At 70.6% G+C, this 112,433-nt stretch carries 111 protein-coding genes and 1 tRNA gene (1 of these 112 running past the window's edge); 70 read left to right on the forward strand and 42 right to left on the reverse strand.

The genetic code is table 11. The features are described 5' to 3' along the window. The 3 genes from HHX40_RS04185 to HHX40_RS36255 form a co-directional block, all read right to left on the reverse strand. Positions 1–751, reverse strand: a 751-nt coding sequence (locus HHX40_RS04185) for a cellulose-binding domain-containing protein (RefSeq protein WP_220498711.1), incomplete at its 3' end; no start/stop codon positions are given. A 36-nt stretch (positions 752–787) separates the two neighbouring features. After that, positions 788–2,173, reverse strand: coding sequence for a PHB depolymerase family esterase (locus HHX40_RS04190; protein WP_310737944.1), 1,386 nt, complete (start codon positions 2,171–2,173; stop codon positions 788–790). Between the two features lie 69 nt (positions 2,174–2,242). Next, on the reverse strand, positions 2,243–3,424 hold the full coding sequence (locus HHX40_RS36255) for a cellulose binding domain-containing protein (protein WP_259403289.1): 1,182 nt from the start codon (positions 3,422–3,424) through the stop codon (positions 2,243–2,245). A gap of 719 nt (positions 3,425–4,143) precedes the next feature. On the opposite strand from HHX40_RS36255, the gene HHX40_RS04200 reads away from it, so the two are divergent. Continuing rightward, entirely contained in the window at positions 4,144–5,625 is a 1,482-nt protein-coding gene (locus HHX40_RS04200) for an endo-1,4-beta-xylanase (RefSeq protein ID WP_182879513.1), read from the forward strand. A gap of 14 nt (positions 5,626–5,639) precedes the next feature. Here the strand turns inward: HHX40_RS04200 and HHX40_RS04205 are convergent, their stop codons facing one another. Continuing rightward, on the reverse strand, positions 5,640–6,884 hold the full coding sequence (locus HHX40_RS04205) for a CoA transferase (protein WP_310737945.1): 1,245 nt from the start codon (positions 6,882–6,884) through the stop codon (positions 5,640–5,642). 206 nt (positions 6,885–7,090) lie between these two features. On the opposite strand from HHX40_RS04205, the gene HHX40_RS04210 reads away from it, so the two are divergent. Beyond that, entirely contained in the window at positions 7,091–7,717 is a 627-nt protein-coding gene (locus HHX40_RS04210; protein ID WP_182879515.1) for a class I SAM-dependent methyltransferase, read from the forward strand. Between the two features lie 75 nt (positions 7,718–7,792). Continuing rightward, positions 7,793–8,293: an FBP domain-containing protein gene (locus tag HHX40_RS04215; protein WP_138460588.1), complete on the forward strand. Its 501-nt coding sequence runs from the start codon at positions 7,793–7,795 to the stop codon at positions 8,291–8,293. Between the two features lie 219 nt (positions 8,294–8,512). Here the strand turns inward: HHX40_RS04215 and HHX40_RS04220 are convergent, their stop codons facing one another. Genes HHX40_RS04220 through HHX40_RS04260 form a run of 9 tightly spaced genes read right to left on the reverse strand, consistent with a single transcriptional unit; the run spans position 8,513 to position 19,309 of the window. After that, complete coding sequence (locus HHX40_RS04220; RefSeq protein ID WP_182879516.1) at positions 8,513–9,769, reverse strand: MFS transporter; 1,257 nt, start codon at positions 9,767–9,769, stop codon at positions 8,513–8,515. Next, on the reverse strand, positions 9,769–10,992 hold the full coding sequence (locus HHX40_RS04225) for an ATP-grasp domain-containing protein (protein WP_182879517.1): 1,224 nt from the start codon (positions 10,990–10,992) through the stop codon (positions 9,769–9,771). Before HHX40_RS04225 ends, HHX40_RS04220 begins: the two co-directional genes overlap by 1 nt. Before the next feature lie 55 nt (positions 10,993–11,047). Further along, positions 11,048–12,688: a class I tRNA ligase family protein gene (locus HHX40_RS04230; RefSeq protein WP_182879518.1), complete on the reverse strand. Its 1,641-nt coding sequence runs from the start codon at positions 12,686–12,688 to the stop codon at positions 11,048–11,050. Next, entirely contained in the window at positions 12,685–13,833 is a 1,149-nt protein-coding gene (locus HHX40_RS04235) for an NAD(P)/FAD-dependent oxidoreductase (protein ID WP_182879519.1), read from the reverse strand. The genes HHX40_RS04230 and HHX40_RS04235 overlap by 4 nt, the downstream gene beginning before the upstream one ends. After that, the gene (locus tag HHX40_RS04240; RefSeq protein ID WP_182877830.1) at positions 13,815–14,150 is read right to left on the reverse strand and encodes a cupin domain-containing protein; all 336 of its coding nucleotides are present in this window, start codon (positions 14,148–14,150) and stop codon (positions 13,815–13,817) included. The genes HHX40_RS04235 and HHX40_RS04240 overlap by 19 nt, the downstream gene beginning before the upstream one ends. Then, entirely contained in the window at positions 14,147–15,367 is a 1,221-nt protein-coding gene (locus HHX40_RS04245) for a lysine N(6)-hydroxylase/L-ornithine N(5)-oxygenase family protein (protein WP_182879520.1), read from the reverse strand. Before HHX40_RS04245 ends, HHX40_RS04240 begins: the two co-directional genes overlap by 4 nt. Further along, positions 15,364–16,611: an ATP-grasp domain-containing protein gene (locus HHX40_RS04250; protein WP_182879521.1), complete on the reverse strand. Its 1,248-nt coding sequence runs from the start codon at positions 16,609–16,611 to the stop codon at positions 15,364–15,366. Before HHX40_RS04250 ends, HHX40_RS04245 begins: the two co-directional genes overlap by 4 nt. 22 nt (positions 16,612–16,633) lie before the next feature. After that, positions 16,634–17,521, reverse strand: coding sequence for a metal-dependent hydrolase (locus HHX40_RS04255; protein ID WP_182879522.1), 888 nt, complete (start codon positions 17,519–17,521; stop codon positions 16,634–16,636). 30 nt (positions 17,522–17,551) lie between these two features. Beyond that, a complete protein-coding gene (locus HHX40_RS04260) occupies positions 17,552–19,309 on the reverse strand; it encodes a TauD/TfdA family dioxygenase (protein ID WP_182879523.1) in 1,758 nt (585 codons plus the stop codon). 221 nt (positions 19,310–19,530) lie between these two features. On the opposite strand from HHX40_RS04260, the gene HHX40_RS04265 reads away from it, so the two are divergent. From HHX40_RS04265 to HHX40_RS04300, 8 genes are all read left to right on the forward strand, one after another. Then, on the forward strand, positions 19,531–20,643 hold the full coding sequence (locus tag HHX40_RS04265) for a DMT family transporter (RefSeq protein WP_182879524.1): 1,113 nt from the start codon (positions 19,531–19,533) through the stop codon (positions 20,641–20,643). Further along, the gene (locus HHX40_RS37545) at positions 20,588–23,404 is read left to right on the forward strand and encodes an AfsR/SARP family transcriptional regulator (protein WP_182879525.1); all 2,817 of its coding nucleotides are present in this window, start codon (positions 20,588–20,590) and stop codon (positions 23,402–23,404) included. The genes HHX40_RS04265 and HHX40_RS37545 overlap by 56 nt, the downstream gene beginning before the upstream one ends. Before the next feature lie 169 nt (positions 23,405–23,573). Further along, the gene (locus HHX40_RS04275; protein WP_220498712.1) at positions 23,574–25,925 is read left to right on the forward strand and encodes a glycoside hydrolase family 3 N-terminal domain-containing protein; all 2,352 of its coding nucleotides are present in this window, start codon (positions 23,574–23,576) and stop codon (positions 25,923–25,925) included. 243 nt (positions 25,926–26,168) lie between these two features. Then, complete coding sequence (locus HHX40_RS04280) at positions 26,169–27,164, forward strand: LacI family DNA-binding transcriptional regulator (RefSeq protein WP_259403314.1); 996 nt, start codon at positions 26,169–26,171, stop codon at positions 27,162–27,164. A gap of 159 nt (positions 27,165–27,323) precedes the next feature. Further along, positions 27,324–29,504, forward strand: coding sequence for an alpha/beta hydrolase-fold protein (locus HHX40_RS04285; protein ID WP_182879528.1), 2,181 nt, complete (start codon positions 27,324–27,326; stop codon positions 29,502–29,504). Between the two features lie 110 nt (positions 29,505–29,614). Continuing rightward, the gene (locus HHX40_RS04290; protein ID WP_220498714.1) at positions 29,615–31,006 is read left to right on the forward strand and encodes an extracellular solute-binding protein; all 1,392 of its coding nucleotides are present in this window, start codon (positions 29,615–29,617) and stop codon (positions 31,004–31,006) included. 76 nt (positions 31,007–31,082) lie between these two features. Continuing rightward, positions 31,083–32,024 carry a carbohydrate ABC transporter permease gene (locus tag HHX40_RS04295; RefSeq protein ID WP_182879529.1) on the forward strand — a complete coding sequence of 314 codons (942 nt, stop codon included), beginning with the start codon at positions 31,083–31,085 and terminating at the stop codon, positions 32,022–32,024. Then, positions 32,024–32,899, forward strand: a complete 876-nt coding sequence (locus HHX40_RS04300) for a carbohydrate ABC transporter permease (RefSeq protein ID WP_111697769.1) — start codon at positions 32,024–32,026, stop codon at positions 32,897–32,899. Before HHX40_RS04295 ends, HHX40_RS04300 begins: the two co-directional genes overlap by 1 nt. A gap of 11 nt (positions 32,900–32,910) precedes the next feature. Here HHX40_RS04300 and HHX40_RS04305 read toward each other — a convergent pair whose 3' ends face one another. Both HHX40_RS04305 and HHX40_RS04310 read right to left on the reverse strand, forming a co-directional pair. Next, a complete protein-coding gene (locus HHX40_RS04305; RefSeq protein ID WP_182879530.1) occupies positions 32,911–33,876 on the reverse strand; it encodes an aminoglycoside phosphotransferase family protein in 966 nt (321 codons plus the stop codon). After that, positions 33,873–34,559 carry a TetR/AcrR family transcriptional regulator gene (locus tag HHX40_RS04310; RefSeq protein WP_182879531.1) on the reverse strand — a complete coding sequence of 229 codons (687 nt, stop codon included), beginning with the start codon at positions 34,557–34,559 and terminating at the stop codon, positions 33,873–33,875. Before HHX40_RS04310 ends, HHX40_RS04305 begins: the two co-directional genes overlap by 4 nt. A 113-nt stretch (positions 34,560–34,672) precedes the next feature. Here HHX40_RS04310 and HHX40_RS04315 point away from each other — a divergent pair, with 113 nt between their 5' ends. From HHX40_RS04315 to HHX40_RS04330, 4 genes are all read left to right on the forward strand, one after another. Then, entirely contained in the window at positions 34,673–35,560 is an 888-nt protein-coding gene (locus tag HHX40_RS04315; RefSeq protein ID WP_220498715.1) for an NAD(P)H-binding protein, read from the forward strand. A gap of 336 nt (positions 35,561–35,896) precedes the next feature. Beyond that, positions 35,897–36,307 carry an STAS domain-containing protein gene (locus tag HHX40_RS04320; protein WP_182879532.1) on the forward strand — a complete coding sequence of 137 codons (411 nt, stop codon included), beginning with the start codon at positions 35,897–35,899 and terminating at the stop codon, positions 36,305–36,307. A 176-nt stretch (positions 36,308–36,483) separates the two neighbouring features. Next, entirely contained in the window at positions 36,484–38,664 is a 2,181-nt protein-coding gene (locus HHX40_RS04325; protein ID WP_220498716.1) for an ATP-binding SpoIIE family protein phosphatase, read from the forward strand. Positions 38,665–38,795: 131 nt separating this feature from the next. Beyond that, positions 38,796–39,221 (forward strand): hypothetical protein, encoded by a 426-nt coding sequence (locus HHX40_RS04330; protein WP_182879534.1) that lies wholly within the window; start codon positions 38,796–38,798, stop codon positions 39,219–39,221. A 34-nt stretch (positions 39,222–39,255) separates the two neighbouring features. On the opposite strand, the gene HHX40_RS04335 is transcribed toward HHX40_RS04330, so the two are convergent. Next, complete coding sequence (locus HHX40_RS04335) at positions 39,256–40,191, reverse strand: aminoglycoside phosphotransferase family protein (RefSeq protein ID WP_182879935.1); 936 nt, start codon at positions 40,189–40,191, stop codon at positions 39,256–39,258. A gap of 172 nt (positions 40,192–40,363) precedes the next feature. Further along, positions 40,364–40,630 carry a hypothetical protein gene (locus tag HHX40_RS04340; RefSeq protein WP_133305873.1) on the reverse strand — a complete coding sequence of 89 codons (267 nt, stop codon included), beginning with the start codon at positions 40,628–40,630 and terminating at the stop codon, positions 40,364–40,366. 453 nt (positions 40,631–41,083) lie between these two features. Here HHX40_RS04340 and HHX40_RS36275 point away from each other — a divergent pair, with 453 nt between their 5' ends. From HHX40_RS36275 to HHX40_RS04370, 7 genes are all read left to right on the forward strand, one after another. Next, positions 41,084–41,212 carry a hypothetical protein gene (locus tag HHX40_RS36275; protein WP_259403290.1) on the forward strand — a complete coding sequence of 43 codons (129 nt, stop codon included), beginning with the start codon at positions 41,084–41,086 and terminating at the stop codon, positions 41,210–41,212. Between the two features lie 87 nt (positions 41,213–41,299). Continuing rightward, a complete protein-coding gene (locus tag HHX40_RS04345) occupies positions 41,300–42,472 on the forward strand; it encodes a radical SAM protein (protein ID WP_182879535.1) in 1,173 nt (390 codons plus the stop codon). A gap of 2 nt (positions 42,473–42,474) precedes the next feature. Continuing rightward, entirely contained in the window at positions 42,475–44,550 is a 2,076-nt protein-coding gene (locus HHX40_RS04350; protein WP_182879536.1) for a prolyl oligopeptidase family serine peptidase, read from the forward strand. Then, positions 44,547–45,785, forward strand: a complete 1,239-nt coding sequence (locus HHX40_RS04355) for a glycosyltransferase (protein WP_182879537.1) — start codon at positions 44,547–44,549, stop codon at positions 45,783–45,785. The genes HHX40_RS04350 and HHX40_RS04355 overlap by 4 nt, the downstream gene beginning before the upstream one ends. Then, the gene (locus HHX40_RS04360; RefSeq protein WP_182877812.1) at positions 45,782–46,717 is read left to right on the forward strand and encodes a DUF6895 family protein; all 936 of its coding nucleotides are present in this window, start codon (positions 45,782–45,784) and stop codon (positions 46,715–46,717) included. Before HHX40_RS04355 ends, HHX40_RS04360 begins: the two co-directional genes overlap by 4 nt. A gap of 13 nt (positions 46,718–46,730) precedes the next feature. After that, positions 46,731–48,062, forward strand: coding sequence for an MFS transporter (locus HHX40_RS04365; RefSeq protein ID WP_182879538.1), 1,332 nt, complete (start codon positions 46,731–46,733; stop codon positions 48,060–48,062). A gap of 70 nt (positions 48,063–48,132) precedes the next feature. Beyond that, positions 48,133–48,561 carry a response regulator transcription factor gene (locus tag HHX40_RS04370; protein ID WP_182879539.1) on the forward strand — a complete coding sequence of 143 codons (429 nt, stop codon included), beginning with the start codon at positions 48,133–48,135 and terminating at the stop codon, positions 48,559–48,561. Between the two features lie 127 nt (positions 48,562–48,688). Here HHX40_RS04370 and HHX40_RS04375 read toward each other — a convergent pair whose 3' ends face one another. Continuing rightward, complete coding sequence (locus tag HHX40_RS04375; protein ID WP_182879540.1) at positions 48,689–49,312, reverse strand: DUF6461 domain-containing protein; 624 nt, start codon at positions 49,310–49,312, stop codon at positions 48,689–48,691. A 106-nt stretch (positions 49,313–49,418) separates the two neighbouring features. On the opposite strand from HHX40_RS04375, the gene HHX40_RS36280 reads away from it, so the two are divergent. After that, the gene (locus tag HHX40_RS36280) at positions 49,419–49,574 is read left to right on the forward strand and encodes a hypothetical protein (RefSeq protein ID WP_259403291.1); all 156 of its coding nucleotides are present in this window, start codon (positions 49,419–49,421) and stop codon (positions 49,572–49,574) included. A gap of 60 nt (positions 49,575–49,634) precedes the next feature. Here HHX40_RS36280 and HHX40_RS04385 read toward each other — a convergent pair whose 3' ends face one another. Then, positions 49,635–50,111 carry a hypothetical protein gene (locus tag HHX40_RS04385; protein WP_182879541.1) on the reverse strand — a complete coding sequence of 159 codons (477 nt, stop codon included), beginning with the start codon at positions 50,109–50,111 and terminating at the stop codon, positions 49,635–49,637. Positions 50,112–51,163: 1,052 nt separating this feature from the next. Here HHX40_RS04385 and HHX40_RS04390 point away from each other — a divergent pair. From HHX40_RS04390 to HHX40_RS04400, 3 genes are all read left to right on the forward strand, one after another. Continuing rightward, positions 51,164–51,343 carry a hypothetical protein gene (locus HHX40_RS04390; protein ID WP_182879542.1) on the forward strand — a complete coding sequence of 60 codons (180 nt, stop codon included), beginning with the start codon at positions 51,164–51,166 and terminating at the stop codon, positions 51,341–51,343. A gap of 48 nt (positions 51,344–51,391) precedes the next feature. Then, positions 51,392–51,703 carry an SCO4225 family membrane protein gene (locus HHX40_RS04395; protein WP_182879543.1) on the forward strand — a complete coding sequence of 104 codons (312 nt, stop codon included), beginning with the start codon at positions 51,392–51,394 and terminating at the stop codon, positions 51,701–51,703. 383 nt (positions 51,704–52,086) lie between these two features. Beyond that, positions 52,087–52,635, forward strand: a complete 549-nt coding sequence (locus HHX40_RS04400; protein WP_182879544.1) for an SMI1/KNR4 family protein — start codon at positions 52,087–52,089, stop codon at positions 52,633–52,635. 193 nt (positions 52,636–52,828) lie between these two features. On the opposite strand, the gene HHX40_RS04405 is transcribed toward HHX40_RS04400, so the two are convergent. Continuing rightward, entirely contained in the window at positions 52,829–53,293 is a 465-nt protein-coding gene (locus tag HHX40_RS04405; RefSeq protein WP_182879545.1) for a hypothetical protein, read from the reverse strand. A 311-nt stretch (positions 53,294–53,604) separates the two neighbouring features. Here HHX40_RS04405 and HHX40_RS04410 point away from each other — a divergent pair, with 311 nt between their 5' ends. Beyond that, positions 53,605–54,198 carry a DUF6461 domain-containing protein gene (locus HHX40_RS04410; protein WP_182879546.1) on the forward strand — a complete coding sequence of 198 codons (594 nt, stop codon included), beginning with the start codon at positions 53,605–53,607 and terminating at the stop codon, positions 54,196–54,198. 703 nt (positions 54,199–54,901) lie between these two features. Here the strand turns inward: HHX40_RS04410 and HHX40_RS04415 are convergent. Then, positions 54,902–55,381, reverse strand: coding sequence for an adenylate kinase (locus HHX40_RS04415; protein WP_182879547.1), 480 nt, complete (start codon positions 55,379–55,381; stop codon positions 54,902–54,904). Positions 55,382–55,779: 398 nt separating this feature from the next. Here HHX40_RS04415 and HHX40_RS04420 point away from each other — a divergent pair, with 398 nt between their 5' ends. After that, positions 55,780–56,025 (forward strand): hypothetical protein, encoded by a 246-nt coding sequence (locus HHX40_RS04420; protein ID WP_169953045.1) that lies wholly within the window; start codon positions 55,780–55,782, stop codon positions 56,023–56,025. Beyond that, positions 56,022–56,447, forward strand: a complete 426-nt coding sequence (locus tag HHX40_RS04425; RefSeq protein ID WP_182877805.1) for a type II toxin-antitoxin system VapC family toxin — start codon at positions 56,022–56,024, stop codon at positions 56,445–56,447. The genes HHX40_RS04420 and HHX40_RS04425 overlap by 4 nt, the downstream gene beginning before the upstream one ends. A 4-nt stretch (positions 56,448–56,451) precedes the next feature. Here the strand turns inward: HHX40_RS04425 and HHX40_RS04430 are convergent. Next, a tRNA-Gly gene (locus HHX40_RS04430) sits at positions 56,452–56,525 on the reverse strand. A gap of 117 nt (positions 56,526–56,642) precedes the next feature. Between HHX40_RS04430 and dcd the strand changes: the two genes are divergently transcribed. The 3 genes from dcd to HHX40_RS04445 all read left to right on the forward strand — a co-directional run bounded on the left by dcd (position 56,643) and on the right by HHX40_RS04445 (position 58,990). Then, entirely contained in the window at positions 56,643–57,218 is a 576-nt protein-coding gene (dcd, locus tag HHX40_RS04435) for a dCTP deaminase (protein ID WP_182879548.1), read from the forward strand. A 155-nt stretch (positions 57,219–57,373) separates the two neighbouring features. Then, a complete protein-coding gene (locus HHX40_RS04440) occupies positions 57,374–57,991 on the forward strand; it encodes a DUF47 domain-containing protein (protein ID WP_036328787.1) in 618 nt (205 codons plus the stop codon). Next, on the forward strand, positions 57,992–58,990 hold the full coding sequence (locus tag HHX40_RS04445; RefSeq protein WP_182877803.1) for an inorganic phosphate transporter: 999 nt from the start codon (positions 57,992–57,994) through the stop codon (positions 58,988–58,990). A 42-nt stretch (positions 58,991–59,032) separates the two neighbouring features. Here HHX40_RS04445 and mshD read toward each other — a convergent pair whose 3' ends face one another. Beyond that, a complete protein-coding gene (gene mshD / locus HHX40_RS04450; protein WP_182879549.1) occupies positions 59,033–59,944 on the reverse strand; it encodes a mycothiol synthase in 912 nt (303 codons plus the stop codon). A 131-nt stretch (positions 59,945–60,075) separates the two neighbouring features. Between mshD and HHX40_RS04455 the strand changes: the two genes are divergently transcribed. Further along, positions 60,076–61,911: a bifunctional metallophosphatase/5'-nucleotidase gene (locus tag HHX40_RS04455; RefSeq protein ID WP_182879550.1), complete on the forward strand. Its 1,836-nt coding sequence runs from the start codon at positions 60,076–60,078 to the stop codon at positions 61,909–61,911. 59 nt (positions 61,912–61,970) lie between these two features. Here HHX40_RS04455 and HHX40_RS04460 read toward each other — a convergent pair whose 3' ends face one another. Then, positions 61,971–62,684, reverse strand: a complete 714-nt coding sequence (locus HHX40_RS04460) for a winged helix-turn-helix transcriptional regulator (RefSeq protein WP_182879551.1) — start codon at positions 62,682–62,684, stop codon at positions 61,971–61,973. 273 nt (positions 62,685–62,957) lie between these two features. Between HHX40_RS04460 and HHX40_RS04465 the strand changes: the two genes are divergently transcribed. The 10 genes from HHX40_RS04465 (at position 62,958) to HHX40_RS04505 (ending at position 69,290) form a co-directional block, all read left to right on the forward strand. Continuing rightward, positions 62,958–63,206: a MoaD/ThiS family protein gene (locus HHX40_RS04465; protein ID WP_138460561.1), complete on the forward strand. Its 249-nt coding sequence runs from the start codon at positions 62,958–62,960 to the stop codon at positions 63,204–63,206. A gap of 144 nt (positions 63,207–63,350) precedes the next feature. Next, entirely contained in the window at positions 63,351–64,031 is a 681-nt protein-coding gene (locus tag HHX40_RS04470; RefSeq protein WP_182874165.1) for a DUF2993 domain-containing protein, read from the forward strand. Positions 64,032–64,092: 61 nt separating this feature from the next. Continuing rightward, entirely contained in the window at positions 64,093–64,605 is a 513-nt protein-coding gene (locus tag HHX40_RS04475; protein ID WP_244301829.1) for a sigma-70 family RNA polymerase sigma factor, read from the forward strand. Beyond that, positions 64,602–65,495 (forward strand): anti-sigma factor family protein, encoded by an 894-nt coding sequence (locus tag HHX40_RS04480; RefSeq protein ID WP_182879552.1) that lies wholly within the window; start codon positions 64,602–64,604, stop codon positions 65,493–65,495. Before HHX40_RS04475 ends, HHX40_RS04480 begins: the two co-directional genes overlap by 4 nt. A 68-nt stretch (positions 65,496–65,563) precedes the next feature. Next, positions 65,564–66,046, forward strand: coding sequence for a thioredoxin family protein (locus HHX40_RS04485; RefSeq protein WP_182879553.1), 483 nt, complete (start codon positions 65,564–65,566; stop codon positions 66,044–66,046). 32 nt (positions 66,047–66,078) lie between these two features. After that, entirely contained in the window at positions 66,079–66,162 is an 84-nt protein-coding gene (locus tag HHX40_RS38110; RefSeq protein ID WP_396777579.1) for a putative leader peptide, read from the forward strand. A 56-nt stretch (positions 66,163–66,218) separates the two neighbouring features. Beyond that, complete coding sequence (locus HHX40_RS04490; protein ID WP_182879554.1) at positions 66,219–66,629, forward strand: DUF4395 domain-containing protein; 411 nt, start codon at positions 66,219–66,221, stop codon at positions 66,627–66,629. Next, a complete protein-coding gene (locus tag HHX40_RS04495) occupies positions 66,626–67,465 on the forward strand; it encodes a sulfurtransferase (RefSeq protein ID WP_111697715.1) in 840 nt (279 codons plus the stop codon). The genes HHX40_RS04490 and HHX40_RS04495 overlap by 4 nt, the downstream gene beginning before the upstream one ends. Then, positions 67,465–67,767: a DUF1416 domain-containing protein gene (locus HHX40_RS04500; RefSeq protein ID WP_111697714.1), complete on the forward strand. Its 303-nt coding sequence runs from the start codon at positions 67,465–67,467 to the stop codon at positions 67,765–67,767. The genes HHX40_RS04495 and HHX40_RS04500 overlap by 1 nt, the downstream gene beginning before the upstream one ends. Before the next feature lie 176 nt (positions 67,768–67,943). Further along, complete coding sequence (locus HHX40_RS04505) at positions 67,944–69,290, forward strand: hypothetical protein (RefSeq protein ID WP_182879555.1); 1,347 nt, start codon at positions 67,944–67,946, stop codon at positions 69,288–69,290. Here HHX40_RS04505 and HHX40_RS04510 read toward each other — a convergent pair. From HHX40_RS04510 to HHX40_RS04520, 3 genes are read right to left on the reverse strand one after another with little or no spacing between them, the layout of a single operon-like run. Next, positions 69,244–70,245: a hypothetical protein gene (locus tag HHX40_RS04510; RefSeq protein ID WP_182879556.1), complete on the reverse strand. Its 1,002-nt coding sequence runs from the start codon at positions 70,243–70,245 to the stop codon at positions 69,244–69,246. The two genes, HHX40_RS04505 and HHX40_RS04510, sit on opposite strands and share 47 nt — an antisense overlap. Then, positions 70,242–70,919 (reverse strand): DUF4352 domain-containing protein, encoded by a 678-nt coding sequence (locus HHX40_RS04515; RefSeq protein WP_182879557.1) that lies wholly within the window; start codon positions 70,917–70,919, stop codon positions 70,242–70,244. Before HHX40_RS04515 ends, HHX40_RS04510 begins: the two co-directional genes overlap by 4 nt. Continuing rightward, positions 70,919–71,578, reverse strand: a complete 660-nt coding sequence (locus HHX40_RS04520) for a hypothetical protein (RefSeq protein WP_182879558.1) — start codon at positions 71,576–71,578, stop codon at positions 70,919–70,921. The genes HHX40_RS04515 and HHX40_RS04520 overlap by 1 nt, the downstream gene beginning before the upstream one ends. Before the next feature lie 146 nt (positions 71,579–71,724). On the opposite strand from HHX40_RS04520, the gene HHX40_RS04525 reads away from it, so the two are divergent. From HHX40_RS04525 to HHX40_RS04540, 4 genes are all read left to right on the forward strand, one after another. Then, positions 71,725–73,656, forward strand: a complete 1,932-nt coding sequence (locus HHX40_RS04525) for a hypothetical protein (protein ID WP_182879559.1) — start codon at positions 71,725–71,727, stop codon at positions 73,654–73,656. Between the two features lie 97 nt (positions 73,657–73,753). Further along, positions 73,754–76,840, forward strand: a complete 3,087-nt coding sequence (locus tag HHX40_RS04530) for an ATP-binding protein (RefSeq protein ID WP_182879560.1) — start codon at positions 73,754–73,756, stop codon at positions 76,838–76,840. A 28-nt stretch (positions 76,841–76,868) separates the two neighbouring features. Then, positions 76,869–78,143 carry a MurT ligase domain-containing protein gene (locus HHX40_RS04535; RefSeq protein WP_182879561.1) on the forward strand — a complete coding sequence of 425 codons (1,275 nt, stop codon included), beginning with the start codon at positions 76,869–76,871 and terminating at the stop codon, positions 78,141–78,143. Then, the gene (locus HHX40_RS04540) at positions 78,133–78,840 is read left to right on the forward strand and encodes a type 1 glutamine amidotransferase (RefSeq protein WP_111697706.1); all 708 of its coding nucleotides are present in this window, start codon (positions 78,133–78,135) and stop codon (positions 78,838–78,840) included. Before HHX40_RS04535 ends, HHX40_RS04540 begins: the two co-directional genes overlap by 11 nt. A gap of 70 nt (positions 78,841–78,910) precedes the next feature. Here HHX40_RS04540 and HHX40_RS04545 read toward each other — a convergent pair whose 3' ends face one another. Both HHX40_RS04545 and HHX40_RS04550 read right to left on the reverse strand, forming a co-directional pair. After that, positions 78,911–79,273, reverse strand: a complete 363-nt coding sequence (locus HHX40_RS04545; protein ID WP_182879562.1) for a DsrE family protein — start codon at positions 79,271–79,273, stop codon at positions 78,911–78,913. A gap of 43 nt (positions 79,274–79,316) precedes the next feature. Continuing rightward, entirely contained in the window at positions 79,317–79,958 is a 642-nt protein-coding gene (locus HHX40_RS04550) for a hypothetical protein (protein ID WP_182879563.1), read from the reverse strand. Between the two features lie 213 nt (positions 79,959–80,171). Here HHX40_RS04550 and HHX40_RS04555 point away from each other — a divergent pair, with 213 nt between their 5' ends. The 11 genes from HHX40_RS04555 to HHX40_RS04605 all read left to right on the forward strand — a co-directional run bounded on the left by HHX40_RS04555 (position 80,172) and on the right by HHX40_RS04605 (position 91,384). Continuing rightward, positions 80,172–82,277: a histidine kinase gene (locus HHX40_RS04555; RefSeq protein WP_182879564.1), complete on the forward strand. Its 2,106-nt coding sequence runs from the start codon at positions 80,172–80,174 to the stop codon at positions 82,275–82,277. After that, positions 82,274–82,930: a response regulator gene (locus HHX40_RS04560; RefSeq protein WP_182879565.1), complete on the forward strand. Its 657-nt coding sequence runs from the start codon at positions 82,274–82,276 to the stop codon at positions 82,928–82,930. Before HHX40_RS04555 ends, HHX40_RS04560 begins: the two co-directional genes overlap by 4 nt. A 64-nt stretch (positions 82,931–82,994) precedes the next feature. Then, on the forward strand, positions 82,995–83,492 hold the full coding sequence (locus HHX40_RS04565) for an FABP family protein (RefSeq protein WP_182879566.1): 498 nt from the start codon (positions 82,995–82,997) through the stop codon (positions 83,490–83,492). A gap of 355 nt (positions 83,493–83,847) precedes the next feature. Then, on the forward strand, positions 83,848–84,258 hold the full coding sequence (locus HHX40_RS04570) for a Fur family transcriptional regulator (protein WP_111697701.1): 411 nt from the start codon (positions 83,848–83,850) through the stop codon (positions 84,256–84,258). A 97-nt stretch (positions 84,259–84,355) separates the two neighbouring features. Beyond that, a complete protein-coding gene (locus HHX40_RS04575; RefSeq protein ID WP_182879567.1) occupies positions 84,356–85,189 on the forward strand; it encodes an STAS domain-containing protein in 834 nt (277 codons plus the stop codon). After that, a complete protein-coding gene (locus tag HHX40_RS04580) occupies positions 85,189–85,554 on the forward strand; it encodes an STAS domain-containing protein (protein WP_208758908.1) in 366 nt (121 codons plus the stop codon). The genes HHX40_RS04575 and HHX40_RS04580 overlap by 1 nt, the downstream gene beginning before the upstream one ends. Then, entirely contained in the window at positions 85,551–85,952 is a 402-nt protein-coding gene (locus tag HHX40_RS04585; protein ID WP_182879568.1) for an anti-sigma regulatory factor, read from the forward strand. The genes HHX40_RS04580 and HHX40_RS04585 overlap by 4 nt, the downstream gene beginning before the upstream one ends. Positions 85,953–85,984: 32 nt before the next feature. Further along, positions 85,985–86,980, forward strand: coding sequence for an ATP-binding SpoIIE family protein phosphatase (locus HHX40_RS04590; protein WP_182879569.1), 996 nt, complete (start codon positions 85,985–85,987; stop codon positions 86,978–86,980). After that, complete coding sequence (locus tag HHX40_RS04595) at positions 86,977–88,662, forward strand: ATP-binding protein (protein WP_182879570.1); 1,686 nt, start codon at positions 86,977–86,979, stop codon at positions 88,660–88,662. The genes HHX40_RS04590 and HHX40_RS04595 overlap by 4 nt, the downstream gene beginning before the upstream one ends. After that, the gene (locus HHX40_RS04600; RefSeq protein WP_182879571.1) at positions 88,655–90,271 is read left to right on the forward strand and encodes a fused response regulator/phosphatase; all 1,617 of its coding nucleotides are present in this window, start codon (positions 88,655–88,657) and stop codon (positions 90,269–90,271) included. The genes HHX40_RS04595 and HHX40_RS04600 overlap by 8 nt, the downstream gene beginning before the upstream one ends. Before the next feature lie 9 nt (positions 90,272–90,280). Beyond that, positions 90,281–91,384 carry a YgfZ/GcvT domain-containing protein gene (locus HHX40_RS04605; protein WP_182879572.1) on the forward strand — a complete coding sequence of 368 codons (1,104 nt, stop codon included), beginning with the start codon at positions 90,281–90,283 and terminating at the stop codon, positions 91,382–91,384. 123 nt (positions 91,385–91,507) lie between these two features. Here HHX40_RS04605 and dtd read toward each other — a convergent pair whose 3' ends face one another. Next, complete coding sequence (dtd, locus tag HHX40_RS04610; RefSeq protein ID WP_111697694.1) at positions 91,508–91,933, reverse strand: D-aminoacyl-tRNA deacylase; 426 nt, start codon at positions 91,931–91,933, stop codon at positions 91,508–91,510. A gap of 45 nt (positions 91,934–91,978) precedes the next feature. Between dtd and HHX40_RS04615 the strand changes: the two genes are divergently transcribed. After that, positions 91,979–92,920 carry an asparaginase gene (locus HHX40_RS04615; protein WP_182879573.1) on the forward strand — a complete coding sequence of 314 codons (942 nt, stop codon included), beginning with the start codon at positions 91,979–91,981 and terminating at the stop codon, positions 92,918–92,920. Between the two features lie 111 nt (positions 92,921–93,031). On the opposite strand, the gene HHX40_RS04620 is transcribed toward HHX40_RS04615, so the two are convergent. Beyond that, positions 93,032–94,711 carry a DUF2207 domain-containing protein gene (locus tag HHX40_RS04620; protein ID WP_182879574.1) on the reverse strand — a complete coding sequence of 560 codons (1,680 nt, stop codon included), beginning with the start codon at positions 94,709–94,711 and terminating at the stop codon, positions 93,032–93,034. A gap of 60 nt (positions 94,712–94,771) precedes the next feature. Here HHX40_RS04620 and HHX40_RS04625 point away from each other — a divergent pair, with 60 nt between their 5' ends. Beyond that, positions 94,772–95,743 carry a magnesium transporter CorA family protein gene (locus HHX40_RS04625; RefSeq protein WP_182879575.1) on the forward strand — a complete coding sequence of 324 codons (972 nt, stop codon included), beginning with the start codon at positions 94,772–94,774 and terminating at the stop codon, positions 95,741–95,743. 13 nt (positions 95,744–95,756) lie between these two features. Here the strand turns inward: HHX40_RS04625 and HHX40_RS04630 are convergent, their stop codons facing one another. The 5 genes from HHX40_RS04630 to HHX40_RS04650 all read right to left on the reverse strand — a co-directional run bounded on the left by HHX40_RS04630 (position 95,757) and on the right by HHX40_RS04650 (position 98,423). Then, positions 95,757–96,086 carry a DUF2516 family protein gene (locus tag HHX40_RS04630; RefSeq protein ID WP_182874142.1) on the reverse strand — a complete coding sequence of 110 codons (330 nt, stop codon included), beginning with the start codon at positions 96,084–96,086 and terminating at the stop codon, positions 95,757–95,759. A 131-nt stretch (positions 96,087–96,217) separates the two neighbouring features. After that, positions 96,218–96,604 (reverse strand): hypothetical protein, encoded by a 387-nt coding sequence (locus HHX40_RS04635; RefSeq protein WP_182879576.1) that lies wholly within the window; start codon positions 96,602–96,604, stop codon positions 96,218–96,220. A gap of 3 nt (positions 96,605–96,607) precedes the next feature. Then, positions 96,608–97,042, reverse strand: coding sequence for a helix-turn-helix domain-containing protein (locus HHX40_RS04640; protein WP_111697690.1), 435 nt, complete (start codon positions 97,040–97,042; stop codon positions 96,608–96,610). A gap of 101 nt (positions 97,043–97,143) precedes the next feature. Beyond that, positions 97,144–98,070, reverse strand: a complete 927-nt coding sequence (locus HHX40_RS04645; protein WP_182874139.1) for a M56 family metallopeptidase — start codon at positions 98,068–98,070, stop codon at positions 97,144–97,146. Next, entirely contained in the window at positions 98,067–98,423 is a 357-nt protein-coding gene (locus HHX40_RS04650) for a BlaI/MecI/CopY family transcriptional regulator (protein ID WP_150931004.1), read from the reverse strand. Before HHX40_RS04650 ends, HHX40_RS04645 begins: the two co-directional genes overlap by 4 nt. A gap of 51 nt (positions 98,424–98,474) precedes the next feature. Here HHX40_RS04650 and HHX40_RS04655 point away from each other — a divergent pair, with 51 nt between their 5' ends. Further along, positions 98,475–99,005 (forward strand): O-acetyl-ADP-ribose deacetylase, encoded by a 531-nt coding sequence (locus HHX40_RS04655; protein WP_182879577.1) that lies wholly within the window; start codon positions 98,475–98,477, stop codon positions 99,003–99,005. Positions 99,006–99,021: 16 nt separating this feature from the next. Here HHX40_RS04655 and HHX40_RS04660 read toward each other — a convergent pair whose 3' ends face one another. Genes HHX40_RS04660 through HHX40_RS04670 form a run of 3 tightly spaced genes read right to left on the reverse strand, consistent with a single transcriptional unit; the run spans position 99,022 to position 101,169 of the window. Continuing rightward, positions 99,022–99,549, reverse strand: coding sequence for a GNAT family N-acetyltransferase (locus tag HHX40_RS04660; protein WP_182879578.1), 528 nt, complete (start codon positions 99,547–99,549; stop codon positions 99,022–99,024). Positions 99,550–99,559: 10 nt separating this feature from the next. Next, the gene (locus tag HHX40_RS04665) at positions 99,560–100,396 is read right to left on the reverse strand and encodes a class I SAM-dependent methyltransferase (RefSeq protein ID WP_182879579.1); all 837 of its coding nucleotides are present in this window, start codon (positions 100,394–100,396) and stop codon (positions 99,560–99,562) included. Then, on the reverse strand, positions 100,393–101,169 hold the full coding sequence (locus HHX40_RS04670; RefSeq protein WP_182879936.1) for an SDR family NAD(P)-dependent oxidoreductase: 777 nt from the start codon (positions 101,167–101,169) through the stop codon (positions 100,393–100,395). Before HHX40_RS04670 ends, HHX40_RS04665 begins: the two co-directional genes overlap by 4 nt. A gap of 115 nt (positions 101,170–101,284) precedes the next feature. On the opposite strand from HHX40_RS04670, the gene mshA reads away from it, so the two are divergent. From mshA to HHX40_RS04685, 3 genes are read left to right on the forward strand one after another with little or no spacing between them, the layout of a single operon-like run. Beyond that, a complete protein-coding gene (gene mshA / locus HHX40_RS04675; RefSeq protein WP_182879580.1) occupies positions 101,285–102,607 on the forward strand; it encodes a D-inositol-3-phosphate glycosyltransferase in 1,323 nt (440 codons plus the stop codon). 9 nt (positions 102,608–102,616) lie between these two features. Beyond that, positions 102,617–103,102: a YbjN domain-containing protein gene (locus HHX40_RS04680; RefSeq protein WP_111697683.1), complete on the forward strand. Its 486-nt coding sequence runs from the start codon at positions 102,617–102,619 to the stop codon at positions 103,100–103,102. Between the two features lie 39 nt (positions 103,103–103,141). After that, complete coding sequence (locus HHX40_RS04685) at positions 103,142–103,885, forward strand: phosphoglyceromutase (RefSeq protein ID WP_138460544.1); 744 nt, start codon at positions 103,142–103,144, stop codon at positions 103,883–103,885. Positions 103,886–104,302: 417 nt separating this feature from the next. On the opposite strand, the gene phoU is transcribed toward HHX40_RS04685, so the two are convergent. Beyond that, on the reverse strand, positions 104,303–104,962 hold the full coding sequence (gene phoU, locus HHX40_RS04690; RefSeq protein WP_111697758.1) for a phosphate signaling complex protein PhoU: 660 nt from the start codon (positions 104,960–104,962) through the stop codon (positions 104,303–104,305). Positions 104,963–105,066: 104 nt separating this feature from the next. Here phoU and HHX40_RS04695 point away from each other — a divergent pair, with 104 nt between their 5' ends. Continuing rightward, positions 105,067–106,257, forward strand: coding sequence for a sensor histidine kinase (locus HHX40_RS04695; protein WP_182874133.1), 1,191 nt, complete (start codon positions 105,067–105,069; stop codon positions 106,255–106,257). After that, the gene (locus HHX40_RS04700) at positions 106,254–106,943 is read left to right on the forward strand and encodes a response regulator transcription factor (RefSeq protein WP_111697679.1); all 690 of its coding nucleotides are present in this window, start codon (positions 106,254–106,256) and stop codon (positions 106,941–106,943) included. The genes HHX40_RS04695 and HHX40_RS04700 overlap by 4 nt, the downstream gene beginning before the upstream one ends. A gap of 105 nt (positions 106,944–107,048) precedes the next feature. Here HHX40_RS04700 and HHX40_RS04705 read toward each other — a convergent pair whose 3' ends face one another. Beyond that, positions 107,049–107,705: a copper chaperone PCu(A)C gene (locus HHX40_RS04705; protein WP_182874132.1), complete on the reverse strand. Its 657-nt coding sequence runs from the start codon at positions 107,703–107,705 to the stop codon at positions 107,049–107,051. A 256-nt stretch (positions 107,706–107,961) separates the two neighbouring features. Here HHX40_RS04705 and HHX40_RS04710 point away from each other — a divergent pair, with 256 nt between their 5' ends. From HHX40_RS04710 to HHX40_RS04720, 3 genes are all read left to right on the forward strand, one after another. Then, positions 107,962–108,444: a CarD family transcriptional regulator gene (locus tag HHX40_RS04710; RefSeq protein ID WP_030510364.1), complete on the forward strand. Its 483-nt coding sequence runs from the start codon at positions 107,962–107,964 to the stop codon at positions 108,442–108,444. A 17-nt stretch (positions 108,445–108,461) separates the two neighbouring features. After that, positions 108,462–108,920 (forward strand): 2-C-methyl-D-erythritol 2,4-cyclodiphosphate synthase, encoded by a 459-nt coding sequence (ispF, locus tag HHX40_RS04715; RefSeq protein WP_138460542.1) that lies wholly within the window; start codon positions 108,462–108,464, stop codon positions 108,918–108,920. 191 nt (positions 108,921–109,111) lie between these two features. Continuing rightward, on the forward strand, positions 109,112–109,381 hold the full coding sequence (locus tag HHX40_RS04720) for a GlsB/YeaQ/YmgE family stress response membrane protein (RefSeq protein WP_182874130.1): 270 nt from the start codon (positions 109,112–109,114) through the stop codon (positions 109,379–109,381). 116 nt (positions 109,382–109,497) lie between these two features. On the opposite strand, the gene HHX40_RS04725 is transcribed toward HHX40_RS04720, so the two are convergent. Next, positions 109,498–111,147 carry a DUF2637 domain-containing protein gene (locus HHX40_RS04725; RefSeq protein WP_182879581.1) on the reverse strand — a complete coding sequence of 550 codons (1,650 nt, stop codon included), beginning with the start codon at positions 111,145–111,147 and terminating at the stop codon, positions 109,498–109,500. 295 nt (positions 111,148–111,442) lie between these two features. Here HHX40_RS04725 and cysS point away from each other — a divergent pair, with 295 nt between their 5' ends. Next, positions 111,443–112,433 carry the 5' portion of a cysteine--tRNA ligase gene (cysS, locus tag HHX40_RS04730; RefSeq protein ID WP_182874128.1) on the forward strand. Its footprint extends 404 nt past the window's final position, so only the first 991 of its 1,395 coding nucleotides appear in the window; the start codon lies at positions 111,443–111,445; the stop codon falls past the right edge of the window.

Below are 112,433 nucleotides of genomic sequence, written 5' to 3' on the forward strand. Positions count from 1 at the left end.
GGCCGGCGTACTCCCAGTGCACCAGGTCGTAGGAGCGCAGGACCGGCGCGCCGGGCGAGTAGTGCATCGTGGAGGCGGAGTAGTAGTAGGTGTCACCGACCCGGATGATGTCGATGTCGGCCAGGTCGTCCCACAGCACCGGGTTGGAGTACGTCGACGATGGCGGCCACGGCCCGCTCGGAGTGGCCGACGGACTCGGCGACGGGCTGGGCGAGGCACTCGGCGACGGGCTGGGGGACGGGCTGGGTGACGGACTGGGGGACGGGCTCTGTGAAGGGCTCTGCGACGGGCTGGCGCTGGGGCTCGGCGACGGGCTGGGCGAGGGGCTGCTGGTCACGGTGCCGGTGCAGGCGGTGCCGTTGACGGCGAAGTTCGTCGGCACCGGGTTGGCCGAGCCGCTCAGCCCGCCGTTGAAGCCGAAGCTCGTGCTGCCGCCGGTGGGAATCGACGCGTTGTAGCCCGCGTCGCTCACCGTGACCTGCGCGCCCGACTGGGTGTGGGTGCCGTTCCAGAGCTGGGTGATGGTCTGCCCGGCGGTGAACGTCCAGGTCAGCTTCCAGCCGTTGATCGGGTCGCCCAGGTTGGACACCTTCACGTCGGCGCCGAAGCCGCCCGGCCACGAACTGGTCACCGTGTAGGTGACCTCGCAGCCCGCGGCGGCCTGGGCCGTGCCTGCGGTCGTGACTCCGAGAGCGCCGAGCGCGGCGGCCATCGCGGCCGCGAGCCAGCGCCGATGTCGAATGGGGGGCACTGAAGTCCTCCAGAGTATGGGTCTTGGGCTGTGTCGTCAGGACACGGTGCAGGTGGCGCCGTTCAGCGTGAACGAGGTGGGCTTGCCGGCGTTGCCGGTGTGCGTGGCCTGGAAGCCGATCTGGACGGAGCCGCCGGGCGGGATCGAGCCGTTGTAGCTCACGTTGGTCGCCGTGACCTGGCCGCTGGTGGGCGAGTAGGTGGCGTTCCAGCCGTTGGTGATGGTCTGCCCGCCGGGCAGGGTGAAGGCCAGCGACCAGCCGTTGACGGCGGACGAGCCGGTGTTGGTGACGGTGATGTCCTCGGTCAGGCCGTTGGCCCAGCTGTTGACGGTCGCGCTGACGCGGCAGGCGCCCGGCTGACCGGACGGCGAGGTGCTCGGGGAGGCGCTCGGCGACGGCGACGGGGAGGCCGACGGGGAGGGCGACGGCGAGGGCGACGGAGACCGCGTGGGAGACGCGGACGGAGACGGCGACGGCGACATGGAGGTGCTCGGCGCGTCGAGGCCGAGGAAGGAGATGGCGTAGGCGAGCTGGCCGCTCATGGGGAGCTGGTGGCCGACGCCGGAGATGCTGATGCCCTCGACGGTGGCCTGGGTGCCGGTGTTGCCGTACCGGGTCCGGGTCCAGGAGGACTGGGGGTGGTCGGTGAAGGCGGGGGTCTGGCTCAACCCGTTGAGGTTGGTCCACTGCTTGATCTCTTCACCGAAGTTGTTGTAGTGCAGGGTGGTGTCGGTGGTGCCGTGCCACAGCTGCATGCGGGGGTAGCGGCCGGTGTATCCGGGGTACATGGCGCGGGCCTGGTCGCCCCACTGCTGGGCGGTTTTGATGATCTGGCCGCCGGAGCACTGGCTGTTCCAGAGCGACCCGTTGGTGGTGGCGAAGCAGCCGGCCGGGACGCCGGAGAAGGCGGAGGCGGCGGAGAACACGTCGGGGTATTCGGCGGCCAGGACGTTGGTCATCATGGCGCCGGAGGAGAAGCCGCTGACCACGATGCGGCCGGGGTCGACGTTGTAGCGCTGGCGGGTGTAGTTGACCATGGCCATGATGCCGGTGGAGTCGCTGCCGCCGTCGCGGCGCAGTGCTGCGGGGGTGGACACGTCGAAGCACTTCTCGCTGCGGGTGGCCTCGGGGACCACGATGATGTAGCCGTAGCGGTCGGCGGCGGTGACGTAGTCGTGGCCGTTGCCGTTGAAGATCGCGCTGGCCGAGCCGCCGCAGTAGTGGACCAGGACCAGCAGACCGGGGCGGGCGGCGACCCGGTCGGGGACGTAGAGGTACATGTTGAGGTTGGTCGGGTTGGTGCCGAACCCGGTGATGCGGGTGAGCGAGGCGGCCGCGGCGGGGTGGGCGGCCAGCAGCATGCCGACGAGTACCAGGGGCAACGAGGCGGCGGCCAGTATGGATCTGAGCCTTCGTTTCACAGGAGGTCCTTTCGTGCGCGGAGGCTCCCGGGCCTCACCGGCCCGGGAGCCGCCCGGCTGCCAAGTTCGTCAGATCGCGGTGCAGGTCACGGACGGCACGCTGTTGGCGCCGTTCGAGCTGCCGAGGAAGCCGAACTGCGTGCTCGCGCCGGCGCCGAGCGCGCCGTTGTAGCTCACGTTCCGGGCGGTGACCTCTGATCCACTTGAGGTGATCGTGGCGTTCCACGACTGGGTGACCGTCTGGCCGTCGCTGAACCGCCAGGCGACGGTCCAGGAGGAAATGGGCGATCCGCCCGCGGTGACGGTCACGTCGGCCTGGAAACCGCCCTGCCACTGCCCGGTCAGCGTGTACCTGGCCAAGCACGACCTGTTGCCCGGCGTCGGGCCCGTCGAAGGGCTCGTCGAGGGGCTCGCCGACGGGCTGGCGCTGGGACTCGCGCTGGGGCTCGCCGACGGGCTGGGGCTCGGGCTGGGCGCCTGGCCGAGGCTGCCCGGGACCGACTGGAGGGCGGCGTACCAGGCGGCGGCCATCTTGTCGTAGCCGTTCGCGGTGGGGTGGATGCCGTCGATGAGGTCGCCGGTGGTGAGCTTGCTGTGCATGTCGACCAGGTGGACGTGCTTGCCGCTGTTGACCTTCGACTGCACGATCCCGGGGACGGCGGCGTTGAAGGTGCGGGCGGCCGACTCCTGGCCGGAGTTCGACAGCGGGATGATCGTGGCGACGAACACCTCGGCGTTGGGCGCGGCCGAGGTGATGTGGTCGATCAGGGTGGACAGCCGCTGGGGGGCGGAGGAGACGTTGTAGTTCTGCAGCACGTCGTTGGTGCCGATGTGCAGCAGCACGGTGCGGGGGGTGTAGCTGCGCAGCCAGCCGGTGATGTTGGCGTCGATCTGGTCGATCCGCCAGCCGGGGTGGCCCTCGTGGTCGTGGTCGCCCAGGTTGCCCGGCCCGTTGTACTGCGAGCCGACGAAGTCCACGGTGTAGCGGCCGGCGGCCAGGCGCTGCCACAGCCCGATCCGGTACCCGCCCGGCACCTGGGTGCCCTCGGTGATCGAGTCGCCCAGCGGCATCACCCGAACCCCGCCGTTGGACTCCGCGCTCGCGGCGCCCGCCCCCAGCACCGTACCGAGCACCGGCAGGGCGAGAGCCAGGAGGATCGCGGCCAACCGCCTCGTCCGCACGAGCATGGTGGTGCCGGCCGTGGCGTCGACGCCGACGGTGGGCCAGAGCCGAACGCGAGGGATCTTCATCAGTACTCCCGAAGAATGTGATCTATTAGGAGAAATCTTCTGTTAACGCTCACACTGGCTGTCGTGGCCGCGGATGGTGCTTGGGGCTTGCGGGAACCGAGCACGGGTGCGAGGCGGGCGGCGCGTCGGCGCGCCGACCGGAGCCTCGGCGGCCCTCTGCGGCGGGGGATCACCCCGCCTCCGTGCGCGAAGGCGAGTCAAGGCTTGTTAACGCTCACACGTACGCTGCCGGGCCCGCCCTTCTCATAGGCGTCGATGTCGGTGGTGGTGCGGCGGAGCCAATACGACGGGGTCAGGTCCCGTCAAGCGAGCCGGATCCGCCCGCCCGGGCGCCGTGCCGCCGGGCGGGCCTCAACTGCTCCGATGGGCGGGCGGCGCACATGCCGAGGTGGGCGGGGTGCTGAAACATTCATCAAGCCGGCACCGTCCCGAAACGGATGACGAGGCGGCGGGAAAGCGCGGTGGCGGTGCGTGCCACGCGCCCGGCGCGTGCGGCTGCGGCAGGGAGACGGCTCCAGCCTCTCCGACGCAGTCTTGACACGTTTCGTGGAGATTTCCAGACTGACTTTCCGAAGCGGCCTCTTTCTGCCGGACCTGGTGGTGGACGGCGGAGGCCGCCGTTCGTGACGCCGATCGTCGTGCGTCCCGGGCGTGGCGTCTTCCCGCGGGGGCGCGTCCTCGCGTTTCCCTTTCAGTGATGCAGCAGTGGAGGCTCAGGCATGAGCGATTTCCCCCTATCCGCCGGTGGCGCCAGGCGACCGCTCAGCGGTTCCCGCCGGGTGCTGGCCGCCGGGGCTCTCGGCGTACTCGGGGTGGTGACGGCCCTGTCCGCCACCCTCCCGGCCAATGCCGCGGCGAGCACCCTCGGGGCGGCCGCCGCGCAGAGCGGCCGCTACTTCGGCACCGCGATCGCGGCCGGCCACCTGAACGACTCGACCTACGTGGCGACGTGGGACCGGGAGTTCAACGGGGTCACCGCGGAGAACGAGATGAAGTGGGGGCCGATCGAGCCGTCCCGCAACTCGTTCAACTGGGGCTCGGCCGACCAGATCGTCAACCACGCGGTCAGCAAGGGCATGAAGGTCCGCGGTCACACCCTGGTGTGGCACGCCCAGCTGCCCAGCTGGATCAACAACAACATGTCGGCCAGTGACCTGCGCTCGGCGATGACCAACCACATCACCCAGGTCATGAACCACTACAAGGGCAAGGTCTTCGCCTGGGACGTGGTCAACGAGGCGTTCGCCGACGGCGGCGCGGTCGGCACGCTGCGCGACTCGATCTTCACCCAGAAACTGGGCAAGGGCTTCATCGAGGAGGCCTTCCGCGCCGCGCGGGCCGCCGACCCGAACGTGAAGCTCTGCTACAACGACTACAACATCGACAGCGCCACCGCCGCCAAGACGCAGGGCGTCTACAACATGGTGAAGGACTTCAAGGCGCGTGGCGTGCCGATCGACTGCGTGGGCCTGCAGTCGCACTTCGGCAACCCGCCGTCGAACTACCAGCAGAACATCGCGCAGTTCGCCGCGCTCGGCGTCGACGTGCAGATCACCGAGCTCGACGTCGGCGGTTCGGGCTCCACCCAGGCCGACGCCTACCGCCGCGTCGTCCAGGCCTGCACGGCCGTGCCGCGTTGCACCGGCATAACCGTGTGGGGCATCACCGACAAGTGGTCATGGCGCAGCGGCGACACCCCGCTGCTGTTCGACGGGAACTTCAACAAGAAGCAGGCCTACACCTCGGTCCTGAACGCGCTCAACGCGGCGACCCCCAGCACGAGCCCGTCACCCAGTGCTTCGCCGTCCCAAAGCCCCAGCGCCAGTCCCAGTGCGAGCCCGAGCGCCAGTCCGAGCGCGAGTCCCAGCGCGAGCCCGTCGGCCTCGCCGTCGACGTCCCCGGCTCCCGGCGGATGCTCGGCGACGATCAAGACGATCAACAGCTGGGGCGGCGGGTTCCAGTCCGAGGTGACGGTGCAGGCGGGCAGCTCGGCGGTCAACGGCTGGACCGTGAAGTGGACCTGGCCGGGCGGCCAGACCATCAGCAGCCTGTGGAACGGCCGGCAGAGTTCGTCCGGTTCCTCGGTGACGGTCACCAACGAGTCCTACAACGGCTCGATCGCGGCGGGCGCGTCCACGACGTTCGGCTTCACCGCCAACGGCACCGCGGCCACCCCCACCGCCACCTGCACCAGCCCCTGATCCACAACTCCTGATCAGCCACCCCTGACGCCTCCGGTGCGCGGGACCTCCCCCCGAGCACCGGAGACGTCGACGGGAGGCGGCGTGGCCGGATCGACCGGATCGAGATCCGCGAGCGACCCGCCGGCCGAGGCGAGCCAGGCGCGTACGGCGGCGTCGTGCTCGCCGAGCGCCGGAGGCGGCTCCGCCGGGCGGACCAGGTCCTCGGAGTAGCTCACGGGGTGGCGCACCTGCGGCGCGCGGTCCGGCCGGGGGCGTACGGCCGGCGTCAGGCCGAGGCGCTCCGCCAGGCCGAACGCCTCGGCGATGTCGGCGACGCAGCCCGCCGGCACCTGCTCGGCGGTCAGCCGTTCCTGCCATTCGGCCGCGTCGGCGGCGGCGAGGAGGCCTTCCAGCGCCGCGACGAGTTCCTCGCGGTTGGCCACTCTGGCGGCGTTCGTCGCGAAGCGTTCGTCGGTGGCCAGGCCGGGATCGCCGAGCACGCGGGTCAGCCGGGCGAACTGCCCGTCGTTGCCGCAGGCCACGGCGAGCAGGCCGTCCCGGCAGCGCAGGGTCTCGTACGGCGCGATGGAGGGGTGGCGGTTGCCCATCCGCCCCGGCGGCACGCCGGTCTCCAGGTAGCCCTGGGCCTGGTTGACCAGCGCGGCCAGCAGGCTGGACAGCAGGTTCACCTCGACGTGGCATCCCCTGCCGGTGTTCGCCCGGGCGGTCAGCGCGGCCAGGATCCCGATGGCCGCGTCCTTGCCGGTCAGCACGTCGACCAGGGCCACGCCGGCCTTCGCCGGCTCCCCGTCGGCCGCGCCGGTGACCGACATGAGCCCGCCCACGGCCTGGACGATGAAGTCGTAACCCAGCAGCCCGGCTCCGGCGCCCGGGCCGAAGCCGCTGATCGTGCAGTAGACGACGCCCGGGTTCGCGGCCGCCACCTGCGCGTAACCCAGCCCGCGCCGGTCGAGCGCGCCCGGCCTGAAGTTCTCCACGAGCACGTCGGCGCGCCGGGCCAGCTCGCGGGCGAGCGTCAGGTCGGCCGGATCGTCCAGGTCCAGCGTGACGCTCCGCTTGGTGCGGTTCACGCTCTCGAAGTACGTCGAGGACGTGGCGGACCACGGCGGTCCCCACGAACGGGTGTCGTCTCCGGTGCCGGGGCGCTCGACCTTGATCACGGTCGCGCCCAGGTCGGCCAGGGTCATCGTGCAGGACGGGCCGGCCAGCACACGGCTGAAGTCGGCGACGAGCACGCCGTGGAGCGGACGGGTCACGACCGCGCCTCCGGCTCGGGGTCGCACATCAGGTCTCCTCGTTCGGGGCTCCATGGGTACCGGGACGTTCACCACGCTAAGGCCGGGTGAGGCCGGTGGTGGCTTCCGATCGGTCTTGCGGCCGAGTTTCCGGCATTCCGGTCACCTCCGGCAGCGTGGCCTAGCCTGAAGTGATTCGCGAAGTTTCCACGCGGAAGGGTCGCTTCATGCGGGTTACCACCGACGCCGACGTACGACGGGTGTTCGACCGGATCGCGGATCGGTACGACGACCAGATGCGGGCCTGGGAGAGGCGTCTGTTCCCCGGCAGCCGGGAGTGGGCCGTCGGGCAGGCGCGCGGACACGTCGTGGAGATCGCGGTCGGCACCGGGCTGAACCTGCCGCTGTACGACGCCGGGACCACCGTGATCGGGATCGAGTTGTCCGAGCGCATGCTGGACCTGGCGCGGCGGCGGGTGGCGCAGGCCGGTCTCGGCGCCCGGGTGGAACTGCGGCAGGGCGACGTGCAGCGCCTCGACCTGCCTGACGGCATCGCCGACACCGTCCTGTCCACGTTCACGATGTGCACGATTCCCGATCCCGCCGCCGCGGCGCGTGAGGCCTACCGGGTGCTCAGGCCGGGCGGGCGGTTCGTGCTGGCCGAGCACGGGCCGGCCCGCAACCCGATCCTCCGGGCCGGAATGCGGCTGGTGGAGCCGCTGTTCGTACGGTTCGAGGCCGACCACCTCACCCGTGACCCCCGGCCGTACCTGGAGCGGGCGGGGTTCCGGATCGAGCCGGTGACCCGGACGGCGCGCGGCGTCGGCTTCCGGGTGCTGGCCGTACGGCCCTGACACGGGTGCGGCGTGATCGCCTATGGGTTTTAACCATTTGCCTAGTGTCATTAGGAATGACTAGCCTCGCCGCTCATGAGGCCGGTCACCGAGCACGAAGTGCGTACGTCGTTCATCAACTGTTCCAAGGGCGAGGCCAAGCGTCTCGGGCTGCCCAGGGACCTCCCGGATCGTCCGTGGGAGGACCTCGACTTCCTCGGCTGGCGGGACCCAGGCGCACCGGAGCGGGCGTACCTGGTGGCCGAACGCGACGGCTCCCTCGTCGGCATCGCGCTCCGGGTGACCTCCGGCGCCTCGCGCGCCTTCACCTCCCGCAGCATGTGCTCGCTGTGCCTGACCACCCACACCAGCGGCGGCGTGGCGCTGATGACCGCGCGCCGGACCGGCGAGGCGGGCCGTCAGGGGAACACCGTCGGGCAGTACCTGTGCACCGACCTCGACTGCTCCCTCTACCTGCGCGGGAAGAAGGAGGCCCCCGGGGCGGGGATCGTCGACGAGTCCCTGACCGTGGAGGAGAAGGCCGCCCGCACCCGGGCCAACCTCGACTCCTTCCTCGACAAGGTCGCGAACGGCTGACCGACATGACCGACGAGGATTTCGCCCGCGACGCGAGCCTCGTACAGGCCGACCTCGCCCGGTTGAAGCACCTGCTCGAAAGCGGCGGGCGGCCGGAGAGAATCGGTGGCATGAACACGAAGCCCGTCAACCTGACCGAGGCGCTGGCGTCGTTCGACGACGTCTACAGTCCGCGCATCGTGGCGCCCGCCGTGCGCTTGTCGTGGGCCGGTGCGGGCTTCAGCCTGGTGTGCCGGAGGTGGCCGGCTGCTCCTGCGGTTCGTTGCGGACCAGTGCGCGGGTGCCGCGGTCGAGCAGGCTCGCGGTCACGGCCAGGACGATGAGCGCGGCGCCCGCGGTCAACGTCACCTGGGTGTTGAAAGCCGAGGCGGCGAGGGCCGTGACGGCGAGCCCGGCCGGTCTCAGGATGAAGGATCCCGCGTAGTCGAAGGACGAGACCCGCGACAGCGACGAGTTGGGGATGTGCTGCTGGAGCGCCGTCTCCCACAGGGTGTTCGGGAAGGTGGTCGCGATCCCGGCCAGCAGCCCGCAGACGATGAGCGGGATCGGTTCCGGCGCGGTTCCGAGGACGACGATCAGCGGGGCCGCCGGCAGCATCATGAGCCGCCCGGTGAACAGGAGGCGGCGCGGCCGGAACCGTACGGCGAGCGCGTTGCCCAGCACGTCGCCGATTCCGAGGCTCGCGGTCACGGCCCCCCAGAGCAGGCCGCCGTTGTCCGAGCCGGACAGCGACACCGGGCCCAGCACGTAGAGGAAGGAGTAGACGAAGTTGAAGATCATGAACATGGCGATGCCCGTCCAGACCCACGATCGCTTCGCGACCTCCTGCCATCCGCCGCGGAAGTCACGGAGGAAACCGCCGCCCACGGCCGCGGGCCGGGCGGGGACCGCCAGCCGGCGGAGGAACAGCAGGCTGCCCAGGAAGGTCAGCCCGTCGGCGACGAGCACCCAGCCGGCGCCGGCCAGGACCACCGCCATCCCCGCGATCATCGGCCCGACGCTCACCGAGACGTTGCGGGTGAGCGACAGCAGGGCGTTGGCCTCCTGCAGCAGCCGCGGCGGCACGGTCTCGGCGACCAGGCCGACCGACGCGGGCATGAACAGGGCGCTCGCCGCACCGGCGAGGCCGTGCAGCGCGATCATCGCCCACAGCGGCGGATGCCCGGTGAGCAGGAGCAGGCCGAACGTGATCTGTGAGGCCGCGCTGATGCCGTCGGACAGCACCATCAGGCGCTTGCGCGGCAGGCGATCGGCCCACACACCGCCGCCCAGCATGAACACGATCTGAGCCGCCGAGTACGCCGCCAGCACCAGGCCGAGGTCGGCCGCGGAGCCGGTGGCGTCGAGCACGCCGAAGGAGAGCGCGACGGGTGTCATGGCGCTGCCGGCCGCGGAGAGGGCGCTCGCGAGGAACTGGTTGCGGAACTGCGTGAATCTGGCCAGTTCCGCGAGGTTGCGCCAGTGGACCGCGGCCATCAGGGTGTGTGGCCCGCCGGCTCGAACTCGACCGCGTACTCCCGCATGACCCTCCGGGCGGCGGCGCGGACGCTGCGCTCGTCCGGCCCGGTCAGCCTGAAGCGCCCGGGTACGTGGAAGTAGCCGCCGGTCCCGTCGAAGACGTCCCCCGGCTCCGGCAGCACCTCGGCGTACACCTGGGGGACGGTGCCCGTCATCGCCGTACGGCGGACCACCCGGCCGGGGCGGAGGCCGGGTTCGGGCATCACCACCCAGCCCGCCGGGGCGTCGCCGAAGCGGGCGCCCGCCGACTCCAGCGGGATGCCCAGGACCGTGCGGAAGCTCTCCGTCACCAGGTCGATGCCGTGGAGTTCCCGGTGGACGTAGGGCACCTCCGCCCCGCCGGCGCGCATCCCCGCCTCGAGGAACACCAGACCGCCGTCGGGCCGGCGGATGACTTCGAGGTGGAAGCAGCCGGTCTCCAGGCCGAGAGCCCTGAGACACGCGACGGCGAACTCCCGGATCTCGTCCCGGAGCGGGCCCGGGTCCAGCGTCGCCGAGCCGAGCGGCCTGCCCCGCAGGAAGTCCAGGGGCGTGTTGACGTAGCCGGACACGCTCAGGAAGTGCGGCAGCCCCTCGGAGAGGACTCCGTCCGCGTGGTAGATCTCGGTGGAGACGAACTCCTCGCACTCGAACGCCGTGACGTCGAGGCCGTCGAGTTCGGCCGCGAGCTCCTCCTCGTCACGGATGATCCGGACGCCGACGGAGCCGGCCTCGGCCCGTGGCTTGAGGACAAGCGGGAAACCGATCCCGGCGGTGATCTCGGCGATCGTGGTGGAGGCGCCCAGTTCCATGAACCGCGGCACCGGCAGGCCGCGCTTGGCGAGCCGCTCCTTCATCACGATCTTGTCCTTGAACGCCCGCACCAGGTCCGCGCCCGGGCCCGGCGCGCCGAACTCCTCGCGCAGCAGCGCCGCCGTCAGCACGTCGAACTCGGAGAGCGCGGCGACGCCCTCGAACCGCCCGTACCGCTCGGCGAGGTCCCGCGCGGCCGGCACCAACGTGGCGAGCCGCAGATCGGGGACCGTGCCGACCCGGCCCGGCTCGACCGGGCCCAGCGCCGTCGTCCGCATGGGCAGGGTCAGGTACGACAGGTCGCACGGCTGGTCGGCGCAGTAGCGGAAGTACTCCGCGTCGCTGTCGTCGTAGCGGTTGACGACGAGGTAGTGCGGGCGGTCCGGCATCGTCGTTTCCGTGGGTCGGAGTCAACAGGGCGGTCGAAGTGACAGGGGGCAGGGGTCAGGCCAGGGCGTACCGCGAGGTGGCGGGCAGGACCGGCACGAGGTCGCCGATGCTGATCGCGCCGAACCCCAGAGGGGCCGTGGCCTCGCGCGGTGGCGTCGGGGCCAGGAACTCCTCCAGCCGGGGTTCTCCCACCCCGCCGAGATCCTCCCAGATACGGCGGCCCATCCGGGGCATGATCGGGAATCCGAGGACGCTCACGCCCTTCAGCCACCAGTAGGCGCTCTCTTCGAGGTCGGCGACGCTCCGCCACCAGGCGTCGAAGGCCTCCAGCGCCTGGGAGGTCGAGACGACCGGGCCGTCCAGCGCCGACTGCTGCCGCTCCAGCAGCGCCTCCAGCCGCGCGAGCTGCCCGTCCGAGATCGCCTCCGGAACGGAGACCCCGGCGAGCGTACGGCGGGCTCTTTCCAGCAGGGGCGTCAGGCCGTCCGCCAGGCGCCGGTTGACCGTCTCGACGAACGACTCCGGCTCCATGCTCTCCCGGCGCTCCTCCAGCCGGGTCCCGGCGAGGAAGTACCGCACGGCGTCGACGTCGACGTTCGGGGTGCCGGCGATGTCGGCGGCCCCGATGACGTGGCCCCTGCTGGTGGAGAACTTCTCCCCTTCGAGCCCGTAGAACTCGTTGATCAGCGTGCGGTCGTAGGTCTTCATGTCCCCGTGGAGCAGCGACGTGCCGACGATGCAGACGAGTGTGGGGACCACGTTGTCGACGCCGAGGCTGGTGACCGTGACGACGTCCGAGCCCGGGTCGAACGCGTTCACGCCGGTGCCGCTCAGCGAGCCGTGGACGGCGCCGGTCAGCCGGGCGAACATGAAGATCCCGGCGTACGGGAAGAGCGTCCGCGGCACGCCGGGGTCCACCTGGTCCAGCGGGATCCCCCAGCTCTCCGGGGCGCTGACGCGGACCATCCCGCCCTCGCGGCTCAGGTAGCGCTTCACCGTCTCCTGGTAACGCGCCGGGACCCCGATGCCGGCCATCCGCGCCCCCAGGTCGTGCGGGTCCGCCGGGCGCAGGAACAGCGAGGTGATCTCCCGCCACTGGAGCGGGCCCACCCCGTTCGTGCCCTCGGGGTCGCGCAGGTTCTCGGGGCGGAAGTGGCCTCCGCAGGACTCGCAGAAGTAGCTGCCCGCGTCGGCGCCGCAGTCCGGGCACCGGCCGGAGAGCCAGGGGCCCACGGCGAACCGCCCCGCCGCGGGGCTGTAGGGGACCCGCTCGCGCAGCGTCGTCACCGCGCCCCGCTCCCGCAGCCGCCGGAGGCAGCCCGCCACCTCGTCCTCGAACGCCGCACGCCACGGCTCCTCGGCCGGGTTGATGAACGCGTCGAGGCCGATGTCCATCGCGGCGAGGTCCTCGGCGATGAGCGCGTGGTACTCGGCGGCGATCTCACCTTCGGGGCGGCCGTCGACGGCCGACTTGAGCGTCATGTACGGCTCGTAGACGTCGATCCCGGTGATCGTGAGGGGCAGGTCGCCCCTCATGCGGGCGAACCGGCTGAGCATGTCCGACCGCAGGTAGGGCCCGGCGATGTGCCCCAGGTGGAGCCGTCCGTTGGGGGTCGGCTCGGGCGGGACCAGCAGGTAGCGGCGCGGGGGGAGGGTGCCCGCGTTCCGGATGAGGCCCGTGGAGCGAGTGCTCATGAGCGACCACTTCCAAGTGACTGGGTTCCAAGTGACGGGGGGTTCAGGTGACCGGGGGTGAGAAGACCGAGGGCTCGTTCCGCGATCGCGGGCGCCAGGCGGAAGCCGGAACCGTTGCCGCCGGCCGCGATCACGACGCCGGGGTGATCGGGCACCGGCTCGACCAGCGGCAGCCGGTCGCGGGTGTAGCCGTCGTAGAAGGCACGCCCGCCGGAGATCGCCCCGGCCAGCGACGGAGCGTACCGGCGCAGGACGCGCACCGCCTCGCTGTAGTCCCCGCCGCTCAGGGCGGCCGGCCTCAGGACCGGAGAGCCGCCCCACTCCTGGGAGGTGAAGCTGAAGAGCCAGCGGCCGCTCTCCGGCTGCGGCAGCAGGAACGCGTCGTCGTCCTCGAAGATCAGCACGGGCGCGTCGTCGGCGGGCCGGAGGTCCAGGTGGAACGCGGCGACCTTCTTGATCCGCAGGCCGGCCGCCCGCATCCGCTCGCCGAACGGTCCGTGCAGGGCCCACGGACCGGTGGCGACGACCGCCGTACGGCACCGCGCGAGCGGCCGTCCGCCCTCGCCGGCCAGGAGGAACCCGTCCCCGTACGGCCGCAGGGAGGTGACCTCCTCGTCCTCCCGGACGGCGCAGCCGGAGCGGCCCCGCTGTTCGTCGAGGAGAGCGCGGGTCAGCCCGGCGACGTCGGCGCGCCAGGAGCCGCCGGAACGGAGCAGGACCCGGTCGCCGGACGGGCGCAGCCCGGGGAAGACGCCGTCGAGGGCGTCCGGGTCGGCCTCCTCCAGGACAGGGCCGGCCATCGTCTCGCGGAGACGGCCGACGTTGCCGCGCGCCAGCAGCCAGAAGGTGTCGAGGGAACGGACGGGCAGGCCGGGCCGCGTGGCCAGGAGCCGCCGGTAGAGGGCGGTGCTCCGCGCCGCGAGCTCGCGCTGCCGCACGTCCCGCCCCGTCGGCACGTCGAGCCCCGCCGACAGGCCCGTCGCGTTGAGGCCGCCCTGGTTCAGGGGGAGCTGGTCCACCGTGAGTACGCGCAGGCCCGGTTCCCGCTCCAGGGCGAGGTGACCCGTCATGGCGCCGACGACGCCGGCTCCGACGACCGCGAGGTCGAAGTCCGGGATCGCGCCGGTCATCCGGTCGTGCCCCACCAGATCGACAGCACGGAGAGCGGGACGCCGCGGTCCGCCATCGCCACGTGCTCGGCGAAGGGCGCGAAACCCAGCAGATCGCCCTTGCCGACCTCGTACGGCCGGTCCTCGTAGCGGACGGTTCCCGCGCCGTCGAGGATCAGCCAGATCTCCTTCACGGCGTGGCTGTCGGGCGGCGTCGCGCCGCCGGCGGCCACCGTGAAGCGCGCCATGGAGAAGGGACGGTCGCCGTCGAACGGCCCGAGGAGCGCGGCCCATTCGTCCAGCTCCTCGAACTCGCGCGGCAGCGCCTCGAAGCCGAGCCGGGGGAGGCTCATGTGTTGTACCTCCGGTAACCGAGAATCGCGTTGAGGATGACCGCGCTGCGCCAGGCCAGCAGGCTGAGGTTGGGGTCGGCGATGCCCCAGGTGTGCCGGGCGCCGTTCTGCAGGAAGACGCGGCCCGAGGTCCGCAGGTCCAGCGACAGCGCGTAGTCGTCGCCGACCACCAGCCCTTCGGGGGACCTGGCCAGGTGGGGGGCGAGCTCGCTCATGCAGTCCGGAAGGCGGTACTCGTACCCGGTCGCGAGGACCACGACGTCGGACCGGACGACCGAGGCGTGCGGGCCACTCACCTCCAGCTCCCAGCCGTCGGAGAGCCGGGCGCAGCCGGTGACCTCCGACCGGGGCATCAGGCGGAGCCAGTCCTTGCGGCCCAGCAGGCACTCGTGCCGGTAGCGCTCGCGGTAGACGTCCTGGAGCGTCGCGAGGTCGATCCCGTCGCTCGCGAGCTTCTGCTCGGCCAGCAGCTCCTGCTTGTGGGTCTGGGGCAGCCCATGGAACTCCCGCGCGTACGCCGGGAAGAAGTACTCGTTGGTGAAGGGGGAGTCGTCCATCGGCAGGAAGCCGGGCCTGCGGGTGATCCAGGTGATGCTGCGCGGGGGCACGTCGAGACGCATGAGGTGGCGGACGATCTCCGCCCCCGACTGCCCGCCGCCGATCACCGTCACGGCGCGGTCGGGCAGCTCCCGCGGCCGTGACAGGAACTCCTCGGCGTGGAACACGTCGGCGCACAGGTGGGGGCGCAGGAAGCCGGGGACGAACGGCGCCTGGCCGGTCCCGAGCACCACGTTCCGCGCGGTGACCTCGCCGTGTCCCGTGTCGAGGACGAAGTGCCCGTCACGCACCCGGACGCCGCGCACCTCGGTGCCGAACTCGATGGACGGGATGCTCCGGGAGGCCCACTGGAGATACTGGTCGAACTCGGCGCGCAGGACGGCCGGGAACTTCGCGGTGAGGAACTGGTACAACCTGCCCTCGTTGGCGAGGAAGGCGAGGAACGAGTAACGGCTCGTCGGGTCGACCAGCGTGACCAGGTCCTTGAGCGGCGAGACCTGGAGGGTCGCCTCGGGCAGCAGCAGGCCGGGGTGCCAGGAGAAGTCGGGGCGCGCCTCGAAGTGCACGCTCCGCAGGTCGTCCACGTCGGCGCCGAGGGCCGCCAGGCTCAGGTTGGCGGGGCCGACCCCCACCGCCGCGTAGTCCAGGACGTCGCTCACGGGAGCACCGCCAGGTCGTCCAGGCTCTTCCAGAACGCCTGGACGGCCTCGTACGACTCCGCGGTGTAGCGCACGCAGGCGAGCCGCGAACGGCAGTCGCCGGTCTGGGGAATAGGCGTGCCGGGCGGGATGAACAGCTGCTTGCCGATGACGTCCGGCCGGCCGTCGAGCTCGTCCCAGCCGAGGATCCTGCTGTAGGAGTGCAGGCCGTCGGCCGTGAGGAACCGTACGGCGGCGTACGGCGCGGCGGGCGGGCCGAACGCCGGCAGCTCCGCGGCGCCGACGCCCAGCCCCGCCGCGAGCATGACCGCGGCGAGGTCGGTTCCGGTGGCGAGCCGGATCAGCTCGGGGATCCCGTCGCCCGGCAACCGGGCGCCGAGCTCCATCAGGACCGGGCCCTCGTCGCTCAGCCGCACCTCGCAGTGGAACGGCCCGGCGGTCACGTTCAGCGCCCGGACCACCTGTTCCGTGTACGCGACGACCTCCTTCGTCACGTCGTCCGGGAGGTCGGCCGGCGTCAGGTGCCCCAGCTCGACGAACCGCGGCTCGGCGCCGAGGACCGTCCTGGTGATCGCGACGACGGTGGCCCGGCCGTTCTCGACGTAGCCGTCGGCGCTGACCTCCTCACCCGCGACGTACTGCTCGACGACGACGGTGTGCCCCATCGGGCGGCCGAGGTCGAGCTCCCGGTCGCCGGTCAGGGCGGCGTAGGCGGCGGCGAGCTGCGCCCAGTCGTCGGCCCTGCTCACGTGGATGCTGCCGGAGGACTCGACCGGCTTCATGACGTTCGGGAAGCCGACGATCTCCGCCGCCGTACGGAGGGCCTCCGGGGAGGACGCCTCGGCGAAGCGCGGCGTGCGCAGCCCGGCGGCGGCGACCCGCTCGCGCATGCGCGCCTTGTTGCGTACGGCGTCCACGGTCTCGACCGGCAGGCCGGGCAGGCCCAGACGCGCCGCGAGCCTGGCCGTCGTGGCCACGTAGAAATCGCATCCCGGGAGCACCGCGGCGAGCGGTTCGCGCTCGTGGTGCTCGGCGACCACGTCGAACAACGTCTGCTCGTCGTTGGTGTCGACGGTGAGCACCACTGAGGCGATCTTCCTCAGCTCCGCCGGGATCTCGCAGTCGCCCACGTCCTGCGAGGCGATCACAACTGTCATGCCGAGGTGGTGCGCGAGCCGGGCGACGTCTGCGCCGCCGGAGACCGGTTCTACGACGAGGACGGACGAGCCGACCGGATCGAACACGGACTGACCTCCACTTCCGGGTTCATGACTGCTTGGCCGTAGTGTTGACTACCAGCTCCCCCTCTCCGATCACTATCCGCACGTCGATCGAGGCCAGCTCGCCGAGATTCCCCAGGTGCGTGCCACCGCAGGGGAGTCGTGCGGGACCCGGGGGCAGCTCGCAACCCCACCAGCGGCGGGAGTTGATCCAGGGCCCCTCGGTGTCGATCGTGATCCGCCCGCCGGCGGCGATCCACTCCGACAGCCGGGCCGTGACGCCCTCGCGTACTGCGTCGAGCCGTCCGGGGAGGGCCTCGGCGTCGAAGCCCGCCTTGCGGAGCGACTTGCCGAGGCGGTAGCGGTCGACGCTCTCCCACGGGGTGATGCTCGACCGCGTGATCGCCGCCTGGTCGAAGTCGGGGCTGCCGAGGCAGTCCGTACGCGGGACCTTGCGCCACAGGTCGCGCAGCTCCATGTTCAGGGCGAGGGACATCAGGTGGCAGGCGGTGTGCGCGGCGCTCAGGCTCGATCGCCGCGCCACGTCCACCGCGAGGCCCACCTGTTCGCCGACGAGATCCGCCGGGCTCCCGTCCGGCGGCGTCTCGAGGACGTGACCGACCAGGAAGGACCAGCCCGGGTCCGTACGGCGGGCGGGGATCTCCTCCGCCCGGTGCAGCGTGCCGTCGGGCCCGACCGCCATCGTGACGGCGTCCACGACGGCGTGCTCCCGACGCCCGAGCGTGATGGTGCCCCGGTCGCCCGGCTGGTCGGGCCAGGTGTGGTCGAGCGGGTGGAACGGCGTCCGGTCGGTGACGATCACGACCGGGCCCTCGTCGCCGGCGGCCTCCGCGAGGACGACGGTGGCCTCACAGACGCTCACGCCCTGCGGGAACAGGACGACGGTGCTCGGGGCCGAAGTGGTTTCGCCCATGGCGCGGTCCTTGTCCTTACATAAAAGGGATCAGACGGCGAACGCGGTGTCGATGATACGGCCGCGCAGTCTCCGGTGTCCGGCGGAAGGAACGAGGTCCCGGACCACGCAGACGCGCTGGAGCCATCGGTCCCGGCCGTCGTATCTGGGAGTGAACTCCGAGCGGCCGTGGACCGCCCTGCGGTTGTCGACGATCAGCAGGTCTCCCGTGTCGAGGCACACCCACCGCCTGACCTCGTGGAGCACCGCGTGCAGCCGCTTCAGGGCGGCGTCCGCCTCGGGCACGATCCCCATCATGAGGTCGGGGTCCACGGTGAGATAGGGATCGAAGGGGTCGCCGTAGAGCACGCGCAGCAGCGGCCCGTTGCCCTTCGTGCCGTGCGAGCTGCCGAACGAGTAGTCGATCCCGGTCCGGTAGAGGGGCTCGCTGAGGATCGCCCGCTCGCGGAGACTCAACCGGGGCAGGGCCATCCGCAGGCTGGCGCTGATCGTCTTGGCCGCCCCGTCGTGGTCGGGCCGCAGGCAGTGCAGCAGCACGTAGTCGGGCATGAAGGGGTGGAACGCCGTCTCGGTGTGGTAGTCGAGCAGGATGGCCGAGCTCTCGGAGGAGAGCTTCGCGGCGTTGTGGGGCGTCGGCACCACGTTCTGGAACAGCAGACCGTTCTTCTCCTGGCGGTAGCCGATGGGCTCGCCCAGCGCCTGCGCGAAGGCCGCCAGCCACAGCTCGCTGAGCGGACTGGCGAAGCGGACCCGCGCCTTCGGGTCGGCGGGGGTGGGGGGAAGCGCGGGGTCCACGGGCAGGCCCTTCACCAGCAGGACGCCCGAGTCGGTGCCGTGCTGACGGAACCGGCTCACCGCCTGCCTGACGACGCGCGGCATCTCGTGGAACCGCAGTTCGGCCTCGCGGAGGAACGCCTCCTCGTCGGTCTCCGAGTCGCGGAGGAACCCGTCGGCGAGCCCGGTGAACAGGTGGGCGTAGACACCGGCGTCGACGACGTGCGGCCCGGGCTCGTTCTTCAGGTTCTCCGTGGGGGAGAAGTCCCGGCCGGAGAACCGGTAGGCGCCGGTCACCTCGGCCGCCAGGTCGGCGGCCGACCCCTGGTGCCGGCCGTCCAGCAGCCAGGAGAGCAGGTTGAGCAGGAGCCGCGCGTTGTCCTCGCGGCCGAGGAAGGGGCGCGCGAACATCTCGGCGTTGCCCACCACGGCGACCCTGCCCGCCCCGTGACGCGCGACCCCCAGGAAGATCTGGCCGTCCTTCTCCACCAGGCCGGTCAGCGGGAAGCGGGCGCTGACGGGCTTGGGCCGGTAGAGGTACGCCCGGGTGACGCCTTCCAGCGCGGGGTGCGCACCGGTGACCTCGGCCGGGAACTGGTAGGGCCGCACGTGGGGCTGCGCCGGATCCGCGGGGTCGCCGATCGCGAGATCACCCGAGGCGAACCCGAACGGGGCGGGGCCCTGGGGCGGCTGCGGCCACTCCCCGTCCCCGAGGATCAGCACCGCGCCCCCCTCCTGGACGTATCGGTCGAGGGCCTCGCACTCCCCGGGAGTGAAGACCGTTCCGTCGACGCCCGGAGCGGGAACGAGCACGAGGCCCAGGTCCTTGAGCGCGTCCCCTTCGAACCCGTTCTCGAGAGCGGCCACCGTTCCCCCGAGAAGGTCGACGGCCAATTCCCCGAGGTCGGCGACGACGCTGACTTCGGAGAAGTCGGCGGCCCGGCCGGCTCCCGATTTCCGCTGAATGTCGAACCTCCACACCGCAGCGTGCACCAGATCGATACCGATCACCATGTCGGATCCTCCAGGTGAGACTTCGCGAGGTGAGACTTCGCGTCCATCGGAGAGGCTAGAGGACGAAGTTCGAATTTCTGTACATTCCTCGTATAACGGCAGAGGCTTTCCGGGCCTGTGCCGGGCGACCGGGCATCGCGACCGTGCGCGCCGCATATACGGCGCTTATACAACGGCCGCTTAGCCTCGTGTCCCAGCACGTCGCCCGGAGGAAACCGTTGATGTCGATCGAAGAGCCCGCCGCGCGGAAGACGGACGCGCCGGCCGCATGGATGGCGGAGTCGGGTCTCGTCGTGGTCGCCGCCGTTTTCGGGCTTACTTTCGTCGTAATTCAGGACGCCATCGAAAACGTGCCGCCGTGGTCGTTCGTGGCTCTCCGCTTTCTGCTGGCGGCCGGTGTGGTGGCCGTGCCGTACGCCGCGCAGATCGGCCGGCTCTCACGTACGGGATGGGGCGTCGGGGCGGGTCTGGGCCTGCTGCTGGTCGGCGGGTACGCGTTCCAGACGATCGGTCTCACGTACACGACCGCGTCCAACTCGGGCTTCATCACGGGTCTCTACATCGTGTTCACCCCGCTCATGGCCGCGTTGCTCCTTCGTCAGCGGGTCACCCGCTGGAGCGCCCTGTGCATCGCGACCGCCGCCCTGGGCCTGCTGCTCCTCTCGGGTTACGGCGGGGCCTTCCACCCGCTGGGCGACGCGCTCACCCTGGCATCGAGCCTCTGCTTCGCGCTGCACATCATCGCCATGGACCGGGCGGTCCGCCGTTTCCCCACGGGAGCCCTGGTCGCGGTGCAACTGGGGACGTGCGGAACGGTCGCCCTGTGCATCGCGCTGATCAAGGAGGATTTCCGCCTGCCCGGCGAATGGGACGCCTGGGGCGCGATCGCGTTCACCGGGCTGGCCGCCAGCGCCTTCGCCTATTTCGTTCAGGCGTACGCGCAACGGCGCACCTCGCCGACCCGGGTGTCCGTCATCCTCGGGATGGAACCCGTCTTCGCCGGCGTCTTCGGATATTGGCTCGCGGGAGATCGTTTGACGCCGCTGGGCTGGGCGGGCGCCGCGACCATGGTGCTCGGCGTGCTTCTCATGGACGTCAAGCCGTCCCGCGTGTCGCTGAAGTGGGGGCGAAGCATATTCACCGGCCGGCCGCAGGGTTTTGACATAGTATTTACCCGCCATGGCCGGGGGAGAGCAGCACCCAGATCTGCGGTTCCGCATACTCGGACCGCTGGAGCTGACGGCGAATGGCTCCCCGGTCCCCTTGAAGGGCCAGAAGGTGCGAACGCTCCTGGCCCTCCTGCTCTGTTGTCCGAACACCGCCGTACCGGATGACCGGCTGATCGACGGGCTGTGGCCGTCGGACCCGCCGGCGTCCGCGGCCGCGAACCTGCGCGCCTACATCCGCGGCCTCCGGACGACGTTGGGCGACCCGCACCGCATCACCCGCGTCGACCGCGGTTACCTCCTCCACGTACGGCCGGCCGAGGTGGACGCCCTGCGGTTCTCCGCGCTGGTCGCCAGGAGCGAGGAGTCGGCCGCCGGCGGCGATGTCGCGCGGGCGGCGGAGATCCTCCGCGGGGCGCTGGACGAGTGGACCGGCGTGCCCTTCGCGGGGCTCGACGACTGCCCCGCGCTGCGTACGGAGGCCGCGGTGCTGGAGGAGCAGCGGTTCACCGCCGTCGGTCAGTGGGTGGAGCACGAACTCGCGCTCGGCCGGCACGCGGACATGATCCCCGTCCTGGTCCAGCTCGTCGAGGAGTTCCCGCTGCGTGAGTCGCTGCGCGGCCGGTTGATGGAGGCGCTGCACCGGTCGGGCCGCCAGGCGGAGGCGCTGCAGCTCTATCGGGACACGCGCGCCCTCCTCGTCGAGTCGCTCGGCATCGAGCCCGGCCCGCAGCTGCGGGAACAGGAACAGGCGATCCTGCGGGAGGCCGTGTCGCCGGGCGAGGAACCCGCCGCCGCCTCGCCGCGCCCGTGCAACCTCCCGGCCGACACCCCCGACTTCACCGGCCGGGCCGAGGAGATCGCGCGGATCACCCGCTGGCTGACCTCCGGTGACCGGGTCGGCCCGTCGATCGTGGCGGTGTCCGCCCGGGGAGGCGCGGGCAAGACCACCCTGGCCGTACACGTCGCCCACCGGTTGCGGGAGGACTTTCCGGACGGGCAGATCTTCGTGCCGCTCCGCGGGGCCGAGGCGGCGCGCCGCATCCCGCCGGGCGTCGCGCTGGCCGGCTCGCTGCGCACCCTGGGAGTGCCCGACCACCGGCTGCCCGAGCACATCGAGGAACGCAGCGCGATGCTCCGGGAGGTGCTCTCGGAGCGACGTGCGCTGCTGATCCTCGACGACGCCGCGGACGAGAGCCAGGTGATGCCGCTCATCCCGGGCACGAGCGGCTGCGCCGTCCTGATCACGAGCCGGCACCGCCTCACCGCCGTTCCGGGCATACGGCGGCTGGAGCTCGAGTCCTTCACCGAGGAGCAGGCGATCGACTTCCTGCAGCGGATGCTCGGCGACGACCGCATGAGGAGCAGCCCGGAGGCCGGCGCGCGGCTCGTCCGCCTGTGCGGGCGGCACCCGCTCGCGCTGCGCATCGCGGGCGCGCGGCTCGCCGCCCGGCCGCACTGGCCCGTACGCCGCATGGTCGACCGGCTGGCCGGAGAGCACCATCGGCTCGACGAACTCGTGCACGGCGAACTGGACGTGCGCGCCAACCTGATGCTCTCCTACGCGGCCCTGGGGCCGCGGGCCAGGCTCCTTCTCATGCTGCTCGGCAGTCTCGACCTCGTCGAATACGAGGAATGGGCGGCGTCGGCGCTGCTGGACTGCCCGCTCAGGGAGGCCGAGGACCTCCTGGACCAGCTCGCCCACAGCCACCTGGTCACCGTGGCGGCCGGAGACCACGGCCAGCCCCGGTACGGCCTGCACGACCTGGTCCGCATCTTCGCCCGGCAGCAGGCGCAGGCGCAGCTCCCCTGCGCCGAGGTGCGCGCCGCGCTGGAGCGGGCCATCGGAGCCCTGCTGACGGTGACCGAGTACGCCCACACCCAGCTCGCGGGCCACGACCACCTGGTGCTGCACGGCATGGCCCGGCGGCGGCCGATGACGGAGGAGCACCTCAGGGAGATCGTCGTCGATCCCGTCACCTGGTGCGAGGCCGAACTGCCGAACATCCAGGGAGCGGTCCGCCAGGCGGCGCACCTGGACTTCGACGACCTCTGCTGGGATCTCGCGGTGACCGCCGCACCTCTCCTGGAGGTCCGCAAACACCACGACGAGTGGGAGCAGACGCACGAGATCGCCCTCGACGCCACCAGGGCCGCCGGCAACCGCCGCGGCGAGGCGGTCATCCTCGCCGAGCTCGGCGAGCTCAGCCTGCACAGACACGACTACGGTGCGGCGGCGAACTTCATCGGGCAGGCCGCCACCATCTTCACGGCGCTGCGCGACCGGCACGCCGAGGCCATCACCGAGCACAAGCTGGCCGTACTCGACCGTCTCGGGGGCCGGCTCCAGGACGCCCTCTCCCGCGCCCGGCGCAGCGCCGCCGCCCTCAGCGCGCTCGGCGACGTCGGCAACGAAGCACTCGTGCTCCGTCAGATCGGGCAGATCCATCTCCAGCTCGGCAACCACGAAGAGGCCCGGATCAATCTGGAGCAGGCCCTGCAGATGGCGCAGAAGGCGCAGGGCGCCCGCCTGGCCCAGCAGGTGAACTACCGGCTCGGCGAGCTCAGCCTGGAGTGCGGCGAACCGGCCGAGGCCCTGCCCCGGTTCGAGCGCGTCCACGAGTTCTGCCAGGCCATCGACGACCAGGTCGGCATGGCCCACGCCCTGTACGGCATGGGCCGGGCGTGGGCCGCCCTGACGCGATGGGACACCGCGCACCGCATTCTCACCCTCGCCCTGGCGCACGCGAGGGCGGCGGGGGAGCGGATCGTCGAGGCCGACGTGCTTCACCACCTCGGACGGGTCGCCGGCAGCCGGGGGAGGACGGAGGAGGCGGCCGAGTCCTTCGCCCTCGCCGAGGCCATCTGCCGGAATCTCGGCATCACCCCCACCTGGCTCGGCGAACCCGAGACCGCGGCCCACCCGTGACCGGCCCGGCCGGGGTGCCGGGTCTCGGATGCGGACTCTGGACATCGCGAAGCCGATCAGCGATCTTTGTATTGCAAACGTTATCGATCACGTTTGCGGTAGGCACGGGATCCACTTGATCAAGGCGTGATTGGGGTACCGGATGACCGCTGTGAGTCCGGAGCCGGCAGTGACCTACACCGATCCGGCCGCTGCCGTCGGGGAGCGCGTGACGGATCTGCTGGCCCGGATGACCCGGGAGGAGAAGCTCGCACAGCTGGGGAGCGCCTGGGCGTTCTCGCTGATGGAGGGCGGGCGGTTTTCGGCCGAGCGGGCGCGGCCGGTCCTCCGGCACGGCTTGGGGCACGTGACCCGTGTCGCGGGAGCCACAAGTCTCAGGGCGGAGCAGGTGGCGCGGGTGACAAATGAGATCCAGCGCTTCCTGGTGACGGAGACCCGGCTGGGGATCCCGGCGATCGTCCACGAGGAGGTGTGCTCCGGGTTGATGGCGCGGGAGGCGACCATCTTCCCTCAGGCGATCGGTGTCGCGAGCACCTGGGAGCCGGAGCTCAACCGGCTGCTGGCGGATGCCGTCCGTGCGCGGATGCGCGCGACGGGAAGCCATCAGGGGCTCTCGCCGGTGCTGGACGTGGTGCGGGATCCGCGCTGGGGCCGGACGGAGGAGACCTATGGGGAGGATCCGTACCTGGTGGCCCGCATGGGCGTGGCGTTCATCCGGGGCCTGCAGGGTGCTTCTCTCGCGGAGGGCGTCGTCGCGACGGCCAAGCACTTCGTCGGTTACGGGGCGTCCGAGGGCGGGCTGAACTGGGCGCCGGCGCACCTGCCGCCTCGTCTGCTGCGGGAGGTGTATCTCCATCCGTTCGAGGCGGCGGTCCGCGAGGCGGGCCTTCAGTCGGTGATGGCCGGCTACCACGAGCTGGACGGGATTCCCTGCCATGCCAACCGTGAGCTCCTCGGCGATGTCCTCCGAGGAGAGTGGGGCTTCGCGGGGACCGTCGTGTCGGACTACTTCGCCGTCGACGATCTCCACTCGTATCACCACTTCGCCGAGGACAAGCGGCGAGCGGCGGCTCTGGCACTCACCGCGGGCACCGACGTCGAGCTTCCGGCCACGGACGCGTACGCGGAGGCGCTGGCTGGCGCCCTGGACGCCGGCGAGATCAGTGAAGGGCGACTGGACGAAGCGGTCTCGCGGGTGCTCCGGCACAAGTTCGAGCTCGGCCTGTTCGAGAACCCTTACGTGGACGAGGCCGCGGTGGCGGTGAACGCCGAGCGGCACCGGGAGGTGGCGCTAGAGGTGGCTCGCCGCAGCCTCGTCCTGCTCAAGAACGACGGCGTCCTGCCGCTCCGGCCGGGCACCGGAACGGTCGCCCTCATCGGGCCGAACGCCGACAGCGCCCGGCATCTGCTCGGTGACTACTCCTTCGCGGCGCATGTCGAGTCGCTGCTGGAGGCGCGCGAGCGGAAGGGTCTGCTCGGCCAGACGATGACCGTGCCGGACGACCTCGAGGTCGAGGAGAGTACCGACGGGGTCCCCACGGTGCGCGACGAGCTCACGGCCCGCCTGGGTGACCGGGTGCGCTACGCGCGCGGGTGCGACGTGATCGACACGTCGAGGGACGGTTTCGACAAGGCGGTCGCGGCCGCCGCGGCCGCCGACGTCGCGGTGCTGGTCCTGGGTGATCGTTCGGGGTTGACGACCCAAGCCACCACGGGAGAGTCGCGGGACCGGTCGAGCCTGGAGCTTCCCGGCGTCCAGGAGGATCTGGTCCGAGCCGTCGTCGCCACCGGAACACCCGTGGTGGCGGTGCTCGTCGCCGGTCGGCCGGTCGGCGGCGACTTCCTGCACGAGAAGTGCGCCGCGGTGCTGCTGGCCTGGCTGCCGGGGCAGACCGGGGCGCAGGCGATCACCGAGGTGCTGCTCGGCGAGGTCAACCCGAGCGGGAAGCTGCCCATCTCCTACCCGAGGACCGTGGGCCAGATCCCCGTCTTCTACGGACACAAGGTGTCCGGCGGGCGGTCGCACTGGCACGGCGACTACGTCGACTCGCCCGTCAGCCCGCGATACCGCTTCGGTCACGGCCTGGGGTACGCCCCGTTCGTCATCGAGCAGGTCACTCTGGACCGCACCGAAGTGATCGCCGGGGACAGCGTCGCCGTGGAGGCCACCGTGGCCAACATCGGTGATCGAGCCGGAGAGGAAGTCGTCCAGCTCTACGTTCGCGACCCGCAGGCGACGGTCACCCGGCCGGTGCTGGAGTTGAAGAGCTTCGCCCGTGTCGCCGCCGGTCCCGGGCAGCGAAGGGCCGTACGCTTCGACCTGCCCACGGGCCAGCTCGGCTTTTACGACAGGGACATGAACTACTCGGTGGAAACCGGGCTCATCGAGGTGTACGTCGGCTTCTCCTCCGATATTCGTACGCTCGCGGGCACGTTCACCATCACCGGCGACTCCGGCCGGCCGGAGGTCCGGAAGGCCTACTCGGGCACGGTCACCGTCGGCGAACCGCTGCCGGGATGACGGCCTGCCGATGCGCGACGGACAGCCGTGGCGGCGCACGGCGGACGCCCGCCCGGTCGTCCGCCCCGGCCTGCCTGCGCATTCTGGTCATGTCCTTATAGGACGTACGGTCGGCGCGGCGAGTGGCCGAAAAGGGTCTTGTCTTCGCAATCGTTGTCGCTTACGTTAAAAAAACCGCAAACGTAACCGATAACGATTGCAAACAGAGAGGGCCGCATGGCCGATGGCGGAGCTCCGGTGACCATGAGCGATGTCGCGCGACTGGCGGGCGTCTCCGTGGCAACCGTGTCGCGGGTGGTCAACGGGCGCTACGGCGTCAGCACCGGCACCACCGCGCAGGTCCGTTCGGCCATCGAGCGGCTGGGCTACGAGTCGAGTCTGGTGGCGACGAGTCTGCGGCGCAGTCGTACCAATGTCCTGGGTCTGGTGACCCACAGCTTCCAGTCCTATACGGCCGAGGTGCTCAAGGGCGTGATGGAGGCGTTGGCCCGGTCGAGCTTCGATCTGATCGTCTACGCCAACAGCGCCGTCTACGGGACGTACTCGGAGGGCTGGGAGCAACGGCACCTCACCCGCCTGTCGGGCACGCTCACGGACGGGTGCATCGTGGTCACGCCCTGGGGCGAGGTGCGGAGCAGCACTCCGGTCGTGGTCATCGATCCGGTGCGGGATTCGACGGTGCCGTCGGTGACGGCGGACAACCTCTCGGGCGCCGTCACAGTGGTCGAGCATCTGCTGGGCCTGGGGCACCGCCGGATCGGATTCATCGCGGGCCGTTCCAGCCTCGCGGCCGCGTGGTCGCGCGAGGAGGGTTACCGGAGGGCGCTGACCGAAGCCGGCGTGCCGGTCGACCCCACCCTGATCGGCAGGGGCGACTTCAATCCCGAGTCCACGGTCCCGTTGGCGCGCGAGCTGCTGGGAAGGGCGGACCGTCCGACGGCGATCTTCGCAGCGAGCGACGGGATGGCCCTGAAGGTGCTGGAGGTCGCGAAGGAGCTGGGGCTCAGCGTCCCCGGCGACCTGTCGGTGGTCGGATTCGACAACATTCCGGAGGCCGCGCTGGCGGAGCCGGGGCTGACCACGGTGGACCAGTCGATGTACCGGCTCGGACACGAGGCCGCGCGCATGCTGCGATCACTGGTGACCGATGAGTGGGAGGGGCCCCGCCAGATACTGCTTCCGACGCGCCTGGTGGTCCGCGGCAGCACCGCACCGCCGAGGACCACGACAAGACCCTGACAACCCACAGGTGCGGTATGCGGCCGTACCTGACGTCAGGTCAATCGAAAACGAACTCGCGACGGACGGAGGTGCAGGAACAGGGTCCACACCACATCCACCGATGAATCAGGTCGGTCAGTCGGGCCCAATCCGCTGCCGACCACAAAGGAGATCGGTATGTCACTGTCATTATATCACGGCAGAGTGCGTCCGATGGGCGTACGCCGGCTCTCGGCGGCTGTCGTCGCCGGAGTCATGGCACTCGCGGCGGTGTTGCTCCCGCCGCGATCCGCGGTGGCGGACACGCCCTGGCTGAGCGTCTCCGAGGACGGCTACGCGTCGTTCACCGTCCCGGCGGCCTATGTGCAGACCAACGTGGGCCAGGTGTCCCAGGTCGTCGTAGAGGGGAACTTCGGTCCCTCCTCCGCCTGGGCGGAGTTCGGCCTGACCCGCCGGGGCGACGTCTGGTCGGGGATCCTCGGCCCGCTCAAGCCGGGGCTGTACTCCTACCAGGTCACGGGCGACGACACCAAGGGTCTCAAGGACCCGACGAACGCCACCACCGTGGCGTCCAAGCCTCTGTGGAGCACCTTCCTCGTCGCGGGCGGCTCGGCGCGCCTGCTGGCGGACGCGCCCGAAGGGCAGGGCGGCAAGGTCGAGACCCTGACCTACCGGGCCGGGACGCAGGAGCGGACGGCTCTGGTCTGGACCCCGCCGGGCTACCCGGCCAAGGGCGGCAAGCCGCTTCCGGTGCTCTACCTGCTGTCCGGCCCGGACACGAGCGCCACCGACTGGCTCGACCTCGGCCGTGCCAAGCAGATCCTCGACAACCTGTCGGCCGGCGGTTCCATCGAGCCGATGGTGGTCGTGATCACCGACGGTCGCGGACCGGACGACGACAAGGACCTCAAGGACCTCCGCACGGCCGTCGGGGACGCCTACCGCGTCCGTCACGACCGGGAGCACCAGGCAATCGCCGGTGTGTCCGAGGGCGGGACGCAGGCGTTGCGCGCCGCTCTGACCGGTGCCGGCCAGTTCGCCTACGCCGGCTCGTTCTCGGGTCTCCTCACGGAGATCGCCGGAGGCAGGCCCGGTCCCGGGCCGAACCCCGGTGCCAAGCTGCTGCGCCTGTACACCGGGAACGTGACCGACCCCGCCTACAACGCCACCGTCCGCCTGACGAAGGCGCTGGACCGCGCCCGTGTCAGGTACGAGTTCGACGGGGTCAACCCCGACGCCGGGGCGAACTGGACCGCCTGGCAGGAGAACCTGATCGATTTCGTCCCGCGGCTGTTCCGCAAGGCGCCGGACCATGGTCCGAACGCCGGTCACGAGCCGCTGAAGGGCGAGTTCAACCCACCGGCGCCCGGCACCACCCCGACGCCGTTCGTGCGGGACCGCTTCGTCACCTTCGAGACCACGACGGACTTCAAGAACGCCCAGCACGTCACCGTGTGGGCGAACATCGCTCCCGGCGGGAGCTGGCTGCGCGTCCCGATGTCCCGCGACGGCGACCGGTGGCGGGCGACCGTGGGACCGCTGGACCCGTGGTTCTACTACTACCGGATCATCGTGGATCGGGTCGCGTTCAAGGACGTGTCGAACCCGACGAAGGTGACCACCGAGCCAACCTGGAGCACCTTCTTCATCTCCGGAGAGAGGTCACGCCTGCTCTCGGACGTTCCCGCCGGTCAGGGCGGAAAGGTGGAGAGCCTGACGTACCGGAGCAACGTGGCGAACGCCGACCGGACCGCGTTGGTGTGGACCCCGCCCGGATACGACCCGAGCCGCGCGCAGCCGTATCCCGTCTTCTACCTCCAGCACGGTGGCGGCCAGAACTACACCGACTGGGTGGAGATGGGACGCGCCAAGCAGATCCTCGACCACCACTTCCTCGACGGGAAGCTGGTGCCGATGGTGGTCGTGATGGGCAACGGCAACACGTCCGACTTCAACAAGGAGCTGCTGGACAACATCGTTCCGGCGGCCCGCGCCCGCTACAACATCTCCGGCGACCCGTCGCAGCAGGCCCTGGCCGGCCTCTCGATGGGCGGTGGACAGACGATCGGGGTGCTCAAGGCGTACCCGGGCCGGTTCGCCTACATCGCGGCGTTCTCGGCCGGGTTCGGCGGCGGCAGCGGCGTCGACGTGGCGGCGATCAACAGCGGGACCAAGCTGCTGCGCATGTACGTCGGCGATGTGACCGACTTCGTGTACCCGTCGTTCATGGCGGGCCTGACCACGATGAACGACCTCGGCGTCCGCTACGAGTTCGACGGGGTCACCCCTGGACCGCACGGCTGGGACGTGTGGCAGAAGAACCTCATCGACCTGGCGCCGCGACTGTTCAAGCGCTAGGTAGGCCCGACGAGGCGGTGCCGCCGGGGCATGGGCGTTCCTGCCCCGGCGGTGCCCGCAGCGTACGGGAGCCGGCACGAAGGACAGGACGCGGACCCGGAGGGGAAAACATGTCAACGAAGACGAAGAGAATATTCGCCACCACAGCCATGCTCGCCGCGGCGTGCGTGCTTGCCGCCTGCTCCTCCACCGCGGGAAGCGAAAGCAGCGCGAGGGCGAGCAACAGCGGAAACGACACGACCGGAAACAAGGCGAGCAACTGCACGAACACGATCAGCAAGAAGGACCTGCCGGTCGTGACCTTCTGGGGCTGGTACCCCAACATGCAGCTCGTCGTCGACAACTTCAACAAGCAGAACAACGAGGTGCAGGTCTGCTGGACCAACGTCGGCCAGGGCGGCGACGAGTACGACAAGTTCCAGACGGCCATCTCGGCGGGCACCGGCGCGCCCGATGTGATCATGATCGAGGCGGACCGGATCCCGACCTTCCAGATCCAGAAGGCGCTCGTCGACATCAAGCAGTACGGCTTCGACGCCGTCAAGGCGAACTACGGCGACGGCGCGTGGAAGGACGTCTCGATCGGCGGCGCGGTCTACGGCGTGCCGGTCGACGGCGGCCCGATGGCGATGATCTACCGGAAGGACATCTTCGACAAGTACAAGATCACGCCGCCGAAGACGTGGGCCGAGTACGAGCAGGCGGCGCAGAAGGTGAAGGACGCGGGAGGCCCGCTGTTCGGCGACCTGGGCGCGAACGTGCCGGCCGTCATGATGGCGCTGCAGATCCAGAAGGGCGCCACTCCCATCACCTACGACCCGGCGAAGCCCGAGTCGATCGGTATCGCGCTGAACGACCAGGCGTCCAAGGACGTCCTGGACTACTGGGGGAACCTCGCGCGGAAGGGCCTGGTCGGGACACAGGACCAGTTCACGCCGGAGTACATCTCCGGCGTCATCAACGGTAAGTACGCGACGTACATCTCGGCGGCCTGGGCGCCCGGGTACCTCACCGGCGCCGGCGTCGGCAAGGGCAAGGACACCGGCAAGTTCGCGGTGGCGCCGCTCCCGCAGTGGGATCCCGCCAACCCGGTGCAGGTGAACTGGGGCGGGTCGGCCTTCTCCGTGACAAGTCAGGCGAAGAACCCCGAACTCGCGGCGAAGGTGGCGTACGGCCTCTACGCCGACGACGAGTCGCTCACCGACGGCTGGACCAACCAGATCATCTTCCCGCTGAACCTCAAGGCGCTCAACGATCCGAAGTTCGTGGATCTGAAGGTGTCGTTCTTCGACGGCCAGCAGGCGAACAAGGAGGTCTACGTCCCCGCGGCGAACGCCTACAAGGGCATGACCTACAGCCCGTTCGGCCAGTACTACTTCGATGCCATGACGAAGCAGATCGGCGCGGTCATCGAGGGCTCCATCACCGGTGCGCAGGCGGCCGACCGCGTCCAGGAGGACGTGGTCGGCTACGCCAAGGAGCAAGGCTTCACCGTCCAGTGACACCACGGGTGGGCCCGCCGTCCTCGACCGGCCGGCCCACCCGCCACTCCCCAGCATCGACCTCCCGGAGCCCAAGATGACCCTCCTGATCGAGGAGAGTGCGTCGAGCACTCAAGAGAAAGCGCACAAGGTCCGCGGCACGGTGCGTCTCCGCGAGCACCTGATGGGGTGGCTCTTCGTCGGGCCGTTCGGGCTCGTCTTCCTGGCACTTCTCATCGCGCCGCTCGCGTACGCGCTGTACCTCAGCCTCTTCCGGAAGAAGCTGATCGGCGGCACCAGCTTCGTCCTGTTCGACAACTACGTGAAGGCGTTCACCGACCCGAGTTTCCTCTCCGGGGCGTGGTTCGTCGTCCGCTTCTCCCTGGTCGCCATCCCGCTGCAGATCGTCATCGCGCTCGCGATGGCCCTCATCCTGGATGCCGTCACCTCCGCGTTCGCCCGGTTCTCGCGGTTGATGATCTTCCTTCCGTACGCGATTCCCACGGTCATCGGTGCGGTGATGTGGGGGTTTCTGTACAGCAGGAGCTTCGGGCCGCTCTCCGACATCTTCGGATTGTTCGGCGCCACCGCGCCCGACTTCCTCAGCAGCAACCTGGTCTTCTACGGCCTGGTCAACGTCGTCACCTGGCAGTGGGCCGGTTACTACATGATCATCCTGTACGCGGCGCTGCAGGGCATCGACCCGGCACTCTACGAGGCGGCCCGCATGGACGGCGCCGGCAAGTGGCAGATCGCGCTGCGGATCAAAATCCCGCTCATCGCCCCCGCGCTGCTCCTGATCCTGGTCTTCGCGCTCATCGGCACGCTGCAGTTCTTCAACGAACCACAGTTCCTGCGGTTCCTCGCGGCCGGCACGATCGGGCCGGACTTCACCCCCAACATGTACGCCTACCAGCAGGCGTTCGCACTCGCGAACTTCAACTACGGGTCGGCGATCTCCTTCGCCCTCGGCGGGATCGTGTTCGCCGGCGTCTACGCCTTCCTGTTCTTCACCCGCAAGCGGAGGAGCTTTCTGTGATGACCGGCCGCTCCGGCGCACGCCGCCCGCCACAACGCCACCTGCCCCTGCAGGTGCTCCTCGGCTTCCTGGTCGTCTACTTCCTCGTGCCGTTCTGGTGGGTCATCGTCAACAGTTCCAAGGACGCCCCCGGCCTCTTCGGCGGCGGCAACACCCTGTGGTTCACCGACCGGATCGACTACTTCGAGAACCTCAGGCAGCTGTTCACCTACGACGGCGGCATCTACGGCAGGTGGATCCTCAACTCCACGCTGTACGCGTTCGCGGGCGGGATCGGCGCCACGATCCTGGCCGTCATGGCCGGTTACGGATTCGCCAAGTACCGGTTCGCCGGCAGGCGCTTCGGCTTCTCCGTCCTGCTGGGCGCGTTGATGGTGCCCGCGACCGCCCTGGTGATTCCCACCTTCGTGATGTTCTCCGGGCTCGGCCTGACGAACACGATATGGGCGGTGATCCTTCCGTCACTGCTCAACCCGTTCGGCGTCTACCTGATGCACGTGTACGCGCGCGACGCGGTCCCCGACGAGATCCTGGACGCGGCGCGGGCCGACGGCGCGGGTGAAGTGCGGACGTTCCTGCAGGTCGCGCTCCCGCTGATGCGGCCCGCGGTGGTCACGGTGCTGCTCCTGTCCGCGGTGGCGTCCTGGAACAACTACTTCCTGCCCGTCGCCATGCTCTCCGACAACCGCCTTTTCCCCGTCACCGTCGGACTCGGCCTCTGGCAGGGAATCGCCTCCGCGAACAACGCGGGCAGCACCTCCCTCTGGAGCCTGATCATCCTGGGCGCGCTCGTGTCGGTGATCCCGCTCATCGTCGCCTTCTTCACCCTCCAGCGGCACTGGCGCGGCGGACTGTCCGTCGGGGGCCTGCGCTGACGCGGCCGACGTCACTTCCAGCCGGTCCGCTGTCGCAGCCATGCCAGCGCCACCCTGCCCTGCGCGAGCTGGAAGGCACGCAGGGTGGGGAGGCCGGGCGGCGGGGGCAGGAGCCCTCGCTGCAGGAAGTATCCGGTCATCGCGGCGAGAACGGCGGTGACGGCTCCGGGATCGGCGTTCCTCGCGGCCGGGTGGCCGTCGAAGATCTGGGCCGGTGGCGGCCCCCCTTGCATGGTCACGCTGGGCAGCATCCCGAGCAGGTCGAACCACGGCGCGGCCAGGCACGCGTGGGGCCAGTCCACCACGAGTACCCGGCCGTCGGCCGTGAGCAGCAGGTTGTCCGCCCGTAGGTCGGCGTGGGCGAGGCAGTCGCCCTCGGCCGCCTGCCCCCATCGCTCCTCCAGGTCCGCCAGCCGCGGCAGGTGCCGTACGGCCCAGGGGTCGAGGACGGCGGCCAGGTCCGCGCCGTCCGCGGCCAGGCGCCGCCAGCCCCGGAACTCGTCGTCGAGCTTCTCGGCGGCGGCCGGCACCTCGATCGGGGCGGGGGTGAGCGCCTCGGCCATGCGGGCCACCGCGTCGAGCACGAGGGCCAGCTCGTCCGGCGCCCACGGCTGGGCGGGCAGGCGCCCCTCCACGTCCTCGAACAGCAGCACCACCCAGCCGTCCTGGTCGAAGGAGGCGAGCAGCCGGGGCGCGGGCACGCCGGCCGGCAGCGCGGCGGCCACCCTGGCCTCGGCGCGGTGGAAGGCGGGGCTGTCCGGGTTGGGCTGTGGGCCGACCGCCTTGACGAACGCCCTGCCGCCGCCCGCGAGCCGCAGCCGGGCGGCCACACCCGGTGAGAAGCCCCCGGGCTGCGTGACCGCCTCGGCCACCCGATCGCCGAGACGACCTTCCACCGCGAGCCGCAGGTCCTCGGGCACCGCCGACCACGGGATCCGTACGCCCTCTGCCGGCGGTGGAAGCTGCTCCTGACTCATCCCGGCATGATCTGGCTCTCCGTACGCCCAGGGCAATCGAGTTTCCCGGAGCGTGCGGGTGCGGCGGGCCAGGAGTCGCCGGCCGCGTGACACAGCCGGGCGAAGGCGTGGTCCGCGTCGGCGACCGCCTCGGGTCGCACGTCGTGTGCGGTCCGCCCGTCGGCGATCTTCTGCCAGTTGGTCCGGGCCAGTACGCGTTGGACCGCGATCACCTGGGCGGCTTGCAGTCGGCCCCGGACACCCGGATCGAGGACGGCGGCCAGCGCGTCCTCATCGTCGAGCATGTACTGCAGGAGCCGTCCCGCCAGGCTCGGGGTGGTGAACACCAGCCGATGGAACGCCACCACCTCGGGGTGATCGTTGAGGCCGGTGACCGGCTCGAAGCGATCGAGACCGGCCCGGAAATGCCGGTGCAGCGCCGTGATCGGCGCGATATCCGGGTGCCGGTCACGGACCACGCGTGCGGCCTCACCGTTGTGGTCCGCGAAGCGGTACAGGATCAGGTCTTCCTTGGTGGCGAAGTAGCGGAACAGCGTCGGTTTCGACACCTCGGCCATCGCGGCGATGTCGGACACCGACACCTGGTCGAACCCGCGCGCCAGGAACAGCGAGATCGCCGCGTCAGCGATCGCGTCCCGGGTCCGTACCTTCTTGCGGGCCCGCAGCCCGACCGGCTCGCTCACCGTGTCAGATTAACATTTGTAACCGAGTTGCTTTTTTAACTGGGTAACGAAAAGATGGCGGCCATGGAACAGACGGACACCCGCCGCGCTTCGTCGACGACGGCGAGGCTGCCATGACACCCGCAGGAGAGCCTCCGGTGCTCGTCACCGGGGCGACCGGACGCATCGGCCGTGCCGTGGTCGACCAGCTGACCGATGCGGGCGTGCCGGTCCGTGCCCTCGTGCGCCGCTCCGAGGCCGCGGTGACGCTGCCCCCCGACGTCGAGATCGTCAACGGCGATCTCACGGTGCCCGAATCGCTCGACGCCGCGCTGCGCGCCGTCAGTACGGTCTTCCTGGTCTGGACCGCCCCGCCGCAGGCCGCGGCGGCCGTCGTCGACCGGCTGGCCGCCCACGCGCAGCGGGTCGTCTACCTGTCCGCACCGCACCGGACCCCGCACCCGTTCTTCCGGCAACCGAACCCGATGGCGGCGCTGCACGCCGAGATCGAGCGGCTCATCGCGGCCACCGGACTCGACTCGACGATCGTCCGGCCGGGGATGTTCGCGTCGAACGCCCTGTTCTGGTGGTCCGCCGCGATCCGTGGCGACGGCCTGGTCCGGTGGCCGTACGGTGCGGCCGAGACGGCTCCGGTCGACGATCGAGACGTGGCCGCGGTCGTCGCGCTGACCCTGCGCGGGGGCGGACACGCGGGCGGCGACTACGTCCTGACCGGTCCCGAGTCACTCACCCAGGCCGAACAGATACGCATCGTCGGAGACGCGCTGGGCCGCCCGCTGACGTTCGAGGAAATGCCACCCGACGAGTTCCGGCACGAGACCCCAGAAGCCTCGCGCCCGGCCGCGGACATGCTCCTGGCGGCGTGGAACGCCGCGACGGGACGCCCGGCATACGTCACCTCGACGGTGTCCGACCTCCTCGGGAGGCCGGCGCGAACCTTCCGCCAGTGGGTCACCGACCACGCCACGTCGTTCACCGGGAACCCCGCCCCGATGAATTGAGGCTTCCACGCCGATTCGCCAGCGAAAGAAATGCCTCACAAGAAGTCCTTTCTTGTGAGGCAGGCGCTCTCAGTTCTCACCCCTGCTGCTGTTGCTGCTGGCCGTCGCCGCCCTGCTGTACGACCGGGGACGCGTGGGCCGGTGCGGCCTGTAACGTCACCGGGTCGCAGACGGAAGCGGAGGACATCGCAGGGGCCCCGCCGGAGGCATGATGGGGCGAGAGGTGGGTAGTGGGCCCTTCCGTACCACGGTGACGAGCGCCTCGTGTGGCCGATGTTGCCGTACCTTGGTCGGGGACTGGGTTGTACGGCGGTGACGCTTCGCGGGTAGGAGGCGATGATCACGGTGCCTCCGAAGGGGATCGTGTTCGACGTGGATCATGGTGCCTACGGGAGGTGGGCGGTCGTTCACGTCACGGGGGACCTCGATTGGACGAGGTCTGCCAGCTTGCTCGACACGGTTGAGCGCCTGTGGGATCACCTCCGCGACGGCTGTCTGGTTCTGGACCTCGGCCCGATGCGCTTCTGCGACTCCTCCGGCATCTCCCAGTTGATCAGGGTGTTCCGGGGCTGCCAGGAGCACGGCATCCGGATGGCTTTGGCTGCTCCACCGGCCTTTTTCCGGCGCATGCTCAACACGACCGGTCTGATCCAGTTGTTCGAGATGCACGAGACGTTGGAGCAGGCTCTGAGCGGTCTGGACGGCTGGGGGCCGGACGCGAACGCGGCCCCCGCTTCGTCGATCTGAGCTGCGAGCGGATGCCGTCCGGCGCTGCCGGGCGGCTGACTCCGGCTTGCCAAGGGGCGCACACGAAGCGGAGGAGTGTGGCGGACCCCGAAAGTGCCGTGTATGGCATTGAAAGCTAGTGTTGATGCACATAAGTGGTGACTTGCCCCATTGCCGCGCTTATGCCGGGAGGTGAGGTGGCGACCGCGAAAGTCAGGTCCGAGAGCCACGCTGAACAGCCGCAGGCGGAGCAGCTCGGCGTTGTGTGGGCCTCGGACGAAGGGCACTGGAGCGCGCAGACGCTGACGCTGGCTCTCCAGCAGGCGGTGACGAGCCTGGGCGGCCTGGGCGCCCTCGTGCACAGGTGCGATTCCGCTACCGGTCGCCTGCACCTGGCGGCGGCCAGCGGGCTTCTCCCGGAGACCGCCGAGGTGTGGGCGGATCTTTGCACCGCGCAGGACGTGGCGCCCACACGCGCCCTGGGGCGTGGTGGCTTCGTCTGGGTGTGCGGGGACAGCTTGGGGATCGGGGCAGCCGGCACGGCGGCACTGCCCCTCCCGGGTGCCGACGGGCCGGTCGGGGTGTTGTCCGTGCTCACGGCAGGGCCCGCCGAGCCGGACGACGAGCAGCGTTCCTTTCTCGGTGCGGTAGCGGCATGGGCCGCTGCGCGCCTGGAAGGCTTGCCCGGCACGGCGCCGGGCCTTACTTCGGCGGCAGGGTCCGAGAAGACGGTCCAGATGGGCGAGCTGACCGCGGCGCTCGCCGAGGCCGTCACCAGCCGGGACGTCGTGCAGGCCGTCGCGGACCATGTCCTGCCTCCGTTCTGTGCCGACGGGCTCGTGGTCTGGCTGATCGAAGGCGACCGAGTGGATGTGGTCGGCGCCGCCGGGTACCCACCGGAATTCCTCAGTCTTCTCGACCGGGTCCCGCTCACCGAGACCGCATCGGTGATGGATGTGCTGACGAGCGGTACTCCCCGGTTCATCGGATCGCGCGCGGAGTATCGCCGGCGCTATCCGACGATGAAGATCGTGGCGGAGGCGTCACCGAAGAACGCCTGGGCGCTCCTGCCCGTGATCGCCTCCGGACGGGCCATCGGCGTATGTGTGGTGTCGTTCGCCCGGGAGCGTGTCTTCAGCGACGAGGAGCGCACCCTGCTGACGGCGTTGAGCGGTCTGGTCGGCCAGGCGCTGGAACGGGCCCGGTTGTACGACGTGGAACACGCCCGCGCACAGGAACTGCAGCGCGGCCTGCTTCCCCGGGAGCTTCCCCGTCTCCCCGTGGCCTGCGCCGCTGCGCGCTACCTGCCCGCGGGCCGGGGCGAGGAGGTGGGCGGCGACTGGTACGACCTGATCCCGCTGTCCGGCAGCCGGGTCGCCATCGTGATCGGCGACGTCATGGGACACGGCATCACCGAAGCGGTCACCATGGGTCGCCTGCGCACCGCTGTGAGCACCCTCGCCGACCTCGACCTGCCGCCCGACGAACTGATCGGCCACCTCAACGACCTGGTCAGCGACCTCGGTGACGACTTCTACGCCACCTGCCTGTACGCCGTCTTCGATCCCACCACCCGGACCTGTACGCTCTGCCTGGCCGGCCATCCCCCACCGGTCATCGTCTACCCCGACGGCACCGTGGTGTGCCCCTACCTGGCCGCCGATCCGCCGCTGGGCGCCGCGGAACCGCCCTTCGAGGTCCACGAATTGCATCTGGCCGAGGAGAGCCTGCTGGTGCTCTGCACCGACGGCCTGGTCGAATCCGCCACCCGCGACGTCGACCAGGGACTGGCTCAGCTCTGCCGGATCCTGGCCCAGGCCGTGCCCCGCATTCCTCACCTCTGGTCAGGAGACCAGTGCGACGACGTCGGTTGCCTGGAAAATCTCTGCGACACGGTCGTTTCGGCGCTGCTGCCCGCCCGTGAAGAGACCGACGACGACGCCGCCCTGTTCATCGCTCACACCCGTGGTACCGCCGCCGACGATGTCGCCACCTGCAGCCTCCCCGACGATCCCAGGGCAGCCGGACAGGCCCGCAGATATGTCCGCAAACAATTGGCCACCTGGGGACTGGACGAACTGACGGTCACCACCGAACTTCTGGTCAGCGAGCTCGTCGGCAACGTGATCCGGCACGCGAAGGGCCCCGTATGCCTGCGCCTGCTGCGCAGCCGCTCTCTGATCTGCGAGGTCTACGACGGCAGCCTCAGTACCCCGCGCATCCGCCACTCCTCCTACACCGACGAAGGCGGCCGGGGCCTGCAGTTGGTGGCCGCCCTCTCCCGGCGCTGGGGCGCCCGCTACCTCTATGACGGCAAATGCATCTGGACCGAGCAATCCCTCCCTACTGACGACCACGCGAAACAGCCCTTCGGGTGAGATGGACTCTCCTGGTGGCTGGTGGTCGAGGCCGAACATAGAAGATTCCCACGCCTCCGGCGCCCTGAAGACAAGCTGATCGCTGACGGAATGGGCATCCTCGCTTGCGTATGCGGCGATAGCGTGCGGCTGTGACTCACGGGCACCGTTTGTTTGACAACCCTCCTGTAGAGGAGCACGACCCTGCCTCCACGGTGTTGGAAGGGGTGCTGCACAACGCGGCATTGCAGGCCGAGGCTGCTGACGTGCTGGTAGGCCTGGCACTTCAGGATGAGAATCAGGCGTTCGTGGAAGGCTGGTGCATCAAGCTCGGCCGACAGCTTGCCCCTGGAAGTCCTCTACTCGGTCTCGTGGGACTCTGCGTCGGCCACCTGGCTCGACGTTTCGGTTACGTGAGCGATGAAGCCGCCTCTCTTGTCGTTGACCTCGCGCACCGCTCGAAGGCCGACCCCGCTGATGTAGACGCCCGCGCGCAGGATGGCCTGGATGACGTCATCCTCTTCGGAGGACGGAATGTCCGGCCGGACCTTTCGGGCGCGAACGGGGAAACACAGTGATCGATCGTCTGGCGCATGTCGCGACCTGGCCAAGTCAGGGAGAACCGAGCAAGCCTGCGGCCTCCTCGCCTCTCCTGGCAGAGGGGGTGTCTGCCGAGATGCGTTCCAGGGTGCGTTGGCCCATCAGGCTCATGGCCGGGTTGGTTTCCAGGTAGTACCAGACGAGCCCCATCGCCTGTTCGAAGGCCCACGCTTTGCCTCGTTCCCATTCAAGGTCTTCGCACTCGAGGTCGCGGCGGAGCACCTGCCGCGGCCCGGCCTCAAGCAGGTGCCAGGCACTCACGAGATCTAAAGCAGGGTCGGCCGGTCCGAAGCCGCCGACGTCGAGAATCCCGGCCAGCCGACCAGCGGACACGAGGACGTTGCCGGGAATGAGATCACTGTGGGTCATCACGTCGGCTGCTTCGCGAGGGAGACTTCGAAGGTCTTCCCATATCCGGCGAAGTCGGCGAACGTCCAGGAGTTGTTCGCTGTGCCTGAAACAGGTCTCCATCCACGCGTCGTGGGCTTGAAGGTCGCCTCCCCGGCCTCTGCCGGCGAACGTGCGGCCACGTGTGTCGATCGCGCGCAGGTCATTGATGAGATCGGCCAGGTCGTGGGCGAACGCGACCGATTCGGCCGGGTCCTCGTCGGTGGCCACGACGCCGGGGAGCCACGTCTGCACCGACCACGGAAGCGGGTATCCCGCGCCGGGTTCACCGAGCGCGACCGGCTCGGGCGTGGGAAACCGCGTTCGACCTGCCAGCTCGCGCGCTGCTTCCGCTTCGGACTCCAGTCGGCGCCGCGTCGGGTCGATGTCTCCGGGTAACAGGGGGAACCGAGCTGTGAAGCGGTCGCCGACGCGAAAGACGGCGTTGACCGTCCCATGGGCGGCGATGCGGGTGATGGGCAGGCTCTGCCACTCGGGGAACTGCTCATCGACCAATATGCGCACCGTCTCCAGGGTCACCGTCAGCTGGTTGGCGTGCATCTTCACGCCGGCAGCCTTCCTCGCCCCGGTCGTCTTCTGCAACGTGTTTTCGGCTCCGCAGGGTGGCGGCGTCGGGCCATGCCCGCGGCGTGCCCGGTGTTTGTCTCGCGCTACCCGGCAGCAGGGATGAATCCTGTGCGCACCAGTATCGAGACCGCGTAAGTGCTGACCGTCAATATCCAGGGCATGGGTTGTTTTTCGTGTTCTCGCCGAGATTGTCCAGGCGTTCGCCCCACTTCTCGCGGCCTTCGGAGGTCTTCAGGCTGTTGATCTCATCCCGGACCTTCTTGCCCGCGTAGGCGCCCCCGAGCGCTCCGGCCACTGGTTGCCCGGTGACAACGCCGAGAGCGGTGACCTTCACCGTGACCGCTGACCCGGCAACCGTGGCTACAGCGTCGATGATGTCGTGAGCCAAGGGGGTCTTCTTCTTCTTTCCCATATCGCCCCTCTTTCGCGACCGCTATGTTCGGTTGAACATGTCTGCACTGTAAAACATAAAAACGTTTATTGCGGCGGCAAGCCATATGGTTGTCGCTTCCCGGATAGCAGGCTGAATACTGACATGGATCGTGTAATCTGCTGACAGTTGCGCGCTACTAGTCAAGCAGCTCGGGTCGGCGGATTGTCAGGGCGCGTCGAGCCACTATGTGGCGATCGTTGTCTTCCAGTCAGGTCAGGCGGCACCCGGTGTCCGATCCGGAGGGCCGCCGTACCTCTCCATGACGCGCAGCCGTTCTCGGACGCGACGACGGGCATCTCCGGATCGACGGCCGACGAGCCGCCGCGCTGAGCGCGATGGCCCAAAAGTGCAATTCCTGCGCTGGGGTGGCGCGGTGACACTGTGCGTGTCAGGAATTTCCGTCAGTCAAACCTTGAGTCAAGGAGAGGCGCTATGTCCGAGGACAAGGCCCCCGAGGCCATCGACGCCACCGAGACGGACGACGTCGAGGTCGTGGCGCACAGCACCGAAGAGGAAGAGGAGCCGGGCACCTGCCTCACCAACAACAGCAACGCGCTGTGAGCTTTGCCGGCTGGGTGAAGGCTTCCGGCTTCGCAACGGGGCCGGAAGCCTTCCCGATCTCGCCACCATGACGTCACGGAGGCCACAGTGAACGTGAGCAGCGGGGAGCGGATCCTCAAAGGGGCGAAGAACTGGTGGTTCGTCGGTCCCGGCGGCGTGGCTCGGCTACGCGCCCGGCACCTGACCCCCGGGGGTGCGCTCCAGCCGGGCACAGAGCGCCGACTGCGCGAGAGCGGGCTGCTCACCACCGCCCCGGTGACCGCCTATTCGCTCACCGTTCTGACCAGCACCGACTGCAACCTGGGATGCGGGTACTGCTTCCAGAACACCAGCCAGGACACCGCCGGTGGCAGCCGCCCGCCGCGGATCGCCCATGCCCGGCTGACGCCGGAGACCGTCACGTCCATTCTCCGCTTCACCGACCGGCAGATGGCCGCGGCCGGGCTGGACCAGCTCAAGATCCTGCTGTTCGGCGGAGAGCCCCTGCTCAACCCCAGAGGCTGCGTGGAACTGCTGTCGCGGGCGGTCGGTCATGGGCTGACCTCCGCGTCGATGATCTCCAACCTCACGCTGCTCACACCGTCGCTGGCCAGACGACTCGAAGAGCTCCGGCTCAAGTCCGTCCAGGTGACCTTCGACGGTGATCGGGAGGACCACGACCGGATCCGGGTCCGCCGGTCGCACGGCGGGACCTTCGACACCATCGTCCGCAACATCGCCAGGGCTTCGGAGGTCACCTCGATCCGGTGGACGCTGAGGGTGAACGTCTCCCACCACACGTTCCGGGGGGTCGACGCCCTCGTCGACCGGCTCGCCGCCGCCCTAGATCCCTCGCGATGCGGCATCTACTTCGCCCAGGTGGGGGACGTGGGCATCGGGTACGCGAACGACCTGACGCCGACCGGCGAGCTGGCGGCCGGATTCGCCCGATGGCAGCGCTCGGCGCTCGATCGCGGCTTCTCCGTGAGCAGGCCGCGTGCTCACCTGCCATGCGCCACCTGCGGGTACGGCGACGGCCGCTACGGCGCGGTGGCGAACGCGGACGGCACCCTGTCCAGCTGCTGGGAGACCGCGGGGAAACCCGGCTGGGAGGTCGGCTCGGTCGCCGAGGGTTACCTTCCCGGCGCGCAGACCCGCGGACGCTGGATCTCCTGCGCGGACCTGTACCGCAACCAGCAGGACGAGCGTGCGCTCGCGGCCTTCCGCGACGCCGTCGACGCCGCCCTGCTCGACCACCTCGACGAGACGGGACGCCTCTAGCGATGCCATCGTCCCGCCGGTACCCGGACGCGCCCCGCGACGACGTCGTCCAAGAGCTGCACGGGCGGCGCGTGCCTGATCCCTACCGCTGGCTCGAGGACTCCGAGGACCCCAGGACACTGCGGTGGACCGCGGAGCAGGAGGTTCTCTACCAAGCGGAACGGGCGACGTGGCCGGACGCGGACCGGTGGCGGGCGGAGCTGGCGGCGCTCAACGCCACCGACCTCGTCATCACCCCGAAGGCGCGCGGTTCCCGGATCTTCGTGGAGCGGCGGGACGCGGGACAGGACCACCCGGTGCTCTACGTCCGCGAGGGGGAGGCCGAGCGGCCCCTGCTGGATGTGCGTGGGCTGGATCCGGCCGGCCGTACCGTGCTCGAGTCCTGGGAGCCGTCCGTGGAGGGCGACCGGCTCGCCTGTCTGATCTCCCGCGACGGCACCGAGGACGCGACGCTGTGGGTGCTCGACGTCGCCACCGGGGCGGTCGCCGACGGGCCCATCGACCGGGTGCGCCGGACGTCGATCGGATGGCTACCGGGTGGCGAGGCCTTCTACTACGTGGGCCGCCTGGCATCGGAGGCGCTCTACCAGCGCCGAATCTACCTGCACAAGGTCGGCTCCGAGCCGGATACCGACGTCCTCGTGTTCGGCGAGGGCCGGGAGAGAACCCAGTTCTACACCGTGGCCGTCACACCGGACGGCCGATGGCTCACCGTCACCGCCGCGACCGGCACCGACCGCGGTGCGGCGGTCTACCTGGCCGACCTGTCCACGAGCCCGCCCGGATGCCCGGACCTGCGGCCGGTCCAGGAAGCCGGACAGGGCCGCACCCGGGTACGCATCGCCCCGGGCACCGGTCCGCACGACCCCATGTGGCTGCGCACCGACAGGGACGCCGCTCGCGGACGCGTCGTCGTGTGCACCCCGGCGGACCCGGCTCCCGGCGCCTGGCGTGAGCTGATCGCCGAACGCCCCGACGCGGTGCTGGACGACCTCACCGTCCTCAGCGGCCCGGAGCTCGCGCGGCCGATCGGGCTGGTCTCCTGGATCCGCCACGCGGCCGCGGAGATCACCGTCCACGACCTGACCGACGGCCGTGAGCTGGGGACCGTCCCGCTGCCCGGCGTCGGTTCCATCGGGCGGATCTCGGTACGGCCGGAAGCGGGACACGAAGCCTGGTTCCCCTACACCGACTACGCCACGCCTCCCTTGGTGCTCCACTACGACGCGCGAACGGGCCAGGTCGGGCCGTGGTCGCCGGTGCCGGGGATCGGCGCCCCTCGCGTGAAGGCCGGCCTGGAGACCTGCCGGTCCGCGGACGGCACGACGGTACGGATGTTCGTGGCGTCCCCGTCGGGTGCCCCCGATCGTCCGCGCCCCGCCATCCTCATGGGATACGGCGGCTTCGGCGTGTCGATGTCGCCGCGCTACTCGCCTCTGATCGTCGCCTGGGTCGAGGCGGGCGGGATCTTCGCCACCGCGTGCCTGCGCGGGGGCGGCGAGGAGGGCGAGGAGTGGCACCGTGCCGGCCGCGGGCCGAGGAAGCAGAACACCTTCGACGACTTCGACGCCGCTGCCGACCATCTGGTCGAGGCGGGCTGGACCAGGCCCGGCCAGCTCGCGATCATAGGCGGCTCCAACGGCGGCCTCCTCGTGGGCGTGGCGCTCACGCAGCACCCCGAAAAGTACTCGGCCGCCGTGTGCATGTCTCCGCTCCTGGACATGGCCCGTTACGAGCTCCACGGGCTCGGGCCGAGCTGGGTCCCGGAGTACGGCAGCGCCGCCGACCCCGGCCAGTCGCGGACGCTGCTGTCGTACTCCCCCTACCATCACGTCGTCCCGGACGTCGCGTACCCCCCGGTCCTGTTCACCGCGTCCGACGGTGACACCAGGGTGGATCCGCTGCACGCGCGGAAGATGTGCGCCGCGCTCCAGCACGCCACGTCGGGGAAGGGCCCGGCGCTGTTCCGGTTCGAGCGGGGGGTGGGCCACGGGGTTCGCGCCGCGTCCAGCGGGGTGGCGCTGTTCGCCGACTGCCTGGCCTTCCTCGCCGCCCACCTCGGGGTGAGTCCGGCATGAACGTCCTGCTCTGCCCGCTGAGCGACGGGGGGTATCTGTATCCGGCGATCGCGGCCGGACGCGAGCTCGAACGGCGGGGGAACACCGTCTGCGTGCTGGGCAGGACCTCGGCCGGGCAGATCGTGGCCGAATCCGGCCTGCCGTACCTGACGGCGGAGCGGTACGGCGGGCAGCGGGGGTTCTCGGTCGCCAGGTGGCGCGACGGGGGGCCGGCGCAGTTCCGGGCCGCCCTCCGAGCCGCCCGGCAGGTCCGGGCCGACGTGCTCGTCACCTCGGTCCTGTGCCACGGAGCACTGCTCGCCGCCGAGGCGCTGGACATCCCGGCGGTGGTGCTGGGGCTGTCGGCCCACCTGTTGAACTACGCGGCCGGAGGCCACGACGAGCCGCAGCCCGGCATGAGCAGGCAAGCGCGGTCACGCGAGATCCTTCAGTACTACCGCGAGCTGCGCGCGGAGGTCGGCCTGGCCGCACGGAGCGACCCGTGGCCGGAGAGCCCGCTGTTCGGCGCGGCGTTGCTGCTGCGGGGTGATCCCGTCTTCGAGTACCCGGGCGCGGTGCTGCCCGAGCGCGTGCACCACGTCGGACCGCTGGCGTGGGAGCCGACGGCGGACGGGGCCGACGTCGACACCGTGATGGACCATCTCGACCGGGTGGGCAAGCCCGTTGTCTACGTGCATCTCGGTCGCTTCTTCGGAGGGAAGGTCCAGTGGCCGCGGCTCAACTCGGCCTTCACCGGCGGCCCGTTCCAGGCCCTGGTCGAGCAGGGCCGGACGCTGGATCCGCGACCTGACCCCGGCGCGGACATGCTGCTCGTGCGCAGGCCGTACATGGGGCCGTTCGTCGAACGGGCCGGACTGGTGCTGACCAGCGGCACGTCGGCGCCGGTGCTGGCCGCGCTACTGCAGGAACGGCCGCTCGGAGTGACGCCCAACGGGTCCGAGCAGCCGCTGCTGGCCGCGGCGTGCGTCCGGGCCGGGGTCGCGGTGTACGCACTGGAGGACATGGACTCCGATCCGTGGAAGATGCTCCACCTGGCCTGGGAGGACCCGGGGCTGCGGAAACGCGCGGCGGATCTCGGCCGCAGGCTGGCCTCGGCCGACAGCGCCTCACGCGCGGCCGACGTCGTCGAACTCTCCTGCGCCCGGGTGGCCCGAAAGCCGCACCGACCCGCGGACCGGGCCGTGGACACGATGCCTCTCGATACACGATGGCTCTCGAAAGGGGCAGATGGATGACCGAACCTGCGACGACCTACGCGGACGAGAGGGCGACCGGCGACCTGGAGCGGCTGTCGGCCGGGGCCAGGCGCTGGATCAGCGACAACCTGGAGTACCTCGATCCGTCGTATTCGGGGCTGCCCGTCACACCCAAGGTGAAGGCGTGCCTGGAACTGGCGCAGCTCTGTGCGATCTGGACGAGGTTGCGGCCCGACGACGAGGATCTGGCGAAGGTTGCCGCGACCGTCCGGAAGATCTGGCATGACCCGGACTTCCCACGGCAGCTGACGGCCATGCCCAGGTATTACCGGGCGTACGGCCTGGCCTTCGGCGCGCTGGCACCCCCCGGGCTCACCGACGGGCGCCACTGGGCCGTCCTCGAGGAGCTGGCTCCCGGCGGCTTTTTCCCGCTCTACGGCAGGTCGCCGCACGTGCGCCTCGAAACCCGTTACTACGCGGAACGCGCCGGCCTCCGCCACGACTTCCCTTCGTACCGGGAGCTGTACGAGAGCACCCTCCTCGCCGACTGGACCACGACGTATCCGGTCGACATTGAGGACGCCTACGTCATCACGCACATCCTGTTCCACCTGAGCGACTTCGGCGCCCGGGACCCCGGCTTCACCGACGACGAGCGGCGGCGGATCTTCCAGGTCCTCGACGAACTGACGACCCACTTCGTGGAGATCGACTACTGGGATCTCGTCGGGGAGTTCCTGCTCTCGCAGTCCCTCGTCGGCGAGGATCCGACCCGCACCCGGTCCGGTCTGGCCGCGATACGGAACCTCCTGGAGGCCCAGCTGCCCAGCGGGGCCATTCCCGGACGGTACGCCGCCCAGCGGCCACCGGAGTCGGCGTCGGCGGTCGAGGTCTTCCGGAAGGCCTATCACACGACTCTCGTGACCGCCATGGCTACGATGATCACCTTGTCCGCGTCGCGCCGCCGGTAGCCCTGGTCCTCTCGTGCCGGCCACTGTCAAGCACCGGTTCCTGATCAATCGCGACTATGCCCGCCTGTGGTACGGGCAGGCCGTCTCGTCCACGGGAGACGTCGTCTTCAGCACCACCCTCGTCCTGTGGGTGGCCGATGTCCTGGCCAAGGACCAGTCGTGGGCGCCCGCGGCGGTGAGCGGCATCCTGCTGGCGGTGGGCGGCGCGGTGCTGTTCGTGGGTCCGATCGCCGGGGTGTTCGTCGACCGGTGGGACAAGATGCGCACCATGCTCGGCACCGAGGTGATCCGCGGCGTTCTGGTGGCGTTCCTGACGGTGGTGGCGCTCCTGCCCGCCGATGCGATCCCGGTCTGGGCCTGGCTCGCACTGATCTACACGTCCGTCCTCGTGCTGAACGCCACGGGTCAGTTCTTCGGGCCCGCGCGCCTGTCCATCATCAGGGACATCGTGACAGGCGAGGCCGACCGGGCCCGGGCGGCGGGCATCGCCCAGGGCACGGCCGGAGCCATCGCCATCGTCGGCCCGCCGCTCGCCGCGCCGCTGATGTTCAGCGTCGGGCTGCAATGGGCGCTGCTCCTCAACGCGGCGTCCTATGCCGTGTCCTACGCCGTCATCCGCTCGGTCCGCCGCGACTCCGCCCCCGACCCGGGCAGATCGGAGGGCTCGCAGCCGGGGCTGCGCAAGGAGTTCGTCGTCGGCCTGCGCTTCTTCGCGGGCAGCAGGTTTCTGGTCGCCCTGCTGACCCTCGCGGTGATCGGTCAGTGTGGCCTGGGCGCCCTGAACACGTTGAACGTGTTCTTCCTCACCGACAACCTGCACTCGCCATCTCATCTGTTCGGCTACCTCGGCACGGCGGAGGGCGTCGGCGGGATCATCGGCGCGCTGTGCGCCGGGAGGGTCGTGCAGTGGATCGGCGCCCGGAGGACCGCGTGGATCGGCCTGATCGTGAGCGGCGCGTTGCTGCTCACCTATACACGGCAGACCGAGTTCCTCGGCGGTCTCATCGTGCTCTCCCTGTTCGTGGTTCCCATCACCATGCTCAACACGGCGATGACGCCACTGCTGCTCGCCGCCGCGCCGAAGGAGTATCTGGGCCGGGTCATGGCCGTGTTCTATCCGGTCACGCAACTCGCCTCGATGCTGGCCGCGTCGGCTGCCGGTTGGCTGGCCAGCACCGACCTGCGCAACCTCGACGGCTCGCTGGCCGGGGTGCGGTTCGGGCCGATCGACTCGATCCTCGCTTTCTCAGGCCTACTCATCCTGATCGCCGGTGTCTACGCGAGGGCCGCCCTGGCCGCCGCGGAACGGTCGACGTCGGCGGCCCCGGCTGCCGAACACGGATGATGACGACGGGACTACCGGAACTACACCGGGAGCAAACCGCATCGATACTGCGATCCCACAGCATTACGTCATGTTCGCTCCTCCTGATCGGAGTCCGGGGTCCGCGATCGACAGCGGGACGGCCAGGCGTCGGCACGCCAGGCTCGGGCCGCGGCGGGCGGCGGGTCCTGCGCTGAGCGGCTGCACGACGTGCGGATCCCAGGACGTCCGGGGATGCGTCAGCATCGGGAATGACGCCCTTCCTTCGCCGATCGCCGCGGCGCTGTCGCTCGCCCCGTCGTTGACGGCCCGGGAGGCGTCGGTCTTCGAACTGCTCGGCCTCGGCTACGACAACCGGTCCATCGCCAGAATGCTGTCGATCAGCGAACGTACGGCCAAACGGCACATCACCGCGATTCTCGCCAAGCTGCGGTTGGAGTCGCGGCTCCAGGCAGGACTCACCGCGATGCTCGTGAGCCTGACCACCCAGACGGACCTGGCACGCCAGACGCGCGCGTGACGGTCACGTGGCGTGCCTTCGGACCGCCAGGCGGTCGTCGCCGGCGAGGGTGGTGAGCAGGCGCCGCCTCACCCGGTGACCGACGTCAACGAAGCGGAGCCTCTGATCATCTGAGGCTCGGCTTTCGCTACTGATCGGAGTATCCGGCCAATTCCGGGAACGTGCCTTCGGGTGCTTCGTAGTAGCGGGCGATCGATGCGCGGTAGGGCAGGGCGCCGGGCTGAAGGTGGCGGCGTTCTAGACGTACGCCGGTGCATCGTTCGGCGAGCGCCAGCGCGGCCTCGATGTATTGAGGGAAGAAGTCGTCGTCATCGGGGTCGAACTCTGGAAGCATGCCGAGCTCTTCGAGGTCTTGGCGTAGCCGTCCAGGATCGGCGCTCAGGGTCCAGTGCGGGGACATCGGATCGAGGTAGGCGACGGTCCGGCCGTCGATGGCATGGACGAAGTGGGAGTGATGGTTGACGTTGCGGGAGATACTGGCCATCGACGTACCAGCTGACAGGTCCCGCACCACGTTCCGCAGGATTCCGGCAGAGCCACCCCATTCCACCATGACCGATCCACCTTCGGCGCGGCCCACTTCGACCGTAGGGAAGCCTTCCTGATCGGGGTCCTCCGTCAACCCCAGCCGACGTAGCACGTCTTCCGGTGTGAGCCCGGCTATGAAGCTGAAACAGAACTCCGGCCGGCGAGACTGGCCCCACCACGCGTACTCGCCCGTCGTGGCCTTGCTTTTGCCGGCAGCGCTCAAGGTGCTCGCGTCTCCTCGCACTGGGGAAGTCCTGATCATCCTGACAAGGGACACCGACGTTTTGGTGCGCTCGAAGTAACTCTGCTCAGGCACTTGGCCTGGCAGGTTGGGTCCGATCACCGTCAGCTTCGACATGGTCTTCCCGCACGGCTGCTACCTCGTCAGCGAGGTGGAGGCGGTCAAGGACTTCGACGCCTCGGCCGACGGCCACTTCGTGCAGGCGCGGGACAAGCCACTGAGCTGGGCATTGAGCTGGTCATAGATGACCGTGGTTGCCCCTCGTTACCCTCCTTAATGGCCCGCTGGTGGCCCGGCGAACTGCCTACGGGCTGGGCTCCTCGACAATCCATCCTCGGTCGAGGCTGCGGAGCAGTTCTCGGACTAGCCCTCGCGCCTGCGTGTCGTGCTCTGCGATGACGCGCATGGTGTCGGCTGCTTGCTCTAACCGCTGCATGATTGTGGGGATGATTTCGACTCGATGTCCGTCCTGATCTGTGTACGCTTCGAAACCCGGTTCGGGCTGGAAGCACCCCCACCAATCCAACAGGATGTGCAGGGCGGCGTTCCTCGGTGCGCCCGGACAGGTGGAAATGATGTGCAGCAACACATCTGTGCCTACGACAGCAGCCGGGTAGAGCGTGCCCGCGTGATCATTACCGACGGCTGAGCGAATACCGGCGCCCGGATCCTGGTCAGCCCATGTCGTCCGCATCAAGGCCCTGAACGCCTCCGCCACGCATTGGGGCGAGTACCACTTCGGGCCGGGAATTGCAGCCCAGTCCACCGATCGGGGGTCCACGCAGGCCAGCGTACGAGGAGGAGCCCTCCCGTGGCCCTACATGCGCGGCGCGTACTGTCCGCGCTCCTGATCACCCCGTGTGCCGTCGACCCGCCCGAAGGGAAAGCGGCCTTGGTCTGCTCGGCTTGTCCCGGGTCGATGGGGGGCGGCGTGATCAGGCCCCTACCTCAGCCACTTATGGTCAGTCAGGCTGAGCAGGCCCTGGGAGATCACCCGGAGCCGGAGTGCCCCCGCCGGAGGCGAGGTCTTGTCCGGAGTCCAGCGCGTGACAAGATGGTGCCCATGTCGATCAAGCGAAAGGACCGTGGCGCGTAGACGCCCGGCGCAGGTTCGGGCCGGTGCTCCGCGCCCCAAGCAGGTAACCGGCGCTTAGCCCGAGGTCATCTCCGGTTTGTCCCGGCGGGGTGATCTCGCAGTCGCTCATCTGGAGCGTAAGCGCTACTGGCCAGGCGCCGCGGCAGAAGCATTGCGCGCCTGGTTGTTGTTCTTACAGGACCCCTGGGATCACCGCTTTGATCCAGCGCAGTCGTGCGGGGAGATGCTCTGCTGTCCAGATCCTCTGGAGCTTTACGAGTTCTTGGACGCCGTCATCCAAGTCTGCCCAACGAGGGATGCGCGCGTGCTACGCAAGAAGATCGGCGAACTCGACGATCGCTGGCAAACGTACCTTTTGACTCGAACACGGTGAACCGGTCGCGATGATGCGGTGCTGGCATATGCAGGCGGAATATGGCGGGCGGCCCGAGCTGCCGGCGGCGGGATCGTTCCCCAGTCCGCACGCCCGGCCGCCGAGCGAGCGACAGGCCGCGAGGCGGCGCGCAGCGCCGCCGACTTGAAGGCAGGACGGCGGAGCGTGGGCATTCCGCAAGCGATCATCTCCGCGCTGCGTGAGCAGCTTACAAGCTACGTCCAGGACGATCCCGACACGCTCCTCTTCCCCGGCGCTAAGGGTGGCCCGTTGCGGCGGAGCGGCTTCAACACCCGTACGCGCTGGGTGGACGTGGTCAAGCCTTCCCGATCTTCACTTCCATGATCCCCGTTACACCGGCAACATGCTCGCCGCCGAGTCGGGCGCGGGGCTCAAGGACCTCACGGCCCGGATGGGTCACGACAATGTCCGGGCCGCGATGATCTACCAGCACGCCGTACGGGGCGCTGACAAGACGATCACTCACGCGATCGATCGGCATATCAGTGAGCAATCACGTGATCGGGAGGATCGGACAAGTTGACCCTGAGTACACTCGGCGCTCTTGCCAAGATCAGAGCACGGAGCCGTCATGACGAAGCCTCGTAAGGTCGGTCCTGTTGGGTGCCTCGCTCTCGCCTACTCCGGCCTTGTGCTAGCCCTGGGCGTCTACTCGATCGTGGTCCTGCTGACGGTCCGGGATCCGATCCTGCTGTCCGGGGTAGCGCTCATGTTCCTCACGTTCCCCCTCGGCTGGTTGATCTGGCAGGCATGGGACCTTCTGCCGGGCGAGCTGACGAATCCGATCGTGCTCACCCTGCTCCTCATGGGCGCGGGCTGGTTCCAGGCATGGCTGGCCTCGCGCTTCCTGCGCTGGCTGGCTGGCCGGAGCGGATCCTCCTAATTGCACGGAAGATCGAACAGGTGGCAAAAATGATCAAGGCCCGGGTGGGGATCTATTCCCTGACCTGGGCCTTCGCTCGTGGAGCGGGTGACGGGAATCGAACCCGCGCTGTCAGCTTGGGAAGCCTTTCAAGATCACGCCATCTGAGCTGGGCAAACGGTGACCTGGACCTACGGCGGTCGAGTCTCCATGAATTCCCCTTGCTTCCCGCTGATCACCGACCGTACGGGCACGCAACGGGCACGCGGCGCGGCTGGTGTCTCTGGAGGATGGGTGGAGGGCGAGGGCTATGTCCTGTGGATGGACTGATCTGCTGCCTCAGCCAGTGAACTCCCTAGAAAGAGTCGGGGGAAGTGTCGTAGGCGAATGACAGGATTCTCGTTGTGGCAGATGTAGACGATCTCATGCGGCGGGTATCGGCGAAGGCTCTGTGGGTCGAAGGGCAGTTGGCCCCTACCGTGGAGGCGGAGGAACTGGTTCAGGCGGAAAAGCAGCTGGGCTTCCCGCTGCCTCCGGTGCTTGCCAGGCTTTACTGCGAGGTGGCCAACGGCGGGTTCGGTCCCGATTACCAGTTCTTCCCGCTTGTGGGAGCGGGGCGTACCGCGGTGAGTGTCTACCTTGAAGAACGCTCGATGTCGCTTTCCTGTGATGCAGCCTCCTGGCCTGCGGGAGTCCTGCCGATCCTCGACTGGGGCTGTGGCATGTACGCCGCCGTGGACTGCCAGAGTTCCGAGGGTGCCGTGTTGCTCTTCGAGCCGAACGCGATCGTCGGCGACGATCGGCACCTCGCCTGGTTCGTCGACTCCGAGTGCCTGATCGATTGGCTGGAAACCTGGCTATCAGGCGGGGGTTGGTATGAGGAAGACGCCGACGGCGGCGATCACATGCAGCCGTGGGAGCTGGCTAGGGCTCGCTTGTCGCAAGGTGGCTAAGATACCGCTCTGCGCTTGGTGACAAAGGAATCGGACTCGCGCCGTCAGCTTGGAAATTGCATGGATCATGCCTCGTGGGGCGGCCGACCTGGGCTTCGGGCGCGTCATGAGTTACCGTGATTGACCCCTCGTCGCCCTGTCTAATGCACGCTAGTTGCACGACGATCAAGTGCATCCGTTGCTGTTCGATCAGCTAGGGAAGTTGCTCTCGGAGCCTCAGCCACTGGTCAAGCCTTCTCGCCGTCGGCGTCGTCGACAAATAGTCCCGGATATATTGGGCTGGCCCCAGCAGGTTCTTGCACCGGCGGAGGGCCAGGATCTCTGTCCGGGGCCGCTGTTGCCAGTTGATGGCCCACTCTGTGGCTTGCTCCAGTTGCAGAGGGAGGGCCGCCAGGATGTCCGCGGCGAGTGCGTCGGGGTTCCACAGGGATGAGCCCATGGGGCCGAGATCGTTAATCAGGCCTGCGCGCAGGTAGAAGCGGCTTGCATTGGCGCTAGTCGTATCTAGACCTGCGGCCTCGGCTCTGCCAAGCGCGTATATGGCTGTCTCTGCCCACATTCGCTGTCCTTCGCCCTGCTCGGGTTGACGGGCGTAGAAGCTGGTCAGCTCCCAGGCGCTGAGCCAGTAGTTGATGAGGGTGGAAGGATCGTCGACCACGAGGTCACTTTCTCATGCGCGGCGCGCACACTCCGCCTGGCTGATCACCCCGTCTGCCGTCGACCCGCCCGAAGGGGAAGCGGCCTTGGTCTGCTCGGCTTGTCCCGGGTCGATGGCGGGCGGGGTGATCAGGCCCCTACCTCAGCCAACTACGGCCGGCCATGATGAGCGCAGCCTTGGTGATCAGCCGGAGCCGGAGCGCTCTGCCGGAGGCATTGACGTTCGGCTGAAGGGGGCGAGAGGGAGCGAATGTCGGGTCGAGTCGCTACCTTGTCGGGACCTGGAGGCAGATGGACTAGGGAGTGCTGACTATGGACATCTCGCGGGCTGATATCGCGTGGTTGTACCCCGAGTGGGGCTTGGGTGATCTCTGGTGTCTGACCTTCGTTCGGGACGTTGATGAGGTTGAGGCTCTTCGCCGGATGGGTGCCAGGGAGGAGAGCATTGAGCCGCTCACGTACGAGCAGTTGATTGATGGGGGGCTGTTTCCCGACACGGTTCTGGCTGGACGCCTGGGCGATTGGACCGCGCTTATCGAGGTGTACGGGTGGCACGCCACAGAGATCGACACCCTACGGGCACTGTCGAGCGGGACAGAGTCCGTATCTGTCTTACGGCACGACTACGCAAGTGATGACTTCGCGTATGCAGTTGACGGGGAACTGATCACTTGCTTCAACCCTGGCATTCCCGCCTGGCGCTCCGGTAGTGAGCCGGATCGTCTGGTGAATGTGATGCGGGATGCGGGCTTCGATCCCGGCTACACGCCAGGAGACAGCCACGACGGTGCGAGCCGCAGACGTCCAAACGTGGCTTCGGCACTGCTGCTCATGGCAAGGCTTACCGGGGTGATGCTGACGGAGGAGATCCTGAACGGACCGTGGCTGGGTGGCACCGTCGCCTAAAGCCTGTGGTGGGGTGCCGATGGTCGGTGCGTGGATGGCTACGGCGGGATGGGTGCGCGGTGGGCGGCCCGAGCTGCTGGCGGCCGGGACCGGCCCCCAGGCCGCATGCCCGGCCGCCGCCCTTGATTTCTAAGCCGGAGGCATGAGGACGAGGGCGATCCGATCAAAAATTCTCAGGCGCTCCCAAGTGGGATGGGAGCGCAACCATTCGGCGCTCCAGGGCTCAGGGCCTTCCTCGGTAAGATCGTTAGTGAGACGGTCGATCGCGTCCAGGTAGCTCGCCACCTCGTCACTGATCCATCCGGCCTCCCTTGATTGCCAAGAAGCTTGAAACGCGTCGCAGAAATCAAGGGCCAACTCGTCCGGTCACATCACCGACCTGAGCCACTCGATCTGATCCGGGGCCGACAGCGCTAGATGTGCCAGTGCCTCACGCAGGAGCTTCCAGTTAGCCAGGGCGAGTGCCTCTCGCTTGTCTGCGTGTCGCACAGTTTCATCCTGCCGTACGGGCATCCCGCCAGATTGATCACCTAGTCTGTCGCTAACCTGGGAATCAAGAATCTCGTGGCCCGGACACGACATTGTCCGAGTCGCGATGATCTACCAGTGCGCCGTACGGGGTGCCGACCAGGCGATCAGGGACGCCATCGACCGGCAGATCATCCGGCGCGATGACGACGAGGGCGACCACCCGGCCGGGCTGCTAGGGCCGGAGCGTGGCCCCATTCGCCCTGGCCAGGAACCGTTCGACTCCGTCGGGGTTCTTCAGCACATGGAGTTCGGCGGTGCCCGCGTGTTCGGCGATCGCGTCCATCACAAGGGGCAGAGCGCGACACCGGTAGGTGAGGACCCAGCGCCAGAAGGTCAGACCCTCGCGGGATCGGCGCAGCGCACGCCAGGCGCAGCGCCAGAGCGGAAAGTCCAGGACGACCACCGTGTCAGCGGCTCGTAGACGGACGTCGAGGACGTCGTAGGGGCCCAGGTCACCATCGAGGACCCATTGGGGCGCATCGACGAGCCGCCGCTGAACGACCTCCCACTCCTCCTTGGGGGTGGGAGAGAGCCCGGTGCTCCAGAAGCGCTTGTCCAGTTCGACGACCGGCAGCGACAGCACCTCACCGAGCCGGACCGCGAGCGTGGACTTGCCCGCGCCACCCCGTCCGAGGACCACGACCCTGTTCATCCCGCCTCCTCAGCCTGTTCCTGAACCAGTTACTCATGAACCGAAGATCTGGACTGCGAACAGAGCCTGGCTCCGGTGGGCTGACCAAGGGCTAACCGCACGCTAATGGCACGCGAAGATCGAAGACCGTCAGAAACAATCAAGGCCTGAGTGTGGAAACTATCCCTGACCTGGGCCTTCGTACGTGGAGCGGGTGACGGGAATCGGACCCGCGCTGTCAGCTTGGGAAGTCTTTCAAGATCAAGCCAGCTGAGCTGGGAAAACTACAACCTGGGCCTACGGCGGTCGCGTGACCGTAGGCCCCGTGGCTTCCCGCTGATAGCCATCCGATCGGGCACGTAACGGGCACGGCCACCGTGTCCCTGACGCTAGCGAGATCGCGAGCGTAGACTCTGAGCATGAGCGCTGGGCATGCGCATGAGGAGCTTCATCACCTGGTGGATCGGCTGTCGCCGGACCAGGCGGGCCGGCTGCTGCGGTTGGTCAAGACGGACCCGGAACTCGCTGAGGCCGCGAACGAAGATCTGTCGGAGCCGGTACGGCGTCGTCGGCTGTCGATCGCGGGGATCGGCGCATCCGGAGAGGGCGATCTGTCAGAACGGGTCGAAGATCTGCTGGCGGAGCGATTCAATCGGTCGGTGTGACCGCTACGCTCCTGGACACAGGGCCGCTGATCGCCGTTGTCGATCGCGATGACAAGCACCATGCCTCGTGTGTGCGACTCCTTGAGCAGTTGGAAGGGCCGTTGCTTCTGCCCTCAACCGTCCTTATCGAGGCCGGTTGGACGATCAACAGGCACATGGGACCGGCCGTACACGCGCAGTTTCTTGATCTCGTCACGGCAGAGTTCGAGCTGGTCGATCTGCTTGCCGCTGACGTACGACGTATGGCCGAACTCGTCCGGCTCTACAAAGATGCTCGCCTCGACCCTGCCGATGTGTCCGTGGTCGCAATCGCCGAGCGTCTGGGAATCACACAGATCGCGACGATCGACCGGCGCGATTTCGGACTGATCCGGCCGCGGCATGTGGCGGCGTTCAGGCTACTGCCGGAGGTGCTCGCTTAGATCTTGGAGCGGGTGACGGGAATCGAACCCGCGCTGTCAGCTTGGGAAGCTGATGTTCTGCCATTGAACTACACCCGCGTGACGGGCAGTGGAGCCCGTCGCTGCCCCTACTGTAGCGGATTCAAGGGGTGCTCCTGCAGTCCCGACGCGAAGATCCCTGACACCGGCGCTCAACGGGCCTACTAGCCTGGCACCGTGCTGCTTTCCGATCGTGACCTTCGCGCCGAGATCGAGTCGGGCAGGGTGAAGCTCGACCCGTACGACCCGGTGATGATCCAGCCGTCCAGTGTCGACGTACGCCTGGACCGCTACTTCCGGGTGTTCGAGAACCACCGGTACCCGCACATCGACCCGGCGATGGAGCAGCCCGACCTGACCCGGCAGGTGGAGCCGGAGGGCGACGAGCCGTTCATCCTGCATCCGGGGGAGTTCGTGCTGGCCAGCACGTACGAGGTGATCAGCCTTCCGGACGACATCGCCTCACGGCTCGAAGGCAAGTCGAGCCTGGGCCGGCTGGGACTGCTCACGCACTCCACGGCCGGGTTCATCGACCCCGGTTTCCAGGGGCATGTGACGCTCGAACTGTCGAACGTCGCCACACTGCCGATCAAGCTGTGGCCCGGCATGAAGATCGGCCAGCTCTGCATGTTCCGGCTCAGCTCGCCCGCCGAGTTCCCTTACGGCTCGGACCGGTACGGTTCGCGCTATCAGGGGCAGCGGGGGCCGACTCCCAGCCGGTCGTTCCTCAACTTCCACCGGACGAGTATCTGAGCGGAACCTGGCAACAAGTGTGTCACGGGAGCCCTTCCGGGCAGCTGGGAGGGGAAGAGTAGGTTACAAGTGGGCCTGCATGGCCTGAACTTCGCATTTCAACTGGTAACCCGTACCCTTCTCTGCGGACCGTCCCCGCACACTGGAGAAACGACGTGCGCCTGCGTCTCACGCCCCGTGAGGACAGCTACTACGACTTGTTCGCCGACTCGGCGAACAACCTCGTCACCGCATCGCGTCTGCTGGTCGAGATCATCAGCGACGGTTCGGACCGTGACGCCCTGGCCGAGAAGATGCGCGCCTGCGAACACGCGGGTGACGAGCGCACTCACGCCATCATGAACCGGCTCAACGAGAGCTTCATCACGCCCTTCGACCGTGAGGACATCTACCGCCTCGCGTCGAACCTCGACGACGTGATGGACTTCATGGAGGCCGCCGCCGACCTGATCGTCCTCTACCAGATCGACCACCTGCCCAAGGAGGTCGTACGCCAGGTGGAGGTCCTGGAGAGGGCGGCGGAGCTCACCGCGGACGCGATGCCGCGCCTGCGCTCTATGCAGCACCTCAACGAGTACTGGATCGAGATCAACCGGCTGGAGAACCAGGCCGACCAGATCTACCGCCGGCTGCTGGCCAAGCTCTTCAGCGGTGAGTACGACGCGCTGACCGTGATGAAGATGCGCGAGGTCATCGAGCAGCTCGAACTCGCCGCGGACGCCTTCGAGCACGTCGCGAACACGGTCGAGACGATCGCGGTCAAGGAAAGCTAAGTGGAGCTCGCGCTTGTCATCAGCGTGGTCGTCATCGCACTGGTGTTCGACTACACGAACGGCTTCCACGACGCCGCCAACGCGATCGCCACGTCGGTCTCCACCCGGGCGCTGACCCCCCGGGTGGCGCTGCTCATGGCGGCGGTCATGAACTTCATCGGCGCCCATCTCGGCACCTCGGTCGCCTCGACCGTGGGGAAGGGGATCATCGACGCTCCGGACGGCAGGCACGGCCTGATCATCGTCGGCGGGGCGCTGTTCGGCGCCATCGTGTGGAACCTCATCACCTGGTACTTCGGCCTGCCGTCGTCGAGCAGCCACGCCCTGATCGGCGGGCTCGTCGGCTCGGCACTGGCGGCGAGCGCGTCCGTGCACTGGAGCGGGGTGATCGAGAAGGTCGTCATCCCGATGGTGCTGTCCCCCGTCGTGGGGCTCCTCCTGGGCGCGGTCATCATGATCGCGATCTTGTGGATCTTCCGCAGGGCCAACCCCCACCGGGCCAGCAAGGGGTTCCGGTACGCCCAGACGCTGTCGGCGGCCGCGATGGCCCTCGGTCACGGCCTGCAGGACGCGCAGAAGACGATGGGTGTGATCTTCCTCGCCCTGGTCGTCGGCGGCTACGTCTCTCCCGACTCGCACATCCCCGAATGGGTCATCACCTCATCGGCGCTCGCGATCTCCCTCGGCACGTACGCCGGCGGTTGGCGGATCATGCGCACCCTCGGCCGCCGGATCATCCACCTCGACCCGCCGCAGGGCTTCGCGGCCGAGGCCGCCGCGGCGAGCGTGCTCTACACGGCGGCCCTCGGGTTCGGCGCGCCCATCTCGACCACCCACACCATCACCAGCGCCATCATGGGCGTCGGCGCGACCAAGCGGCTGTCGGCCGTACGGTGGGGCATCGCGGGCAGCATCGTGACCGCGTGGGTCCTGACGATCCCGGCGGCGGCCGTCGTGGCCGCGATCGGCTACTTCATCCTCAACCTCGTCCTCGGCTGACCCGGCGGGCCGGCGCCCTCTCCCGGGACCGGCCCGCCGTCGTCACCGGCGGTACATCACGTCCGTGATCCACCGGGTGAACCCGAGCGACTCGTAGAGCCGGACCGCCGCGGCGTTCTCCTCGTCCACGTAGAGCATCACCCGGGCCAGGCCGAGGCCGCGCAGGTGCGCGAGCCCGGCGATCGTCAGCGCCCGGCCGAGGCCCGTGCCGCGTTCGCCGGGCCCGACCCCCACGACGTACACCTCCCCGATCGGCTCGCCGTCGTCGCCGTCGCGGTGCACCTTGGTCCAGTGGAAGCCCACCGGCGTGTCGTCCCGTACGGCGAGGAAGAAGCCGGCGGGGTCGAACCACGGTTCGCGTTCGCGCAGTTCGAGGTCGTCGATCGTCCAGGAGCCCTGCTCGGGGTGGGCGGCGAAGGCCTGCGCGTTGAGCGCGAGCCAGGCCTGCTCGTCGCGCCCGGGCTCGAACGTGCGCAGCCGTACGCCTTCGGGGAGCGGGGCGGCGGGCAGGGGCTCCGCCAGCGGACGGCGCATCCGCCACAGCGACCGCGCCCGGGTCAGGCCCGCGCTCCGGGCGAGGCGGGCGGCGGCGGGCAGGTCGCCGTGCGCCCACAGGCGGAGCCTGCCGCCGCTCGCCTCCAGCACCGCGTCGAGCAACCGCCGGCCCAGGCCGAGCCCGCGGAAGGCCGGGCGCACCACGAGTTCGCCGCTCGGTCCCTCCTCGGGGCCGGCCGGGTCGCCGGGCGGGTCCAGGTGGGCGAATCCGGCGAGGTCGCCGTCCTTGTGCAGCAGTACGGCTCTCGCCCCCGGCACGGCGCCGTAGCGCACCTGGAGCATCACGTGCTCGTTGAGCGGTCGTACCCCGTCGGCCTCGGCGGCCGCCTCCACCAGAGCGAGCACGGCCGTAACCTGCTCGTCGCCGAGACTTTCCGTGATCTCCACGCGTACGTTCATGCCTGGCACGATAGGCGAGGGGCCGGCGCGCCCCGGCGGGGGGCTTCGGCAATAGACGCCAGCCGTGGCCTCCCTGAATCGTTATCTTTGCGCCATTTCCCGATCAGGTCGCCGTTCTACTGTCGGGGGTCATGACCCGAGCATCCCTGACGCGACTGGCCGTCGCCGGCGCCGCGATCCTGGGCGCCGCGGCTCTCACCGTGAGCCCGGCCGTCGCCGATCCCGCTTCGAAGGCTGCCGCCCCCGCGGTCTCCAATGGAACGAACCATGGGCCGAAGCACCCGGCCGGGCACGGCCACCAGCCCGACCCCTCCGTCTCCGTCCGGTTGCTGACCATCAACGACCTGCACGGCAACCTGGAGCCCCCGACCGGGTCCGGCTCCCGGATCCTCGACCCCAACGGGCCGCTCACCGACACGGACGGCTCCCTCACCGGCATCGCCGGTGCCAAGTACTCGATCGCCGGCGGAGCCGCCTACCTGGCCGCGCACCTCAAGCAACTGCGTACGGACAACACCCTGCTGGTGGGCGCCGGCGACCTCATCGGCGCCTCGCCGCTGCTGTCCGCGGCCTACCACGACGAGCCGACCGCCGCGCTGCTCGACCAGCTCGGCCTCGCCACCTCCTCGGCGGGCAACCACGAGTTCGACGAGGGCATCAACGAGCTCAAGCGCATCATGAACGGCGGCTGCCACCCGGTCGACGGCTGCTCCCCGGCCGGGACGTGGAAGGGCACGAGCTTCGACTACCTCGGGGCCAACGTGCAGAAGGAGTCGAACGGCGACTACGCCCTGCCGCCCTACTTCGTCAAGAAGATCAACGGGATGAAGGTCGCCTTCATCGGTCTGGTGACCCAGACCACCCCCAGCATCGTCACCGCCTCCGGCATCGCGGGCCTCAAGTTCACCGAGGAGATCGCGGCCGCCAACAAGGTGTCGAAGCTCCTCGCCCGCCACGGCGTCAAGGCGCAGGTCGCGCTGGTGCACGAGGGCGACGGCATCACTCCCAACCAGGACCCCAGCTCGTGCCCGGTCGTCCCCGGCGCCGGCTCGCGCATCGCCAAGGGGCTCGACCCGCAGATCGACCTGGTCATCAGCGGCCACAGCCACCAGGCGTACGTCTGCAAGGTGAAGGACCCGGCCGGTCAGGACCGCGTCTACACCCAGGGCTCCTCGTTCGGCCGCGCGATCACCCAGATCGACTTCAAGATCGACCGTAGGACCAAGGACGTCATCCGCTCCAGCGTCGTCGCCAAGAACAACGTGGTGACCCGCACCGTCACCCCGGACTCCGACACCGAGACGTACATCAACACCTGGAAGGAGCGGGTCTCGACCGTCGCCAACAAGCCGATCGGCAAGATCACCGCCACGATCGGGCGGGGCAGCAACGTCGGCGAGACCCCGCTCGGCGACCTGATCGCCGACGCGCAGCTGGAGGCGACCAAGACCGGCGGCAACGCCGAGATCGCGCTGATGAACCCGGGCGGCGTCCGCGCCGACCTGACCTTCCCGCAGAGCGGCGCCGAGGGGGACGGGGTCGTGACGTACGGCGAGGCCTTCACGGTGCAGCCGTTCAACAACCTCATGCAGGTCGTCACGCTCACCGGGGCCCAGCTGAAGGCGCTGCTGGAGCAGCAGATCTGGAAGGTCGACCCGACCACGGGCGGCATCACCCAGCGGATCCTGCAGCCGTCCTCGTCACTGACCTACACCTTCGACACCACCAAGCCGGAGGGCTCGCGGGTCTCCGACATCAAGATCAACGGCACCGCGGTGACCGACACCCAGCAGATCCGGGTGGCCGCCAACAACTTCCTCGTCGGCGGCGGCGACGGCTTCACCGTGTTCACGCAGAGCACCAACCTGTGGAGCGGCCCGCTGGACATCGACGCGCTGGTCGCCTACATGGGCGCGCACTCGCCGATCGCCCCGCCGGCCACCGGCCGGATCAACCTCATCCGGTAAGGGACGGAGAACACCGGAAGGCCCGCCCCCGCAGCGGGGGCGGGCCTTTCCGGCCGGAGTCAGCGTCTGACGGTCTCGGCCTCGGCCTGCTGCTCGCCGCCGCGGTCGGGCACGAACCGGTAGCCGACGTTGCGGACCGTTCCGATGAGCGCCTCGTACTCCGCTCCCAGCTTCGCCCGCAGCCGCCGTACGTGGACGTCCACGGTCCGGGTGCCGCCGAAGTAGTCGTAGCCCCAGACCTCCTGGAGCAGCTGGGCCCGGGTGAAGACCCGGCCCGGGTGCTGGGCGAGATACTTGAGCAGCTCGAACTCCTTGAACGTGAGGTCGAGCGCCCGGCCGCGCAGCCTGGCCGTGTAGGTGGCCTCGTCGATCGACAGGTCACCGCTGCGGATCTCGTCGGGGACGTCCTCCGTGGCGGCCAGCGACAGCCGCCCGACGGACATCCGCAGCCGGGCCTCCACCTCCGCGGGGCCGGCGGTGTCGAGGATGACGTCGTCCACGCCCCACTCCGCCGTCATCGCCGCCAGGCCGCCCTCGGTCACGATCGCCATCAGCGGGCAGGTGACACCGGTCGTGCGCAGCAGCCGGCACAGGCTCTTGGCCTGCACGAGCTCACGGCGCGCGTCGACCAGGATGGCGTCCGCGGGCGGCGCGTCGATCAGAGCGGAGGCCTCGGCCGGGGCGACCCGCACCGAGTGGAGAAGCAGTCCGAGTGCCGGGAGCACCTCCGCCGACGGCTCCAGAGCGTTGGTCAGCAGGAGCAGATTGCTCACATGAGCCTCCTCGCACCATGTCGGCTCGGCGCCGTTTGCAGCACTGGAAACCGCGACAGCCGTACAAACACGTAAGGACCCGGGGGCTACATCGCCCGAGTCCATTAATCCGTAGGGTAGCCCACACGAACTTTGCGTCCAATCCGCGTCACCCGTGTGAACAACACGTCACGTGGTTTAAGACCGTAACGTGGCGGTGACGGAGAGCTTTCATGGAGGTGACATGATTCGGACGCCGACCGAGACGCGGCTCACGAGGGGAGCGGGCTGACCATGGCAACGGGGACGATTCGCTACTGGGCGGCGGCCAAGGAGGCCGCCGGGACGCCCGAGGAGGCCGCCGACGCGGCGACGCTGGCGGACCTGCTCGCGCGGATCGGGGGGGACCCGGCCCTGGAGCGCGTGCTGCGCCGGTCGTCCTTCCTGATCGACGGCGCCCCGGCGGGCACTCGCGACCCCGCCACGATCACGCTGCCCGAGGGATTCGTGGTAGAGGTTTTGCCCCCATTCGCCGGGGGATGAGCGGCACGTGCCTCTCCCGTCAAGCTTCACCCCTCACGGCGTCCGGAGTGGGTGTGCGTCGCTCCGGACATTGTCCGTTCTCGGGGCAAATCTCGCGGGCAGGGGCACTACGCTGAATCGTACGGGCGCCTTCGGAGGAGTCGGATGCGCAAGCTGGTCGTGGCCGTGGTTATGCTCGCCATCCTGCTCGTCGTGCTCGACCGGGTGGCCGTGGTCGGCGTGCAGCGGGAGATCGCCCGCCAGATCGAGGCCCAGTACGACCTGGCGCAGCCGCCCTCGGTGCAGGTGAAGGGGCTTCCGTTCCTCACGCAGGCGTTCTCCGGCAGATACGAGGAGATCGCCATCGGCATCGGCGAGGTGGAGCGGGAGGGCGTCCAGCTCGAACGCATCGACGCCACGCTCTACGGCGTGACCGCCCCGCTCGCCGACCTCATCCAGAACGCCGCGGCCGCCAAGATCGGGGCCGACCGCGTGGTGGGGACCGTGGTCATCTCGCGCCAGACCCTGTCCGCCCACGCGCCGAAGGGCATCAAGGTCGAGGGCACCGGCGACGACAAGCTCCGCGTCTCGGGCAACGTGACCGTGCTGGGAAACCAGGTGCCGGTCACCGCCGACATGAAGATCGAAATGATCAAGGACGGGATCCGGCTCACGCCGGCGAGCGTGCGGCTCGCGGGCGCGATTCCGGTGCCGAACCCCGAGCGGCTCATCTCCTTCACGGTCCCGGTGAAGAACCTGCCGCTGAACCTGCGCATCACCCGCGTGACCTCGACCAGTGAGGGACTCGCGGTCCAGGGCACCGCGAGTGATGTCTCCTTCAAGTGACGGCCCACGTGACGATGGTCACAGTGCCGAACCGGCCGGCCGTTTCGTACGTGAAGAAGGTGTGAGTCCAGCCGGAACCGCCGACGAGGAGCTCGTACGCGCGCTTTTCGAGGATCACGCAGGGCCGTTGTACGGCTACGTACTGCGGCTGACCAGTGACCCGGGCAGGGCGGAGGACGTGGTGCAGGAGACGCTGCTTCGGGCCTGGCGCAACCCCGGGGTGCTCGAAGGACGCCCGGTGCGCGCCTGGCTGTTCACGGTCGCCCGCAACATCGTCGTCGACCAGCACCGGGCCCGCAGGTCCAGGCCGCAGGAGACGGGGGACGAGGCGCTCGCCGTGCTGCCCGCCGACGACGAGCTCGACCGTGCCGTCGAGTCGTGGGGGGTCGCGGAGGCGCTGGCCTCGCTCAGGCCGGAGCACCGGGAGGTGCTCATGGAGACGTACTACCGGGGGAGATCGGTGAAGGAGGCGTCGGAGATCCTCGGCATCCCGCAGGGGACGGTCAAGTCGCGGACCTACTACGCACTCCGAGCGCTCAAACTCGCCCTGGAGGAACGGGGGCTGGCACCATGACCTGCGAGGAGGTGCGGATCTCACTCGGCGTGTACGTCCTCGGGGCGCTCGACGCCGAGGAGACCGCCGAGGTCGAGGCCCACCTGGAGACCTGCGCGGAGTGCCGGGCGGAGCTGGCCGCGCTGTCGGGGCTGCCGCCCCTGCTGGCGCTCGTGTCGGCCGAGGACGTCGAGCGCGCCGCCGCGCCGCCGCGCGCCGTGCTCGACCGGCTGGTCGCCGCGTCGGCGAAGCGGGGGCGCCGGTCCCGCGTGCTGCTGGCGCTCGCCGCGTCCGTCGTCGTCGCGGCAGTGGGCGGCACGGCCTGGCTGTCGGCGGCGCAGACGTCGTCGCAGGACACGGCGGCGGGGTCGGCCGTCGCGGCCCCGCGGTACGCGACCGGGCCCGAGAGCAGGCTTGAGGGCGCGGCCGGCAGTGCGGCGGCCGGCGGCGCCGCCTCGGACGCCGCTTCGGACGCCGCCGCGGCCCAGGCGCCCAGAACCGGCAACGACGAGATCCCGCGAATCTTCGACGCTTCCGCCTCGCCTGTGCCCTCATCCGGCACCGTGGCGAAGAAGGCCGAGCAGCCGCCCGCGGAGGCGACCGTCACCACCTCGCCGGAGGCTCGCGGCAGCAACGGCGACATGCGGCTGACCGTACGGCTCGTCCCGCAGGAGCGCGGGACGCAGGTCGTCGCGAGGGTCGCCGGGGTGCCCGCGGGGACGGTGTGCGCGCTCCGTGTGGTCGGGAAGGACGGCACCGTCTCGGTCCTCGGCACTTGGACGGTGGAGCGCGGGGAGTACCGCGGGCCGAAGATGGTCTTCGAGGGCTCGACGGCGCTGAGCCCCGATCAGATCGAGCGCGTCGAACTCGCCGGCGCCGACGGCCGCACACTGGTCGCCGCCAGGCTCTGAGCGTCCTGTGACCTTTCCGTGACCCGGGCCGGGAATCAGCTCCGGCGTACCGAGGGTTGCAGACGGCGATGGCAGGCATCGCGACCCTTGTGACCACACTCGTCGTGGGTGTGGTCGCCGGGCTGGTCATGCGGCGGCGCGACGGGAGGATGCGGGCAGTGGAGAACGTCCCGGCGACAGGAGGCGACCGCGGCGCGGGCCCGGCCGCGCAATGGGCCGCGGATCTCGGCGCCGATCTGGGCGAGCGGGCCACGCTCGTGCAGTTCTCCACCGCGTTCTGCCAGCCCTGCCGGGCGACCCGCCGGATCCTCGGCGAGGTGGCCGGCCTGGTGCCGGGCGTGCGCCACGTCGAGATCGACGCGGAGTCGCGCCTTGACCTCGTCCGGCGGTTCGAGGTGCTGCGCACCCCCACGGTGCTCGTCCTCGACGGCGCGGGAAACGTGGTCAAGAGGGCGTCGGGCCAGCCGCGCAAGGCCGACGTGATCGCCGCTCTCGGTGCCGCCGTGGATGGAACGTCTCAAAATCCGTCTCACCCGTCGGACAAGGTGTGACAGATGTCGAGACGGAAGGTACTGTCGTGGCCATGACTCCCACGACAGAGCTGCTCACGAAGCGGCGTGCGGTGGACTTCTGCCGCGTCGCGACATCGCTCTGTCGCATCGCCTGAGGGTGATTCCTGCGGCTTCGCGCCGCGTTCCAAGAATCCTTCAGGAGCGTCCCACGATGCAGATAGATTCTCGTGGCCCTCGATTCAACGCGGCTGTGACCACGTTCGTCCTCGCGGTCGTGCTGGTCACGCAGAACCCTTGGGTGCTCGCCGCACAGGCGGTCGTCTTCGCGCTCGGCGCCGCCGACGCGTCGCCGTACGGGTTCGTCTTCCGCCGGTTCGCCCGGCCGCGGTTGCGGCCGCCGGCCGAGCTGGAGGACGCGGCGCCGCCGAGATTCGCGCAGATCGTCGGCCTGGGGTTCGCGCTCGTGGGACTGATCGGATTCGCGGCGGGAATCACCGCACTGGCCTTGGGTGCGACAGCAGCGGCACTGCTGGCCGCCTTCCTCAACGCAGCGTTCGGCTTCTGCCTGGGCTGCGAAACGTACCTGCTCATCCGCCGTCTACAACCTGGGAGAATCCAATGAGCCGCTCCGCCGTTCTGGTGGACGCCGACTGGGTCGAGGCCAACCTCGACACGCCGGGTGTCGTGCTCGTCGAGGTCGACGAGGACACCAGCGCCTACGACAAGGGTCACATCCGCGGTGCCGTGAGGATCGACTGGAGGACCGACCTGCAGGACCCGGTCCGCCGCGACTTCGTCGACAAGGCCGGCTTCGAGGCCCTGCTGTCGTCCCGTGGCATCGCCAACGACGACACCGTGATCCTCTACGGTGGCAACAACAACTGGTTCGCCGCCTACGCCTACTGGTACTTCAAGGTGTACGGCCACGCGAACGTCAAGCTGCTCGACGGCGGACGCAAGAAGTGGGAGCTGGAGTCCCGCGAGCTGGTCAAGGACGCGGTCGAGCGCCCCGCCACCCAGTACACGGCGCAGGAGCCCGACAACGACATCCGCGCCTTCCGCGACGACGTCGTCGCCGCGATCGGCAAGCAGAACCTGGTCGACGTGCGCTCGCCCGACGAGTTCACCGGCAAGCTGCTCGCCCCGGCCCACCTGCCGCAGGAGCAGGCGCAGCGCGGCGGCCACGTGCCGACCGCCCGCAACATCCCGTGGTCGAAGGCGGCCAACGACGACGGCACCTTCCGCTCCGACGACGAGCTCCGCGAGCTCTACTCCGGCGCCGGTGTGGACCTCGGCAAGGACACCATCGCCTACTGCCGCATCGGCGAGCGCTCCGCGCACACCTGGTTCGTGCTGCACGAGCTGCTCGACCAGCCCAACGTCAAGAACTACGACGGTTCGTGGACCGAGTACGGCTCGCTCGTGGGCGTGCCGATCGAGCTGGGAGAGGCCCGCTGATGACCACCACACAGGGTTGCGCTGCTCCTGAGCAGACCGTCGCGCTGCCGGCCGGCATCGACCTGTCCAACCAGGCCGTGATCCAGGGCGTCGTCTCCGGCGCCGGCACGGCGTACGCCCGCCTGCTGGACCACAGCGGCGAGTTCACCGGCGAGGTCGTCGTCTCCGACGAGGGCGTCTTCCGCTTCTTCGCCGCTCCCGGCCAGTGGACCGTCCGCATCATCGCCGGCGGCGGTGTCACCAAGGACGTCGCCGTCGAGGCCAAGCTCGGCGAGGTCGTCCAGCTCTCGGTCGCCGTCTGATCCACCGCTTCACCCGAGGCCGGTGCGTTCCCGCGAACGCGCCGGCCTTTCGGTTTCGGATGACCGGTCGTTCACCGACGACGGACGAGGTCTTGGGGCTGCTGCGCGACGAGTAGCGGGCTCACGCGAAGGTGATCGCGCCATAGGGGGAAGCGGGAGCCGATAACATGCGGCAGGTGTCCGGAACGTCCGCACTGCCCGCCCCCCGCAGGTTCGCCTGGATGCTGTCGCCGTACGCGTTGCCGCTGCACGCCCTGCGGATCCTCGCGAAGTGCGCGCTCCCGCTGATCATCTGGTTCTCGCTCGGACGGCTCGTCCGGTGGGGCCTGCTCCTGCTGGCCGCGACCGTCTCGCACGGCTCGTGGTACCAGGCCCGGCTGGTCCTGGTGATGTTCCTGTTCACGCTCGTCGTGATGACGTCCCTCGCCACGACCGTGGGCATGCTGTACGTCGTCCGCGAGGCGCTGCTGGAGACCCGGGCCCGGCGCGCCGGAGGCGAGGCCAAGGAGAGCCTTCTCAACTCGCTCAATCGGACCGCGCTCGTCTTCGCCGGCATCTACACGACCTGGGGATTCGTCGCAGAGGACGCCCGCGACTTCATGGGCATCGACATCATGCGGCAGCCGGACCGGTATGTGCTCGACGCGGGCAGCGGAGACGACAGCGGGGTGGCGGCCGGGCTGATCAACCTGGACCCGAAGGTCTCCCTCGCGACGATGATGGTCGCCTACGGGGTGAAGTGGTACTTCGGCCGCCGCCACGAGGCGGGGAACGGCCGTTTCTCCGGTGTGCTCGCCACCTTCGGCGAGCTGGCGTTCGCCTTCTACGGCATCAACGCGGTCGCGACGGCCGTGGGGGCGCGCTCCGACTGGATCGGTCAGCGGTCCGCCGTCGCCGCCTGGCACGACCTCATGGCCGGGGCGGAGAGCGGAATCCCGGGGTGGCAGCAGGTCTCGGAGTGGCTGGGGGAGGTCTGGCCGTACGTGATCGACGCCCTGGCCGTCCCGCTCGCGTGGCTGACGGTCGGCATCCTCGTCTACGGCGCGTACGCGGAGGACACCCAGACCACGATCAGGGGCACCCGCCTCGAACAGGCGGCGGTGCACCTGGAACGGACGCATGACTGGACGAGGCGGGCGCTGGCCAAGCTGAGCGCCGGATGGACGGGCCGCTGGATCCCGCTGCTGAACTCCCTGCGCCTGACGGCCCGCGGGGGCGCGCCGCTGTTCGGCCTCTTCGCGCTGTGCTACGTCGGCCTGCACATCGGCGGTGACTTCCTCGGCAGGGCGGGCCGTTATCTCACCGCGAGCGAGGAGCCGTATCTCTGGTTCGCGACCGATGTGCCGATCAACTACGTGACGGATCTGGTCGTCACCCTGGTGACCATGTGCCTGATCGCCGCCACGTTCGACCTGGCCGCGACCCGGGCCCGGGCCGACGGACGGACAGGCGGCCGACCGGGCGGCCCGTCACCGGTCACCGCCGGAACCGCAGAACCTGATCGTCCCTCTCCGTCGCGCTGAAGGCGTCCTTCACGAAGTCCTTGGCCGACTGCCCGGGCACGTCCCGGTAGGTGCTCGGGCGGAGGGTGACCTCGACCTGGTCGGCCACCGAGGGCGGCACCACCCCCAGCATCTCCATCCGGTACGGCGTGCCGACCTTGTTCTCCTTGACGTCGGGCGGCGTCTCGTTGTTCAGCGTCTCGACCTGCCAGGTGCGCCCGGCCCGGTCCGTGAGCTTGACCTCCGACGGCGCCCCGTGACGAATGGCGCCCTCGGCGTCGAGCGCGGTCCTGGTGGCCACGATCTTCATCCACTGGCGGTCGGACCGCTCCGGCTTGCCGCTGGGGTCCTTGGTCTTCTCGACGGTGACCTGCCATGACACGTGCTGCACGGTCCCGGACTGGCCGGGTGGCACGACGTGGACGGTGTAGTCGGGGCGGCCGTACTTGTAGGCCTGGTAGCCGAAGAAGGAGGGGGCCGCGACGGCGAGCCCGACGGACAGCACGGTTCCGCCGATGAGCAGGCCCGTCCGCCGCCGCGCGGGCGAAGCGGACGCGTCCGTGGCGAGGTCCACGCCGGGCGGTTCCGCCGGCACGCCGTACGTGGGGGCAGCCGGCGGCATCCCGGCGGACGGGTCCGGTGGCGCGGCGAGGGGAGGCGCTGTGGGGGGAGGCGCCGCGGGGACGAGTGCCCGGGGCGGCGGCTGCCGGTTCGTCCGCAGCGCGGGGAAGGGCTGCGTCGACCTGTCCTCGCCCTCAGGCTCCGGAGGCGGCCACACGAGCTGGTCTGTCGGCGGGGCCAGTTTCCCGGGAATCGGGATGGACGGTGGCGCCGTCGGCATGGGCCGCGGCGGCAAAGCGCCGCTGTAGGTGATGTCGGAGGCGATGTCGGTGGGCTGCTCGGGAGGGGGCGCGAACCAGTCGCGGGTGTCCTGGCCGTTCCTCGGCGGGTTTCCGTCCATGGGCGTCTCGGTCATCGGCTCGGGCCCGCCAGTGTGTGGTAGTCCTCCGCCTGCGCGATCAGCCGGTCGGCGGCGGCGCCGGACAGATCCAGGTCGACCTGCGCCTCGGGCGCGTAGTTGTCGACGACCAGCGGGCTGTTGGGCGGGATGAAGACGAGGCTCGCGCCCGGCACCGCGTCCTTCGGCACCTCGAAGACGAGCGGTCCGCTCGTCCAGAATCCCGGCTGGATGTACCGGTTGAACAGGGTCAGGCTCTCGTCGACCTTGTCGGTGGGCAGGTAGCGCCGGCCGTCCCCGCTCAGGAGGAGGGGCGGGCTGAGCTTGCTCAGCTTCATCGGCTCCCGGACGCTGGTCGCGGTGACGTCGACCAGCAGGAACAGATGGCTCGTCCCCACCTTGCTCACCTTGCCGGAGTAGTCCGTCGTGTCCACGGCGTGGGCTGCGGTGACCGACACGGCCTTCACGGAGAAGCGCTTGGTCGTCACCGTCTCCCCGATGTGGCCGTTGTAGGTCAGGAAGGACGTGCGCTGCTCGAAGGGCATCGCGAAGTTCTGCTGCGCGTAGACGGCCGCCGCAGCGAGCAGGATGCCCGCCACTCCGGCGGCGAGACGCCGCCCCAGCCCGCGCCTGCGGGGCCGGCCGGCGGCGGCCCGGCGGGACGTACGGCTCTCGGCCTGGGCCAGCGCCATCAGCTGTCCTCCTTCCGCACCGGGAGGGTGATCCGCGCGGCGACCTCGGGTTGGAATGGGCCGTCGTCGTCCTCGTACTCGCCTGCGAGCATCCAGTCACGACTCTGGTTGAGCAGCCCGAGCGGCTCGTTCTCGAATTTGCCGAGGTCGAGACTGATCTCCTCGGGTGCGGTCGCGGTGGGCTGGAGCTCGTACTTCACCACGACCGTGGTGGTGATCCCAGGATGAAGCTGCTGGCTCTCGATGCCGTAGCTCAGCACCGAGGCCCGCGGGCCGTACTCGCTCTTCATCTCGGGGCGGGTCCGCAGCAGCGAGCCGGCGAAGGAGCCGGTCTGGCGGAAGCCCTTCCCGGGTTCCGGCACGATACCGACCGAGGCGGTCTCGTCGCCCATGTTGGTGACCTTGACGACGAGCTCCAGGTAGCGCTTGGGGTCGCCGAAGCTGCCCTTCTCCGTGGTGTCGATCGCCTTGATGAACTGGGTGCGGAACTGCCCCTGGTCGATCGTGTCCCCGGGCGAGGCCGTGGGCGGCGGTTCGTCCGGAGCCTCCTTGAGGCCGCCGAAGGCGGCGGTGACGCCGATGCCCACTACGGCCAGCACAGAGGCGACCGGGACCAGCACCGGGCGTCGCCGTCGGGCGCCATTGGGGGATGACGTCATGGCAAGCGATGGTAGTACGATCACAATCGCCCCATGGGCCCCATAGGTTCCAGGCGCCGGCGGGAAATAGGTCCGAATGGCGAGAAGGCCGCCCTGACAGGGCTTCCAGATCCTACGCTGTGACCTTAGGCGGACATGGAGGGCCCGTGGGCGACCCGCACCCCGAGCATGCCCAGTTGCAGGCGGACCGGATCTACCTGGGCTGGCAGTACGCTCTGCTGTACCCCGATCCGGGGCCGCCGCCGAAGCGGCCGGCGCGCGAGGACGTCGCCGAGCCTCCCGCCGAGAACAACGACTGGGTCCACCGGGAGCGTCTGCAGAAGGACCTGCTCAACCATCCGGTACGGCTCTTCCGCACGTTCATGGCCGTGCTGGCCGCCGGGATCCTCGTCCTCGGTGTGACCGGCCTGCTCACCTGGTCGTTCGTGCTGCTCGGGCTGGTCGCCGCGGGCGGTGTGGCGGCCATCTGCACCTACGCCATCCGGCAGGGCGACCGTACGGTCAACGAGCGGCTCGACGAGCGCCGCCGCAAGGCGCTGCGGGAGCAGGAGCGGCGGCAGCGGGAGATCATCACCGCCCAGGAGGAGCACGCCGCGAAGTACCGCGACTGGGCCGAGAAGAAGAACCGCTTCGACAAGCAGATCACCTGGTACGCCGTGGCGGTGCCCGACGAGATCGACCGGGTCGACGTGGCGGGCGGCACGCTGACCGGCTGGTCGGCGCTGGTCACGCTGATCGGCGCGACCCGCCTCTACAGCGGCGGCCACCTCACCGTGCTCGACCTGTCGGAGGGCGCGATCGCCAAGGACCTCATCGAGCTCGCCCGCCGGGGCGGGGACGACCCGCTGGTCTGGGTGCTCCCGGTCGACCTGCCCCGGCTCGACCTGGGGGCGACGCTCAAGCCCGAGGCGTTCGCCGACGTGCTGGCCCACGTGGTGAGCGTCAGCGAGGAGACCAGCCGGGACATCGGCTTCGACAACGCGATCCTGGAGCGCGTGCTGGAGGTCCTCGGCGAGAACGCCACGATCAGCCAGGTCACCGCCGCGCTGCGGGCGCTCGCGCAGGTGGGCGACCCGCGCGACGACATGAAGTACGGCCTGCTGACCGCCTCGCAGCTCGAACGCATCGGCACGCTGTTCGGCCGGGGCGTGGCCGACCGGGTCGTCATCGAGCGGGCCTGGGCGCTGGAGTCCCAGCTACGCAAGCTGGAGACGCTGGGCTCGGAGGCCGTACGGCTGCCGCCCGCGCGGCTGCGGGTGGTCAGCATGGACCGGCAGGCGGGCGTGTTCGGCAACCGGGTGCTCGGCACGTACGTCGCGACCGCGCTCACGCACATCCTTCGGCAGTCGCCGGCCAGCGAGCGGCCCTGGTACCACACGATCATCGTCGCGGGCGCGGACAAGCTCCGCGGCGACGTGCTCGACCGGCTCATGGACGCGTGCGAGACCTCACGCACCGGGCTCGTGCTGACCTACCGAAGCCTCACCCCGACCGTACGGGAACGGCTCGGCCGGGGGCACGCCGCCGTCGCGTTCATGCGGCTGGGCAACGCCGAGGACGCCCGGGTGGCCAGCGAGCACGTCGGCACCGAGCACCGCCTCGAACTCGCCCAGCTCACCGAGACGTTCAGCACGGCGGTCCCCTCCCCGAGCGGGTTCTACACCTCCACCGTCGGCGAGGGCCGTACGGAGGGGGAGGACATGCGGGAGGGCGACCTGCGCGAGGACATCACGGAGTCGACCGAGTGGGGCCGGCGCGCGCCCACGGTGGCCGACGGGGTCCTGCAGCGGTCGCGGGAGTTCCTGGTCGAGCCGCACCAGCTCCAGCAGCTGCCCACGACGTCCGTGATCGTCACCTACTCGACGGCGGAGGGACGCCAGGTGCGCCTGGCGGACGCGAACCCGGCGATACTCACCTTCCCGAAGACGACGCTGGGGGAGTTCGAGGAGATCCGCCGCGCCGCCCTGACGCCGCGGGAACCCGATCCCGAGCCGGAGCCGGCCGAGCCCACGCTGCCCGAGGTCCCCCCGAACCTCGGTCCGCCGCCGCCCCGCCTCGACTGGCGCAAGCGGCCATGACACGGTCCGCGGTCGGTAAGGGCATCGTCAACCGAGGTGTGCAGGCGTGATCGTTGAAGGAGTCTCTTCCCTGTTCGTCGTCGACTGAGGGGTCTCATTGCATCCGTTCCCTCTGAGCGGGCCGTGGTACCGGATCCAGGCGATCACCGCTCCCTCGCGCACTTCGTCCGCGGAGTGGGACTTCGTCACGGTGCTCCCCGCGGTCCTGTCCGCCGCGCAGCGCAACCGGCCGTTCGTCATCGGCTGGCTGTCGCGTGGGTCGGGTGCCCCGCTTGAGCTGATCACCAACGCGGGGCCGCTCACGCCGCCCAAGCCGCCGCGCCGGGCGGCCTCGGCCCCGGAGCCGCCGGTCACCGGCCCGCAGCCGCTGCTGTTCCCCGGTGGCGCGCGGGGCGTGGAGATCGGCGACGAGTGGCTGGCCGACCTCGCCGACCTCGTCTGGACGCCGTGCCCCGGCCGTCAGGCCCCGCCGCTCTACGGCAGGCGCGAGCCGGAGCCGGACGAGCCCAAGCGGCCCACGCTCTTCGAGTCGACGCTGGTCACGCTCATGTCCCGGCCGTTCGCCTGGGTGGTCGTCGCCGAGCCGACCGACCTGCTCGACGCCGAGGTCGCCCACCTGCGCACCCAGCTCAACGTGCTGCGCCAGTACGGCGACGCCTCCGAGCGGTCGCGGTTCGACGCCGAGCGGGCCGAGCGCAGGATGCAGGAGCTGGACGCGTTCCGCGAGGCAGGTCTGTGGAACGTCCGGGTGCTCGCCGGCGCGGCGGGCCCCGACGAACTGCGCCAGATCGCGCCGGTGCTGGTCGGCTCGGTGGAGATGAGCCACCACCCCTACCGGCTGCGCAGCGCCATGACGCTGCCCGCCCTGTCGGGGGACGGCGCGAGCGAGTCGGTGTACGGCTTCGCCGAGGCGCTGGCCGTCGACCTGCAGGACTCGGCCGACGGCGCGGCGGCGCCGTTCGCGGCGACGGCGGGGGCCCTCGCCGCGCTCGCCGGGCTGCCGCGCCGGGAGGTGCCGGGGGTCCGGGTGCTCGACGCCGGCTTCTTCGACGTGACGAGCGAGGCCGACGTGGAGGGCTCGGAGTCGATCGACCTCGGCGCGATCGTCGACGGGCAGGACCGCGCCGTCGGCGCGTTCCGGGTGCCGCTCGCGACGCTGAACCGGCACGCCTTCGTCACCGGCGCCACCGGCTCCGGCAAGTCCCAGACCGTACGGCACCTGCTGGAGCAGCTCACGATCGCGGGCATCCCGTGGCTGGCCATCGAACCGGCCAAGTCGGAGTACGCCGCGATGGCCGGCCGCGTCGAGCACCTGGGCCCGCTGACCGTCATCAACCCCTCGGCGCCGGACAACGTGCCGATCAGCGTCAACCCGCTCGCGCCCGAGCCCGGCTATCCCGTGCAGGCGCACATCGACATGGTCAGGGCGCTGTTCCTGGCGGCCTTCGACGCCGAGGAGCCGTTCCCGCAGATCATGTCGCTGGCGTTGCAGCGCGTCTACGAGGCCAACGGCTGGGACGTGGTGACCGGCGGCGGCATCCCGGGGGCCGCCGTGCAGCCGGCGGTGCCGACGCTGGAGCAGCTCCAGCAGCACGCGCTGGAGGTCATCCAGGAGATCGGGTACGGCAACGAGGTCCAGGCCGACGTCGAGGGCTTCATCAGCCTGCGCCTGCGCAGCCTGCGCGTCGGCAGCGCGGGCCGGTTCTTCGAGGGCGGCCATCCGGCCGACATCGGCGGCCTGCTCCAGCGCAACGTGGTGCTCGCGATCGAGGACGTCGCCAACGACGAGGACAAGGCGTTCCTCATGGGCACGCTGATCATCCGGATCGTCGAGCACCTGCGGATGCGGGCCCGTTCCGAGCCGCGGGCCGAGGACGGCGTCGGCGGCCTGCGGCACGTCATCGTGATCGAGGAGGCCCACCGGCTGCTGCGCGACCGGGGCTCCCAGCGGGCCTCCACCCACGCCGTCGAACTGCTGGCCGGGATGCTCGCCGAGATCAGGGCGTACGGCGAGGGCATCGTCGTGGCCGAGCAGATCCCGACCAAGCTCGTCTCCGACGTGGTGAAGAACACCGCGCTCAAGGTCGTGCACCGGCTCCCGGCCGAGGACGACCGCGCGCTGGTCGGCGCGGCGATGAACCTCAGCGAGGACCAGTCGCGTCAGGTCGTGTCGCTCCAGCCGGGCTTCGCCGCGGTGTTCGCCGACGGCATGGACCGCCCGCTGCGCGTCCAGGTGCCGCTGGGCGAGGACCGCGAGCGTGAGACGCTCGGCCCGGTCCCGCCGATCTGCGGCCGCCGTTCGGCCGCCTGCGGGCGCGAGTGCCGCACGGGCAAGGCCTGCACGCTGGTGGAGTTGCGCGAGGCCGACCTGCTCGCGGTGGCCCCCGAGTGGGCCTGGCTGCGGATCTGGACCGACACGGCGGTCCTGGCGTTCGTGACGAACCGGTCGCTGCCGGGCGTGCCGCGCGTGCTCGCCGACATCTGGGCGGAGCTGCCGGTCAAGCGGCGCGAGTGCCTGCTGGCCACGCTGGTCGAGCGGTCGGTGTCGCGCCGCGCCTGGTCGCTGCGCACCTGGTTCGACCCCGCGCTGCTCACCGAGAAGGCCGCCGAGGTGGCGGCCGGGCTGCTCGCGGCCGGTCAGGCGGACGGCGCGGAGGGCGAGCCGCCGATGCGCGCCGGCGAGCGGCCGGGCGCGGCCTGGGTCATCCCGCAGGTCCGCTGGCTGCACGAGGTGGACCGGCTGTTCCCCTTCGGGCATCCCGCGCCCAACCTGCGCAGCCCCGCCCCGGCGATGGAGTATCCGCTGTTCGGCACCGACCCCGCCGGCCGGCCGTACCCCCACCAGGGGGTCAACGGCGCCGAGCCCGCCGAGGGCGCGGTGGCGGTCGGCGTGCGCACGGAGCTGCTGGGCCACCGGGCCAAGGCGCTGCGCCACCACCCGCTGTCGATGGAGGTGGACCGCAACCGCGCGCTGGCCTGGCGGGTCCTCCTCGGCGACGACGAGCACGAGGGCATCCAGCGGGACGTGACGACGGTCGCCATCGGCGTCGAGCCGCGTGAGCGGATCAGATACATCGCCCAGACGATGAGCGCGGGCTGGCTGGAGACCGTGCTGTCCTGGCCGCGCCGGTTCGTGCTGCCCTTCGACGGCGACACCCCCGCCGAGCTGTCCTTCGGATCGTGATTTCGGGCGGGGGCACTAGGATCTGGGCATGAGTCAGCTTCCGTTGCGGGCCCAGCTCGCCAGTGCTCTGGGCCGTACGGCCGCGACGCTGTCCAGGGCCACCGGGCGCGGCGACGGCTCGGTGATCGGCGGCAGGGTGGGCCTCATGCTGGAGCCCGACCTGCTGCGCAAGCTCGCGGCCGACCGCAAGCTCGTCCTGGTCAGCGCGACGAACGGCAAGACCACGACGACCCGTCTCATCACCTCGGCGCTGCAGGAGCTCGGCGACGTGGCGACGAACGCGTTCGGCGCCAACATGCCCGCCGGGCACGTGTCGGCGCTCGCCTCCAGCAAGGGCGCGCCGTACGGCGTGCTGGAGGTGGACGAGAAGTACCTGCCCGAGGTGCTGGACACCACCGAGGCCGGGATCATCTGCCTCATGAACCTGAGCCGCGACCAGATGGACCGGGCGGCCGAGATCTGGCTGCTGGCCCAGAAGTGGCGCCGCGCGCTCGCGGGCCGGCCCGCCCATGTGATCGCCAACTGCGACGACCCGCTGGTCACCTGGGGCGCGTCCACCGCCGCCCGGGTGACGTGGGTGGCGGCCGGGCAGCGCTGGCGGGAGGACTCCTGGTGCTGCCCCGAGTGCGGCGGCCCGCTCGACCGGGCCGGTTTCGGCAACGGCGGGCAGAACCTGACCGCCGCCCAGCTCGCCGACACCAGCTGGGCGTGCCGCGAGTGCACCTTCCACCGTCCCGAGCCCAACTGGGTGCTCGACGGTGAGGACGTGATCGACCCCCGCGGGCAGCGCTGGCGGCTGGACCTCCAGCTTCCCGGCCAGGCGAACCGGGCGAACGCCGCCGTCGCGCTGGCGGTCGCCGAGACGCTGGGCCTCGACCCCGGCCGGGCGCTGCCCCGGCTGCGTACGGTCACCTCGGTCGCGGGCCGCTACACCACCGTCGAGCGGGAGGGCAGATCGCTGCGCCTGCTGCTGGCCAAGAACCCGGCCGGCTGGCTGGAGGCGTTCGACGTCGCCGACCCGGCGCTGCCGATCATCCTGTCGGTGAACGCGCAGGGGCCGGACGGCCGCGACACCTCCTGGCTGTGGGACGTCGACTACCGCATCCTGCGGGGCCGGCCCGTGCTGGTCACCGGCGAACGCCGCCTCGACCTCGCGCTGCGGCTGGCCGTCGCGGAGGTGCCCTTCCAGCTCTGCGAGTCGTTCGAGCAGGCGGTGGCCGTCCTCGCCCCCGGCAAGATCGACGTGATCGCCAACTACACCGCGTTCCAGCAGATCCGAGCGGAGTTCGGCCGTGCCGTCTGAATTGTCCATCGTCTGGATCTATCCCGACCTGCTCAGCACGTACGGGGACCAGGGGAACGTCCTGGTGCTGGAGCAGCGGGCCCGGGCCAGGGGGATCCCCACCCGGACCATCCACGTGCGCTCCTCGGACCCCGTGCCGCAGCAGGGCGACGTCTACCTGATCGGCGGCGGCGAGGACCGGCCGCAGATCCTCGGCGCCGAGCGGCTGCGCCGCGACGGCGGCCTGCACGCCGCGATCCAGCGGGGTGCGGCCCTGCTGGCGGTCTGCGCCGGCTACCAGATCATGGGCACGGTGTTCGGCGGCGAGGAGGGCCAGCCGGTGTCCGGCGTCGGCCTGCTCGACATCAGCTCGGGGCGCGGCGAGCGGCGCGCGGTCGGCGAACTGGCCGCCGAGGTCGACCCCGCGCTGGGGCTGCCCACGCTGACCGGGTTCGAGAACCACATGGGCGTGACCAGGCTGGGCCCGGGGGTGCGCCCGCTGTCCAGGACGGTCGTCGGCACCGGCAACGGTGACGGCACGGAGGGCTGCTACGCGGGCCGGATCATCGGCACCTACCTGCACGGCCCGGCGCTCGCCCGCAACCCCGCGCTGGCCGACCTGCTGCTGAGCTGGGTGACCGGGCCGCTGCCCGCGATCGACGACGGCTGGTACCAGGCGCTGCGCGACGAGCGCCTGCGCGCGGTGCTGCCCGCCTGACCCGCCCGCGCCTCCGGTCCCCGAGAAATCGGGGGCCGGCGGCCGATCGCCGGGCGGGCCCGGAGCGGGATCAGTAGACGATCGCCTGCACGCCCTCGCCCAGGACCTCCTCGACGAACGTGGGGGCTCCCGCGATGCGGACCCCGTTGATGACGTCGTCCACCGTGATGCCCCTGCGGGCGGCGCACTGCGTGCACAGCGTGACCCTGCCCGCGGCGAGGACGGCCGCGAGCAGGTCCTCCAGCGGCGCGGCCTCGGCCAGGGTGAACTCCTTGGCCCGCCCCGGCAGGGCGAACCAGGAGGATTCGCCGGTCAGCCACAGCGAGACCGGGACACCGCTCGCCAGCGCCGCCGCCGCGACCGTGAAGGCCTGGTTGCAGCGCTCCGGGGCGTCCGCCCCGGCCGTCACCTTGATCACCAAAGATCGTGCCATAACGGAAGCCTAGTCCGCCGGGCCCCCGTGCGTTCTCCGCCACTCACTTCTCGCCGCGCACCAGGTCGGGACGGAACGCGAGGACGAGCCCGAGAGTGGTGTACCCCACCAGCAGGTGGGCCGCGCCGACGACGTTGGACACGGAGGTGCCGAAGATCGCCAGGGTCGGGAGGGTCACGACCACCCAGCTCTCGGCGACGAGCGGCCACAGGCGGGCCGCCCCGCGCCACCGGCCGGTGATGGCGATCTTGACACCGAGCACGAACATGCCCAGCATCGACAGCGGCCAGAACGCGTCGAGGATCCCGAGCCAGACCGTGTCACGCGCGGCCGGGAAGAGCCCGTGGACGAGGCTCCACATCATGGCCAGGCCCAGCAGCACCCGCTCAGCCTGCACCATGCCGCGCGCCACGCGGCTCACGCCGGTCGCACCGGTGCGGAGCATGATCGTGAGAAGGCACTGGGCGCCGATCTGGAACGCCAGGCCGGCCAGGTCCGTGATCATGAGGCCCGGGTCGCCCGCGACGTCGAAGCCGTAGACGAAGCTGACGGCCGACCAGGTCAGCGCGCCGGTGGAGAGGCCCAGGGCCAGCCGGCGCACCGTCGGGTCGGCGAGCCCTCCGGTGGGAGTGGCGGTGGGGGCGGCGGGGTCCGTGTGCGCCGGGACGTGGGAGGTGCTGGTCATCGGGCTTCCTTCGATCCGGGGGTGGAGCGGCGGTGAGGATCACCGCGGCGACGGGGACGATCCTGCTGAACCACCGCCCTGGGCCGTCAGGGTGCGGCGTCCCGATTCCGGGCCCGTCTCGTGTCCCAGGACGGACGGGACGCGCGTCCTAGGGACATCCCGTTCCGCCTGCGGCACACTGCTCTGGTGCGGTTTGTGATGGTTCGTCGGCCTGTGCGCCTGAACGTCGCCGGGCTCGCGTTCCTCGTGGTCGCGATGGCCGCAGCGGTGGCGGCGGCGCTGATCGGCCTGCGGGTGCCGCAGGCCCATCGGGTCCTGCTCGACCTGCCTCCGGCGGGTCCCGACGCGATGGCGGGCGTCGCGCTGGCCACCGCCGGCGCGGCGGTGCTCACCCGGCACGCGCGCCATCCCCTGGGCCGGCTCATGGCGGTCTTCGGCGCCTGGTGGGCGGTGGACGACGCGGCCGCCTCGTGGCTCGCCTACGCAACTCTGCACCACCCCGCACTGCCGGGCGGGTCGGCGGCTTTCTTCGTCTACCAGCGGCTCGGCGCGGGACTGTTGCTGCTGCTGCCGCTGGTGCTGCTGCTCTACCCCGACGGGAAGATGCCCACGGGCTGGTGGCGCGGGGTCACGCTGGTCAGCCTGGCGCTGACGAGCCTGCTCCCGCTGGTCCTGGTCGCGGTGCCGTCCGCCATCGCGCAGGCGATCACGGACTCCCGGCCGATCCCCGCGCCGCTGACCGCCCTCGACCTCGATCCGCTGTACGTCCCGCTGCCGGACGCCGTCTGGAGCGGCGTGCTCCTGGTGGCCCAGCTGTGCATCCCGCTCAGCCTCCTCGCGCCGTTCGTCGTGGTGGTGCGGCGTTACCAGAGGTCGGCCGGCGTCGGCCGGGCGCGCATGCGCTGGCTGCTGTGGGCGGCCGTGGCCGACCTGCTGGTCATGCTGACCATCCGGCTGCTGCCGAACGACTTCGGCACCGCCGGTCTCGATATCGCCCTGGTCCTCACGGCCGGATCGGTCGCGGTCGGGATCGTCCGGCCGGACCTCGTCGACATCGACCGGCTGCTCGGCGGGACCGTGGTGTACGGCGCCCTGCTCGCCCTGACCCTCCTGCTCGACCTGCTGGTCCTCGGCGGCGCGGGCCGCCTGCTCGGGCCGCGCCTGAACGAGGGGGAACGCCTGGTCATCGCCGTCTTCGCGGTCGCCATCCTGTACGCGCAGCTACGGCACCGGCTGTGGCGGCTGGTGCGGCGCTGGGTCGTGGGCGAACGGGACGATCCCTACCGCGTGATGTCCGGGCTCGCCGAGCGGCTGGAGCGGGCCGACGACTCGGGGACGCAGCTTCTCACGCTGGCGCGGACGGTGGCGCGGGCCTTCCGGTCGCCGTACGTCGGCGTGGAGATCACGCAGGTCAGCGGTGAACGGCTGCTGGTCGAGGACGGCGAGCGTCCCGCCGGGACGCGCGCCCTGCCCATCACCTACCGCGGCGAGGAGATCGGCCGGTTGCTGCTGCCCCGCCAGGCGCCCTCCCGCACCCGGCTCTCGTCGGACGACGAGCGCCTGCTGGCCGACCTGATCCGGCAGGCCGCCGCGGCCGCCCGCGCCGTACGCCTCGCCGAGGAGTTGCAGGGCGGCCGCGAGCGCCTGGTCGCGGCGGTGGAGGACGAACGCCGCCGCCTGCGCCGCGAGTTGCACGACGGCCTCGGGCCGGCCCTGGCCGCGGTCGCCTCCCGCGTCGACACCGCGCGGATCACCGCCCGCCGCTCGCCCGAGGAGGCGGACCGGATCCTCGGTCTGGCCCGGCAGGAGCTCACCGGGATGCTCACCGAGGTGCGGCGCCTGGTGCACGGCCTGCGGCCGCCCGCGCTCGACGACGTCGGGCTGGTCGGGGCGATCCGGCAGCAGGCGGAGCGGCTGCGGGCCCCGGGGCTCGCCGTCCGGGTCGAGGAGCACGGAGACCTGTCCGACCTCCCGGCGGCGGTCGAGGTGGCGGCGTACCGGATCGCGTCCGAGGCCCTCACCAACGTGGTCCGGCACGCGCGGGCCGGCGAGTGCGTGATCACGCTCACCCGCGACGGCGAGGCGGGGTGCCTCGACGTCGTGACGACCGACGACGGCGTCGGCCTCGGCGACGGAGTGGTGAGCGGCGTGGGCCTCGTCTCCCTGCGCGAACGGGCCGCCGAACTCGGCGGGTCGTGCAGTGTGACCTCCGCCGGGTCCGGCGGCACGCGGGTGTGGGCGCGGCTGCCCATCGGACCGCCCGCCACGAGGCGCGAGGCCGTGACGCGAGCGGCGACGACGGAAGAGGTGGGGATATGACGGGACAGCGCCCGGTGACGGTGCTCGTGGTGGACGACCACCCGGTGTTCCGCGAGGGCTTCGCGGCCCTGCTGGGCAGCATCGACGAGGTCGAGGTCGTCGGGACCGCCGCGACCGGCGCCGAGGCCGTCGAGCAGGCCGCCCGGCGCGAGCCCGACGTCGTGGTCATGGACGTCTCGATGCCCGGCATGGACGGGATCGAGGCCACCCGCCACATCCTGCGGGAGCGGCCGGAGACCGGTGTCGTGGTGCTGACCATGTCCGAGGAGGACGGCACGATCTTCGAGGCGCTCCGCGCCGGAGCGCGCGGCTACCTGCTCAAGGGCGCGGAGCCCGAGGAGGTGGTGCGCGCGATCACCACCGTGGCCGGCGGCGGCGTGGTGTTCGGGGCGGTCCTCGCCGGGCGGATCACCGACTTCCTGGCCCCCAGGCCGCAGAGCGGCGCCGCCACGGCGTTCCCCGGCCTGACCGCCCGCGAACACGAGGTGCTCGACCTGGTGGCCGCCGGGCTGTCGAACGGCGAGATCGCCGCGCGGCTGTTCCTGTCCCAGAAGACCGTGCGCAACCACGTGCACGCGGTGCTCGGCAAGATCCAGGCGGCCGACCGGGCGGAGGCGATCATCCGGGGGCGGGACGCCGGCCTCGGCCGCTGAGGCCCCGCGGCCGGGCTGTGCGGTTCTGTCGGGAGGGCCGTCCACCGCCTCTAAGCTCGTCTCCATGGACGTACACCCCGACCTTGAGCCGATCGCCTTCCTCCTGGGCCGCTGGGAGGGGGCCGGCGTGATCGGCTATCCCACCATGGAGAGCGCCAACTTCGGCCAGGAAGTCGTGTTCGGGCACAACGGGAAGCCGTTCCTGAGCTACCGGAGCCGTAGCTGGCTGCTCGACGCCGAGGGCAACAAGGTCAGACCGCTGTCCACCGAGGCGGGCTTCTGGCGCATCCAGCCCGGGCGCCAGATCGAGGTGTGCCTCGCGCATCCCACCGGCATCGTCGAGATCTACGTGGGGGAGGTCGTCTTCCACAAGATCGAGCTGCGTACGGACGTGGTCGCGCGCACCACGACGGCCAAGGAGTACAACGCGGGCCACCGGCTGTACGGCCTGGTGAACGGCAACCTCATGTACGCCTACGACATGGCGGCGGTGGGGCACCCGCTGCAGTCGCACGCCTCCGCGGAGCTCAGGAGGACCGGCGACTTCGACGAGCAGGGCTGACGAGAGCGGGAGCGGGGGAAAGAAAGAACCCCGGGCGCGCTCCGCCTCCTGGGGAGGCGGGCCGGCTGGACCATGACCGAGGACGTTCGTCCGCGGCCGCCGGCTGCCCGGGGTTCCGGTGTCTGTCGAGGATTCGCCGGGACGTCGTACGACATCCAGACGGAGGGTCCAGATGGACGAGTCCTAGCGGACAGCCACCTCGCTAGCCCAATAATGATCAACCATTGTTTGGACCACCTCCCTTCTGCGTGCCTTCAAGTTATGCGAGCGATCCGCGAAGGGGCAAGCGGATTATCGGCCGCCCCCCGGGGCGTGGCGGAGGCCGGTTTCCGCGCCACGACCTAAACTTCTGGTCATGGCCGAGACTTGGCACGAGGAGCTGCGGGCCCGCGGCTACCGGATCACCCCCCAGCGCCAGCTCGTGCTGGAAGCGGTCACCGAGCTGGGGCACGCCACGCCGGAGGACATCTGCGCCCGGGTGCAGCGGACGGCCAGAGGGGTCAACATCTCGACCGTCTACCGGACCCTCGAACTGCTGGAGGAGCTCGGGCTCGTCACCCACACCCACCTGGGGCACGGCGCTCCGACCTATCACCTCGCCTCGGAGGCCGATCACGTCCACCTCGTCTGCCGGGGCTGCGGCGAGGTCACTGAGGTGGCCCCCCCGCTCGTGGACGGCCTCGTCTCGGCCCTCGACGCGGAGCTGGGCTTCGCGACCGACGTGCGCCACCTCACCGTCTTCGGCACCTGCCGCAAGTGCCGCTGACCTTCCGGTATGCCGGTAATGTCCCAGTTGTGGGCAGTGGTATGTCCTTCTGACGGTAGCGTTGCGGTGAGACACCTTGCCGTCGTCAGGAGTACACGTGACCGTTCCTGCGGACGCCGCCCGGCGGCGCATCGTTGAGATATTCACTTCCCAGGAGGAGCCGCTGCTGCGGCGGTGGAGCCAGATCTCCGGCGCGCCGATCGACGAACTCCGGGATCTGCACCAGGCGTTGCGCACGGCCCTCACCGGCGACGGCGACCTCGCCGACGTACGCGGCCTGCTCGGCGAGCTGTCCCGCTCCCGCGCCCGGCAGGGCTACACCCCCTCCGACACCGCCCGGGTCGTGTTCTCGCTCAAGGAGGCGGTGTACGAACAGGTCGAGGCCGACGGGCAGACCGAGGCGCTGCGTGGCTTCGCCTGGCTGTCGCGGCTGATCGACGACCTGGGGCTGTTCACCTTCGAGACCTACTCCGCCGCCCGCGAGAAGATCATTATCGACCAGGCCGAGCAGCTTCTCGAACTCTCGACCCCTGTCGTGAAGCTGTGGGAGGGGATCGTCGCGGTGCCGCTGGTCGGCACGCTCGACTCCGCCCGTACGCAGGTGGTGATGGAGAAGCTGCTGCAGACGCTGGTGGACACCGGCTCGGAGCACGCGGTGATCGACATCACCGGCGTGCCCGCGGTGGACACCGAGGTCGCGCAGCACCTGCTCAAGACCGTCGTCGCGGCCCGGCTGATGGGCGCGGAGTGCGTGATCTCCGGCATCCGCCCGCAGATCGCGCACACCATCGTCACGCTGGGCATCGAGTTCGGCGACATCGTGACGAAGGCGTCGCTCGCCGACGCGCTGGCGTACGCGCTGACGCGCAGCGGTGTGCAGGTCAAGGGTGCCGCGACCACCCGGGTCGCGGTCAGGGCGGAGCGCGACTGATGGAGCGCGTGCCGATCCTCAAGCTCGGCGACATCCTGATCGTCTCCATCCAGATCGATCTGGACGACCAGAGCGTGCTCACTCTGCAGGAGGACCTGGCCGAGACGGTGGTGTCCAGAGGAGCGCGCGGGGTGATCATCGACATCACCGCCGTGGAGATCGTCGACTCGTTCATCGGCCGGATGCTCTCCACCATCGCCGCGATGACGCGCATGCTCGACGCGGAGACCGTGGTGGTCGGGATGCGGCCCGCCGTGGCGATCACGCTGGTGGAACTGGGACTGTCGCTCGGCGGCGTGCGCACGGCCCTCAACCTCGAAAAGGGAGTCGTGATGCTGGAGCACGCGAGGAGCGCCGAGGGGTGAGCGGGCCGCAGGAGCTGCCCATCGCCACCAACGGTGACGTCGTACTGGTACGCCAGAAGGTCAGGAGCGTGGCGGCCGAGATCGGGCTCTCCCTGGTCGACCAAACCAAGATTGTGACCGCCGCCAGCGAGCTGGCCAGGAACGTCCTGGTGCACGCCGGCGGCGGGCGGGTGGAGGTCGAGAAGGTCTCCACCGGGCTGCGGCCGGGCCTGCGGCTGGTCTTCTCCGACGAGGGCCCCGGCATCTCCGACATCGCGCAGGCGATGACCGACGGATTCACCACCGGGGGCGGTCTCGGGCTCGGCCTGAGCGGGTCGCGGCGGCTCGTCGACGAGTTCGACCTGGTCTCCGCCCCGGGTGAGGGCACCCGCATCACGGTGACCAAGTGGTCCCGTTGAGCGGCCCTGCCGAGCCGCCCGGTGAGAGCCGCGTGACCGGCCGTCACGAGGACATCTGGGTCCGCGCGACGGACCCCAGCGTGATCGGCGCCGTCCGCAGGTCGGCCGTCGCGCTGGCGACGGCCGCCGGGTTCGACCAGAACCGCACCGGCCAGGTGGCCGTGGCGGTCACCGAGGCGGTCTCGAACCTGGTCAAGCACGCCGAGGACGGCGTCGTCCTGGTGCGCCCGCACGGCGAGCGCACGGGCGTGGTGGAACTGGTGACCGTCGACCGCGGACCGGGCATCGCCGACCTCGCCCGCGCCCTGCGGGACGGCTTCTCCACCTCGGGGACCCTGGGCATCGGGCTCGGCGCCATCGCGCGGATGGCCTCGGCCTGGGACGTGCACAGCATGCCGGGCCGGGGCACCGTCCTGGTGACGCACTTCACCGCGGACGGCTCGCCCGGGCCGCCGCCGCGCGTGAGCGGGATCCGCCGCCCGATCGGCGAGGAGACGATCTGCGGCGACTCCTACGCCGTGGTCGACACCGGAGGCGTGATCACGGCCGTGCTCTGCGACGGGCTCGGCCACGGCGCCGCCGCCGCGCACGCCTCCCGCGAGGCCGTACGGGTGTTCCTGGACGACCCCCTCGCCCCGCCCGTCGCCGCGCTGGAACGCGTGCACCGCGGGCTGAGCCACACCAGAGGGGGCGCCGTGGCCGTCGTCAGGGTCGAGCGGGAGACCGTGTCGTACGCCGGGCTGGGCAACATCTCGGGCTGGATCGCGCACGCCGAGGGCCGCCAGGGCATGATCTCCCTGCCGGGCATCGCCGGGCACAAGGGCAGGCGCCCGCAGCAGTACGAGTACGCGCTGCCGCCGCACGCCACGGTGGTGCTGCACTCCGACGGCCTCACCGACCGCTGGGACCCGGCGTCCTTCCCGGGCCTGTTCGCCCGCTCCCCGGCCGTGATCGGCGCCACCCTGCTGCGGGACGCCGGCAGCCGCAGGGACGACGCCTGCGTCGTGGCGTTGAGGCAGGGGCCGTGACCGGCGAGGTGCTCACCCGCGCGGACATCAGCGCAGACCAGGACGTCTTCGCGGTCCGGCGGCTCGGCAGGCGGATCGCCGAGCTCGTGGGCATGGAGTCGCAGGACCAGATCCGCATGGCGACCGCGCTCAGCGAGATCGGCCGCGAGGTGCTGGCCTCGGGCGCCGAGGGCCACGTGACCTTCAGCCTGGCGGAGGACCGGCTGGTCATCACCGTCGAGTACGGCGACGGGCAGAGCCTGCGGCCCAGCGAGGGCCTGACGCTCGCCGGCCGCCTGGTCGACGAGGTCACCCTGGCCGCGGAGGAAGGGCGCGTCACGCTCGTGAAGCGGGTGCCCGGGCGCCGGCAGAGTCCGTCGGTCGCCGACGTACGGGCCGGGCTGGCCCCGCTGGCGCCCGCCACCGCCCTGGACGAGCTGCGCGAGCAGAACAAGGAGCTGGCCCGCACGCTGGAGGAGGTCCTGCGGCTCAACGCCGAGCTCGCGGAGACCAACCAGGGCGTCATGGCGTTGTACAACCAGTTGTCGGCGGAGCTGGAGGAGACCAACCGGGGCGTCGTGGCGCTGTACGCCGAGCTGGACGAGAAGTCGTCCCAGCTGCGCAACGCCGCCGAGGCCAGGCAGCGGTTCTGGGCCAACGTGAGCCACGAGCTGCGAATGCCGCTGACCTCGATCATCGGGCTGGTCCGGCTGATGGTCGGCGCGGGGGGCGAGCCGCTGACCGAGGAACAGGAACACCAGGTGAACCTCATCGGCGGCAGCGCGGAGACGCTGCTCGGCCTCGTGGGGGAGCTGCTCGACCTCGCCAAGGCGGAGTCGGGCCGGCTCGACCCGGAGCCGTCGCTGGTGGACGTGGTCGCGGTGGCCGAGGCGCTGCGCGGGACGCTGCACACCGCCGTACGGGCCGAGGGGGTCGGCCTGGTGATCGACGTGTCGCCCGAGGTCGGCGAGATGCTCGTCGACGAGGTCATGCTCACCCGGATCCTGCGCAACCTGCTCAGCAACGCGCTGAAGTTCACCCAGGAGGGTGAGGTGCGGCTCAGCGCCGAGGTCGATCCGGCGATGGCCGAGGTCGTCTTCACCATCTCCGACACCGGCGTCGGCATCCCGGAGGAGCTCCTGGAGCGCGTCTTCGAGGAGTTCTTCCAGGTGCCCGGCCCGCTCCAGCTCAAGGCGAAGGGGACCGGCCTCGGCCTGCCGTACGCCCGCAGGCTCGCCGAGGCGCTCGGCGGCGACCTGGAGCTGTCGAGCACGCAGGGGAAGGGGACGACGGTCACGCTGCGGGTGCCGCACCGGATGGCGAGCCCCGAGATCGGTCACGTGCTGGTGGCCGACGACGACGCGGGGTTCCGCGCGCTGGCCCGGCGCCTGCTGTTCGGCTTCGCCGCCGTCGTGGACGAGGCCGCCGATGGGTACGAGGCCCTTGAACGGATGCGTGAGCACGTCCCGGACGTCGCCCTGGTCGATCTCTTCATGCCCCGGCTGGACGGCGCCGCACTGCGGCAGCGGATGGCCGAGGACGAGAGCCTCCGGGAGGTGCCCGTGGTCACGGTGTCGGGAGCGCTGGACGAGCAGGAGAGCGGGCACCTGTCGTTGAGCAAGCACGGGCTGCGCCGGGACCGGCTGCTGGAGACGGTCAGGGAGGCGGTCGCCGCGCGGCGCGGAGGTGGGGCCGATGATTGACACCCCGGCGACCGTGCTCGTGGTCGACGACATCCCGACCAAGCGCTACATACTTTCCAGCTGGCTGCGGCGGGCGGGGCACCGCGTCGTGGAGGCCGGCGGCGGCGAGGAGGCGCTGGCCCTCGTCGCCACGCTCAGGCCGGACCTGGTCGTCCTCGACGTGCGGATGCCCGACCTCGGGGGCATGGAGGTCTGCGAGAAGATCAAGGCCAACCCCGAGACCACCTCGATCCCGGTGATCCAGGTGTCCGGCAACGCGATCACCCCGGCCGACCGCGCCGAGGGGCTGGAGCGCGGGGCCGACGCGTACCTCTCCGAGCCGATCCAGCCGGACGAGTTCGCGGCGACGGTCCGGGCGATGCTGCGGTACTACCGGGCGCGACAGCGGGCCGAGCGGATGGCGGCCCGGCTGAGCATGCTCGCCGAGAGCACGCTGCTGCTGAACGAGGCGGAGGGCTTCGAGCGGCTGCTGTCGGTGGCCGCCGAGGGCTGCTCCCGGCTGGTGGAGCGGTCCGCGCGGGTGCTGGCGGTGTCGCCGGACGGGAAGCTGCGCAGGTTCTCCGCCCGGCCCGGCGAGGCCGCCGCGGCCCGGCCGGTGCGGCCCGACACCCTCGACCGGCTCAGCGCCATCGCCGTCGGGGACTCCACCGGAGTATGGGCGCTCGACCTGGACAGCGAGAGATGGGCCGCCGTCGTCCCCGACAGCGACGTGGTCGGGAGCGTGTCGGGCGTGCTGTGCCGGACGAAGTCGGGCAGGGCGCCGGTCTTCCTGGGCGTGGAGACGGACCCGCCGCTCGACGGCGACGAGGCGAGCCTGCTGCGGCAGTTCGGACAGGCGGTCGCCCTGGCCGTCGACGCGGCCCGCGCGTACGCCGAGGAGCACACGATCGCGCTGACGCTGCAGCGCAGCCTGCTGCCCGAGAGGATCCCCATCGTGCCGGGCCTGCGGATCGCCGTGCGGTACCAGCCCGCGGTGGACAACGTGGAGGTGGGCGGGGACTTCTACGAGGTCCTGCCTCTGGGCGACCGGGTGCTGATCGCGCTCGGCGACGTGCAGGGCCACTCGCTGCACGCCGCCACCGTGATGGCGGAGCTCCGGTACGCGCTGCGGGCGTCGGTGATCGAGGCGGTCGATCCGGCCCGGTCGATGAGCCTGCTCAACGCGGTCCTGCGGCGTTATCACCCCCGGATGACGGCGACCGTCTGCCTGCTCCTGCTCGACCCGGAGACCGGTGAGCTGGAGCTCGTGAACGCCGGGCACATCCCGCCGCTGATGGCGGGCCGGGACGCGGCCTACCACAGGTTCGGGAACCTGCTGCTGGGCGTGGCCGAGGAGCGGTACCGGGTGGACCGGCTCCACCTGGCCGAGGGCGCCACGATGGTGCTGTTCACCGACGGGCTGATCGAGGACCGCGACAAACTGCTCGACGAGAGCCTGGAGGTCGCCCGCCAGCAGGCCGAACACGTGGGCGACGACCTGGAGAGCTTCTGCGACCGGCTCATCGCCACGTTCGGGGCCCGCGAGGACGACGTGGCGCTGGTCGCCTTCCGCCGCGAGTTGTCCACAGGGGGCGAGCCGGGGCCGCGACGGTCGCGGGGGACCGAATAGCCTTGGGGCATGCGGAGCCCTTTGCTTGACACATCCGGCGCGGTGGCCGCGCAGGCACCGGACGAGACGGTGGCGGCCCACTACGGCGACCCCTACGCCGAGCAGCGCGCGCTCGCCGAGGGGCGGGCGCTGGTCGACCGGAGCGACCGCGAGGTCGTGCGCATCGCCGGACCCGACCGGCTGAGCTGGCTCAACGACCTCAGCTCGCAGAAACTGGACACGCTCCAGCCGGGCACGCCCGCCCAGGCGCTGCTGCTGGACGGCCAGGGCCGCGTCGAGCACCACCTGACCCTGGTGGACGACGGCGAGGCGGTGTGGGCGCACGTGGAGCCGGGCACGGCGGCCGAGCTGGTCGCCTTCCTGGAGAAGATGCGGTTCATGCTGCGGGTCGAGGTCGCCGAGCTCACCTCGGACTACGCGGTGGTCTCCGTCGCGCCGCCCGTCCCCGCCGGTGAGCCGGCGGCCCAAGAGGAGAGCTGGGCGGAGAGCCGGGCGGAGGGCCGGGCGCTCCCTGAGGGGACCGTCGCGATGGGCAGCGGTGACCTGCTCGTGCCGCGCGGGCGGCTGGCCGGTCTCCCGGAGGAGCTGGGCCTGCGCCCCGCCGGTCTGTGGGCCTACGAGGCGCTGCGCATCGCGGCCCACGTGCCCCGGCTCGGGTTCGAGACCGACCACAAGACGATCCCCCACGAGGTCGGCTGGATCGGCGTGGCGGTCCACCTGAGCAAGGGCTGCTACCGGGGGCAGGAGACGGTCGCCCGGGTGCACAACCTCGGCCACCCGCCCCGCCGCCTGGTCTTCCTGCACCTCGACGGCAGCGTCGACAGCCTGCCTCCCCACGGCGCCCCGGTGACGCTCGGTGTGAGCACCCCGGTCGAGGCGGAGCCGGAGGCGGCCGTGGAGGGCGCGGCCGAGCCAGGCCAGCTCGGGTTCGTCGGCTCATCGGCCCGCCACTACGAGCTGGGCCCGATCGCCCTCGCGGTCGTCAAGCGGACGGTGCCGGTGGACATCGACCTGCTGGCCGGTGGCGTCGCGGCGAGCCAGGAGATCGTCGTGCCGCCGGACGCGGGCCGCAACGTGCACATCGACCCCGCCCTGCGCCGCCGCGTCCGCTGACGGCGCCCTGCCGATCACCCGCGTCCGCCGGCTGGGACGGTCCCTCGGCCGGTGCGGATCACGCCTCGGGCGGAATCCGTGCCGCGCCCGTGCCGTATCCGTGCCGCCCCGGGCCGCGGCGGCTCAGACGTCCAGGACGAGGGTGATCGGGCCGTCGTTGGTGAGGGTCACCTTCATGTCGGCGCCGAAGAGGCCCGTCTCGACCCGCGCGCCGAGCGTCCGCAGTTCGGCCACCACCGCCTCCACCAGCGGCTCGGCCACCGGGCCGGGGGCGGCCGACTGCCAGGTGGGCCTGCGGCCCCTGCGGGCGTCGCCGTACAGGGTGAACTGGCTGATGACGAGCAGCGGGGCGCCGACGTCGGAACACGACTTCTCGCCGTGCAGGATCCGCAGCCCCCACAGTTTGGCGGCGAGCCTCGCCGCCTCGGCCCGCCCGTCGGTGTGGGTGACGCCCACGAGCACCAGCAGGCCGGGCTCGTCGATCGCTCCGACGACACGCCCCTCCACCACAACCGACGCGGAACTGACCCGCTGTACGACGGCACGCATGCCCCCGGATTCTGCCATGTCCCGGGCCTTCGTAGACTGCGCCCCATGTCGGAGATAGTGGTAGAGGTGGTCCGTTCGGGGTTCGTCGAGTCCGTGCACCGGGCACGCGTGCACGTGATCGGGGTGGACGGTTCCCCGGCCCTCGTGCGCGGGGACACGGCGAGTCTCGCCTCGCCCCGCTCCGCGATGAAGCCGCTGCAGGCGCTCGCGATGGTCCGGGCCGGCCTGCCGCTGGAGGGGGAACTGCTCGCGCTGGCCGCCGCCAGCCACAGCGGGGAGCCCTTCCACGTCGACGGCGCCCGGAAGATCCTCGCGGGTGCGGGACTGGACGAGTCCTTCCTGCGCTGCCCCGAGGACCTGCCGCTCGACGAGGAGGCGAGCCGTCAGGTCCTGCGGCAGTACGGCGAGGCCCGCCGCGTCTTCATGAACTGCTCGGGCAAGCACGCGGCGATGCTCGCCACCTGCGTGGTCAACGGCTGGCCGGTGGACGGCTACCTGCATCCCGGGCACCCGTTGCAGCGCGCGATCCGCGCCACAGTGGAGGAACTCACCGGCGAACGGGTCGCGGCGACCGGCGTGGACGGCTGCGGCGCGCCGCTGTTCTTCGTCTCGATGGCGGCGGTCGCCCGCGCCTTCCGCCGCCTCACGCTCGCTTCGGACGGCACCCCGGAGCGGCGCGTCGCCGACGCGATGCGCGCGCACCCTGAGTGGACGAGCGGCACGACCCGGGCCGAGGCCCTGCTGATGCGGGCCGTTCCCGGGCTGCTGGTGAAGTCGGGCGCGGAGGCGTTCGACGCCTTCGCCGACGCCGAGGGCCGGGCCGGCGCCGTGAAGATCGTGGACGGCGGCGGGCGGGCCCGCGTGCCGGTCACCGTCGCCGCCCTGCGCGCGGCCGGGATCGACGCCCCCGAATTCGCCGGGCTCGCGACCACGCCGCTGTTCGGCGGCGGCGTCCCGGTCGGGGAGGTCCGCGTCCACGCCGCCTGACACCGCGGGGCGGGAGAGCCGCCTGATCCGCCCGAGCCGCTGCCCGCTGCGCCTCCCACCCCCCTGCCCTCCGCCCGAGTGCCCCCAGCCCTCTGATCCGGGGGCGGGGGATCAGAGGGAGCGGAACTGGCGGGAGGACGAGATCGCGCCGGAGGTGGTCAGCGTGAACGTCCGCATCGAGTCGGCGAACCTGGACAGGTCCCACTCCGCCGGTCCCTGGTACCAGTACAGGTGGTCGGCCTGCCGGCCGTCGCCCGTGAACGTGCCGACGATCCCCGCCCACCGGTCCACGTTGTCGAAGATCACCGCGTAGGGCAGGTAGCGGGAGAACAGCTCCACCCGGCGGTCCGGGGGCACGTCGTCGGCGCTCGCGTGGGCGAGGTACTCCCGGAAGCCGAGGGTGTGCGCCAGCGCCTCGGCGCCCTTGGCGGTCTTGGCCGGCATGTACTGGCCGCCGAAGGCCAGGGCCGCCCCCGCGATGATCAGAGCCGGTCCCAGCAGGCCGTACGACGTGAACCAGGCGAGCAGGACCGTGGCGACCACCCCGAGCGCGAGCACGACCACCCCGAGGGTGGTCCAGCGCGACCGCACCGAGTCGGGCCGCCGGGCGAACCAGCCCTGGTCCACCACGTCCTGGTAGAGCGCGTCGCGCACCGCCGTGAGGCGGGTGGTGAAGGACCCGTGCAGCTGCGACAGCAGCACCCTGTCGCGGCCGTCGAAGACCGCGTCCCAGAGCGCGCGCTCGTAGGGGAGCAGGTCGCCGATCGGGGCCCCGGGCAGCTTGACCAGGCACCAGTCGGGGGACTCGTACGTCTGCCGGGGCTGCTCGTCGATCCGCAGGAAGCCGCGCACGGCGAGGTCCACGAGGGTCGCGGTCACGTCGACCACGTCGGCCTGCTCGTCGACCAGCGTGCCGATCTGCCCGGGCCGCACCCCGTCCGGCGGGGTGAAGCGCCCGCCGCCGTGGCCGCTGACCTGGTTCAGCCAATCGCCTGTCGTCCCGCCGCCTGCCGTCCCGGTGCCGGCCGTCTCACTGCCGATCACCCGGGCGTCGCGCCCGCGCGTCCAGTACAGCAGCCCCACGCCGCCCAGCAGCAGGACCAGCAGCGCCGCGAGCGACCCGCCGGTCACCGCGTTCAGCGCGAACGCGTTGGACAGCTCGAACCTGCGCTCCAGGATCGGGGCCGCGCCCGTCGCGCCCTTCGGATAGCCGACGACGACGGTGAGCGTCTGGCCCTGCCGGAGGTCCTGCTGCTCGAAGGTGGCGGTGGCGCCGGTCTCGTCGACCGACGCGCCGGTGCAGGCCGTGGCCGCGCCGGGCTCGCCCGCGAAGCAGGACAGGTTCTGCACCCTGCCCGGGCCGGTCACGGTCACCACCGCGTCGCGCACCGGGCCGGACACCGCGAACCAGCGCAGCTCCTCGCCCCCGTCGGCGACGGGCGAGACGGCGCCGGTCACGTCGTACTCGACCGTGCCGCCGAACGTCAGGGTCTCCCCGTCGTACGAGCCGCCCTTGACGTTGGAGAGGCGGTAGACGCGGTCGTGGCCGTCGTCGAAGCGGGTGCGGGTGATCGGTGTGCGCCGCACGGTCCCGCCGGCGGGGGTGACCGTCTCCTTCACGTGGAGCACGCCGTCCCGGCGGAGCTCCAGGGTCACCTCGTCCTTGTCGGCCGGTGCCGCGGCGCGTGCGGGCTGAGCGGGTGCGGGCGAGGCGTGCGCGGGGGAGACGGCGAGGACGGCGAGGGCGGCGAGCAGTGCCGCCGGTCCGAGCCGGCGCGCGAGATCCAGCATGAGCCGAAACCTTATCGGTCCCATCCGACACGTTTCGCGGGGTCGGTAGGGTTACCGTCCATGGGACACACCCGGTTGTACCGGAACGGCGTCCTGGAGGCCGAGGGCTTTCCGGTCGCCGACGTCTCCGAGCACGTCAGGGATCCGGCGGCCGTGGTGTGGTTCGACATGTGCGACCCCACCGAGGAGGACCTCCACGCGATCAGCGAGGAGCTCGGGCTGCACGCCCTGGCGGTGGAGGACGCGCTGCAGCGCCGGCAGCGGCCCAAGCTGGACGTCTACGACGGCCACATGTTCCTGAGCGTCTACGCGTCCGCTTTCGACGCCGGGACCGGCGAGGTGCGGGTCGCGGACGCCGCCGCCTTCATCACCTCGAACGCGCTGGTCACCGTGCGGCAGTCGGACGAGTTCTCCGTCGAGGAGGTGATGCGGCGCTGGGACGAGGGGGCGGACCTCGCCCGGCACGGCGTCGCGTTCCTCCTGCACGGCCTGCTCGACTACGTGGTGGACAGCCACTTCGCGACCGTCGAGGCGATGGACGAGCAGGTGGAGGACCTGGAGGACACGGTCTTCGGCGAGCGGCCGGTGAGCCGGGAGGAGCAGCGGCGCACGTTCGAGCTGCGCAAGAGCCTGGTCACGCTCCGCCGGGTCGTGATGCCCATGCGGGAGGCGGTGAACACGCTTCTGCGCCGCAACGGCATGGTCGGCGACGGGGAGATGGCGCCGTACTTCCAGGACGTGTACGACCAGGTGCTGCGCGCCACCGAGTGGACCGAGTCGCTGCGCGACCTGGTGGGCAACATCCGCGAGACGCAGCTGACCATGCAGGGCAACAGGATGAACCTGATCATGAAGCGGGTGACCAGCTGGGCCGCGATCATCGCGGTGCCGACCTTGATCACGGGATTCTACGGCCAGAACATCCCGTTCCCCGGCTTCGGGCATCACTGGGGCTTCTGGACGTCCAGCGTGCTGATCGTCGTCGCCTCCGCCACGCTCTACCGGGTGTTCCGGGCGCGCGACTGGCTCTGAGGCGCTGCCCCCGTCACCAGGGTCCGTACGGCCCCTGGTTGCCGCCGCCGCCCTTGTGCTCGTTGACCGCGGGCTTCACGTCGGCGAGGTAGATGCCCGCCGCGATGACCGCCGCGATCGTGAAGATGCTCAGCGCGCCCAGGTACTGGACCGCCGCGGCGAAGGTGAACAACGTCGCGAAGCCGAGGATGATCAGCCAGAGCTGCTTGGTCTGCTTGCCCGCCGCGGGGAAGGCCCGGGCCGGGATGCGCACGGCGTGGACCAGCGCCACGACGCACAGCAGGAAGGCCGCCAGGGAGAGCAGCCAGAAGATGATGGAGAGGATTCCGTGGAGCCCGAACATTGGTTCTCCGCATGGTCAAGGTGGCCGACGACCCCAAGACTAATGGGCGCCGCCGACAGGTGGCGTGGACGACGGCGGCCCGCCTCCCCCAGGGGAAGGCGGGCCGCGGTGTCGCCGGCGTGGGCGGAAGGTCAGCCGCGGTTCGCGGTGGTGGCGCGGGCGCGGCCGCCCGTGGTCCGCTTCCCGGTGGTGGCCCCGCTGGTGACCTCGGCGGCGATCGCCGGCTCGGCGGTCTCCGAGACCTCGGTGAGCTCCAGCGCGGCCTCGCCGCTCACCCGGCTGACGACCTTGCGGCCACGGGTGGCGAGGTCGTCGTACAGGCGGTTGATCTGCGTGGCGGCGGCGTCGGCGTAGCCCCGGGCCTTCTCCGGCAGCTCGCGCGCGACGGTCTCGGCCCTGTCCTGCACCGTGGAGGCGTAGGCGCGGGCCTTCTCCACGGCGAAGTCGCCGGCCCCGGTGAGGGCGTAGAACGGCTTGCTCTCGGTGATCTTCTTGGCCTGGGTGACGATGGTGGTCATGGGTTATCCTTCCTGCGAATCCGGCGTCAAGCCGTCACGCGAGGGAACCGGGTCGTCCCCGAGATGCGCGGCCGATTGCGGCGGCTGCGCGGCGCCGGCCCGGTTCTCCTTGCGGAACGACTCGTAGATATCGACGAGCACCTGGCGTTGCCGCGAGGTGAGTGCCACGTCGGCCCGGATCGCGGCCAGCACGTCGCTGTGCGGCTCGCGGTCCTCGATGAGGCCGGCCTGGACGTACAGCGCCTGGGCGGAGATGTGCAGACCCTTGGCGATCTGGTTCAGTATCTCCGCGCTCGGCTTGCGCAAGCCCCGTTCGACCTGGCTCAGGTAAGGGTTCGACACGCCGGCCTGCGCGGCGAGCTGGCGGAGTGAGATCTTCGCCTGCTGCCGCTGCTGGCGGATGTACTCACCGAGCGAGCCGACCTTGGGCAGTTCCATGTCCCCAGTCTGCATCGCACTGCTTGCAATTGCAAACTGAGTGACTAACTTCAGCTAACACCCAAGCGTTGGTCAGAGAACGGTCGGGCCGGGAGGCGGTCTCAGCCGGGGAGCAGCCAGAGCAGCGGCGCGCTGGTCGCGAGCACCACCGACCCGATCAGGATCAGGAAGCGCTGCGCGGCGGGAAGCGACACCTCGGGACGCACGAGCCGGTCGACCCTGGCCATCACGCTGGACGACGCGGACGCCCCCAGCGCGCCCTGCGGCGTGGGCAGCGCGGCCGAGGTGCCGAACCGCAGCAGGGCCGTGGCCAGCCTGCGGGGGCAGCAACGCCGGCGGGCGCGGTCGTCGGCGGCCATCTCGATCAGCAGCTCGACCGACGCCTGCGCGTCGCGCACCAGCTTCGACCACGGCAGGGCGCGGCGCAGTGCGGCGAACGGCAGCAGCACCAGGTCGTGGCGTTCGCGCACGTGCGCGGCCTCGTGCGCGAGCACGGCCTCCAACTCGGCGGACGACAGCAGGTGCAGGGTGCCGTCACTGATCACCACCTGCGACTTCAGCCCGGGCAGGCAGTACGCGGCGGCGCCGGGGAAGTCGACCACCCGCACGCCGGGCACGGCCGGTTCGTCCCTGGCCACCAGCGCGAGCAGCAGCCGGTGCCTGCGGCGGGCCCGCAGCGTCTGCGCCCCCGCCGCGAGCGGCAGGGCCACCAGCACCGCGAGCAGCGACAGGCCCGCGATCAGCGCGGCCAGCCGGACCATGTCGTACGGGTCGCGCACGCTGGACCCCACGCTCGCCAGGAATCCCGCCAGGAACTCGGCCAGGCCGTGCACGACCCCCTTGCCGTACGGGCCGAGGGCGAAGGCGAGCAGGGCGCCGGTGGAGGCGAGGCCCCAGGTCACCCCGAGCGACTGCCAGAGCAGGATCGCCGTGCGCGGGGCGCGCCAGGTCCAGCGCGCGAAGGTCAGCCGCCACGCGGCCAGCGCGCAGGTCGTCGCGAGCGCGGCTAAGACCGCCGCCGCGATCACTCTTCCCCCAGCTCCGTGAGCGCTTTCCGGAGGATCTCGGCCTCCGTGCCGGAGACGGCCCGGGCGAAGCGGGTCAGCGCCGCGTCCCGGTCGCCGGTCATGTCGAGCGCTTCGAGCATCAGCTCGGCGACGTACGCGTCGCGGCTCGCGGCGGGCTGGTAGCGCCAGGCCCGCCCGTCCCGGGTGCGGGTGAGGAACCCCTTGCGGGAGAGCCGGTCGAGCACGGTCATCACGGTCGTCGGCGCGAGATCGCGGTCCTCGATGAGACGCCCGACCTCGCGGGCCGTGAGCGGCGCGTTCTCCGCCCAGAGAATGTCCATGATGCTGCGTTCGAGCTCTCCCAGTCCCTTCACACCTCTAAGGCTACCTGGGGTAGTACTACGTCCTGTAGAGAGGTGACGCACATGAACATCGTTCTGGTCGAGGGAGACATCACCGAGCAGCGGGTCGACGCGATCGTCAACGCGGCCAACTCGTCCCTGCTGGGCGGCGGAGGCGTGGACGGGGCCATCCACCGGCGCGGCGGTCCGGCGATCCTGGAGGAGTGCCGGGCGCTGCGTGCCTCCCGGTACGGACGGGGACTGCCGGCCGGGCAGGCCGTCGAGACCACCGCCGGACGGCTGCCCGCCCGATGGGTGATCCACACGGTCGGGCCCGTGTACTCGCCGGATGAGGACCGATCCCATCTGCTCGCCTCCTGCTATCGGGAGTCGCTGGCCGTCGCCGGCCGGTTGGGCGCCGCCACCGTGGCCTTCCCCGCCATCTCCACCGGGATCTACCGGTGGCCGATGGAGGACGCCGCCCGCATCGCGCTGACCACCGTACGAATGACCACCCTGCGGCAGGCCGGGTCCGCCGTCCGCGAGGTGCGGTTCGTACTGTTCAGTAACGCAGCCTATGCCGCGTTCGAGACCGCTCTCGCGGAGCCGGCCTAAGCATCGGGCCAAGGATTCAGAGCCACCGGAGCATGTAGATCTCGTCCCGCTCGTCGCCGGGCGCCAGCCGGATCGAGCGGGGCACCCGGCCGACCTCCCGGTAGCCCGCGCTCGCGTAGAAGGCGTCCACCCCGGTGCCGCCGCGGCAGGTGAGCTGCAGCGCCTCCAGGCCGAGGGACCGCGCGGCGTCGTCGGCCGCGCTCAGCAGGGCCCGGCCGTACCCCTTGCCCTGGTGCTTGGGATGGACCATGACCCGCAGCACCCACCGCCAGTGCGCCCGCAGGCGCGAGTCGTTGTCGGCCAGGATGAGCCAGGCGGCGACCTCGCCGTCGTCGCCGAACCCGGCGAGAAGGCTGTCCGGGGCTCCCGGCCCACCGGCGGAGCGGGTCCGGGCGAACGCCTTCTCCGCCGTCGGCCTGATGACGTCCGGCGTCACGGGAGGCACGAAGCCGACGGCGCCGTCCGCGTTGGTCACCTCCGTCCAGCAGAGCAGGAGCTGGTCGAAAAGCTCGGGGGTCATCTCCGGGTCGAGGACGAAACGCATGGCCCGGACGTTACCAAGCACCGGGAGAGGCGCTCGGGGCGATACCGCTCCACGGCAGGGTCAGCTCGCCGAGCCGCCACCGTCCCGGGCCTCCGGCCGGCGGCAGGGTCTCCACCGGCCAGTCCCGCGCCACCAGCTCGGCCGCCCTGATCCAGCGCTGCCGGGCGCCGTACGCGCCGAAGGGGGCACAGGTCGCCCACGCGCGATCCCAGTCCGCCAGGAACGCGTGGACCGGCTGCCCGGGGACGTTGCGGTGGATCAGCGTCTTGGGCAGCCGCTCGGCCAGGTCGGACGGCCGCCCGAAGCCGGTGAAGCGGGCCGCGAAGGTCAGCGTCCGCGGCCCCTCGGCGCCGAGCGCCACCCAGGTCGCCCGGTGGCCGACCTCCGAGCAGGTGCCCTCGACGACCACTCCCGCCGGGTGCAGGCCCGCGCGGAGCAGGTCCCAGTGCGCCCACGCCTCGTCCTCGCCGTACTGCCGCAGCACGTTGAACGCGCGGACGATCAGCGGCGGGCGGGGGACCGGCAGCTCGAAGCCGCCCCTGACGAACGACAGCCCCTCCCGCTCGTACGGCCTGGCCGCCGCGACCCGGCCGGGGTCGATCTCGACGCCCACCACCTCGACGACCGGGCAGACCCGGCGCAGCCTGGTGAACAGCTCGGTCGTCGTGACGTGGGACGCGCCGTAGCCGAGGTCGACCACCAGCGGCGGCGCCGTCCCCGCGCGGCCCGAGCGCAGCAGCGGGCCGTACACGGCGGCGATCCAGCGGTCGCACCGGCGCAGCCGGTTGTGCCCGGTCGTTCCACGGGTGACCGCCCCGACGGGCCGGCCGGGCCGGACCGGCCTCATGACCCGGACGCGACCCGGTGCACCTTGTGCTGGGCGGCCTGGGCCCGGGGCCGCACGACCAGCCGGTCGATGTTGACGTGGGCCGGGCGGGTCACCGCGAAGGCGATCACGTCGGCGATGTCGTCGGCGGTCAGCGGGCCGGGGACGCCCTCGTACAGCTTGGCCGCCCGCTCGGCGTCGCCCCCGAAGCGGGTCAGCGCGAACTCGTCGGTCTTCACCATGCCCGGGGCGACCTCGACCACCCGCACCGGTTCGCCGCACAGCTCCAGGCGGAGGGTCTCGGTCATCGCGGTCTGCGCGTGCTTGGCCGCGCAGTAGCCGCCACCCCCCTCGTACGACACGAAGGCCGCCGTCGAGGTGAGCATCACCAGCACGCCGTCACCCGACGCGACGAGCTTCGGCAGCAGAGCCCGGGTCACCCGCAGGGCGCCGAGCACGTTCACGTCGTACATCCGCTGCCAGTCGTCCACCTGGGCTCCCGCCACCGGCTCCAGCCCGAACGCGCCGCCGGCGTTGTTCACCAGGACGTCGCAGCGGTCGAGCGAGCCGGCCAGCGCGTCCACGGACGCCTGGTCGGTCACGTCGAGCGTCACCGGGCGGATGCCCGGCACGTCGGCCGCCAGCTTGTCGAGCCGGTCCCGCCGCCGCGCCGCGGCCACCACGCGGTAGCCCTCGGCGGCGAGCCGCCGGGCCGTCGCCTCGCCGATGCCGCTGCTGGCGCCGGTCACCACCGCGGTCCTGACCTCCGGATCGGTCACCGTCGGATCGGTCATCGTCACCGACATCCTCCCTCTACGCCGCTCCTCTGGGCGCCCCCGGGGAGTCCCCCTGAGGCAGCCGCCATCCTCTCAGGACCCCCGGCGCTCACATGTGTCGGGGAATCCGGTGATGATTTTGGTGGTTGTAAGCCTTTCGGAGGTGGTTCGGGTGTCGGTCTTTCGGCGTCGGGTCAACCGCGTCGCGACCATCAGCGTGCACACGTCCCCGCTTGACCAGCCGGGTACGGGCGACGCGGGCGGCATGAACGTCTACATTCTCGAGGTCGCCAAGCGACTCGCCGCGCTCGGCATCGAGGTGGAGATCTTCACGCGGCGCACCGCACGCGACCTGCCCCCGGAGGCCGAGCTGAGCCCCGGCGTGCTGGTCCGCCACGTCACGGCGGGGCCGTACGAGGAGCTCGGCCGCGCCGACCTCCCGGGCCAGTTGTGCGGCTTCCTGTCCGGCGTCCTGCGCACCGAGGCGATGTACGACCCCGGCCGCTACGACGTGATCCACTCCCACTACTGGCTGTCCGGCCAGGTGGGCTGGCTGGCCAAGGAGCGCTGGGGCGTGCCGCTCGTGCACACCATGCACACGATGGCCAAGGTCAAGAACGCCCTGCTCGCTGAGGGCGACAAGCCCGAGCCGGCGATGCGGGTACTGGGCGAGGAGCAGGTCGTGGAGGTCGCCGACCGCCTGGTCGCCAACACCACCGCCGAGGCGGAGGAGCTGATCGACCTCTACAAGGCGCCGCGTGAGCGCGTGGCCGTGGTCAACCCCGGCGTGAACCTCGCCGTCTTCCAGCCCGCGTCGAAGGGCGCCGCCCGGCGCCGCCTCGGCCTCCCGCAGGACGCCCACGTGCTGCTGTTCGTGGGCCGCATCCAGCCGCTCAAGGCCCCCGACGTGCTGCTCAGGGCCGCCGCCCGGATGCTCGTCGAGGACCCCTCGCTGCGGTCGCGGCTCGTCGTCGCCTGCGTGGGCGGGCCCAGCGGCAACGGCCTCGCCCGTCCCGCGCTGCTCAGCGACCTCGCCGCCGAGCTCGGCATCTCCGACGTCGTACGGCTCGCGCCGCCCGCGCCGCAGCACGAGCTCGCCGACTGGTACCGGGCCGCCGACGTGACCGTCGTGCCCTCGCACAACGAGTCGTTCGGGCTGGTGGCGCTGGAGTCGCAGGCGTGCGGCACCCCCGTCGTCGCGGCCGCGGTCGGCGGGCTGCGCACCGCCGTCCGGGACGGCGTGTCCGGCGTGCTGGTCGACGGGCACGACCCGCACGACTGGGCGCGGGAGCTGGGGCTGCTGACCGGGCGTCCCGACCGGCTCGCCGCGCTCGCCGCCAACGCGGTGGAGCACGCGACCGCCTTCGGCTGGTCGGCGACCGCCGCCCGCCTCGCCGAGGTCTACGCCGGCGCCAAGGCCCAGCTCCACCGCACTCCCATCGCGGTCAGCTCGTAGGGTGGCGAGATGAGAACCGAGCTCGAAGTCGTGATCGAGTCGGCGCTGGAGTCCGCCGAGCTGTCCTACGAACAGCCCAGACCGGGCGCGTTCCTGGTGAAGCTGCCGGGCCGGCACAAGCTCGCCACCATGACCTGGCTCGTCGTCGGCGACCAGGCGCTGACCGTCGAGGCGTTCTTCTGCCGGCAGCCCGACGAGAACCACGCCGAGTTCTACCGCTGGCTGCTGCACAAGAACGGCTCGATGTACGGCGTCCACTTCGCCGTGGACGCCGTGGGCGACGTGCACCTGGTCGGCCGGCTGCCGCTCGGCGCGGTGACCGGCGAGGAGATCGACCGGATCCTCGGCTGCGTGCTCACCTACTCGGACGAGTCGTTCGACCGGGCCCTTGAGCTGGGCTTCGCGTCGTCCATCAGGCGCGAATGGGAGTGGCGGGTCAAGCGCGGCGAGTCGCTGGCGAACCTCCAGGCGTTCGCCCGCGTGGTCGACTCCTGACCAACGGGCTGTCAACCGTACGCCGATAGGATTGGCCGCATGGCTACTTTGGTGCTGCTGCGGCACGGTGAGAGCGAATGGAACGTCAAGGGCCTGTTCACCGGTTGGGTGGACGTCACCCTCTCGCCGACCGGCGAGGAGGAGGCGCGGCGGGGCGGGCAGCTGCTTCTTGAGGCCGGCATCCGGCCCGACGTGGTGCACACCTCGGTGCTCACCCGGGCCATCAGGACCGCCAACATCGCCCTTGAGGCGGCCGACCTGCTGTGGCTCCCGGTGAAGCGCTCCTGGCGGCTGAACGAGCGTCACTACGGGGCGCTCCAGGGCAAGGACAAGGCGCAGACCCGCGCCGAGTTCGGCGACGAGCAGTTCATGCTGTGGCGCCGGTCGTACGACGTGCCGCCGCCGCCGATCGCCGACGACGACGAGTACTCCCAGCTCGGCGACGGCCGCTACTCGCTGCTGCCGTCGGAGCTGGTGCCGCGCACCGAGTGCCTCAAGGACGTCGTCGGCCGGATGCTGCCGTACTGGTACGACGAGATCGTCCCCGACCTGACCGGCGGCCGCACGGTGCTGGTCGTCGCGCACGGCAACTCCCTGCGCGCGCTGGTCAAGCACCTGGAGGGCATCAGCGACGAGGACATCGCGGGCCTGAACATCCCCACCGGCATCCCGCTGCGTTACGAGCTCGACGACGACTTCCGGCCGGTCGGCAAGGGCGAGTACCTCGACCCCGCCGCCGCCGCGGCCGCCATCGAGGCCGTCGCCAACCAGGGCAAGAAGTAACTCCCGCTTCCGTCACGACGGCCGCGCCCCTCCCGAGGGGACGCGGCCGTGTCCGTGTGCGGGTCGCCCCGCACAACGCGCGGCCTACTTGTAGACGACGGTCTTCTTCGCCCTGCCGGGGAAGACCTCGACGAGGGAAGTGCCGTTCCCCCGTGGTCAGCCCTTTCACGGTGCCGTCACCGAACCCGGCGCAGTCGAGTTCCGAATCGGTGCTGACCCTGCCGGGAGAGGCCGACGCCGCCGCGGAGGTCAGCACGGCCGCCGCCCAGAGCACCCATGATCGTCTCGGCACGGGGGCGCAGACTACGCGACCCGTGCGACAGAACCGATGCGAGAGCCCCGGCCCCCCGAGGACCGGGGCTTTCGCGGCTTTCGTTCGCCGTCCCCCGTACGCGGTCTCCCGTACGCCGTGGCGCGTCAGCCGGTGAGGGCGTCCGCGTCGCGGGTGCCGGTGACGAGGTACACCACGTCACGGGCGACCCGTACGGCGTGGTCGGCGTACCGCTCGTAGTAGCGGCCGGCCAGCGTGATGTCGATCGCGGCCTCGATGCCGTGCTCCCAGTCCTTGGAGAGCAGCACGCGGAACAGGCGGCGGTGACGACGGTCCATGGCGTCGTCGTCCTCCTCCAGCTCCTTGGCGAGGTCGATGTCCCGGGAGGCGATGCAGCTGCCCGCCTTGGTGATCAGGTTCTCGGCGATGGCTCCCATCTCCACGAACGTCTCGCGCAGCTCGGCCGGGATGGCCGACTCGGGGTGGCGCATCCGCGCCAGCTTGGCGATGTGCTCGGCGAGGTCGCCCATCCGCTCCAGGTCGGCGGCCATCCGCAGCGCCGTGATGACGGTGCGCAGGTCGACCGCCACCGGCTGCTGGGTGGCCATGAGTTCGTAGATCGAGGTTTCCAGCTCCATGTGCAGCCGGTCGACCTCGGCGTCCTGGGCGATGACGCTCTCCGCCAGCTGCAGGTCGGCGTCGAGCAGGGCGGTCGTCCCCCTCGACATGGCCGACCGCACCAGGCGTGTCATCTCCACCAGGCGGTCGGTCAGACCGGCCAGCTCTTCGTGATAGGCGTCGCGCATGGCCGCCACGCTACGCGCGCGCCGATGAACGAATTCCGACCGACGGATGAACTTTTCCGGAAAGAGGAGGGTCGTGCCTGGTCGGACAGGTGGAGGAACCCGAAATGCCGCCTAGGCTGCTGAATGTGAACGAGTTGCTGGCGAGCCTGGCGGCGATGGGCGGATTCGTCCTCGGCTCCTTCGTCATGCTCGCGATCCGACGGCAGACGTACAAGCCCCCAGAGCCCGACCCGGTGGACGACACCCTGCCTCCGGGCGTGGCGTCGGTGCTGGCCGTGCTCCCGTCCTCGGCGGTCGTGCTCGACCGCGAGGACCGGGTGCTGCGCGCGAGTTCGGCGGCGCGTGCCTTCGGCCTCGTACGCGGAGAGTCGCTGATGGCGGCCGAACTGCTCGCGCTGGCCCGCAAGGTCCGCCGGGACGGCGAGATCCGCGAGAGCGAGATAGAGACCGCCGGGCGCAAGTTCGGGCAGGAGTCCACGTCGTTCGCGGTCCGGGTGGCCCCGCTGGGCTCCCACGGGCAGGTGCTCGTGCTCGCCGAGGACCAGACCGAGCGCCAGCGGGTCGAGGCCGTACGCCGGGACTTCGTCGCCAACGTCAGCCACGAGCTGAAGACGCCGGTCGGCGCGCTGAGCCTGCTCGCCGAGACCATCGAGGACGCCGCCGACGACCCCGAGGCCGTCAAGAGGTTCTCCGGACGGATGCAGCACGAGGCCGCCCGGCTGACGTATCTGGTGCAGGACCTCATCACGCTGTCGCGGATCCAGGGCGGCGAGCCCATCCCCGCGCCGGGGCAGGTGCCGGTGGACGAGACCGTCCACGAGGCCATCGACCGGTGCAACACCAAGGCGGCGGCGAAGGACATCACGCTGGTGGCGGGCGGCACCGAGGGGCTCAAGGTCTGGGGCGACGAGGAGCTTCTCGTCACCGCCCTGCGCAACCTCATCGACAACGCCGTCGCCTACAGCCCGGACCACACCCGGGTCGTCATCAGCGCCCGACCGGCCGGGAACGCCGTCGAGGTGAGCGTCAGCGACCAGGGCATCGGCATCCCCGAGAGCGCCCAGGAACGCATCTTCGAGCGGTTCTTCCGCGTCGACGCGGCGAGGTCGCGGGCCACCGGCGGCACCGGGCTGGGGCTCGCGATAGTCAAACACGTGGCCGGCGCCCACGGGGGCGAGGTCACCGTGTGGAGCAAGGAAGGCTCCGGATCCACCTTCACGCTTCGCCTTCCCGCGTTCGGCGGTCAGGCGGTCCCCGTACCAAGCACGATCATCCCCCAGGAGGCCGCTAAGTGACTCGGGTACTCGTCGTCGAGGACGAGGAGTCGTTCTCGGACGCCCTGTCGTACATGCTCAGGAAGGAAGGGTTCGAGGTCGCCGTGGCGGCCACCGGCCCCGAGGCCCTGGAGACCTTCGACCGCAACGGAGCCGATCTCGTCCTGCTCGACCTGATGCTCCCGGGCCTGCCCGGAACCGAGGTCTGCCGGTCGCTCCGGCAGCGGTCCAAGGTGCCCGTCATCATGCTGACCGCCAAGGACAGTGAGATCGACAAGGTCGTGGGCCTGGAGCTGGGCGCCGACGACTACGTGACCAAGCCGTTCTCGTCCCGCGAACTGGTGGCGCGCATCCGCGCGGTGCTGCGCCGCCAGGGCGACGTCGAGGAGATGGAGTCGGCGGTGCTGACCGGCGGGCCGGTCCGCATGGACGTCGACCGGCACATCGTGGCGGTGCGCGGCCGCCAGGTGCAGCTTCCGCTCAAGGAGTTCGAGCTGCTGGAGGTGCTGCTGCGCAACGCCGGGCGGGTGCTCACCCGCGGCCAGCTCATCGACCGGGTCTGGGGCGCCGACTACGTGGGCGACACCAAGACACTCGACGTGCACGTCAAGCGGCTGCGCGCGAAGGTCGAGGCCGACCCGTCCAACCCGCGCTGCATCCTGACCGTACGCGGCCTGGGCTACAAGTTCGACCCCGCCGAGGAGTGACCCGTACGGCATGAGCCCCTGTCCGGTCGCGGACAGGGGCTCTCGTGTTCCTCCGGGTGGCCTGCTGAGTGGCCTGCTGGGTGGCCTGCGCTCTCTCGCGCCGGCTCACCCGGCAGGGGCGCTCGGGGAGCCGGAGGGCGCGGCCTGGCCGGCCCCGGGCAGCGCGGTGTCCGTCGGCGCCGGGCTCGCGCCGGCCGGGGCCGAGGCCGCCGGTGTGGGCGTCGCCTGGGCGGCCGGGGGCAGCGTGGCGTACTCCCGGCTGCGGGTGACGACGGGCGCGATGACCGGGATGTCGCCGGCCTTCTGGAACCGCAGCGTGAGCTGGACGGTCTCGCCGCCGCGCAGGGCCGTCTTCAGCCCCTCGATCGTGACGCCGGGGGTCTTGGCGAGCGTGCCGGGCTCCAGCGTGATGGGGCTCGGCACCTTCACCGAGGTGGCCTTCTGCTCCTCCGGCACGATGCCGACGAGCTGGTCCGCGGCCCCCGTGCCGTTCAGGAGGGTGAGGTGGATCGGCGCCGACCCGCCGGCGGCGATCTGCTCGCCGGAGTCCGGCCCGAGGATGAACGCCTGCGGGATCTTGACGCCGTTCATGCCGTAGGTCTGGCCGGAACCGTCATCGGAGATGAGGACCCCGGCCTCGCCGGGGGCGTAAGGCACGTTGGTGTTGGCGTCGAAACCGGCGCCACACGCGGCCAGCGCAGGGATGGCGGCGGCGAGGAGCGCGGCAACGGCGATCGCCCTGCGACGGCTGCTGCTGGTCACGGTTCGAGGTCTCCTTGGTACGCACGTGTATGGGCAGCAATCACCTTATCCGCGCCGGTCCCCGGTCCGGCGTCGGCTCCCGCCCGTGGCCCGTAGCACCGCAGGTCACCCCTTGTGTCGCACCGGCCCATTCACAGAGTGGATTGCTTGTCAAGCCCCAAAACGGGGCTTTGACCTGCAGTTATGTTTCTTTCACTGTTCCGGGAGGCGGGAACCGCGTGGTACTCTGGAGTACAGCGGAAGGGGTACTCGTCACATGACTTTCCAGGTCGGCGACACTGTCGTCTACCCCCACCATGGGGCTGCTCGGATCGAGGCCATCACGACCCGAACCATCAAGGGTGAGGAAAAGACCTACCTGGTGCTCAAGGTCGACAAGGGCGACCTGACCGTACAGGTACCAGCAGAGAATGCCGAGCTCGTCGGTGTGCGCGACGTCGTCGGCCAAGAAGGACTCGAGCGGGTCTTCGACGTGCTGCGCATGCCGCACACGGAGGAGCCCACCAACTGGTCCCGCCGCTACAAGGCCAACCTTGAGAAGCTGGCGTCGGGAGACGTCAACAAGGTGGCCGAGGTGGTGCGCGACCTGTGGCGGCGCGACAAGGAGCGCGGCCTGTCCGCGGGTGAGAAGCGCATGCTCGCCAAGGCGCGCCAGATCCTCGTCAGCGAGCTCGCGCTGGCCGAGAAGACCAACGAGGACAAGGCCGAGGCCCTGCTCGACGAGGTGCTCAACTCCTGAACACGACATTGCCAAGGGTGGGCGTCGGAGTCGACGTCCACCCTTTCGCATCTGGGAGAGATCTTCATCTCGCCGGGCTGCTCTGGCCGGGTGAGACCGGGCTGGCCGGCCACTCGGACGGTGACGCGGCGGCCCACGCGTGCTGCGACGCGCTGCTGTCGGCGGCCGGGCTCGGAGACGTCGGCGCGCTCTTCGGTACCGCCGACCCCCGCTGGGCCGGCGCCGCGGGCGTCACACTCCTGGAGGAGGCGGCCCGTCAGGTGCGGGCGGCCGGCTTCGAGATCGGCAACCTGGCGGTTCAGATCATCGGGAACCGCCCGAAGGTGGCACCCCGCCGCGCGGAGGCGGAGAAGGCCCTCGGGGCCGCCGCGGGGGCGCCGGTGAGCGTCAGCGCCACCACGACCGACGGTCTCGGGCTCACGGGCCGGGGTGAAGGGATCGCGGCCATCGCGACCGCCCTGATCGTGCCGGCGTGAATGTCCCGTTCCAATCGGACATGCCAACCTGATTGAGGCCCGGCGCGTCTCACTAACACGTGGGCGGCGGCACGAACCAGGCGCGGAATCGAGCCGCCGCCCTCTTTTTTCTTTCGTGGGATGCATATTCCCGTCCCATGGGGTAGCCCACAGTTCGAGGATGAAAGGGTCACCCTCAACGGGAGGTCGATATGACAATCGAGTCCATTCTCGGCGCTATCATCATCGGCGCGATCGTCGGCGCTGTGGGCCGTCTGATCCTGCCCGGGCGGCAGCCGATCGGCTGGCTGCTGACGATCGTCGTCGGCATCGTCGCGGCCCTCATCGGTACCGCGATCGCGCAGGTCATGGGTGTCGCCACGACTGATGGCATCGACTGGATCGAACTGGTCATGCAGGTCGTACTGGCCGTCGTCGGTGTCGGCATCGTCGCCGGCCTGAAGCGAGGGTCGCGAGTGTAAGGCACTCGCCTGGTAGGGCGGCTCCCGCCCCAATCAACGGCGCAGGCCCGTCCGGCTCCCCAGCCGGGCGGGCCTGCACCGCGTTCGGGCCGCCGCGCGTCTGCCGGTGCCGCCTGTCAGGCAGGCGGGCGAGGGGTGCTGCGCATCCGGCCCGACGGCGGTGCCGTGGGCACGGACTCCTCGCCGTCCTCCGCGGCCTCCCGACCGGCGTCCTGTGCGGTCTCCGTGTCCTGTGCGGTCTCCTGCGAGGACCGCTCGCCGCCCTCGGCGACGTACGGGTCGTGCCGTCTCGCCTGCTCGTCCGGCTCGGCGCAGTCCGCCGCGTGAGCGGGGTCGGGGACGTCGCGGATGGTGCGGAGCGGCTGGGTGTCGATGCCCGCCTCGTCCTGCGGGTCTTCCCCCTGTGAGCCGTCCACGATGTCGTCCGTCCCGGGAGTCTCCTCGGCCGGCTTCGGCCGGGGGTGCACGAGGACGTCGCCGGTGTGGGGCCGGACGAGATCGCCCCAGCGCACCGGCCGGTTCCGCCGTGGCGGGGCCGCCTGCTCGGCCGGGCGGGGGCTCTCGGTGCTCGCGGGGGCGTCAGTGACGACGCCCGGGTCCGGGCTCCCAGAGTCCTCGGGATCCATAGGGGCCACAGGGGCCTCGGGGCTCACGGCGATCGAAGGGTCGGCGGTGCTCGCGGGGGTCTCGGTGCTCGCGGGGATCTCGGCGGAGCCGGTGCCGGCCGGGCCGGGGTTCCCAGGCGTGTCGTCGGCCGGGGGCTCCGGCGCGGGCGAAGCCGCCTCGGCGGGCTCCTCCACGGGAAGCTCCGTCACGGGGGGCGTCGGGGGCGCCGCCGTCGGGGGCACAACGGCCAGGGCCTCGGGGTCGTCCCGCTCCTCGTCGGTCTCGTACGCCGTTTCGGATCCCGTCTCGGAGACAGTGCCGGGGACCGCCTCGGCGGGCAGCCGTACGCCGTCCTCGTCGGTGTCAGGGTTGACGACGCCGGCCGCTTCGCCGTCGGCTGGAGCGGTGGCCGGCAGGGGCGGGGCGTACTCGGGTGGTGCGACCGTCTCGGAGACCGGGCTGACCGGCAGCGGGGGGACGTAGCCGGGGGGCGCCACGGCCTCGGGCACGGGATTCAGCGGAGCGGCGTGCTCCTCGGCGGGAGGCGGCGGGGGAGTGCGCCGTTCCTCGCGGACGACGGGATAGGGGGCGGTGGCGGCCGGCAGGGGGGCGCGCCGGCTCATGGGCTCGCCGTCGAACGGCAGGAGGCCCTCGTCGGAGTCGCCGTCCAGGTCCAGGTCGGCCCGGTTGGTCCGCACGTGCTTCAGCAGGAGCAGCAGCAGCCACAGGCCGGCGGTGAGCATCACCCAGGGCAGCAGCGCGACGACGAGCGCCGCGGCCTCGGGATCGAAGGAGACGCCCATGGCGGTCGAGGCGTTCGCGGCGGCGGCGGACGCGAGGAGGACCAGCAGGACGAAGCCCGCCTGCACCCGGACCAGGAGACGCGCGCCCCGCAGCAGGGGCACGCTGACCAGGGCGACGACCAGCAGGATGTCGAACGCGGCGGGATAGAGGTAGGCGAGGCGGGGCTCGGCGCGTCCGGAGACGGCCAGCGTCCGCAGATCCTCGAAGGAGAGCGCGCAGGCAGCTCCGGCGAGCATCGCGAGGGCGGCGCCCGCGAGGCCGACGGCAAGGCGGCGCAGCACCAGCGGGATACCGGAATAAGTGTTTCGGGACGGGCGGGAGGCCCTGCCTGCCGCGCCGGGGGGAGTGACGTCCATGGCGTTTCGAGCCTACAGAATCGGACCGGCGGGTTGATCGCACCGGGGTGACGGCCCGCTTCGTGTCGTGAGCCGCGTGTCGCGGCGGAGATCGTCCTGGCTTCGCCCGCGTGTCCCGCGGAGCGTGTCCGGGACAGACCGTGAGAGATTCGGCGGGGCTGCGAGATCAATACCGGTTTTGCTGCGGCTTAAATCGGGACTTATGTGACGTATGTTTCACTGCTCCGCCAGGCCGAGGCATTCACGGGCGCCCAAGTAGCCCTGTGCTGTGGCGTCAGGCGTTAGCCTAGCCTTCGTGAGCCTGCACCTCTACGACACCAGCACGCGTACGGTCCGTGAATTCGTACCGGTCGAGCCCGGCCGGGTCTCGATGTATCTGTGTGGTGCGACCGTTCAGGCTCCGCCGCACATCGGTCACATCAGGTCCGGCGTGAACTTCGACGTCCTGCGGCGATGGCTGCTGCGGCAGGGCTACGACGTGATCTTCTGCCGCAACGTGACCGACCTCGACGACAAGATCATCAGGGTGGCCGCCTCGGAGGGCGTGCCCTGGTTCGTCGTCTCCGAACGCAACCAGCGCGCCTTCACCTGGGCGTACGACCAGCTCGGCTGCCTGCCGCCGACCGTCGAGCCGCGCGCGATGGGCCACGTGCCCGAGATGGTCGAGCTCATGCGGCGCCTGATGGACAAGGGGCACGCGTACGCGTCGGGCGGCGACGTCTACTTCGACGTGGTCTCCTACGCCGACCGCTACGGCAAGCTCTCCAACCAGAAGCTGGAGAACATGCGGGCGGCGGGCGACACCGACACCGACTCGCTCAAGCGCGACCCGCGCGACTTCGCGCTGTGGAAGGGCGCCAAGCCCGGCGAGCCGACGTGGCCGACGCCGTGGGGCCGGGGCCGCCCGGGGTGGCACCTGGAGTGCTCGGCCATGGCGACCAAGTATCTCGGCGGCACGTTCGACATCCACGGTGGCGGCGTCGACCTGATCTTCCCGCACCACGAGAACGAGATCGCCCAGTCGCAGGCGGCGGGCGACGGCTTCGCGCGCTACTGGCTGCACAACGGCATGCTCAAGCTCGGCGGCGAGAAGATGAGCAAGTCGCTCGGCAACTCGCTGCTGATCCCGGACATGCTGCGCAAGGTGCGCGCCGTGGAGCTCCGCTACTACCTGGTCGCGGCCCACTACCGCTCCGCCATCGACTACTCCGACGAGGCGCTCCAGGAGGCGGCGGCCGGTTACCGCCGGATCGAGGGGTTCGTCACCCGGGCGGCCGAGGTGATCC

This window comes from Microbispora sp. H10949 (assembly GCF_014161435.1).
Lineage (GTDB): Bacteria > Actinomycetota > Actinomycetes > Streptosporangiales > Streptosporangiaceae > Microbispora > Microbispora triticiradicis.

Excerpts from the sequence above, each read along its gene's own strand:
- HHX40_RS36255 (WP_259403289.1), bottom strand. The coding sequence starts at position 3,424 with ATGAAGATCCCTCGCGTTCGGCTCTGGCCCACCGTCGGCGTCGACGCC.
- HHX40_RS04665 (WP_182879579.1), bottom strand. The coding sequence starts at position 100,396 with ATGAGGCCGGTCCGGCCCGGCCGGCCCGTCGGGGCGGTCACCCGTGGA.
- HHX40_RS04240 (WP_182877830.1), bottom strand. The coding sequence starts at position 14,150 with ATGAGCCTCCCCCGGCTCGGCTTCGAGGCGCTGCCGCGCGAGTTCGAG.
- mshD (WP_182879549.1), bottom strand. The coding sequence starts at position 59,944 with ATGAACGTACGCGTGGAGATCACGGAAAGTCTCGGCGACGAGCAGGTT.
- HHX40_RS04600 (WP_182879571.1), top strand. The coding sequence starts at position 88,655 with ATGATTGACACCCCGGCGACCGTGCTCGTGGTCGACGACATCCCGACC.
- HHX40_RS04485 (WP_182879553.1), top strand. The coding sequence starts at position 65,564 with ATGGCAGGCATCGCGACCCTTGTGACCACACTCGTCGTGGGTGTGGTC.
- HHX40_RS04295 (WP_182879529.1), top strand. The coding sequence starts at position 31,083 with ATGACCCTCCTGATCGAGGAGAGTGCGTCGAGCACTCAAGAGAAAGCG.
- HHX40_RS04255 (WP_182879522.1), bottom strand. The coding sequence starts at position 17,521 with ATGGGCGAAACCACTTCGGCCCCGAGCACCGTCGTCCTGTTCCCGCAG.
- HHX40_RS04670 (WP_182879936.1), bottom strand. The coding sequence starts at position 101,169 with ATGACCGATCCGACGGTGACCGATCCGGAGGTCAGGACCGCGGTGGTG.
- HHX40_RS04415 (WP_182879547.1), bottom strand. The coding sequence starts at position 55,381 with ATGAACAGGGTCGTGGTCCTCGGACGGGGTGGCGCGGGCAAGTCCACG.
- HHX40_RS04500 (WP_111697714.1), top strand. The coding sequence starts at position 67,465 with ATGACCACCACACAGGGTTGCGCTGCTCCTGAGCAGACCGTCGCGCTG.
- HHX40_RS04215 (WP_138460588.1), top strand. The coding sequence starts at position 7,793 with ATGAGGCCGGTCACCGAGCACGAAGTGCGTACGTCGTTCATCAACTGT.
- HHX40_RS04290 (WP_220498714.1), top strand. The coding sequence starts at position 29,615 with ATGTCAACGAAGACGAAGAGAATATTCGCCACCACAGCCATGCTCGCC.
- HHX40_RS04285 (WP_182879528.1), top strand. The coding sequence starts at position 27,324 with ATGTCACTGTCATTATATCACGGCAGAGTGCGTCCGATGGGCGTACGC.
- HHX40_RS04280 (WP_259403314.1), top strand. The coding sequence starts at position 26,169 with ATGAGCGATGTCGCGCGACTGGCGGGCGTCTCCGTGGCAACCGTGTCG.
- HHX40_RS04725 (WP_182879581.1), bottom strand. The coding sequence starts at position 111,147 with ATGGACGTCACTCCCCCCGGCGCGGCAGGCAGGGCCTCCCGCCCGTCC.
- HHX40_RS04510 (WP_182879556.1), bottom strand. The coding sequence starts at position 70,245 with ATGACCGAGACGCCCATGGACGGAAACCCGCCGAGGAACGGCCAGGAC.
- HHX40_RS04480 (WP_182879552.1), top strand. The coding sequence starts at position 64,602 with ATGACCTGCGAGGAGGTGCGGATCTCACTCGGCGTGTACGTCCTCGGG.
- HHX40_RS04220 (WP_182879516.1), bottom strand. The coding sequence starts at position 9,769 with ATGGCCGCGGTCCACTGGCGCAACCTCGCGGAACTGGCCAGATTCACG.
- HHX40_RS04685 (WP_138460544.1), top strand. The coding sequence starts at position 103,142 with ATGGCTACTTTGGTGCTGCTGCGGCACGGTGAGAGCGAATGGAACGTC.
- HHX40_RS04420 (WP_169953045.1), top strand. The coding sequence starts at position 55,780 with ATGAGCGCTGGGCATGCGCATGAGGAGCTTCATCACCTGGTGGATCGG.
- HHX40_RS04620 (WP_182879574.1), bottom strand. The coding sequence starts at position 94,711 with ATGCTGGATCTCGCGCGCCGGCTCGGACCGGCGGCACTGCTCGCCGCC.
- HHX40_RS04470 (WP_182874165.1), top strand. The coding sequence starts at position 63,351 with ATGCGCAAGCTGGTCGTGGCCGTGGTTATGCTCGCCATCCTGCTCGTC.
- HHX40_RS04340 (WP_133305873.1), bottom strand. The coding sequence starts at position 40,630 with ATGGGAAAGAAGAAGAAGACCCCCTTGGCTCACGACATCATCGACGCT.
- HHX40_RS04225 (WP_182879517.1), bottom strand. The coding sequence starts at position 10,992 with ATGCCGGACCGCCCGCACTACCTCGTCGTCAACCGCTACGACGACAGC.
- HHX40_RS04695 (WP_182874133.1), top strand. The coding sequence starts at position 105,067 with ATGCCGCCTAGGCTGCTGAATGTGAACGAGTTGCTGGCGAGCCTGGCG.
- HHX40_RS36275 (WP_259403290.1), top strand. The coding sequence starts at position 41,084 with ATGTCCGAGGACAAGGCCCCCGAGGCCATCGACGCCACCGAGACGGAC.
- HHX40_RS04660 (WP_182879578.1), bottom strand. The coding sequence starts at position 99,549 with ATGCGTTTCGTCCTCGACCCGGAGATGACCCCCGAGCTTTTCGACCAG.
- HHX40_RS04200 (WP_182879513.1), top strand. The coding sequence starts at position 4,144 with ATGAGCGATTTCCCCCTATCCGCCGGTGGCGCCAGGCGACCGCTCAGC.
- HHX40_RS04465 (WP_138460561.1), top strand. The coding sequence starts at position 62,958 with ATGGCAACGGGGACGATTCGCTACTGGGCGGCGGCCAAGGAGGCCGCC.
- HHX40_RS04615 (WP_182879573.1), top strand. The coding sequence starts at position 91,979 with ATGTCGGAGATAGTGGTAGAGGTGGTCCGTTCGGGGTTCGTCGAGTCC.
- HHX40_RS04360 (WP_182877812.1), top strand. The coding sequence starts at position 45,782 with ATGACCGAACCTGCGACGACCTACGCGGACGAGAGGGCGACCGGCGAC.
- HHX40_RS04315 (WP_220498715.1), top strand. The coding sequence starts at position 34,673 with ATGACACCCGCAGGAGAGCCTCCGGTGCTCGTCACCGGGGCGACCGGA.
- HHX40_RS04265 (WP_182879524.1), top strand. The coding sequence starts at position 19,531 with ATGTCGATCGAAGAGCCCGCCGCGCGGAAGACGGACGCGCCGGCCGCA.
- HHX40_RS04545 (WP_182879562.1), bottom strand. The coding sequence starts at position 79,273 with ATGGCACGATCTTTGGTGATCAAGGTGACGGCCGGGGCGGACGCCCCG.
- dtd (WP_111697694.1), bottom strand. The coding sequence starts at position 91,933 with ATGCGTGCCGTCGTACAGCGGGTCAGTTCCGCGTCGGTTGTGGTGGAG.
- phoU (WP_111697758.1), bottom strand. The coding sequence starts at position 104,962 with ATGCGCGACGCCTATCACGAAGAGCTGGCCGGTCTGACCGACCGCCTG.
- HHX40_RS04490 (WP_182879554.1), top strand. The coding sequence starts at position 66,219 with ATGCAGATAGATTCTCGTGGCCCTCGATTCAACGCGGCTGTGACCACG.
- HHX40_RS04680 (WP_111697683.1), top strand. The coding sequence starts at position 102,617 with ATGAGAACCGAGCTCGAAGTCGTGATCGAGTCGGCGCTGGAGTCCGCC.
- HHX40_RS04625 (WP_182879575.1), top strand. The coding sequence starts at position 94,772 with ATGGGACACACCCGGTTGTACCGGAACGGCGTCCTGGAGGCCGAGGGC.
- HHX40_RS04410 (WP_182879546.1), top strand. The coding sequence starts at position 53,605 with ATGGACATCTCGCGGGCTGATATCGCGTGGTTGTACCCCGAGTGGGGC.
- HHX40_RS04535 (WP_182879561.1), top strand. The coding sequence starts at position 76,869 with ATGAGTCAGCTTCCGTTGCGGGCCCAGCTCGCCAGTGCTCTGGGCCGT.
- HHX40_RS04455 (WP_182879550.1), top strand. The coding sequence starts at position 60,076 with ATGACCCGAGCATCCCTGACGCGACTGGCCGTCGCCGGCGCCGCGATC.
- HHX40_RS04230 (WP_182879518.1), bottom strand. The coding sequence starts at position 12,688 with ATGAGCACTCGCTCCACGGGCCTCATCCGGAACGCGGGCACCCTCCCC.
- HHX40_RS04605 (WP_182879572.1), top strand. The coding sequence starts at position 90,281 with ATGCGGAGCCCTTTGCTTGACACATCCGGCGCGGTGGCCGCGCAGGCA.
- HHX40_RS04305 (WP_182879530.1), bottom strand. The coding sequence starts at position 33,876 with ATGAGTCAGGAGCAGCTTCCACCGCCGGCAGAGGGCGTACGGATCCCG.
- HHX40_RS04655 (WP_182879577.1), top strand. The coding sequence starts at position 98,475 with ATGAACATCGTTCTGGTCGAGGGAGACATCACCGAGCAGCGGGTCGAC.
- HHX40_RS04570 (WP_111697701.1), top strand. The coding sequence starts at position 83,848 with ATGGCCGAGACTTGGCACGAGGAGCTGCGGGCCCGCGGCTACCGGATC.
- HHX40_RS04320 (WP_182879532.1), top strand. The coding sequence starts at position 35,897 with ATGATCACGGTGCCTCCGAAGGGGATCGTGTTCGACGTGGATCATGGT.
- HHX40_RS04710 (WP_030510364.1), top strand. The coding sequence starts at position 107,962 with ATGACTTTCCAGGTCGGCGACACTGTCGTCTACCCCCACCATGGGGCT.
- HHX40_RS04350 (WP_182879536.1), top strand. The coding sequence starts at position 42,475 with ATGCCATCGTCCCGCCGGTACCCGGACGCGCCCCGCGACGACGTCGTC.
- HHX40_RS04630 (WP_182874142.1), bottom strand. The coding sequence starts at position 96,086 with ATGTTCGGGCTCCACGGAATCCTCTCCATCATCTTCTGGCTGCTCTCC.
- HHX40_RS04515 (WP_182879557.1), bottom strand. The coding sequence starts at position 70,919 with ATGGCGCTGGCCCAGGCCGAGAGCCGTACGTCCCGCCGGGCCGCCGCC.
- HHX40_RS04550 (WP_182879563.1), bottom strand. The coding sequence starts at position 79,958 with ATGACCAGCACCTCCCACGTCCCGGCGCACACGGACCCCGCCGCCCCC.
- HHX40_RS04390 (WP_182879542.1), top strand. The coding sequence starts at position 51,164 with ATGCTCGCCGCCGAGTCGGGCGCGGGGCTCAAGGACCTCACGGCCCGG.
- HHX40_RS04370 (WP_182879539.1), top strand. The coding sequence starts at position 48,133 with ATGTTCGCTCCTCCTGATCGGAGTCCGGGGTCCGCGATCGACAGCGGG.
- HHX40_RS04560 (WP_182879565.1), top strand. The coding sequence starts at position 82,274 with ATGACGGGACAGCGCCCGGTGACGGTGCTCGTGGTGGACGACCACCCG.
- HHX40_RS04580 (WP_208758908.1), top strand. The coding sequence starts at position 85,189 with ATGGAGCGCGTGCCGATCCTCAAGCTCGGCGACATCCTGATCGTCTCC.
- HHX40_RS04355 (WP_182879537.1), top strand. The coding sequence starts at position 44,547 with ATGAACGTCCTGCTCTGCCCGCTGAGCGACGGGGGGTATCTGTATCCG.
- HHX40_RS04260 (WP_182879523.1), bottom strand. The coding sequence starts at position 19,309 with ATGGTGATCGGTATCGATCTGGTGCACGCTGCGGTGTGGAGGTTCGAC.
- HHX40_RS38110 (WP_396777579.1), top strand. The coding sequence starts at position 66,079 with ATGACTCCCACGACAGAGCTGCTCACGAAGCGGCGTGCGGTGGACTTC.
- HHX40_RS04335 (WP_182879935.1), bottom strand. The coding sequence starts at position 40,191 with ATGCACGCCAACCAGCTGACGGTGACCCTGGAGACGGTGCGCATATTG.
- HHX40_RS04495 (WP_111697715.1), top strand. The coding sequence starts at position 66,626 with ATGAGCCGCTCCGCCGTTCTGGTGGACGCCGACTGGGTCGAGGCCAAC.
- HHX40_RS04635 (WP_182879576.1), bottom strand. The coding sequence starts at position 96,604 with ATGACCACCATCGTCACCCAGGCCAAGAAGATCACCGAGAGCAAGCCG.
- HHX40_RS04640 (WP_111697690.1), bottom strand. The coding sequence starts at position 97,042 with ATGGAACTGCCCAAGGTCGGCTCGCTCGGTGAGTACATCCGCCAGCAG.
- HHX40_RS04520 (WP_182879558.1), bottom strand. The coding sequence starts at position 71,578 with ATGACGTCATCCCCCAATGGCGCCCGACGGCGACGCCCGGTGCTGGTC.
- HHX40_RS04300 (WP_111697769.1), top strand. The coding sequence starts at position 32,024 with ATGACCGGCCGCTCCGGCGCACGCCGCCCGCCACAACGCCACCTGCCC.
- mshA (WP_182879580.1), top strand. The coding sequence starts at position 101,285 with ATGATTTTGGTGGTTGTAAGCCTTTCGGAGGTGGTTCGGGTGTCGGTC.
- HHX40_RS04565 (WP_182879566.1), top strand. The coding sequence starts at position 82,995 with ATGGACGTACACCCCGACCTTGAGCCGATCGCCTTCCTCCTGGGCCGC.
- HHX40_RS04720 (WP_182874130.1), top strand. The coding sequence starts at position 109,112 with ATGACAATCGAGTCCATTCTCGGCGCTATCATCATCGGCGCGATCGTC.
- HHX40_RS04395 (WP_182879543.1), top strand. The coding sequence starts at position 51,392 with ATGACGAAGCCTCGTAAGGTCGGTCCTGTTGGGTGCCTCGCTCTCGCC.
- HHX40_RS04210 (WP_182879515.1), top strand. The coding sequence starts at position 7,091 with ATGCGGGTTACCACCGACGCCGACGTACGACGGGTGTTCGACCGGATC.